87 protein-coding genes, 3 other RNA genes, 1 pseudogene and 1 riboswitch (1 of these 92 running past the window's edge) are annotated in these 115,343 nt (G+C 65.7%); of the genes and pseudogenes, 29 read left to right on the plus strand and 62 right to left on the minus strand.

What is annotated here, in order from left to right; all coding sequences use genetic code 11:
* Positions 1–322 precede the first annotated feature (322 nt).
* The 5 genes from thiL to QRM89_RS01125 all read right to left on the minus strand — a co-directional run bounded on the left by thiL (position 323) and on the right by QRM89_RS01125 (position 4,190).
* Positions 323–1,297: a thiamine-phosphate kinase gene (gene thiL, locus QRM89_RS01105; RefSeq protein WP_103701349.1), complete on the minus strand. Its 975-nt coding sequence runs from the start codon at positions 1,295–1,297 to the stop codon at positions 323–325.
* Positions 1,298–1,407: 110 nt separating this feature from the next.
* Positions 1,408–1,887 carry a transcription antitermination factor NusB gene (nusB, locus tag QRM89_RS01110; RefSeq protein ID WP_014506644.1) on the minus strand — a complete coding sequence of 160 codons (480 nt, stop codon included), beginning with the start codon at positions 1,885–1,887 and terminating at the stop codon, positions 1,408–1,410.
* Positions 1,884–2,348 (minus strand): 6,7-dimethyl-8-ribityllumazine synthase, encoded by a 465-nt coding sequence (gene ribH / locus QRM89_RS01115; RefSeq protein ID WP_011035936.1) that lies wholly within the window; start codon positions 2,346–2,348, stop codon positions 1,884–1,886. Before ribH ends, nusB begins: the two co-directional genes overlap by 4 nt.
* Before the next feature lie 112 nt (positions 2,349–2,460).
* Positions 2,461–3,591 carry a 3,4-dihydroxy-2-butanone-4-phosphate synthase gene (ribB, locus tag QRM89_RS01120; RefSeq protein ID WP_014506643.1) on the minus strand — a complete coding sequence of 377 codons (1,131 nt, stop codon included), beginning with the start codon at positions 3,589–3,591 and terminating at the stop codon, positions 2,461–2,463.
* A complete protein-coding gene (locus tag QRM89_RS01125; RefSeq protein ID WP_011035934.1) occupies positions 3,588–4,190 on the minus strand; it encodes a riboflavin synthase in 603 nt (200 codons plus the stop codon). The genes ribB and QRM89_RS01125 overlap by 4 nt, the downstream gene beginning before the upstream one ends.
* Positions 4,191–4,358: 168 nt before the next feature.
* A riboswitch (FMN riboswitch) is annotated at positions 4,359–4,527 on the minus strand.
* Between the two features lie 218 nt (positions 4,528–4,745).
* On the opposite strand from QRM89_RS01125, the gene QRM89_RS01130 reads away from it, so the two are divergent.
* Positions 4,746–5,369 carry a hypothetical protein gene (locus QRM89_RS01130; RefSeq protein WP_011035933.1) on the plus strand — a complete coding sequence of 208 codons (624 nt, stop codon included), beginning with the start codon at positions 4,746–4,748 and terminating at the stop codon, positions 5,367–5,369.
* A gap of 76 nt (positions 5,370–5,445) precedes the next feature.
* Here QRM89_RS01130 and ribD read toward each other — a convergent pair whose 3' ends face one another.
* The 5 genes from ribD to QRM89_RS01155 all read right to left on the minus strand — a co-directional run bounded on the left by ribD (position 5,446) and on the right by QRM89_RS01155 (position 9,632).
* Positions 5,446–6,540 carry a bifunctional diaminohydroxyphosphoribosylaminopyrimidine deaminase/5-amino-6-(5-phosphoribosylamino)uracil reductase RibD gene (ribD, locus tag QRM89_RS01135; protein ID WP_285447094.1) on the minus strand — a complete coding sequence of 365 codons (1,095 nt, stop codon included), beginning with the start codon at positions 6,538–6,540 and terminating at the stop codon, positions 5,446–5,448.
* Positions 6,537–7,019: a GNAT family N-acetyltransferase gene (locus tag QRM89_RS01140; protein WP_016945106.1), complete on the minus strand. Its 483-nt coding sequence runs from the start codon at positions 7,017–7,019 to the stop codon at positions 6,537–6,539. Before QRM89_RS01140 ends, ribD begins: the two co-directional genes overlap by 4 nt.
* A complete protein-coding gene (nrdR, locus tag QRM89_RS01145; RefSeq protein WP_005997276.1) occupies positions 7,016–7,540 on the minus strand; it encodes a transcriptional regulator NrdR in 525 nt (174 codons plus the stop codon). The genes QRM89_RS01140 and nrdR overlap by 4 nt, the downstream gene beginning before the upstream one ends.
* A 102-nt stretch (positions 7,541–7,642) precedes the next feature.
* Positions 7,643–8,896: a serine hydroxymethyltransferase gene (glyA, locus tag QRM89_RS01150; protein WP_011035930.1), complete on the minus strand. Its 1,254-nt coding sequence runs from the start codon at positions 8,894–8,896 to the stop codon at positions 7,643–7,645.
* Positions 8,897–9,107: 211 nt separating this feature from the next.
* Entirely contained in the window at positions 9,108–9,632 is a 525-nt protein-coding gene (locus QRM89_RS01155) for an RcnB family protein (protein ID WP_057673236.1), read from the minus strand.
* Positions 9,633–9,858: 226 nt separating this feature from the next.
* On the opposite strand from QRM89_RS01155, the gene ettA reads away from it, so the two are divergent.
* Complete coding sequence (ettA, locus tag QRM89_RS01160) at positions 9,859–11,520, plus strand: energy-dependent translational throttle protein EttA (RefSeq protein ID WP_011035928.1); 1,662 nt, start codon at positions 9,859–9,861, stop codon at positions 11,518–11,520.
* A gap of 117 nt (positions 11,521–11,637) precedes the next feature.
* On the opposite strand, the gene def is transcribed toward ettA, so the two are convergent.
* Together def and arsC are read right to left on the minus strand one after the other, a co-directional pair.
* Complete coding sequence (def, locus tag QRM89_RS01165; RefSeq protein WP_011035927.1) at positions 11,638–12,153, minus strand: peptide deformylase; 516 nt, start codon at positions 12,151–12,153, stop codon at positions 11,638–11,640.
* Between the two features lie 262 nt (positions 12,154–12,415).
* Positions 12,416–12,838, minus strand: coding sequence for an arsenate reductase (glutaredoxin) (arsC, locus tag QRM89_RS01170; RefSeq protein WP_285447095.1), 423 nt, complete (start codon positions 12,836–12,838; stop codon positions 12,416–12,418).
* Positions 12,839–13,625: 787 nt separating this feature from the next.
* Here arsC and QRM89_RS01175 point away from each other — a divergent pair.
* Complete coding sequence (locus tag QRM89_RS01175; protein WP_014506632.1) at positions 13,626–14,042, plus strand: hypothetical protein; 417 nt, start codon at positions 13,626–13,628, stop codon at positions 14,040–14,042.
* Positions 14,035–15,693, plus strand: a complete 1,659-nt coding sequence (locus tag QRM89_RS01180; protein ID WP_225042293.1) for a PA domain-containing protein — start codon at positions 14,035–14,037, stop codon at positions 15,691–15,693. Before QRM89_RS01175 ends, QRM89_RS01180 begins: the two co-directional genes overlap by 8 nt.
* A 142-nt stretch (positions 15,694–15,835) precedes the next feature.
* On the opposite strand, the gene QRM89_RS01185 is transcribed toward QRM89_RS01180, so the two are convergent.
* The 13 genes from QRM89_RS01185 to QRM89_RS01245 form a co-directional block, all read right to left on the minus strand.
* Positions 15,836–20,380 carry a cellulose biosynthesis protein BcsC gene (locus QRM89_RS01185; RefSeq protein ID WP_285447096.1) on the minus strand — a complete coding sequence of 1,515 codons (4,545 nt, stop codon included), beginning with the start codon at positions 20,378–20,380 and terminating at the stop codon, positions 15,836–15,838.
* Positions 20,362–21,543 carry a cellulose synthase complex periplasmic endoglucanase BcsZ gene (gene bcsZ / locus QRM89_RS01190; RefSeq protein ID WP_285447097.1) on the minus strand — a complete coding sequence of 394 codons (1,182 nt, stop codon included), beginning with the start codon at positions 21,541–21,543 and terminating at the stop codon, positions 20,362–20,364. Before bcsZ ends, QRM89_RS01185 begins: the two co-directional genes overlap by 19 nt.
* Entirely contained in the window at positions 21,540–23,858 is a 2,319-nt protein-coding gene (bcsB, locus tag QRM89_RS01195; RefSeq protein ID WP_285447098.1) for a cellulose biosynthesis cyclic di-GMP-binding regulatory protein BcsB, read from the minus strand. Before bcsB ends, bcsZ begins: the two co-directional genes overlap by 4 nt.
* A gap of 44 nt (positions 23,859–23,902) precedes the next feature.
* Positions 23,903–26,047: a UDP-forming cellulose synthase catalytic subunit gene (gene bcsA, locus QRM89_RS01200; RefSeq protein WP_014506626.1), complete on the minus strand. Its 2,145-nt coding sequence runs from the start codon at positions 26,045–26,047 to the stop codon at positions 23,903–23,905.
* Between the two features lie 79 nt (positions 26,048–26,126).
* Complete coding sequence (locus tag QRM89_RS01205; protein ID WP_285447099.1) at positions 26,127–26,591, minus strand: hypothetical protein; 465 nt, start codon at positions 26,589–26,591, stop codon at positions 26,127–26,129.
* A 28-nt stretch (positions 26,592–26,619) separates the two neighbouring features.
* Positions 26,620–27,075 carry a hypothetical protein gene (locus tag QRM89_RS01210; RefSeq protein ID WP_285447100.1) on the minus strand — a complete coding sequence of 152 codons (456 nt, stop codon included), beginning with the start codon at positions 27,073–27,075 and terminating at the stop codon, positions 26,620–26,622.
* Between the two features lie 176 nt (positions 27,076–27,251).
* Positions 27,252–28,448, minus strand: coding sequence for a nicotinate phosphoribosyltransferase (gene pncB / locus QRM89_RS01215; RefSeq protein ID WP_285447101.1), 1,197 nt, complete (start codon positions 28,446–28,448; stop codon positions 27,252–27,254).
* Positions 28,449–28,896: 448 nt separating this feature from the next.
* Positions 28,897–28,972: non-coding RNA, sX9 sRNA (locus QRM89_RS01220), on the minus strand.
* A 60-nt stretch (positions 28,973–29,032) separates the two neighbouring features.
* Positions 29,033–29,998, minus strand: coding sequence for a glycosidase-like protein (locus tag QRM89_RS01225; RefSeq protein ID WP_285447102.1), 966 nt, complete (start codon positions 29,996–29,998; stop codon positions 29,033–29,035).
* Positions 29,980–31,227: a hypothetical protein gene (locus QRM89_RS01230; RefSeq protein WP_285447148.1), complete on the minus strand. Its 1,248-nt coding sequence runs from the start codon at positions 31,225–31,227 to the stop codon at positions 29,980–29,982. Before QRM89_RS01230 ends, QRM89_RS01225 begins: the two co-directional genes overlap by 19 nt.
* Before the next feature lie 49 nt (positions 31,228–31,276).
* Positions 31,277–33,184 carry a glycosyltransferase family 2 protein gene (locus tag QRM89_RS01235; protein ID WP_019237949.1) on the minus strand — a complete coding sequence of 636 codons (1,908 nt, stop codon included), beginning with the start codon at positions 33,182–33,184 and terminating at the stop codon, positions 31,277–31,279.
* 13 nt (positions 33,185–33,197) lie between these two features.
* Positions 33,198–34,220, minus strand: coding sequence for a hypothetical protein (locus tag QRM89_RS01240; RefSeq protein WP_283267756.1), 1,023 nt, complete (start codon positions 34,218–34,220; stop codon positions 33,198–33,200).
* 130 nt (positions 34,221–34,350) lie between these two features.
* The gene (locus tag QRM89_RS01245; protein WP_115539626.1) at positions 34,351–35,190 is read right to left on the minus strand and encodes a glycosyltransferase family 2 protein; all 840 of its coding nucleotides are present in this window, start codon (positions 35,188–35,190) and stop codon (positions 34,351–34,353) included.
* Between the two features lie 364 nt (positions 35,191–35,554).
* On the opposite strand from QRM89_RS01245, the gene QRM89_RS01250 reads away from it, so the two are divergent.
* From QRM89_RS01250 to QRM89_RS01265, 4 genes are all read left to right on the plus strand, one after another.
* Positions 35,555–36,712 (plus strand): phosphotransferase, encoded by a 1,158-nt coding sequence (locus tag QRM89_RS01250; RefSeq protein ID WP_285447103.1) that lies wholly within the window; start codon positions 35,555–35,557, stop codon positions 36,710–36,712.
* Between the two features lie 31 nt (positions 36,713–36,743).
* The gene (locus QRM89_RS01255) at positions 36,744–38,912 is read left to right on the plus strand and encodes a TonB-dependent receptor (RefSeq protein WP_285447104.1); all 2,169 of its coding nucleotides are present in this window, start codon (positions 36,744–36,746) and stop codon (positions 38,910–38,912) included.
* A 188-nt stretch (positions 38,913–39,100) separates the two neighbouring features.
* Positions 39,101–39,676 carry a nicotinamide riboside transporter PnuC gene (gene pnuC, locus QRM89_RS01260; RefSeq protein ID WP_285447149.1) on the plus strand — a complete coding sequence of 192 codons (576 nt, stop codon included), beginning with the start codon at positions 39,101–39,103 and terminating at the stop codon, positions 39,674–39,676.
* Positions 39,677–39,779: 103 nt separating this feature from the next.
* Positions 39,780–40,508 carry a UTRA domain-containing protein gene (locus tag QRM89_RS01265; protein WP_115000248.1) on the plus strand — a complete coding sequence of 243 codons (729 nt, stop codon included), beginning with the start codon at positions 39,780–39,782 and terminating at the stop codon, positions 40,506–40,508.
* Positions 40,509–40,786: 278 nt separating this feature from the next.
* Here QRM89_RS01265 and QRM89_RS01270 read toward each other — a convergent pair whose 3' ends face one another.
* The 20 genes from QRM89_RS01270 to xerD form a co-directional block, all read right to left on the minus strand.
* Complete coding sequence (locus tag QRM89_RS01270; protein WP_285447105.1) at positions 40,787–41,626, minus strand: glycosyltransferase; 840 nt, start codon at positions 41,624–41,626, stop codon at positions 40,787–40,789.
* A complete protein-coding gene (gene gspD / locus QRM89_RS01275) occupies positions 41,623–43,959 on the minus strand; it encodes a type II secretion system secretin GspD (protein ID WP_285447106.1) in 2,337 nt (778 codons plus the stop codon). Before gspD ends, QRM89_RS01270 begins: the two co-directional genes overlap by 4 nt.
* On the minus strand, positions 43,956–44,741 hold the full coding sequence (gene xpsN, locus QRM89_RS01280) for a type II secretion system protein XpsN (RefSeq protein WP_011035909.1): 786 nt from the start codon (positions 44,739–44,741) through the stop codon (positions 43,956–43,958). Before xpsN ends, gspD begins: the two co-directional genes overlap by 4 nt.
* Positions 44,731–45,372, minus strand: a complete 642-nt coding sequence (gspM, locus tag QRM89_RS01285) for a type II secretion system protein GspM (RefSeq protein ID WP_011035908.1) — start codon at positions 45,370–45,372, stop codon at positions 44,731–44,733. Before gspM ends, xpsN begins: the two co-directional genes overlap by 11 nt.
* A complete protein-coding gene (locus QRM89_RS01290) occupies positions 45,356–46,477 on the minus strand; it encodes a PilN domain-containing protein (RefSeq protein WP_115000240.1) in 1,122 nt (373 codons plus the stop codon). The genes gspM and QRM89_RS01290 overlap by 17 nt, the downstream gene beginning before the upstream one ends.
* Positions 46,474–47,325: a type II secretion system protein GspK gene (locus tag QRM89_RS01295; protein WP_011035906.1), complete on the minus strand. Its 852-nt coding sequence runs from the start codon at positions 47,323–47,325 to the stop codon at positions 46,474–46,476. The genes QRM89_RS01290 and QRM89_RS01295 overlap by 4 nt, the downstream gene beginning before the upstream one ends.
* Complete coding sequence (locus tag QRM89_RS01300) at positions 47,322–47,960, minus strand: type II secretion system protein J (protein WP_285447107.1); 639 nt, start codon at positions 47,958–47,960, stop codon at positions 47,322–47,324. Before QRM89_RS01300 ends, QRM89_RS01295 begins: the two co-directional genes overlap by 4 nt.
* A complete protein-coding gene (locus tag QRM89_RS01305) occupies positions 47,957–48,373 on the minus strand; it encodes a prepilin-type N-terminal cleavage/methylation domain-containing protein (protein ID WP_070691818.1) in 417 nt (138 codons plus the stop codon). The genes QRM89_RS01300 and QRM89_RS01305 overlap by 4 nt, the downstream gene beginning before the upstream one ends.
* Positions 48,370–48,792 carry a GspH/FimT family pseudopilin gene (locus QRM89_RS01310; RefSeq protein ID WP_161960957.1) on the minus strand — a complete coding sequence of 141 codons (423 nt, stop codon included), beginning with the start codon at positions 48,790–48,792 and terminating at the stop codon, positions 48,370–48,372. The genes QRM89_RS01305 and QRM89_RS01310 overlap by 4 nt, the downstream gene beginning before the upstream one ends.
* A 97-nt stretch (positions 48,793–48,889) precedes the next feature.
* The gene (gspG, locus tag QRM89_RS01315) at positions 48,890–49,321 is read right to left on the minus strand and encodes a type II secretion system major pseudopilin GspG (RefSeq protein ID WP_014506603.1); all 432 of its coding nucleotides are present in this window, start codon (positions 49,319–49,321) and stop codon (positions 48,890–48,892) included.
* 264 nt (positions 49,322–49,585) lie between these two features.
* A complete protein-coding gene (locus QRM89_RS01320; protein ID WP_285447108.1) occupies positions 49,586–50,803 on the minus strand; it encodes a type II secretion system F family protein in 1,218 nt (405 codons plus the stop codon).
* 202 nt (positions 50,804–51,005) lie between these two features.
* On the minus strand, positions 51,006–52,733 hold the full coding sequence (gene gspE, locus QRM89_RS01325; RefSeq protein WP_019237945.1) for a type II secretion system ATPase GspE: 1,728 nt from the start codon (positions 52,731–52,733) through the stop codon (positions 51,006–51,008).
* Between the two features lie 131 nt (positions 52,734–52,864).
* The gene (locus QRM89_RS01330) at positions 52,865–54,748 is read right to left on the minus strand and encodes a S8 family peptidase (protein WP_042595171.1); all 1,884 of its coding nucleotides are present in this window, start codon (positions 54,746–54,748) and stop codon (positions 52,865–52,867) included.
* A gap of 158 nt (positions 54,749–54,906) precedes the next feature.
* Positions 54,907–61,428, minus strand: coding sequence for an ESPR-type extended signal peptide-containing protein (locus tag QRM89_RS01335; RefSeq protein WP_285447109.1), 6,522 nt, complete (start codon positions 61,426–61,428; stop codon positions 54,907–54,909).
* A gap of 532 nt (positions 61,429–61,960) precedes the next feature.
* The gene (locus QRM89_RS01340) at positions 61,961–63,838 is read right to left on the minus strand and encodes a S8 family peptidase (protein WP_285447110.1); all 1,878 of its coding nucleotides are present in this window, start codon (positions 63,836–63,838) and stop codon (positions 61,961–61,963) included.
* A 107-nt stretch (positions 63,839–63,945) separates the two neighbouring features.
* The gene (locus tag QRM89_RS01345; protein WP_285447111.1) at positions 63,946–67,896 is read right to left on the minus strand and encodes a YadA-like family protein; all 3,951 of its coding nucleotides are present in this window, start codon (positions 67,894–67,896) and stop codon (positions 63,946–63,948) included.
* A gap of 579 nt (positions 67,897–68,475) precedes the next feature.
* A non-coding RNA gene (locus tag QRM89_RS01350) (sX9 sRNA) lies at positions 68,476–68,549 on the minus strand.
* Between the two features lie 193 nt (positions 68,550–68,742).
* Entirely contained in the window at positions 68,743–72,795 is a 4,053-nt protein-coding gene (purL, locus tag QRM89_RS01355; RefSeq protein ID WP_285447112.1) for a phosphoribosylformylglycinamidine synthase, read from the minus strand.
* A gap of 331 nt (positions 72,796–73,126) precedes the next feature.
* The gene (locus QRM89_RS01360) at positions 73,127–73,921 is read right to left on the minus strand and encodes a DsbC family protein (RefSeq protein WP_012439251.1); all 795 of its coding nucleotides are present in this window, start codon (positions 73,919–73,921) and stop codon (positions 73,127–73,129) included.
* 252 nt (positions 73,922–74,173) lie between these two features.
* Positions 74,174–75,145, minus strand: coding sequence for a site-specific tyrosine recombinase XerD (gene xerD / locus QRM89_RS01365; protein ID WP_011035895.1), 972 nt, complete (start codon positions 75,143–75,145; stop codon positions 74,174–74,176).
* Positions 75,146–75,232: 87 nt separating this feature from the next.
* On the opposite strand from xerD, the gene QRM89_RS01370 reads away from it, so the two are divergent.
* Positions 75,233–75,700 (plus strand): RDD family protein, encoded by a 468-nt coding sequence (locus tag QRM89_RS01370; protein WP_285447113.1) that lies wholly within the window; start codon positions 75,233–75,235, stop codon positions 75,698–75,700.
* Between the two features lie 111 nt (positions 75,701–75,811).
* Here QRM89_RS01370 and QRM89_RS01375 read toward each other — a convergent pair whose 3' ends face one another.
* The 3 genes from QRM89_RS01375 to lptF are packed head-to-tail and all read right to left on the minus strand — an operon-like array spanning position 75,812 to position 78,299.
* Complete coding sequence (locus tag QRM89_RS01375; protein ID WP_115000123.1) at positions 75,812–76,114, minus strand: hypothetical protein; 303 nt, start codon at positions 76,112–76,114, stop codon at positions 75,812–75,814.
* Positions 76,114–77,220, minus strand: a complete 1,107-nt coding sequence (gene lptG, locus QRM89_RS01380) for an LPS export ABC transporter permease LptG (RefSeq protein ID WP_115003914.1) — start codon at positions 77,218–77,220, stop codon at positions 76,114–76,116. The genes QRM89_RS01375 and lptG overlap by 1 nt, the downstream gene beginning before the upstream one ends.
* Complete coding sequence (gene lptF, locus QRM89_RS01385) at positions 77,217–78,299, minus strand: LPS export ABC transporter permease LptF (RefSeq protein WP_285447114.1); 1,083 nt, start codon at positions 78,297–78,299, stop codon at positions 77,217–77,219. The genes lptG and lptF overlap by 4 nt, the downstream gene beginning before the upstream one ends.
* 107 nt (positions 78,300–78,406) lie before the next feature.
* On the opposite strand from lptF, the gene QRM89_RS01390 reads away from it, so the two are divergent.
* From QRM89_RS01390 to QRM89_RS01405, 4 genes are all read left to right on the plus strand, one after another.
* On the plus strand, positions 78,407–79,879 hold the full coding sequence (locus QRM89_RS01390; RefSeq protein WP_115539614.1) for a leucyl aminopeptidase: 1,473 nt from the start codon (positions 78,407–78,409) through the stop codon (positions 79,877–79,879).
* Positions 79,879–80,241, plus strand: coding sequence for a hypothetical protein (locus QRM89_RS01395; protein WP_285447115.1), 363 nt, complete (start codon positions 79,879–79,881; stop codon positions 80,239–80,241). The genes QRM89_RS01390 and QRM89_RS01395 overlap by 1 nt, the downstream gene beginning before the upstream one ends.
* A gap of 7 nt (positions 80,242–80,248) precedes the next feature.
* Positions 80,249–80,674 carry a DNA polymerase III subunit chi gene (locus tag QRM89_RS01400; protein ID WP_103702043.1) on the plus strand — a complete coding sequence of 142 codons (426 nt, stop codon included), beginning with the start codon at positions 80,249–80,251 and terminating at the stop codon, positions 80,672–80,674.
* A 208-nt stretch (positions 80,675–80,882) separates the two neighbouring features.
* Positions 80,883–83,717, plus strand: a complete 2,835-nt coding sequence (locus QRM89_RS01405; protein ID WP_285447116.1) for a valine--tRNA ligase — start codon at positions 80,883–80,885, stop codon at positions 83,715–83,717.
* Positions 83,718–84,294: 577 nt separating this feature from the next.
* On the opposite strand, the gene QRM89_RS01410 is transcribed toward QRM89_RS01405, so the two are convergent.
* The 5 genes from QRM89_RS01410 to pssA form a co-directional block, all read right to left on the minus strand.
* A complete protein-coding gene (locus tag QRM89_RS01410) occupies positions 84,295–85,437 on the minus strand; it encodes a pectate lyase (RefSeq protein ID WP_103702047.1) in 1,143 nt (380 codons plus the stop codon).
* Positions 85,438–85,673: 236 nt separating this feature from the next.
* A complete protein-coding gene (locus QRM89_RS01415) occupies positions 85,674–86,807 on the minus strand; it encodes a pectate lyase (RefSeq protein WP_011035886.1) in 1,134 nt (377 codons plus the stop codon).
* Positions 86,808–87,515: 708 nt separating this feature from the next.
* Positions 87,516–87,998: a ribosomal protein S18-alanine N-acetyltransferase gene (gene rimI, locus QRM89_RS01420; RefSeq protein ID WP_042596436.1), complete on the minus strand. Its 483-nt coding sequence runs from the start codon at positions 87,996–87,998 to the stop codon at positions 87,516–87,518.
* Complete coding sequence (locus QRM89_RS01425) at positions 87,995–88,462, minus strand: alanine acetyltransferase (protein WP_050912432.1); 468 nt, start codon at positions 88,460–88,462, stop codon at positions 87,995–87,997. The genes rimI and QRM89_RS01425 overlap by 4 nt, the downstream gene beginning before the upstream one ends.
* Positions 88,459–89,232 carry a CDP-diacylglycerol--serine O-phosphatidyltransferase gene (gene pssA / locus QRM89_RS01430; RefSeq protein ID WP_042596438.1) on the minus strand — a complete coding sequence of 258 codons (774 nt, stop codon included), beginning with the start codon at positions 89,230–89,232 and terminating at the stop codon, positions 88,459–88,461. Before pssA ends, QRM89_RS01425 begins: the two co-directional genes overlap by 4 nt.
* Before the next feature lie 135 nt (positions 89,233–89,367).
* Between pssA and QRM89_RS01435 the strand changes: the two genes are divergently transcribed.
* The 3 genes from QRM89_RS01435 to QRM89_RS01445 all read left to right on the plus strand — a co-directional run bounded on the left by QRM89_RS01435 (position 89,368) and on the right by QRM89_RS01445 (position 92,319).
* Positions 89,368–89,766: a DUF4124 domain-containing protein gene (locus QRM89_RS01435; RefSeq protein ID WP_012439261.1), complete on the plus strand. Its 399-nt coding sequence runs from the start codon at positions 89,368–89,370 to the stop codon at positions 89,764–89,766.
* Positions 89,767–89,879: 113 nt separating this feature from the next.
* Positions 89,880–91,574: a proline--tRNA ligase gene (locus QRM89_RS01440; protein ID WP_285447117.1), complete on the plus strand. Its 1,695-nt coding sequence runs from the start codon at positions 89,880–89,882 to the stop codon at positions 91,572–91,574.
* A gap of 277 nt (positions 91,575–91,851) precedes the next feature.
* Complete coding sequence (locus QRM89_RS01445) at positions 91,852–92,319, plus strand: H-NS family nucleoid-associated regulatory protein (protein WP_011035880.1); 468 nt, start codon at positions 91,852–91,854, stop codon at positions 92,317–92,319.
* 62 nt (positions 92,320–92,381) lie between these two features.
* Here QRM89_RS01445 and QRM89_RS01450 read toward each other — a convergent pair whose 3' ends face one another.
* Positions 92,382–93,641, minus strand: coding sequence for a threonine/serine exporter family protein (locus QRM89_RS01450; protein WP_042596442.1), 1,260 nt, complete (start codon positions 93,639–93,641; stop codon positions 92,382–92,384).
* Between the two features lie 165 nt (positions 93,642–93,806).
* On the opposite strand from QRM89_RS01450, the gene QRM89_RS01455 reads away from it, so the two are divergent.
* The 4 genes from QRM89_RS01455 (at position 93,807) to QRM89_RS01470 (ending at position 97,408) form a co-directional block, all read left to right on the plus strand.
* On the plus strand, positions 93,807–94,919 hold the full coding sequence (locus QRM89_RS01455; RefSeq protein ID WP_042596444.1) for an ABC transporter permease: 1,113 nt from the start codon (positions 93,807–93,809) through the stop codon (positions 94,917–94,919).
* An 82-nt stretch (positions 94,920–95,001) separates the two neighbouring features.
* Positions 95,002–95,838, plus strand: a complete 837-nt coding sequence (locus tag QRM89_RS01460) for an ABC transporter ATP-binding protein (protein WP_115572465.1) — start codon at positions 95,002–95,004, stop codon at positions 95,836–95,838.
* A gap of 2 nt (positions 95,839–95,840) precedes the next feature.
* Positions 95,841–96,767: an MlaD family protein gene (locus QRM89_RS01465; RefSeq protein WP_011035876.1), complete on the plus strand. Its 927-nt coding sequence runs from the start codon at positions 95,841–95,843 to the stop codon at positions 96,765–96,767.
* Positions 96,764–97,408, plus strand: a complete 645-nt coding sequence (locus QRM89_RS01470; RefSeq protein WP_076036445.1) for an ABC-type transport auxiliary lipoprotein family protein — start codon at positions 96,764–96,766, stop codon at positions 97,406–97,408. Before QRM89_RS01465 ends, QRM89_RS01470 begins: the two co-directional genes overlap by 4 nt.
* Positions 97,409–97,430: 22 nt before the next feature.
* Here the strand turns inward: QRM89_RS01470 and QRM89_RS01475 are convergent.
* Both QRM89_RS01475 and QRM89_RS01480 read right to left on the minus strand, forming a co-directional pair.
* Positions 97,431–97,508, minus strand: a non-coding RNA gene (locus QRM89_RS01475) — sX9 sRNA.
* Between the two features lie 721 nt (positions 97,509–98,229).
* Entirely contained in the window at positions 98,230–98,823 is a 594-nt protein-coding gene (locus QRM89_RS01480; protein ID WP_285447118.1) for an alpha-ketoglutarate-dependent dioxygenase AlkB, read from the minus strand.
* Between the two features lie 125 nt (positions 98,824–98,948).
* Between QRM89_RS01480 and QRM89_RS01485 the strand changes: the two genes are divergently transcribed.
* Both QRM89_RS01485 and QRM89_RS01490 read left to right on the plus strand, forming a co-directional pair.
* Complete coding sequence (locus QRM89_RS01485) at positions 98,949–100,598, plus strand: electron transfer flavoprotein-ubiquinone oxidoreductase (RefSeq protein ID WP_285447119.1); 1,650 nt, start codon at positions 98,949–98,951, stop codon at positions 100,596–100,598.
* 227 nt (positions 100,599–100,825) lie between these two features.
* Positions 100,826–101,926 (plus strand): glycosyltransferase, encoded by a 1,101-nt coding sequence (locus QRM89_RS01490; protein ID WP_285447120.1) that lies wholly within the window; start codon positions 100,826–100,828, stop codon positions 101,924–101,926.
* Between the two features lie 86 nt (positions 101,927–102,012).
* On the opposite strand, the gene QRM89_RS01495 is transcribed toward QRM89_RS01490, so the two are convergent.
* Positions 102,013–102,660: a CoA transferase subunit B gene (locus QRM89_RS01495; protein WP_115003900.1), complete on the minus strand. Its 648-nt coding sequence runs from the start codon at positions 102,658–102,660 to the stop codon at positions 102,013–102,015.
* On the minus strand, positions 102,660–103,388 hold the full coding sequence (locus QRM89_RS01500; RefSeq protein ID WP_285447121.1) for a CoA transferase subunit A: 729 nt from the start codon (positions 103,386–103,388) through the stop codon (positions 102,660–102,662). The genes QRM89_RS01495 and QRM89_RS01500 overlap by 1 nt, the downstream gene beginning before the upstream one ends.
* A 134-nt stretch (positions 103,389–103,522) precedes the next feature.
* Between QRM89_RS01500 and QRM89_RS01505 the strand changes: the two genes are divergently transcribed.
* Together QRM89_RS01505 and QRM89_RS01510 are read left to right on the plus strand one after the other, a co-directional pair.
* Positions 103,523–104,869 carry a phosphomannomutase gene (locus tag QRM89_RS01505; protein WP_285447122.1) on the plus strand — a complete coding sequence of 449 codons (1,347 nt, stop codon included), beginning with the start codon at positions 103,523–103,525 and terminating at the stop codon, positions 104,867–104,869.
* A gap of 46 nt (positions 104,870–104,915) precedes the next feature.
* Positions 104,916–106,319: a mannose-1-phosphate guanylyltransferase/mannose-6-phosphate isomerase gene (locus tag QRM89_RS01510; protein WP_115576459.1), complete on the plus strand. Its 1,404-nt coding sequence runs from the start codon at positions 104,916–104,918 to the stop codon at positions 106,317–106,319.
* Between the two features lie 116 nt (positions 106,320–106,435).
* Here the strand turns inward: QRM89_RS01510 and rfbD are convergent, their stop codons facing one another.
* The 4 genes from rfbD to rfbB form a co-directional block, all read right to left on the minus strand.
* Complete coding sequence (gene rfbD / locus QRM89_RS01515) at positions 106,436–107,344, minus strand: dTDP-4-dehydrorhamnose reductase (RefSeq protein ID WP_285447123.1); 909 nt, start codon at positions 107,342–107,344, stop codon at positions 106,436–106,438.
* Positions 107,341–107,898: a dTDP-4-dehydrorhamnose 3,5-epimerase gene (gene rfbC / locus QRM89_RS01520; RefSeq protein ID WP_115003897.1), complete on the minus strand. Its 558-nt coding sequence runs from the start codon at positions 107,896–107,898 to the stop codon at positions 107,341–107,343. The genes rfbD and rfbC overlap by 4 nt, the downstream gene beginning before the upstream one ends.
* A complete protein-coding gene (rfbA, locus tag QRM89_RS01525; RefSeq protein ID WP_115003896.1) occupies positions 107,895–108,782 on the minus strand; it encodes a glucose-1-phosphate thymidylyltransferase RfbA in 888 nt (295 codons plus the stop codon). The genes rfbC and rfbA overlap by 4 nt, the downstream gene beginning before the upstream one ends.
* Before the next feature lie 62 nt (positions 108,783–108,844).
* A complete protein-coding gene (rfbB, locus tag QRM89_RS01530; protein WP_285447124.1) occupies positions 108,845–109,900 on the minus strand; it encodes a dTDP-glucose 4,6-dehydratase in 1,056 nt (351 codons plus the stop codon).
* Between the two features lie 224 nt (positions 109,901–110,124).
* Between rfbB and QRM89_RS01535 the strand changes: the two genes are divergently transcribed.
* The 5 genes and pseudogenes from QRM89_RS01535 to QRM89_RS01555 all read left to right on the plus strand — a co-directional run.
* Positions 110,125–110,871, plus strand: a complete 747-nt coding sequence (locus QRM89_RS01535; protein WP_285447125.1) for an electron transfer flavoprotein subunit beta/FixA family protein — start codon at positions 110,125–110,127, stop codon at positions 110,869–110,871.
* Positions 110,871–111,812 carry an electron transfer flavoprotein subunit alpha/FixB family protein gene (locus QRM89_RS01540; protein ID WP_285447126.1) on the plus strand — a complete coding sequence of 314 codons (942 nt, stop codon included), beginning with the start codon at positions 110,871–110,873 and terminating at the stop codon, positions 111,810–111,812. The genes QRM89_RS01535 and QRM89_RS01540 overlap by 1 nt, the downstream gene beginning before the upstream one ends.
* 70 nt (positions 111,813–111,882) lie before the next feature.
* The gene (gene wecB, locus QRM89_RS01545; protein WP_285447127.1) at positions 111,883–113,007 is read left to right on the plus strand and encodes a UDP-N-acetylglucosamine 2-epimerase (non-hydrolyzing); all 1,125 of its coding nucleotides are present in this window, start codon (positions 111,883–111,885) and stop codon (positions 113,005–113,007) included.
* 63 nt (positions 113,008–113,070) lie between these two features.
* Positions 113,071–115,053, plus strand: a complete 1,983-nt coding sequence (locus tag QRM89_RS01550) for a reprolysin-like metallopeptidase (protein ID WP_285447128.1) — start codon at positions 113,071–113,073, stop codon at positions 115,051–115,053.
* Positions 115,054–115,204: 151 nt separating this feature from the next.
* A pseudogene (locus tag QRM89_RS01555) lies at positions 115,205–115,343 on the plus strand (IS3 family transposase); it runs 945 nt beyond the window's last position.

The following is a 115,343-nucleotide window of genomic DNA, read 5'->3' on the forward strand; positions in this document are numbered from 1 at the left end:
TCGGGAGTCGGGAGTCGGGAGTCGGGAGTCGGGAGTCGGGAGTCGGGAGTCGGGACGAGCGACGGGCCGAGCGACGGGCCGAGCAAAGGCAGGGCGATCGGATCGTTATTATCGAATTGGCTGATACCGCTGTACCCGAACATATCTGACCAGTGCGCTTACCGATTCAAAAGCGCCGTTGCACTGACCAAAAAAATCACGCTCGCTGCGCAACGCGCGATGGTGCCAATCGCGTGGTCATTACAGTCGAATGGACCATCAAAGCGAACGCGTAAGACTCACCCTGCGCCTACCCAGCCCGCAGTACACAGCGCCAACCGACTCAGCCGACGAAGTGCTGGTAGCCGCGTTGCGGCGGTTGCCATGGGTTGCCGCTGGCGTCGTGGACCACCACGCCGGGCGCGGCGACGATGCACCCGATGCGCGTGGCGGCCACTTGCGCGAATTCCAGTGCCTGCAGCACCGCATCGCGATGCTGCACGGCAGCGGTGAAGCACAGTTCGTAATCGTCGCCGCCGCCCAGTTGCCACGCGCTGTACTGCGTGGCGGTGACGCCGGCGGTGGATGGCATCTGCGGCAAGGCAGCCAGCGCAAGTTCCGCGCCCACGTCGCTGCGTTCGCACAAATGCCCCAGATCGGCCAACAGGCCATCGGACACATCGATGCAGGCATGGGCAAGCCCGCGTAGTCGCAGTCCGGCCTGTACGCGTGGCTGCGGGCGCAGCAGGCGCTGTCGCCACTGCTCCTGCACGGCGTCAGTGGCGGGCACCGTCACGTCCAGGTCGCCGGCCTGCCACAGCGACAACGCCGCCGCCGCCTCGCCCAGCGCACCGGTCACCCAGATGTCGTCGCCGACGCGTGCGCCATCGCGGCGCAACGCCGCGCCTGGTGGCAGGCTGCCAATCGCGGTGACCGCGCACGACAACGGCCCGCGCGTGGTGTCGCCACCGACCAGGGCAATGCCGTGCAGATCGGCCAGCGCAAAAAACCCATCGGCGAACGCATCCACCCACGCCGCATCGTCGTGCGGCAACGACAGCGACAAGGTGCACCAGCGCGGCTGCGCGCCCATCGCGGCCAGATCGGAAAGATTGACCGCCAGCGTTTTCCAGCCGAGGTCGGCGGCGCGTGTCTCCAGCGGGAAATGCACGCCGGCATTGAGCGTATCGGCGGTGATCGCCAACTGCTCGCCCGCCGGCGGCTGCAGCAGCGCCGCATCGTCGCCGATGCCCAACGGCACATCGGCCCGCGCAGCAATGCGGGCACGCAGGCGGGCGATCAAATCGAATTCGGGCATGGGGACGGGAATCGGGAGAAGGGAATCGGGAATCGCAAAGGCGCGTCAGGAGATGTCAGAAACGTCGCTCTTCCGATTCTCCATTCCCGACTCCCCATTCCAGCGGCGCCTCACGCGCCGCTGGCGCCCGACTCCATCTTGCGCCACTCCACGGCTGCGCGGTCCAGCACGCCATTGACATAGGTGTGGCCGTGTTCGGAACCAAAACGCTTGGCGGTTTCGATCGCTTCGTTGATCACCACGCGGTACGGCACGTCCTGGCGATACAGCAGCTCGTAGGCGGCCAGGCGCAGCACGGCGCGCTCGATCGCATCGACTTCTTCCACGCCACGGTCCAGGTACGGCGTCAGCGCGGTATCCAGCTCATTGCGGTTGCTGAGCACGCCTTCCACCAGGCTTTCGAAGTAGGCCAGATCGGCCACTTCATGCGCCTGCTCGTGGGCAAACTGCGCGATCACCTGCTTGGCGAACCCACCGGCGATCTGCCAGGCGTACACCGCCTGCAAGGCGCGGCGGCGTGCGCGCGAGCGCAGCACCGGGTCGATGCCGTCACGACGTCCGTGGCGGGCGTGTCCACCGGGCTTGCTCATGGCAACAGCTCCATCAAATTGACCAGTTCCAGTGCGGCCAGGGCGCATTCTTCGCCCTTGTTGCCGTGGCTGCCGCCGGCGCGTGCCTCGGCATCTTCCACGCGCTCGACCGCCAGCACGCCGTTGAGCACCGGCACGCCGGTCTGCAACTGCACGCTCATCAGGCCTTCGGCGCACAGGTCGGCGACGTGTTCGTAATGGCGGGTATCGCCACGGATGACGCAGCCCAGCGCGATGATCGCCGCATGCTGGCCGCCCTGGGCGACGCGGTTGGCGGCCATCGGGATTTCCCAGGCGCCGGGCACGCGCACCACGTCGATGGCGTCTTCGCCGATGCCGTTGCCGGCCAGGCTCTGACGCGCACCGGTCACCAGGGCGTCGGTGATACGGGCATTCCAGCGGCTGGCGATGATCACAAAGCGCGCGGTGGTGGGGCGAAGATCGCCTTCGTAGTGGGTCATGCGGGTCGGCAACTCGAGGGGGCGGGAAGTTTAACAGCAGCCGGGCAATGCGCCCGGTCTGCACGCCACGGCCGGGCCCGCCTGCGCAGGCCTGGCCGTGGCGGCCGCCGGCTCAGGGCGCGGCAGCCACGCGCGGGGCGGCGCCCGGATGGCATTCCAGAAACTCCACCACCTCCAGGCCGAAGCCGGCCAGGCCGACCTGCCGCCGCGGCGTACCCAGCACGCGCAGCTTGCCCAGGCCCAGGTCGGCCAGGATCTGCGCGCCGGCACCGTTGCGGCGCCACTGGCTCACATCCTTGGCGTTGGCGGCCACCTCCGGCTGTTGGCGCAGGCGCGCCAGCAGCGATTCGCTGTCGCGCGGGGCCGACAGCACCACCATCACGCCCTGTCCTTCGGCGGCAATCGCGCGCAGCGCATCGGTGGCGGCCACGCCGAAATCATCGCGCTGCCAATGCAGCAGGTCGGCCAGCGGGTTTTCCACCTGCACGCGGACCAGAGTTGGCGTGGTCGGATCCGGGGTGCCACGCACCAGCGCGAAATGCAGGTCGTGCGCAATGCGGTCGCGGTAGGTCACCAGATGGAACGGCCCGAATTCGGTTTCGATCTCACGTTCATCCACGCGCTCGACGGTGTGCTCGTTGGCCAGCCGGTAGGCGATCAGATCGGCGATCGAGCCCATCTTCAGCCCATGCTCGCGCGCGAACACTTCCAGCTGCGGGCGGCGCGCCATGCTGCCGTCGGGGTTGAGCACTTCCACCAGTACACCGGCCGGTTCCAGCCCGGCCAGCATCGGCAGATCGCTGGCCGCCTCGGTGTGCCCGGCGCGCGTCAGCACGCCACCCGGCTGCGCAATCAGCGGGAAAATGTGCCCCGGCTGGCTGAGATCGTGCGGCTTGGCATCCGGCCGCACCGCGGTGCGCACGGTATGCGCGCGATCGTAGGCGGAAATCCCGGTGGTGACCCCTTCGGCCGCCTCGATGCTGACGGTGAAGTTGGTATGGAACTGCGCGGTGTTGTTGCGCACCATCGGTGCCAGACCGAGCTGCGTGCAGCGCTCGCGGGTCAGCGACAGACACACCAGGCCACGTGCGTGGGTGACCATGAAGTTGATGTCCGACGGCTTGACCAACTCGGCCGCCATGATCAGATCGCCTTCGTTTTCGCGGTCTTCGTCATCGACGATCACCACCATGCGGCCGGCGCGCAGTTCTTCGATCAATTCGGGGACAGGCGCGAAATTCATGCCGCACCTCGCGTGCCAAGCAGGCGTTCGACGTAGCGCGCCACCAGGTCGATCTCCAGATTCACCGCCGCGCCCACCGCCGTTTCGGAAAACGCGGTATTGGCCACGGTATGCGGAATCAACGCGACCTCGAACCCGGCATCGTCCACTTCGTTGACGGTGAGGCTGACGCCGTCGACGCAGATCGAGCCCTTCTTGGCGACATACCGCAGCACCTGCGGCGGCGCCGCAAAGCGCCAACGCTGCGCGCGTGCATCGCCATGCACCGATTGCACCTGGCCCAGGCCATCCACATGCCCGCTGACCAGGTGGCCACCCAGCCGATCGGTGGGCCGCATCGCGCGTTCCAGGTTCAACACCGCGCCTTCCTGCAAGCTGCCCAGCGTGGTCAGCGACAGGGTTTCGGTGGACGCATCGGCCTGGAAACTGGCCGCATCGAACGCAATCACGGTCAGGCAGACGCCGTTGACCGCGATGCTTTCACCGAGCTGCACCGCCTCGAACGGCAGGCTGCCAGTGGCGAAGGTAAAACGTACATCGCCGCCCTGCGGCTGGCGCGCGGCCAGGCGGCCAACGCCTTCAATAATGCCGGTGAACATCAGCACGCTCCTGTGGGCAATGGCCGCAAGGCGCACGTAGAGCGCTGGACTGGCGTGCGATGGCACGCTGGATGACGCATGGTGGACATAGCCGTTTCTCGCAAAAAAGTTGAGCGAAAAACGCCGCAAGGCAAACAGGCGCGCGCGCAGCCGCATGGGCTGCGCGTTGGCCGTCTTCTTTCATCCGGACTATACCGTCGGCCCCGGCATCGCACCGGATCTGCTGACCTTCACCGCCGGGCTCTCAGCGAGAGATCGGCAGCGAAGCGCTCGCGGGCTCACACGCTTGCGCATGCATACCGCCGGTGGGGAATCGCACCCCGCCCTGAAGACGTTCGTAAGTACCGGCGAACCGGCGCGTCAATTCTACAGGGCGGCTTCCGGCGATAGCTGACTGCCGAGACATGCCTGGCAGGACGCTGCGTCATGTCGGGAAATTCCCCATAGCCAGAATCGTGAAGGTTTTGTTAAAGTGCGCGCCGCGGCGGGAGACGTCGCTATTTTCGCCCCGCAACGGGACGAAGACACGGACATCAATTCGGAGAGAAACACCCCATGCGTAACACCCTGATTCTGGCCGCCCTGCTGGCAGCCGCACCGTTTGCCGCCTCGGCCGAAGGCCTGAGCTATTCCTACGTGGAAGGTGGCTGGAACCGCACCGAGATCGGCGTCAACGGCGAATCCGACGACATCGACGGCGGCTACGTTCGCGGGTCCTGGCAGATTGCACAGCCGGTGTATGTGTTCGGCGGCTATGAGCGTGCCAACAAGGACTTCAACCTCGGCGGCGGCTTCGTGCTCGAAGGCACCCTGCAGCAGGCCACCCTGGGTATCGGTTACCGCCAGGAAATGACCGAGCGCGTCGACTTCACCGCCGACATCAGCGTGCTGCGCACCAAGGTCGAATCCGACCTGCGCCTGCGTGGCCGCTCGCTCGACGACTCGTCGGACTCGAGCAACCTCGGCTTCGCCAACCTGGGCCTGCGCGGCAAGCCCTCGCCGCGGACCGAAGCCTGGATCAAGGCCGGCTATATCGATGGCAGCGACGTGGACGAAGGCGAGTTCGTCGGCACCCTCGGTGGCCAGGTGAACTTCACCCCCACCTGGGGCCTGGTCGGCGAAGTCCAGTTCATCGACGACGCCAACCAGTACAAGGTCGGCGTGCGCGCAAGCTTCTGATCCAGCGCGCTCAAGATAAAAAAGGCCCCGCATGCGGGGCCTTTTTTTATGCGGCGTCAAACGCACCGCACAGTAACTACACAGTCGCAACCGGCGCATAGCGCAATCGCAGATCCTGGCCAATGAGGCGGACATCGAGCAGCTGCAATGCATGCCGCTGCGCCATGGTGTCGATGCCGAGCCCAGCAAGCAGCGGCCGCGCCGTCTCACCCAGCAGCACCGGCGCCATGTAGACCAACAGCTCATCGACCAGGCCGGCCTGCAGCAGTGACCCACTCAACGTGGCACCGGCTTCCACGTGCACCTCGTTGATACCGCGCTCGGCCAGCGATGCCAGCACCGCGGCCAGATCGAAGCGGCCCGCATGCATGGGCGTCGCGGCAAACTCCGCGCCGTCCAACGCCGGCGCCGTGACATCGGCGCCGTGCAGATACAAGGTGGGCGCATCGCCCTGGCGAATATTGGCGCACGCCAGCGTGCGCAAGCCGGCATCGAGCACCACCCGCAGCGGCGGCACGCACGGCGTGTGCTCGCCCAGCCGCACCGTCATCGATGGGTCATCGGCCAGCACCGTGCCGGCACCGGTCAGGATCGCGCCGGCACGTGCGCGCCAGTGCTGCACATCCGCGCGCGCATCGGCGCCGGTGATCCACTTCGATTCGCCGCTGGCCATCGCGGTGCGCCCATCCAGGCTGGCACCGAGTTTGACCCGCACCCAGGGGCGGCCACGCTCCACGCGCGACAGAAAGCCCTGGTTGAGCGCGCGTGCCTGCGCTTCCATCACCCCGCTGTGCACCTGGATCCCGGCATCGCACAGCAAGGTGAAGCCACCACCGTTGACCTGCGGAAACGGGTCCGCCATTGCCGCGACCACGCGTGTGACGCCGGCCGCGATCAAGGCCAGCGCGCACGGCGGCGTGCGCCCGTAATGCGCGCAGGGCTCCAGGGTCACATACGCCGTTGCACCCCGCGCCTGTTCGCCCGCCGCACGCAGCGCGAACACTTCTGCATGCGGGCCGCCGGCACGCTGATGAAACCCCTCGCCCACGCACGCGCCATCGCGCACGATCACGCAGCCCACCATCGGATTGGGGCGGGTGGTATACGCGCCGCGCTCGGCCAGGCGCAGTGCCTGTGCCATCCAGCGGTGGTCGTCTGCGCTCACGCTCACCGCACTACTGCCGGTTCGATCTGCATCACCACGATCTGCAGTGGCCCCAGCAACAATTCGGCATGCGCCTGCCAGCCCAGGCGCTGGTAGTACGGCACCAGTGCGGGCTGGCAGTACAGATACAACGCCGCCACGCCCAGATGCGCGGCGGCCTGCACGCAATGCGTCACCAGTGCCTCACCGATGCCCTGCCCGCGCGCCTGCGGCTGCACGTACAGCGACGCCAGCCACGGCGACCATTGCCGAATGCGCGCATCGTCGTTCTCCAGCAGGCTCACCGAGCCGAGCCACTGCGTGTCATCCAGTGCCACCCACGTGGTGGGAATCACCCCGTCGCGGTCGTGGCTCTGCAGTTCTTCCAATGCCTGATCAAAATTCCAGTCCGGCAGCAAGGCGCCGAAGGCCTGGAGATGTGCCTGCGCGATGACGGGCAGGAGATCCGGCGTGTCAGCCACGCACGCGATGCGCATCACGCTCAACGCTTGCCGGGCTTGCCGGCGCGTTCCAGGGCTGCTTCCAGCAACGGCAGCTGCTCGCTGCCGACCGGGAGTTCGCGTTCGAGCTTTTCGATCTCTTCGCGGAAGTCGGCCACGTCCTGAAAACTGCGGTACACCGAGGCGAAGCGCACATAGCCGACATGGTCGAGCTTGCGCAGCTCGACCATCACGTATTCGCCTACCCGCAGCGAGCCGACTTCGCGCTCGCCGGACATCCGCAGCTGGTGCACCACCGCACGCACCGCCGCCTCGATCTGTTCTTCGGACACCGGGCGCTTTTGCAGCGCGCGGTCGAAGCTGGTGCGCAGTTTGCGCGCATCGAACGCCTCGCGCCCGCCATCGCTCTTGACCACCGTCGGCAGCTTCAGCTCGATGGTTTCCAGGGTGCTGAAACGCTCGCCGCACGCCTCGCATTCGCGACGCCGACGGATCGTCGTCCCGTCTTCGGACACGCGCGAATCGATCACGCGGGTGTCATTGTGCTGGCAGAAGGGGCAATGCATCAGGGCGCCGGGATTGGGGAGTGGGGATTAGGGATTGGCAACAGCAGGAGCAAGGACGCGCTTGTCGCGCATCCCCAATCCCGAATCACCAATCCCGGTACCTCAGCCATACACCGGATATTTCTTGCACTGCGCGGTCACTGCATCGCGCACCTTGGCCAGCACGGCGTCGTCGGCCGGGGCGTCCAGCACGTCGGCGATCCAGTTGGCCAGGTCCACGCAGTCCTGTTCCTGGTAACCGCGGGTGGTGATGGCCGGGGTGCCCAGGCGCAGGCCCGAGGTGACGAACGGCGAGCGCGGGTCGTTGGGCACCGAGTTCTTGTTGACGGTGATATGTGCCTTGCCGAGCGCGGCTTCTGCGTCCTTGCCCGAGACATCGCGGCCGATCATGTCCACCAGCATCAGGTGGTTCTCGGTGCCGCCGGAGACGATCTTGTAGCCGCGCGCGATCAGCGTGTTCGCCATCGCCTGCGCGTTCTTGACCACCTGCTGCTGGTAGGTCTTGAACTCCGGCTCCAGTGCTTCCTTGAACGCAACCGCCTTGGCCGCGATCACGTGCATCAGCGGGCCACCCTGGATGCCGGGGAACACGATCGACTGCAGCTTCTTGACCAGGTCCTCGCCCGCGCCCTTGGCCAGGATGATGCCGCCGCGCGGGCCGCGCAGGGTCTTGTGCGTGGTCGAGGTGACCACGTGCGCATGGTCCATCGGGCTGGGGTACACGCCGGCGGCCACCAGGCCGGCCACGTGCGCCATGTCCACGAACAGATACGCACCGACGCTGTCGGCAATGGCGCGGAAGCGCGCCCAGTCGATCTTCTGCGAATACGCCGAGAAGCCGGCAATGACCATCTTCGGCTTGTGCTCGGTGGCCAGGCGTTGCACCTCGTCGTAATCGATCAGGCCCTGCTCGTTCACGCCGTACTGCACGGCGTTGAACAGCTTGCCCGAGGCATTGACCTTGGCGCCGTGGGTGAGGTGGCCGCCATGGGCCAGGCTCATGCCCAGGATGGTGTCGCCCGGCTGCAGCAGCGCGAGGTACACCGCCTGGTTGGCCTGCGAGCCACTGTGCGGCTGCACATTGGCATAGTCCGCACCGAATACCTGTTTGATGCGGTCGATGGCCAATTGCTCGGCAATGTCGACGAACTCGCAACCGCCGTAGTAGCGCTTGCCTGGGTAGCCTTCGGCGTACTTGTTGGTCAGCTGGCTGCCCTGGGCTTCCATCACCAGCGGGCTGCAGTAGTTCTCGCTGGCGATCAGCTCGACGTGATCCTCCTGGCGGCCGGCTTCAGCGGCAATGGCCTTGGCCAGTTCGGGGTCGTAGGTTTCCAGTCGGACGTCGCGCGAGAACATGCAGAAGCTCCGGGGGCAGCTGTGGCCAGTAAGACCGCCGATTGTAAGCCTCCGGGGAACGGGTGACCAATCGACCAGGCTGGCCTTGCGACGCAGCACACCGGGCCCGGGGAACGTGACCCACAAACGCCATGGGCGCACCGAAGTGCGCCCATGTGCAATGCCGGTTGGCCTGACCGGGCTGCCCGGTCAGGCGCTGCGAGCTAGGGGCTCAGTTGTTGAGCACCAGATCGGCGATCACACCGGTTGCGATCGCCACCAGCAGGAAGTTGCCGGTGTTGTCGCGCTGCCAGCGATAGCCGTACGGCGGGCGACGCAGGTGGTGACGGTCGTAATCGTTGATCACGTACACCGGGCCGTTGTAGTAGCCGCCACGCACATAGCGCGGGCCGCCGTAATAGGCCGGGCGGACGGGCTGGTAGGTGTAGACGCGGCGATCGTTGTAGCGGTCGCGGTAGCGCGCGTCCTGGTAACCCTCGCGGTAGCCGTTGCTGTAGACGCGGCGGTCCTGGCGCCACTCGCGGCGGTCATCGCGGCGACGGTGGTCGTCCCAGCGCTGCTGGGCCTGCCAGTTGCGGTTGTCGTGACGGTCGTAGTCGCGCCGATGGTCGCGGTCGCGGTCATGCCCACGGCGGTCGTGGTCGCGGTCCCAGTCCCCGGCAAATGCGGCCGGTGCAGCGAAGCCCAGCGCCAAGATGGAGGAAAGCACAACGGTGACGATGCGTTTGCGGTTCATGGGATTGCTCCTGTGTGCGATGTCGCAATTGCATTAAGAGGCCGCCCGGCTTAACGCTTTCTTGCTGGAATCGGTTACGAAAACGCCCATTCAGGTGGAAAGTAAGCTGCCGTTTAGCCGCATCTGTGGTCCGGCGGGGGTGAACACTTGCCGGTATAATCGGCGCAATCCCTTTTCCGCTGCCTCCGGCCTCGGCCGGCGGGCTGCCTGCGTCCACGGAGTCCCCATGTCGCAATACATTTACACCATGAACCGCGTCAGCAAGGTGGTCCCGCCCAAGCGGCAGATCATCAAGGACATCTCGCTGAGCTTTTTTCCCGGCGCCAAGATCGGCCTGCTCGGCCTGAACGGCGCCGGCAAATCCACGGTGCTGAAGATCATGGCCGGCGTGGATACCGACTTCGAGGGCGAAGCCCGCCCGCAGGCCGGCATCAAGGTCGGCTACCTGGCCCAGGAGCCGCAGCTCAACCCGGAGCACACCGTGCGCGAGGCGGTGGAAGAAGGCGTGGGCGACGTGTTGCAGGCCCAGGCCGCGCTGGACGCGGTCTATCTGGCGTATGCCGAAGAAGGCGCCGATTTCGATGCGCTGGCCAAGGAACAGGAGCGCCTGGAGGCCATCCTGGCCGCTGGCGATGCACACACCCTGGAAAACCAATTGGACGTGGCCGCCGATGCGCTGCGCCTACCGCCGTGGGACGCCATCGTCGGCAAGTTGTCCGGTGGTGAAAAGCGCCGCGTGGCGCTGTGCCGCCTGTTGCTGCAGAAGCCGGACATGCTGTTGCTCGACGAACCGACCAACCACTTGGACGCCGAGTCGGTGGAGTGGCTGGAGCAGTTCCTGGCGCGCTACACCGGCACCGTGGTGGCGGTCACGCATGATCGCTACTTCCTCGACAACGCTGCCGAGTGGATCCTGGAACTGGACCGCGGCCGCGGCATTCCGTGGAAGGGCAACTACACCGAGTGGCTGACCCAGAAGGACGAGCGCCTCAAGCAGGAAGACAACCAGGAAAAGTCACGCCAGAAGGCGATCCAGAAGGAACTGGAATGGTCGCGGCAGAACGCCAAGGGTGGCCGCACCAAGGGCAAGGCGCGTCTGGCCCGCCTGGAAGAACTGCAGTCGGTGGATTACCAGCGCCGCAACGAGACCAATGAAATCTTCATCCCGCCGGGCGAGCGCCTGGGCAACTCGGTGATGGAGTTCAAGAACGTCTCCAAGAAGTTCGGCGACCGCCTGCTGATCGACAACTTGTCGATGATCGTGCCGCCGGGCGCCATCGTGGGCATCATCGGCCCCAACGGTGCCGGTAAGTCGACCCTGTTCAAGATGATCACCGGTGCGGAAAAGCCGGATTCGGGCGAGATCGTGATGGGCCCGACCGTGCAGCTCTCGTACGTGGACCAGAGCCGCGACAAGCTCGAGGGCAACCACAACGTGTTTCAGGAAATCGCTGGCGGCCTGGACATCCTCAACATCAATGGCGTGGAAATCCAGTCGCGCGCCTACATCGGCCGCTTCAACTTCAAGGGGCAGGACCAGCAGAAGATGGTCGGCTCGCTGTCCGGTGGTGAGCGTGGCCGCCTGCACATGGCCAAGACCCTGCTGCAGGGTGGCAACGTGCTGCTGCTCGACGAACCGTCCAACGACCTGGACATCGAAACCTTGCGTGCGTTGGAAGACGCGTTGCTGGAGTTCCCGGGCAACACCTTCGTGATCTCGCATGACCGTTGGTTCCTCGACCGTATCGCCACGCACATCCTGTCGTTCGAAGGCGAGTCGCACGTGGAGTTCTTCCAGGGCAACTACCGCGAGTACGAAGAAGACAAGCGTCGCCGCATGGGCGATGACGCCGGTCCCAAGCGTCTGCGTTTCAAGGCGTTGAAGTAAGCCATCCACGGCGCCCGGATGAGGGCGCTGTCATGAGGCTGGATGAAAAAAGGGCGCCTTGAGGGCGCCCTTTTCTTATGCGCGTTGCGCCGCGACGCGTGGGCTGCGGGCGTCGCGCTACAGGTCGTAGGACAACACGTCTTCGAAGCCGAAGGTGTCGAAGTTTTCGATGCGCGAGGGATACAGGCGGCCAACCAGATGGTCGTATTCGTGCTGCACCACGCGTGCATGGAAGCCTTCGGCCTCGCGCTCGATGGGGGTGCCGTCCGGGGCAAAGCCGGAATAGCGGATGACGCGGTGGCGGGGAATGACCGCGCGCAGGCCGGGGATCGACAGGCACCCTTCCCAGCCGTTTTCCATCTCATCGGACAGCGGTTCGATCTGCACGTTGGCCAAGGCGGTGCGTGGCACTGCCGGTGCTTCGGGATAGCGCTCGCTGGCCTCGAAACCGAACACCATCAATTGCAGGTCCACCGCGATCTGCGGTGCGGCCAGCCCGACGCCGCGCGCGGCGTCCATGGTTTCAAACATATCGGCCACCAACGCGTGCAGCTCGTCACTGCCCAGATTGGTGACCGGCGGCGCCACGCGCAGCAGGCGCTTGTCGCCCATGCGGATAATTTCGCGAATCATGCGGGTGCTCCAATCAACGATGCGCCGATGGTAGAGCGTGGCGCGTGGTGTGAGGTGAGCAAACCTAGCCCGACAGACCCACGCCAGCCAGCACCGATGCGCAGTGGCTGCGCTACTGCAGAACCGGAACGGCTCGGGGAGGCGCGAGCCCTGCGTTGGCGGGCGCGTGGCGGCGCCGTTGCGCACGCGGCCACGACCACGACCACGTCACTGTTATCGGCAGGCGGGTGGTGCTGGGTCATAGCGCGTTGCCCGCATGACCTCACTGACTAACGCGGCGCCCGGCCTCGTCGAGCACATGTTCGCCGTCTTCCTTGATGAAGCCGCTGGTCGCCGCCGGCAGCAGCTCCAGCACCTGCTCGGACGGCCGACACAGGCGCACTCCGCGATCGGTGCGCACGAACGGGCGGTTGATCAGGATCGGATGCGCCAGCATCGCGCTCAGCAGGGCGGCATCGTCCAGCGTGGGGTCATCCAGCCCGAGTTCCAGATAGGGCGTGCCCTTCTGGCGAAGCGCATCGCGCACCGACAGGCCGGCCTCGGCAATCAGTGCCTGCAAGGTCGCGCGCGTTGGTGGGTCACGCAGGTACTCGATGATCTGCGGTTCGATGCCGACATGGCGGATCAAGGCCAGCGTGTTGCGCGAGGTGCCGCAGGCAGGGTTGTGATAGATGACGGCGTGCATGGGTAACCTGAGGGCGTCACGCCGATGGCGTGGATGACGGGAGGCCAATGGTAGTGGCGTGCACATTGCAGCACGAGCGGTCTCAGCGCCTGCCATCGAAACGCGAAACGCAAACCCTCTGCCGCGCCTAATCAAGCGATTAGCGCTGTGCTGCAGGCGCGGCGATGTGGCAACTGCGGTGTACGCGACGTAGGCACCTGCCTCCCACCACGTCCGCGTGCGAGCTGCGCATCCGCGCGGCGCGCGGTGACTACAACTCTTTACGAAACCACTCCGTCCCGCAATCTGATGGCGATGGCAGCGCGAGTTCGCGCCGACCAACCTCCATCGCATCCGATGGCGTGTGCGATGTCGCTCCGTCTGTCTGCGCAATGCCACCGCCAACTCCCGGCAACAGCTGCGACGCGGCATCGCCGTCTGCCGTACGCCCTTCAGGTCAGAGCCGTCGAAAACGCGGAAGCCAACACCTGTGTGGACACGACAACGCTAAGCACCCGCACCTCGTGCGCCAGTTAGCCCTCTTCACCTGCCGTACGCAATCCGATCGCATCCCTCGGAGATCGGAACAGGCAGAGCACTCAGGTCGACGTAGCATCCCGCGCACAAGGCAAGCGCAGATATGACTATTTCAGGCAATTGCTTCGCATTCAGGGGCCCATGTGTCAAAAAGTTGACACGCATCACGGATTCATGATTCAGTCATGAAGAGACTGGAAATGAAGGATTCCACCGAGCGCCGGTGTCAGTGCGGCGTATTTCCCCTGTTGGACCCAAGGAAACCCCAACGATGATGAGCTTTCGCAAGCCCGGATGGATGCTGTCCGGTGTGTTGTGTCTTGCCTGCCTGCCGGCACTTGCCGCAGCCCAGGATGCGGGAACCAGCAGCTCCAAGGTCGGTATCGACCCGGTCACCGGCAAGCTGCGTGCGCTGACCGCCGAAGAAAGCGCCGCGCTGGACCGGCAGGCCGCCGCAGCCCCGGCTGCGCGCAGCGCCCAACGCAGTGCAGTCCCGCAGACCGAGGCGGCCGCCCTGGCCACCGAGCGTCGCCTGCCCAACGGCACCATCGCGCGCAAGTTGCCGGCCACCCAGATGAGCTCCCTGGTTGCGACCCGGCAGGCCGATGGCCGCCTGGTGATCGAGCACAGCGAGGACGCCACCACCCAACCTGCCCACGCCGAGCACGGAGCGCTGCCGCATGAATAAGCCCCTGTTGCTGTTGTCCCTGGGCATCGCCGCCGCGCTGTCGCCGCTGCACGCCTCCGCCGCCAATGTCACCCTGATCAATGGCGATGCCGGCACCAATGTCGGCTTGAACGACCCCACCGCTGCCGCGCCGCTGGGTGGCAACCCGGGCCGGTCGGTGGGTGAGCAGCGACGCATCGCCTACCAGTACGCCATGGACATGTGGGGCGCGGTGCTGCAGAGCAGTGTCGAGATCAAGGTGTATGCCTCGTTCGCGCGGCTGACCTGTACCGCCACCGGCGGCACCCTGGGCCAGGCCGGCCCGAACTGGATCGTCAACAACTTCCCCGGTGCCAAGGCCAATACCTTGTACCCATCCGCGCTGGGCGATGCGATCGCCGGGCAGGATCTGGTGCCCGACCCGGCCGATCCGGCCGACGTGTTCTCGCAATTCAACGGCGACCTGGGCAAGGACGACTGCCTGGCCGGGTCGGGCTGGTACCTGGGCCTGGACGGCAAGACGCCGGAAGGCCAGATCAACTTCCTTAACGTGGTGATGCACGAGATCGGCCATGGGCTGGGCGCGGCGGGCTTCCTCAACAAGACCACCGGTGTGCTCGGCTCGGGCTCCGGCCTGACCGACGTCTATACCGCGCAGGCCTTCGACAACGTGCAGAACAAGCGTTTCGACGACCCCACCATGACCAATGCGCTGCGTGCCGAAGCCATGCGCACGCCCGGGCGGACGGTGTGGGCCGGTACGCGCGTCAACCGCGAGGCGGCGTTGATCCTGGATCCGCGCACGCTGCTGCAGGTGAGCGCGCCCGCCGGTGCGGCCGGCAAGTTCGAAGTGGGCTTTGCCAGCTTCGGGCCGCTGGCCAGCGCCGGCAATTTCCCGGCGCGTTCGGTGGTGACGGTGGATGACGGCGTGGCCGCTGCCTCGGCCAGCGACGGTTGCGAAACCCCGTTCGTCAATGCGGCGGCCGTGGCCGGCAAGGTGGCCTTGATCGACCGCGGCACCTGCGCCTTCGCCATCAAGGTCAAGAACGCCCAGCTCAATGGCGCGGTGGGCGTGATCGTGGCCAACAACGCGGCCGGCGTGCAGACGATGGGCAATGCCGCACCGCCGATCACCGACATCACCATCCCGGCGATCATGGTCTCGCAAGCCGATGGCGCGCGCCTGAAGGGCAGCGCTGCGGTGGTGGCAGGGCTGTACGAGGACCCGGAACTGCTGCAGGGCACCGACAGCCAGGGCCGCACGCGCTTGTACGCCCCCAGCGTGGTGGCCGGCGGCTCGACCTTCTCGCACTTCGATACCGACCTGCAGCCGAATGCGCTGATGGAACCGTTCGATACGCCGGAAGTGCAGGCGCAGCTCAACATCGACCTGACCCCGGCGATGTTTGCCGATATCGGCTGGACGGTGAATCGCGGCCTCACCAAGCTGGGCAGCTGCAGCACGCTGGTGCCGACGGTGGAAACCGGCGGGTTGATTCCCGGCGCCAACATCCAGGCCGAGAGCAGCCTGTGCAAGACGCAGAACGCAGGCAACCGCCTGGGTTACCTGACCTGCATGGACGAGCACGTGCGTGGGCTGCAGGACCAGGGCGCGATCAGCCGCCTGCAGCAGGCGTCGGTGTTCGTGTGTGCCACCAAGGTGCGCCCGTAACCCGGACGCACGGCGGTCAGTCACGGTGTGACCGGAACGGCGCCGCAAGGCGCCGTTCTTCATTGCCGTTGCAGACCAGGTGTGCAGCGTGCCCGGCGCGCACACGCGTCACCGCGCACCTTGCGCGCTGCACTGCGTTGGCTCAGTGATCCGCCGCGTACGGCGAGGTCAGCACCTGCGGTGCCCGGCCCAGCGCGGAACCCAGCCGATCCAGCACGAAACGCAGATAGAGATTGCTGCTGAACTGGTTGTAGTCGCGCGCGTTGTTGAAGGTCATGCGCCCGCCCAGGAACAACTGCGGTGCCACCTGCCATTCGGCCGCGCCACTGAGGTTGTAGGACACGCCGGTGCGGCTTTCGCCCGCGTACACCGGGTCGGTATAGCGGTTGACCAGGCCCAGTAACACCGCGACCGAGGCGGCATCGTAGGCGGCCTGCTGCAAGGTGGGATCTGTGGGGAAATACGGCGTGGCTTCGGTGGTGAAATGCTGCACGCCGATGCTGGCGTCCACCTTCCAGTTCACCGTCTGCCCGGCGCTGCGGCCGCTCCAGTGCACCGGGAATCCCAGGTCCACATAGTCCTGCGGGCTGAAGTAGCCACCGTGGCCGTAGGTGAAACCGCTGAGGTTCTTGTCGTACTGCATGGCAGTCAGATTGACGCCGGCGGTGAGCGATTGGTTCTGGGTTTCCAGCGCATGCACGTAGAAGCCCAGGTCGACCTGGCGGTGGTCGTTGTCGGCCACGTTGTTGCCAACCAACCGGTGCGCGGCCAGATTGGCATAACCACCGAGCAGGCCGTTGTCGGCGGTGGCCGAGACCGACACGCCATTGCTGGTCACCCCGCCCCATTCGCGCCCGCTGCGCCCATCCTGCGCACCGGCGAAGGACAACACGCTGTCGGTGACCGCACGCCGCGAGGCTTCGGCCGACCAGTTGACGGTGTCGCCGATCTCGCCGCGGTAGCCAACGCCGCCGATGATGTTCTGCTCCTGAAACCCAATCGGCGTGCTGCCTACATCCGCGCTGAAACCGCCGTTGCGATAACGCACGCCCACGCCCACGCCGGTGTCGTCCTGACTCAGGCGGCGAGCGCCGTTACCGTTCGCGGCCATGCTGTTCAAGGTGTCGGCCAGGGTGGTGGGTGTCTGCTGCGCGGCGGCGCTGCTGCCAGCCAGCGCCTGCAACGCGGCCGCATCGCCAGCGGCAAGCTGTTGGCTGATGGCGGTGTTGGTGAGAATGTCGCGCGCTAGCTGGGCGATCGGCGTGTTGGATGCGTTGATGCTGAGCAGATACGCCGGCAACGGTTCGTTGGCCAGCGCAGCCACCGCGGCAGCGGTGCTGTTGTTGTTTTCGGTGAGCAGTTCGCCGAACAAACCGGTGTTCAAGGCATAGCGTCGCAAACGCTCGCGGGTGGCGACGGTGTCGCCTTCGGTGGCGATTAACTGATACACCGACGAGCCCACCAGCGTATCGATCGCACTGCGGTCGGCGGCCAAGGCATCGTTGACGGCGGCTTGCGGGCCACTGCCGAAGCGGCTGGCGGTGGCGTATTCGGTGCCGAGCGTGCCGGCATCCACTACCGTGGGGGTGAGCGTGACGCCGAGCTTGCCCTCGCCCACCGAGAACTCGGCCTGCACCGGCATTTCGATGTCGTCCAGCCGGCCCAGGCCGTCTTCGCCATCGCGCGAGCGATAGAGCGCGCCGCCGGCCAGGTTGTCGCTGTTTTCCGATTGCACGGCGCGCAATTCGTCGAGCACGCTGTTGCCCGTCGTGCCAGCCGGCAGGGCCTGCCCGCGTGCGCCGCCAACCCGTGGTGCCTGCGTCGGCGCCATTGCATAGGCGTCGTTGCGGGACGGCGCTGCGGGCGCTGCATACGCCTCCCTACGGGTGGGCAGCCGGCTGCGCTGATTGGCCATCGGCAACGGTGCTGGGCCGGCACTGGCGCTGACCGGCGGTGGCAGATCGTCGCCGCTGCCGCCATCGATGCTGGCTGGCACAGTGCTGGCGTAACGCGCAGGTACTTGGGGCATGGCCACTGCCTGCGCGCTGTCGTAACTGGCCGCGGCCGCGTCGAGGCGGTCGGACAGCACTGCCGGCGAGCTGCGCATGCCACCGGTAATGCCGGAGAACGGATTGAGCGGGCGCCCGGCCGAAGCAACGGCGGCGCTGCCGTGTGCCGCGGGCAGGCCGTTATCCAACTGGCCGGCCTGGCGCTGCTGCGCGGCCAGCGAGGCGCGGAAATATTGCTCGGCCTTGCGGTTCTTGCCGGCGCTGCGATAGACGCGGCCAGCGGCAGCCAGCACTTCCGGCGACTCCGGCGCCTGTGCCAGCGCGCGTTGCAGATAGGTCTCGGCGTTGGCCAGATCCGACTGCGCAGCGGCGCTGTTGGCGGCGGCGGTGAGGACGTCCAGATCGTTGGGATGACGCTGCAGCAGCTGTTGATACAGCGCCAGCGCCTGGCGCTGGTCACCGGCGGCGGCATACAGGCGCGCCAGTGCGGCCTGCGCATCGCGGTTGTCCGGCTGCTGCGCCAGCACCGGCGACAACGCGTCGTAGGCGCCTTCCAGATTGCCCAGCTCACGCAAGGCATCGACCTGCCGCAGCGTGTAGGCGCTGCGCAGCGTGCGATACCGGCGCACCTGCTCCGGCGTCATGGTGATGGCCTGCAGCTGGCGCAGCACCGCCGAGAGTTCGGCGTCCTGATGCGCACGCAGCAGCACGCCGGCGTACTGCAGGCGGTCTTCGGTACTCGGGTTGGCACCGGTGACCAGGCGCTGGGCCAGGGTCAATGCTCGCGGGGTGTTGCCGGCATCGGCGTGCGCACCGGCCAGCGCGGCCAGCAGTTGCGGGTCGTCGAGCTGGTTGCCGAGCGCGGTTTCAGTGCGCGCCAGCAATTGTTGCGCTTCGCCCGCCCGCCCTTGCGCGACCAGCAAACGTGCCTGGCGCGCCTGCAGTTCGATCCAGGCGGTGTTGCGCAGCTGAGTCATCTCAGGCGTGCGCGCCGCGCTCGGAATACGCTCCAGGCTGGCGTAGGCGCTCTGCCAGTCGCCTGTTTCCTGGGCGAGCAAGGCATTGGCATGCAGCGCTTCGGGCTGGTCGCCATGCACGGCGAGCAAGCCGTCCATCACGCTGCGCGCCTGGTCCGGGCGCCCGGCCTGTTGGTACAGGCGGGCCAGGTCCAGACGGATCCACGGATCACCGGGGCGCTCGACCATCGCCGCTTCCAGTTCCGCTTGCGCGCTGACGGTGTCGCCGGCTTCCAGCGATTGGCGCGCGCGGGCGCGTTGCACGTTGGAGCGCAGCAATGCTTCGCCACCGGACTTGGCGCGCTCGGCCGCCGGCAGCCGGTTGAACAATGCACTGGCTTCCTGCATGCGGCCCTGGCGGCTGTATAGCCCCACCAGGCCCTGCAAGGCGCCGGTGTTGTCGGCATCGCGCGACAAGGCCTTGCGATAGCTGGCCTCGGCCGCCACCGGGTCGCTGGCCGCCTGCAGGCCACCCAGTGCGACATGCCCGGCCGGCTCGTTGGGCAGCAGCTGGATCGATTGCTCCACCAGTTGCCGCGCCTGGGCCAGATCACCGCGCACACGCGCGGCCTCGGCTTGCTGCATCTGTTGCCAATAGCGCGCGCTGTCGTAGGCGCTCTGCCATTTGCCGTTGCCGGCGGCGGCCGGGCGCAGCAGTTCCTGCGCTTCGGCAAAGCGCTGCTGCCGCAGGCGCACCGAGCCCAGGCCGCCCAACGCGTCGGGGTCACGCGCACGCGCGCGCAGCACCTGGGTGAAGCGTTGTTCGGCCGCACTCAGATTGCCGGCGCTGAGCGCGCGAAAGCCCTCGCCCAGCAGCACGCCGTTGGGATCGGCCGGAGCGGCAGTTGCGGCCGTGCGCTGCTCGCGCAACTGGCCCAGTTTTGTGGTGACTTCCGCATCGTTGGGCGTGCCGGCCAGAAAGGCCTGATACAACGGCGCATCGGCGGCGCTGGCGTTGAGCCACAGCAGCGCCTGGCGCCAGCTGTTGCGTGCAGGCCCGCCGACATCGGCACGCTGCGCCAGCGCGCGCAATTGCGCGATGCCCTCGCGCCGGGTGGGCTCGCGGTAGGTCAGCACCTGCGCCAGTGCCAGCTGCACCGACGCATTGGCCGGCTCGCTGGATTGCAGTGCGCGCAACCCGTTGCGTGCGCGCTCCCAGCCGGTCGGTGTGCCGGCCAGCGACTGGTAATACTCCAACGCAAGCGTTGGCGGCGGCGGCTTGCCGGCGAAGGCGGCTTCGTAACTGCGCGCCGCTTCTACATAACGCCCGGCGGTGGCGGCGCGGCGGGCATTGCGCAGATTCGGATCTTCGCCGGCATTGGCGTTGCCGCGGGCACCGATCGCCACGCGCAGGCGCTGCACCTGCGGCGATTGCGGATGGGCCGCTTCCAGCTGCTGCAGGCGCTTGCGCGCTTCGGACTGGCGGCCCTGCGCCAGGTCGATCTGGGCCAGGCCGAGCAGCGCGTCGGCTTGGTCCGGGTCGATGCCGAGCAGCTTTTTCCAGGTATCGGCGGCCAGATCGTCGCGGCCCTGGTCGTGCCAGTAATTGCCCTGGCTGACCAGTTGCTGGGTGGCGCTGGTTTGCGCATGCACCGGCGCGGCGAGCAGGCACAGGTCGATCACACCGGCGAGGTAAAGCGGTCTCAGGTTCTTGCGGAGCATGCAGGGGTTCTCCAGGCGGGCAGCAGGCGCCCGTCTGCGGCAAAGCGGTAGCGGTTCTCGAGCCAGCCCTGTCCAAACAGGGCCAGCGTGCGTTCGTAATACGGCAGCGCGGCGGCCGCCGGTTGTGCAGCGGCCGGCAGGCGTTGTGCCTGCGCCTTGAGCAGCGCCGGCTGGCGCAGCGCGCTCAGGTACGGCAGCAGCGCGGCGGAAAATCCGACCGGTGCCGCGCCAGTGCCGACACCGCGCGTGGTGTCGATCTTTTCGGCGAAGTTGCCTTGCGCGGCGAGCAGGTCCATCGGCCCGGACAGGTCCTGCAGCAGTTTGGTGCGCAGCGGCTCGCCGGCGTCGAGCATGCCGGCCCACAGATACACGCGGATGGCGTCGTAGCTGCCCACGTTGCCGCGCTGGGGATCGGGGCTGAAGGCCTTGCCGTCCCACACCGTCCAGTCCGGCGCCAGACCCACCGGCGCGCTGTCGCGCAGCACGCGCGTGGCGTTGAGCGCGATTATTGCCCATGGGCCCTTGGGGTCGGCATTGGCGCAGCGGCGCAGCACCTGCAGCGGCAAGTAGCTGGGGTTGAGCGTCCAGCGCCCCGGCGCGGTGAATCCGGTGCGCCCAGGCAGCAGCATCGGCCCCAGCCCCGGCAGGTTGGCCACTTCCTGCGCGCGGATCAGCTGCAGCACCTGTTGACCGGCCTTGGTGTAGCCAGGCCGGTTCCACAGGCGGCCGGCTTCCAGCAACGCGTAGGCGATCCACAACTCGCCATCGCTGGCGGTATTGGGGTCGAGCACGCGCCAATCGCCGCTGCTGTCGCGGCCCCACAGCCAGGCCGGCAGATTCAGATCGGGGCGGCCAGCGCACAGGTTGTGCCGGGTCCAGCCCAGCACCTTGTCGAACAGCACCGCGTCGTTGTTCACCAGCGCGAAGAACAGCGCGTACGACTGGCCTTCGGAGGTGGAGCGCTGGTCGGGATTGAGAAAGTCCACCACCCGGCCGTCGGGCTGGATGTGCTTGGCGACGAACGCATCCCACAGCGGCCACGCCCCGCACTGCAGCGGCGCAGCAAGCACGCCGGCCGGCAACACCGCGGCCAGCCCGCTCAACGCACCGGCACGCAGCAGGCTGCGGCGCGTCATCGGCGTGGGCTGGTCGCGGCTGCTCATGCGCTGCGGCCTTCGTTGAGCCGTTCGGCGGTGTGCCGGCGCAGCAGCACGCGGCCAGCCAGCGCCATCAGCAAGGCCAGCAGGATCACCGTCACTGCCAGCCACACCGGGTGATGCGAGAAATACCAGCGCAACCAGGTCGGCAGCGGCAGATGGCCCACGTAATAGGTCTGGTTGCCGACCAGGCTGGTGACTTTCTTCTGCTGCAACACCACCACGCTGCCCTGGAAATCCTTGAGCAGCGCCGGGTCGAACCAGGCATCGAACAGCCGGCTCATATTCGTCGGGTCTTCGGTCTGGAATGCGACCACGCTGCGGCCGGATTTCAACGGCGATTCGAAGCCCATCAGCAGCACGTCATCGGGCTGCGGCTGCAGTGCGATTTCCGCGGTGGTCGGCAGATCGGTGCGGCGCGCGTCGAACGACAGGAAGCGCGGTAGCGTGTCGAACAACCAGTCGGTCAGGCGGAAGCGGGTGGACTGCCCGTCCTGGCCCACCGGCAGGTTGGCGCGCCACTGCTTGAACAACGGCTGCGAATTGGCGCCGCCGAGCAGCAGCAGATCGCGGTCGGCATGCTGTTGCACCGCGCTGGGCGCGATGATCTGCGCGTGCAGCGCTGGATATCCGGTGGACGCGCCGAAGCGCCCGAGCAGGGTCAGCACATTGCTCAGGTCCTGGTCGCCCGGGTTATTGGGCAGCACGATCGCCGATTCGGACAGATCGGCCAGGCGCGTGAACGGGTAGCCGGCGTTGGCGAACGCCGCCAGGTTTGGCATCGCCATGTAGTGGTGGAACCCGCTCAGATCGATGGTGGAATCCGCATCGATGGCGCCGGACACGTCCGGGAAGCTGTTCTTGCACTCCTCGCCTTGCGGGCGATCGAAAAAGAAGTGGAAACGCAGTTGGCTATTGGCCGAGAACGCGCCCACCGGCAGCGTCAAGCGCTGGTTCACCGGCATCGCGCCGCGCGTGCCCAGGCTGTTCCACCACCGCATCGGGGTGGACTCGGCATACGGCAGGCCGGTCAGTGGCAACGTGGTGACGAACGATTCGTTGATGCTGACGTTGAGCGCGGACTTGTTGTCGACGTCCGGCACCGTGTAGCGGTACTTCAAGTCGATCGGAATCCCGTCGCGCTCCCACACGAACAGGTCCGGCGGCAGCTGCAGGCCGACCCGGATCAGGTCCGGGTGATAGCCGGTGACGTTGAGTGCGCTCGGCTGGGTGACCAGATCGCCAAAACGCACCGGGCGATCGCTGAAAACCCACTTGGGCGCGTCGTAGGGCGCGCGAGGCGCCGGTGCGCTGAGCTCGCCGATACGCGCCACCGCGCCGGTCAGCGGAGCACGCAACGCCAGCGCGGTGGCCGCACGTTGTAAATCCTCCGCGTTACGGCCCAGCACCAGCAGCAATTTGCCGTTGGGATCGGTCGGGTTGACCACCACGGCCACGGTGGGGCCGCGGATGTCGGCCACGCCGCTGTCGGCAGTAGCAAATTGCGGCGGCAAGGTGGCCGGCGTGGCGAATACCACGGCGTTGCCGGTGGCCGGCAGCGCAGCGGTGGAGGCCGCGAAGGTCGCGCCGCGGTAGCCGGCCAACGTGCCGAACCACGACGCCACCGTGCCGGCCGCCTGCAGCGTGGCCATGTCCGGCTGCTGCGGAAAATAGAACGGCAGTTCCAGGCGGCGGGTGTCGCGCACATCGAAGAACGGCACCGGCAGCAGCGCCAGGTTATTGGCCAGCGCCAGCGGCGTGGTGGTCAACGACAAGGTGGTGGCCGCATCCACGTTCGCCCACAGGCTACTGTGGTCCGGGTCCTCGCACTCGCGCGTGTAATGGCCGATCAGCTGCAGGTTGAGCTGGTTGTAATCGGTGACCAGGCGCGGGTCGATCGGCAGGTCCGTCGAGAGCAATTTGCCGGCATTGGCCTTGTCGGTGGGCAAGGTGCCCACGGTGACGCCGTTGATGGTGACCTTCAGATGCGACAGGTCTGGCAGCAACGATGGCGAGTAGCTGTATTTCAGATTGAGGGTGGCGGCGGTGACGATCTCATCGCTGCGCACGCTGAAGGGCACGCCGGCGCTGCCCTGCACGCCGCGCAAGGTGATTTCGTAGTCGATACCCAGCTCACGCAGCGTGGAGGCGCGCGTGCTGCCGGCCACCGGCGCGCTGGGCACCGGCATGGTCGTTGCGTCGGCAGCAGCCTGCTCGGCGGGCATCGCGGCGGGCGCTTCGGCGGGCGCGGGTTGTTGCGCCTGGGCCAGGCCCGCCAGCAAGGTCAGCGCACAGGTCAACATCGCCGGAGAAATTCGCATCAGCCGCTTCTTTGCAAAGGAAAGGGAAACACCACGCGCCACGTTCACGACTCCAGATCCACCGGGCGCGACGGGCGAAAGCCCTGCCGCGCGCTGTCCACGATATGACCGCCCAGGCGCCCGAAGCCGCGCGCGCTGGCGGCCAGCACCTGACCCATCGAGCGCCAGAACGAATCACGGTCGTGCTGGCCCCATTGCGACAGCCAGATGTCGGCACGCGCGAAGGTGGACGCCACCAGCCAGCGTTCCTGCTCCATCGACATCTGCGTGAACTGGATGCTGACCTGGCCGTCGCGGTCCTGCCGCACCACGGCTGGCAGGGTCTGTTCGAGGCCGCGATGGCTCAGGCCCACCTGCACCGCCAGGCCGGGCTCGATCGGCTGCGGCTGCGCCAGCTTGATCGCCATGCCGCCGGTGGAAAAATTCACCGAGCGGCAGGCCAGCGCGCTGCCGTCGGGCAGGTACAGATTCACCGGGATATCCAGCGGCACGCGATGCGCGCTGCGCACCTGCCGCGTCTCGCTGGCGGTGGCGATGGTCGCGCCCAGCAGCACCATGTTGTAGAGCGTCCAGGCCAGGTTGAACCAGATGGTCTGCTGCTCGCCGGTGCCGCCCACATAGATCAGCCGCAGCACGCCGGCCACCACGCCCACTACGTTGAGCAGCAGCAAAAATAGATAGGGCTTTGCGATCTGCGCATCGAAATAACTGCGCGCTACCAGCCCCCCCTTGGGTGTCACGTTGAACTTGCCCAACTTCGGATTGAGCAACGCCACCAGCGTCGGGCGGAAGATGTACCAGGCCAGCGTGGTCTCGTAGACCTCGTTCCACAGCAGGTGGCGGAACCGGCTTTGCACGCGCAGGTTGGTGAGGTTGGCCTGCAGGATGTGCGGCAAGGCGTAGGCCAGGATCATCAACGCCGAGGCCTGGATCACATGCGCGCCGAAGAACAGATACGCCAGCGGCGCGGTGAGATAGATGATGCGCGGCAACCCGTAGAAGAAGTGCAGCATCGCGTTGAGGTAGCACAGCCGTTGCGAGAGCTTGAGCCCGCGGCCAAGCAAGGGATTGTCGATGCGCGCGATCTGCGCCATGCCACGTGCCCAGCGGATGCGCTGCGCCACGTGCCCGGACAGACTTTCGGTCGCCAGCCCGGCGGCCTGCGGCACGGCCAGGTACGCGGTGCGGTAGCCACGGCGCTGCAGCTTGAGTGCGGTGTGCGCATCTTCGGTGACGGTTTCCACCGCTACGCCGCCCACTTCTTCCAGCGCGGTGCGCTTGATCACCGCGCACGAGCCGCAGAAAAACGTGGCATTCCACTGGTCGTTACCGTCCTGCAGCAGGCCGTAGAACAGCTCGCCTTCGTTGGGCACCTTGCCGTGCGTATCGAGGTTGCGTTCGAACGGATCCGGCGAGAAGAAATAGTGCGGCATCTGCACCAGTGCCAGCTTGGTGTCGCGCAGGAACCAGCCCATCGCCACCTGCAGGAACGAGCGGGTGGGAATGTGGTCGCAATCGAAGATGGCCACGTATTCGCCGCTGCACTTCTTCAGCGCCGCATTGATGTTGCCGGCCTTGGCGTGCGCGTTGTTGGTGCGGGTGACGTAGTTGATGCCGACCTCGGCGCAGAACGCGCGGAACTCGTCGCGGCGGCCGTCATCGAGCAGATGGATGGTGATTTTTTCGGCCGGCCAATCGATCACGCTGGCAGCCAGCACGGTGGTGCGCACCACCGACAACGGCTCGTTGTAGGTGGGGATGAACACATCCACGCTCGGCCACAGGCTCTGGTCGGCGGGCAGCGGCACCGGCTTGCGATTGAGCGGCCACAGCACCTGGAAATAGCCCAGCACCAGGATCACGAACGCGTACAACTCGGCCCCGAGCAGGCCCAGGCCGAGGATGAAATCCACCGCGCTGCCCACGCCCATGGTCTGGGTCGTGCGCCACCAGATGTAGCGGCACGACACCGCCAGCGACATGCCCATCATCATCAGGATGACCACGCGCCCGCCGCGGTTGCGCACCGCCAGGGCCACGCCGAACAGCACGCCGGAAAACACCAGCTGCTGGGTGACATCCATCGGCACCGCCACCACGAACACCAGCAGCAGCGCGCCCAGCAGCCACAGCGACCAGGTCGCCAGGGTGGGCAACGGTGAGCCGGAACGGAGGCTGGCAGCGGTCATCGAAACGTCCTTGAGATATTCGGCAAAACGGAAAGACCAGTGCCAGGGCGCTGGTGGCAACACGCACGCACAGGCGCGATCAACGCGAACGCAGGCGCTTGAGCGGGCTGCTGTGTGTCGCGGCGGGCGCATCGGTTTGCAGCAGACGCTCGAACAGCTGCTGCAGCGGTGTTCCCGCCTGCACCGGCACGGCGCGCACGGCCGGCGCGTCGGGCTGGCGCAGCTTGCGCAACGGCGCCACGGCATCGGCATGCGGTGCCTCGGGGGCCATGACGGCCGGCACGGCACTCAGTGCGGCCGGTGCCACGTGCATCACGGGCGTCTGCGCGATTGCCGGTGTCGCGGCCGGGGTGGCCGTTGTGGCGGGTGCAGCGGCCTTTGTTGCATCGACATCGCTGGCGGCGGCAGTGCCGGCGGCGGCGCGTGGTGCCAGCTGGGTGTAGGCGAAGTCGTGATACCCCTCGCTCGCCTGCCCGCCCAGACGCGCAAACAGGCCCGACACATCGTCGTGTCCGGCCGGTGTCTTGGTGGTCTTGTTCTTCATCGCAGTCCCCTTGCCTAGTCGCACATGCTCAAGCGGTCCGCGCCAGCACCAGGCGGCGCAGGTCGACCGTCTCGCCCGCGGTGCGCTGCACCGTCAGGCCTGCCAGCATCCCCAAATGCTGGAACCACGCGTCGTACGCGCCCTGCAGAAATCCATCGCCCCAGTCGGCGCCGTCCAGCGCCACGCTGAGCGGTGCACCGGTGTGCTGGATCAGCACATGGTCGGCCTGTTCTTCAAGCGCGCACTGCCCCCAGTCGTAGCTGTCCCACACCTGGTTGGCGGCCTGCTCCACCGCTTCCAGCGTGGCGCACGGCGCCAGCGGATGCGCGCGCGCAAACCGCTGGCCGATCCGCGCCATCAGCAGGGCCAGATCTGCGTCCGGCAACTCGGCAGCGAATTCCTCGGCCATCGCACGCACAAAGCCCAGCCACTGCCGGGAGCAGCTGCGGGTGCGGTAAAGCGACAGTGGATCGAGTGCAGTCATCGGCGGACGTCGCGGGAAGGAGGCCGTACATCAACACCGCCCGCTTCAGAAGTGAATCGGGCGTGATGCCAATGTTAACGACTCCTCACAGCCGAGTGAGCGCTGCGTCGCACTTTTTCGGCCATTCCCTGACAGCAGTGCCCGAGCTCCCGACACCACCTGCCGCTACACGTCAGTCACTGACGCGCTGGGTCACCCGCTTCCGGCATCGGCGGCAGGCCGAACACATCGCGCAGGTAGCGCAGGTAGCCCAGGTCTTCGCACATGCTCTTGCCCGGCGAATCGCTGAGCTTGGCCACCGGCTGCCCATTGCAGCGGATCATCTTGATGACGATCTGCAAGGGCGTCGGGCCCAGGTCGTTGGTCAGGCTGGTGCCCACGCCGAACGCCAGCCGGCAGCGCGGGCTGAAGTGCTCGTACAGCCGCATCACCTTGTCGATGTTCAGCCCGTCGCTGAAGACCAGCACCTTTGTGCGCGGATCTACGCGATGCGCTTCCAGATGCGCGATCACCCGCTCGCCCCAGTCGAACGGGTCGCCGGAATCGTGGCGCATGCCGTCGAACAGCTTGCAGAAATACAGGTCGAAGTCGCGCAGGAACGCGTCCAGGCCCACCACATCCGACAGCGCAATGCCCAGGTCGCCGCGGTATTCACGCGCCCACGAGTCCAGCGCCGCCACCTGCGAATCCCGCAGCCGCGGGCCCAGCGCCTGGAACGCCTGCAGGTATTCGTGCGCCATGGTGCCCAGTGGGGTCAGCCCGTACTGCTTGGCGAAAAACACATTACTGGTGCCGACGAATTGTTCGCCCAAACCATCGCGCAGCAGCGGCAGCAGTTCGCCATGCCATTGCCGCGAATAGCGGCGGCGCGTGCCGTAATCGGCGATCTTGCAACCGGCCGGCATGCTGCGCAGGCTGCGTACCTTCTCGCGCAGGCGGCTGCGGCCTTCCTCGAAATCCGGCTCGGAGGTGTTGCGGAACCACACCTCGTTGATGATCGCCAGCAGCGGCACTTCGAACAGGATGGTGTGCAACCAGGGCCCGCGGATGGTCAGCTCGATCTCGCCCGGGTGGGCGGCCGAGGCGGCCAGGGTCAGGTATTTGCGGTCCAGGTGGAACAACGCGAGAAAGTCGGCGAAGTCCGGCTTGATGAAGCGCAGGCTGCGCAGGTAGTCCACCTCGTCCTCGCGCAGCCGCAGCCGGCACAGCGCGTCGATCTCACGCGAGATCTCGTCGATGAACTGCGCCAGATCCACGCCGGGTGTGCGGCACTTGAAGCGGTAGTCCACCTGCGCGGCCGGGTGCTGATGCAGCACCGCCTGCATCATGGTGAACTTGTACAGATCGGTGTCGAGCAGCGAATGAATGATCATGCTGCCGGATTATGCCCGCAGCGGCTGTGCGGGTGCGTGTCGTGGCATTGAGACACCGGGGAGCGCCGGCAGTGTTCCCCGCCGCAGCCGAACGCAACAGCGGGCGTACACGGCGCTGCATCCGTCAGGCCGTTCAAGCGGGCTCAGGGCGTACAGGACGCGGATTTGCGATCACGCCGAGGGCTGCGGGCGACGCGTTGCGAGCAGCCGCGAGGTGGCTCGGGACGCACTGTCCATGGGCTCCGAAGTTGCAGCGCCTGCCCGGTGGGCTGTTGTTTGAGGATCGCCTGACGCGGTGACCGACTCAGCTAACGGGATCGCGACGACGGAACTCCGCGCGCATCTCGACTACGTGTGCGCCGACCTTGCAGTGCGGTCATCGACTGACCATGGACGCAGCACACCGCGAGTATCCTGATGCCAGCACATCGACTCGCCTGCTTGGAGCGACTAACAACGCGTAGCGAGCAATCGGCAGGTGGTTGCGGACGGCGCACAGGAACCGGAGTGTTCGGGGGGTACATACCGATTCCGAACACCGGTCGCTCTCGCTGGCCACCGCGCACTCGTTTCGATAGCGGCGCTCAGTCCGCCAGCACCTGTTGCGCCGGCTTGCTTTGCACGGTGAAGTCGCTATCCCCGGGACCGCCGGCCTTGGGGTCGGTGTACCAGCACCATAGCGCGATGCCTTCCACGCCATGCGCCTGCAACACCGCACGCCACTGTTGCAGCACCTGCAGTTGCAGTTTTGTATCGACCGCCGCGGTGCGCTGTTCCGGGCTCTCCCACGGCGCCGCCAGGCTGCCGCGTGCCGAACGCAGCCCCAGCTCGGCCACCCACACCGGCTTACCGACGCGCTTGCCCAGGTCCTGCAGGCGCTGCGCGGCGGCCTCCATCTCCGGCCGCCGCTTGGCCGCCGCTTCAGACAGACGCGGATACAGACTGGTGCCCACCGCATCGAACAGCGACCAGTAACGGAACGTCTCCGCATGCTCCATGCCGTCGGCCACGTACAGCAGCTTGCCACCATAGACCGCACGCACGGCCGCCACCAAGGCCGGCCATTGCGGTGCGTCCTGCAATTGGCGCAGCTCGGTGCCGATCACCAGCGCCTCGGCGTGCTCGTCTTCGGCAAGCTGCGCCAGCGGCAGCAGCGCGCGCTGGTAGGCGGCAAACCATGCTGCCTGATCGGCCGGCGCAGCATCGCCGGCCCAATGCCCCGGAATCCACAGATGCACCTTGAGCGTGGGCTGCAGCCCGGCCGCGTGGCTTTGCCGCAACGCTGCGCGCATCGCGGCCAGGCTGCTGTCGCTGCCCAGCACCGGGTCGTTGGACTGCGGCGCTGCCTGCCACACGAAGGCCACCAACAAGGCCTTGCTCGCACCGGTGTCGGCGAGCGCATTCAACGATTGCGCTGCCGCGTCGCTTTGCCACGGCGCGTTGGCCGACACCTTGACGTTGGCGCCCATCCAGGTCGGCACGGCCTGGCATCCAGTGGCGAACACGCACAACCCCATCAATAACGTTGCGTTTAGAAAGCGCTTGAACATGCTGCAGAAACCTGATTCGACGAAAGCGCCTTCTGCTGAGTGCAGGTTGTAGGGCTTGAGGTTGTAGTGTTCTCGGCAGCCATCGGCGCCAGCGCAGACGCACCTCCAGCCAGCACCGCAGCGCCGGCTTCGGGCTGGGCAGCATGCGCTGCCACAGCAGACTGCCCGTCCGTCATCGGCAGCGCCGCGATCGCGGTCACCACGATCGGCTCGCCCTGCGCCTGTGCCTGTTCAGCCGATGGCGCCTGCATCCAGCGGCCCCAGCCCTGCGGCTGCACCCACGCCGCACCAAGCACGCCCAACAGCAGCAGGCCGGCGGCCTGGCCACGTTGATCGGCACGCAGCGCGCGCAGCAACAATGCGGCCGGCACCCACAGCAGCAGCAAGGCATCGAAGCCGGCCCAGCCGAACGCGAACGACAGCGCCGCCGCGCAGATCACCGTGCCCGCACTGGCGAGCACGCCGCGCGCCAACACGCCGCTGCGGCTGCGCATCACCAACGCCAGCAGTGGGAAACACGCCACGGCCGCCACACCCCAACGCAGCGCCGGCAGCCAACCGTCGGCATGCGCCTGCAGCGGCAACGGCAGCGGGTGCGCACCGGCGGCGATGCTGGACAACGTCGGCCACGGCGCATTGAACATGGTCAGATTGATGTAGGCCCACATGCCGACCAGGAACACGAACGGTAGGTAGCACACCAGATAAAACGATCCCGGCGCCTTGCGCAGCATCTGCGGCGGAATCACCAGCAGCAGCCAGGGCGCGACCATCGTCGACAGCGCCAGGGTCTGCAGATCCAGGCACAACAGGATGCACAGCCAGCCGGCAATACGCAGGTAAGTGAAGGCTTCCACCGGCGCCTGCAGGCGGCGTAGCGTGCGGCACAACCCGTAGAACGCAAGCAGGCCAACCGCCTGGCTGCCACCGGCGGCAATCGGCAGCAGGAATAGCGGGTTGCAGCCCACCAGCAAGGTCAATCCGCTGGCCCAGCCGCGCCCGAACACGCCGGCCAGATCGCGCCACAGCAACGACAGGAACAGCGCATTGGCGGCCACCGCCACGAACGGCCACACCTGGAACGGCAGGTTCCAGCGGTGCGCAGCGACATCGATCAGCCAGGTCAGCAAGCCGGTCGCCGGCAACCCCACCGTGGGCGCCACCGCAGGTGCCGCGCTGCCCAGCGACTGCACCAGCAACGGCTGGCTCAGCAGCGACAACGCCACCACCGCCACCAGGAACGCCGGCAGCCCGCTGTCGCGGCGCGCGGCGCCCGGCTCACTCTTCGAGTGCGGCGCGGCGCTCTTGTTCGGAATGCTTGCTGATGCCATGCGTGGTCTTCTCCCAATAGAACGGATTGCGGATCAACTGCCACAGACCCTTGTAGGCCGCGATCGACTGCAGCAACCAATAGAACGGCACCGTCAGCGCATACGGCGCGAGCTTGAAGTAGTCGCGCTTGAACGCGGCCACCAGCGTGATGTAGATGAAAAACCCATTGGCGAGCAGCAGATTGATCAGCGAGACCGCGGCCAGCCACGGCGGGAAGATGCGGTCGAACGCCGAGGTCCCGGTCAGCAGCCACGCCGCGTACAGCACCCACAGCACCGGCACGCCCAGCGCGGTGAAAAAGCCGCCGCCGATGAAGAACTGAAAGCCCCAGAACCCCTTGAACCCGGTGCTGCGGTACAGATGAACCGGGTCGCGCATGTGCACCAGCCAGGTCTGCATGTAGCCCTTGAGCCAGCGCGAACGCTGCCGGATCCAGTTGGGGATGCTGACGTTGGCTTCTTCGAACGTGGTGGAATTGACCACGTTGACGCGGTAGCCGTTCTGGATCAGCCGCACGCCCAGGTCGGCGTCTTCGGTGACGTTGTACGGATCCCACGCGCGCACCTGGCGCAACACGTCCAGCCGGAAGTGATTGGAGGTGCCACCCAGCGGAATCGGAATGCGCAGGTATTCCAGCGCCGGCAGGTAGAAGTCGAACCAGAGCGTGTACTCCAGCGTGAACATCCGCGTCAGCCAGTTTTCGTCGGCGTTGTAGTAGTTCAAGCGCGCCTGGATGCACACCACGTCTTTTTCCGCCTTGCGGAACGCAGCCACCACGCGCTTGAGCTGATCCGGCTCGGGCTTGTCTTCGGCGTCGTAGATGGTGAGCAGTTCGCCGCGCGCAAAATGCAGAGCGTAGTTGCAGGCCTTGGGCTTGGTCTTGGGCTGCGACGGCGGCACCCGGATGATTTCGAAGAACGCTTCCAGGCCGAGTTTCTTGGCCGCTTCGATGGTGTCGAAATCGTCGGCTTCCAGCACCAGTTTCACGTCGAGCTTGCTGATCGGGTAATCCAGCTTGCGCAGCGCGTTGGCCAGGATCGGCAGGACTTCCGGCTCCTTGTACATCGGCACCAGCACGGTATAGACCGGCAGATCGTCATCGCGCAGCGCAGCCACTTCGTCTTCGGTGACCTTGATGTCGATGCGGTGGCGCGAGCCGAACCACACCAGCAGCAACTTCAGGCCGAAGGTTGCGAGAAAGCCCAGCGCCACCAGCACATTGATGGTGATCAGCGTGATGATGGGGAACGCCGCGATCGCCGCCACCAGCACCGCGGCAATCGCCCACAAGGTGAACTTCTGCCCGCGGGTGACCACCTGGCGTGCGGAATACGTAGGCGCGTGTGCGGCCAGCAGGTTCAGCGCATTGTCGGTGAGCTGCTCGTCGGCGTAGCGCTGCAGGCTCCAGATGATGTCGAACTTGGCAGTGCCGACGAAGCGCACTTGCGCCCCGTAATGCTCGCGCGCCCAGGCGAACAGCGCCGGGTCCGGGTCGGCCACGGCCAGCACCAGCACACCGTCCTCGCGCCGCCACGGCAGGATCAGGCGCTGCGCATACACATCCAGGTCGGTGGCGGTGAGCAGCTCGGGGTCCGGCGGCTGTTGCACCAGGTCGACAAACTGCAGCCCGAAGTGCGCGGCCACGATGGCGTAGAACCGCTGCGCCGGCACGCCGCGCTGGGCCAGGATCACATCGCCCAGGCGCGAATTCCAGCGTTGCTGCAAGGCAAGCGCGGCGCGCAGTTGCTCGTCGGTGATGACGCCGGCAGACACCAGCGAACGCCCCAACAAGCCGCGTTCGCGGCCGATATCCGGCGCCCGTCCCAGCGCGTCCATTTCGCAGGTGACCGTCATTGTCGGCCCTACCCTAGAACCGCCACCAGGCGGCCACGAATGGCCCGCCGGCAGCACCGGTATTGCGGCCCATCACTGGCTGCTGGTAGCCCACCTGCCACTGGCTACCGCCGGGGGCGGTATACAGCGTGGACAGCTGCAGCTTGGTGAGGTCGTAGTTGGTGCCGGTGGCAACGTAGCCGGTGTCGCCCGGCCCGCTGATCACGGTTGCATCGTTACGGCCATTGCCCAGGCCCTGGATCACGTTGAGCTCGCCCAGCAGCAACCAGCTCGGGGTCAGGCTCAGGCCGGTGGAGGCATCCACGCGCACTTCGTCCGAGGCCGCGCTGCCGCGCAGGCGCACTGCGCCGCCCAGATCCACGTAGCCGTTGTGTCCGCCCAGCGTGTAACCACGGCCGCGGCTGTAGCGCAGCTCCAGGCCGTAGTCACCCAGGCCCAGCGCCGGATCGCGCGCCGGATTGTTGGGCTGATAGGTCTTGCTGCGGCCATACGCAGGAATGCTGACCAACGCCTGCACCGAGCTGCGCCAGACATCGTCCTGCGCGCTGGGCAGCGCGTAACGCAGCCCGATTTCCTGGTCGGCGAAGCCGGTGGTGCTGCGCCGAGCGCGGCCGGGCGCGCCGTTGACCAGCTCGTCGTTGTTGAAGCCGACTTCGGTGAAATAGAAATTGCCGATCACGCTGAGCTGATCGGTCAGACCATGCTCGACGTAAACATTGAGCTGGTCCTGGCGGCTGCGACCGCTGTTGTCGAAATCGCCACGGTGATGGGCGTCATCGAACCAGCCGGTGCCATCGCTATGCAGCGCCTTGACTATCACCAGGGTGTCGCCTTGCGGCTGGGTCCAGGCGCCGGCCATGGCGGTGTCGGGCAGCGCGGCGATCAGGCAACCCGCTGCAAGCAACGACATGGCCGCCCGCTGGATGGGACGCCGTTGGGGCTGGCTGCACGCTGGCGCCCGCTCAACCGAGCCGGACAGTGAAGGGGTGGCACATGACTGACGTACCCGCGAGCGCGGGTCGTTCTGTAGGGACATTGCAGATTTCCTGGTGGGGGACCCGGAAGGGACAGGAAGCAATCGACTTTGATCACATTTCTAAGAGAAACGTATCACAGTTCCAGACACTATCGCATCACGGATTTATCACAAATTTAACGCGGCGAACTCAGCGTTGGCGTAGCAGCCGGGGCATCTGTGCCGCCGCATGGGTCCAGATCGCCGCCCAGACCCCAAGCCGCACCAGCAGCCCGCGTTGCGCGGACTCAAACTTGCAAAAATACCGCCACAGACCGCGGTGCTTGTGCCATTCCACAAAAAACGGGCGTGAACGGCTGGAGACCCCACGCACGTGCACCACCTGCAGGTCATTGGCCACCGCCACCAGTGCGCCGGCCTGGCGCGCACGCCGGCACAGGTCCAGGTCCTCGGCATGCAGGCGGTAGCCGCCGTCCCAGCCATCCAGGCGGTCGAACAGGCTGCGCTGCATCAACATCAGGGCACCGGAGATGGCGTCCACCGATTGCAGCGCCAGCGCCGGGTCCACAGGCACGGCCAGCTGGGCGGCGGCGCGCGGCGCACGCAGCATGGCGGCAAAGTCCGGGTCACGCCGGCGTACCGCGGCGTCGGGCTGGCCGTGTTCGTCCACCTGCTCCACCCCCAGCAACACCGCGGCATGGCCGCCAGCGCGCTCGCACAGCCGGCGCAGCGTGTCATGTTCGACCATCAGGTCGGGGTTGATGAAGACCAGCCACGGCGCCTGCGAGTCGCGTGCGCCCTGGTTGCAGGCGGTGGCGAAGCCGGGGTTGTCCGGGTTGGCGATGAACTGCACGCGCGGATCGGCCAGGGCATGCCGCTGCACCACATCCAGGGTGTCGTCGCTGGAGGCGTTGTCGACCACGCGGATCTCGCTGACGCCCTCGGCCGCGCGCAGCCGCGCCAGGCACGCGTCGATCGTGCTGCTGCTCTGGTAGGTGACAACGACGGCGGCGATCGAGAGGGAAGTCATCCGGCGATTATCCCGTGCCGCGCGCCCGCAGCGCCATCGCCGCAGCGGCCGGGTGCATGGCGGTCGGCAAACGCAGGGGGCATACTGCGCGCCCGGAACCGCCATGCGGTCTTCCGTGGACGCCGCCCTGCGGCGCACCTCCCACTTTTCAGCTTCGAGATGACGGCCAGCGACCCCACGGTTTCGCGCTGCCCTTTCACTCCCTGCGTCGCGGCCGCCTGATGGCGCCTGCGCTGCAACGACGGCCTGGCAGCGCCGTCTTGGATCTTGCCGGCATGCACGCCGGGCCCCGACGATCGGCCCCACCCTCCTGGTCTATACCAACCCCGCACGCAAAACCGCGCGCGGTTGCCGGCGGGCAGCCATGAACGGACCGCATCACGTCCATGGCATGGGCCTGGAACTGGCCTTGCCGGATTGGCCGGTGCTGCGCGCCGACGAGATCCACCATGTGCTGCAGCGGTTCGCAGGCAGCGTCGGCACTGAAGCCGTGCGCTGGCATAGCGCGCGCCCGTTCTCTGCGGCGGCGTGCGTGGACACGGCGGCCGGCATGGTCATCGTCAAACGGCATCACCACAGGGTGCGCACGGTGGAGACGCTGCGGCAGGAGCATGCCTTCATGGCGCATCTGCGCTGGGCTGGCGCGCCGGTGGTCGAAGTCCTGCACGACGCACAAGGCCGCACTGCGCTGGCCGAGGCGGAGTGGGTCTACGAAGTGCAACGCGTGGGCCGCGGCCAGGACGTGTATCGCGACGCCTTGTCGTGGACGCCGTTCTGCAACGTTGTGCATGCGTTCGCGGCCGGCGCCGCGCTGGCACGCCTGCATATGTGCGCGCAGGGATTTGACGCGCCACCGCGCCAGACCAGTGTGCTGGTGGCCAATCTGGCGTTGTTCACCCAGGAGGACCCGCTCCACGCCTTGGAACAGGCGCTGGCATCGCGTCCCGCGTTGGCGGCCGATCTACGTCATCGGCCATGGCGCGCCGACATCGCCACCCACCTGCTGCCCTGGCATGCGCAGGCCTGGCCGTTGCTCACGGCGCCGGGTGCGCTGCCCCCGTTGTGGACGCACGGCGACTGGCACGCCTCCAATCTGTTGTGGGACACCGACGCGGGCCACACGGAGGTCAGCGCGGTGTTCGACTTTGGCCTGTGCGATCGCAGTTTCGCGTTGTTCGATCTGGCCACGGCGATCGAACGCAATCTGATTCCATGGCTGAACCTGGACACCGCGCAGCGCGCCGAGCCGCAGCTGGAACAGCTCGACGCCTTGCTGGACGGCTACGCGCAGCACTGCCCGCTGGATGCGGCGCAACTGCGCCTGCTCGCGGCGTTGCTGCCGATCGTGCATGCCGATTTTGCGCTCAGCGAGATCGGCTACTTCGCCGGCATCACCCGTTCGGCCGACAACGCCGACATCGCCTATCACCGTTATCTGCTCGGCCACGCGGACTGGTTTGCCAGCCCCGAGGGTCGGCGCCTGCGCGAGCATCTGCACGCGCGTGCGCGCCGGCTGCGCTGAGCGTCTTTCACCCTTTCTTCGAGTCTTGCGCATGTACGCACCCTGCCCTTCCTTGCTGTCTCGTCGTCCGCTCGCCTTGGCGCTGGCGCTGTGCATCACCACGCCTGCGCTGGCCCAGCAACAACCGGACGGTGCGGCCGTCCAACTGGATGCGGTCAACGTGCGTGGTGAGCGCGCCGATGCCGCCACCACGCTGAGCGGCTTTGGTACTACGTCGCTGCTGGATGCGCCGGCATCGATTGCGGTGATCGAGCGCCAGCAACTGCTCGACCGCCAGGCGCGCGTGCTCAGCGAGGTATTGCGCGCCGATGCCTCGGCCGGAGATGCGTATGCGCCGATCGGTTATTACGAAAACTTCGTGCTGCGCGGCTACTCGCTCAACGCCGCCAACAGCTACCGCATCAACGGGCTGAGCGCGGTGGGTGAGCAATCGATCGCGCTGGAGAACAAGCAACAGGTGCAGATCCTCAAGGGACTGGCCGGGCTGCAATCCGGGGTCAACGAACCGGCGGGGCTGATCGACTACCGCACCAAGCGCCCCGAACATGTGCGTAGCGTGACCCTGGGGACCGACGAACAAGGCTCGCGCTACATCGCGGCCGATCTGGGCGACTGGTTCGATGCCGATCGCACGCTGGGCGTGCGCGTGAATGCCGCGCGCGAAGATTTCCGCAGCTATGTCGACCATGCCGATGGCTACCGCAATTTTCTGTCGCTGGCCGGCGACTGGAAACCCACCGCGCAATCGCTGCTGCAGCTGGATGTGGAATACCAGCATCGGCAGCAGCGCTCGGTACCCGGGTATCAGCTGCTGGGCGGCACGCAGGTGCCGCGCAACATCGACGTGCATCGCCTGCTCGGGTATCAGCCGTGGTCGCGGCCGGTGGAGATGGATTCGCTCAACGCGCAGCTGCGCTATGCCTACCAGTTCAACGAGGTGTGGCGCGCCAGTGTGGAAGCGTCGCGCAGCCGCTCAACCATCAACGATTTCTCCGCGTTTGCCTGGGGCTGCTATGGCGCGGCCAGCTGCGCGGACATCGCCACGCCCAATTTTTTCAGTGCGCAGGGCGAATACGACGTTTACGACTACCGCAGCCCGGACGACACCCGCGTGCACGACCAGCTGCGCGCCAGCCTGGACGGCCGCGTGACCACCGGCGCGCTGGACCATCAGCTGAGCATCGGTGCCGATTGGTTGCGCCGGACCATCGACCGCTACGGGTCGGTCAATGAGTTCGTCGGCAGCGGCAGCATCGATCGCGACCCGGAGGTCTTCGCGCAGACCGATGTCGCGCTGGACCCGAAACAGCGCCGCCTGGACAGCCGCCAGCGCGCCGTAGTGCTGGCCGACCGGATCGGCCTGGGCGCGCAATGGGAATTGGCGCTCGGTGCCCGCTACGTGCGCCTGGACGAGCGCGCCTTCGACCGCGATGGCGTGCTGGAACGCCGCACCCGCAAGGACGCGTTGCTGCCGCAGGCGGCACTGCTGTTCAAACCGCAGCAGCAGGTCACCGTGTATGCGAGCTACGCCAAGAGCCTGGCTGCCGGTGGCACCGCACCGTGGTTCGCCGACAACGCCGATGAAATCCTGCCGCCGACCAATGCCTATCAGCTGGAAACCGGCGCGAAATGGCAGCTGCAGGGCGTGCGCCTGGGCGCCGCCGTCTTCGATATCCGCCAGGCCTATCAGTTCACCCAGCCGCAGGCCGACGGTGGCCTGCTGTACGTGCAGCAGGGGCGGCTGCACAACCGTGGCCTGGAGCTGTCTGCCGATGGCGCGGCGACCGAGCAACTGCATCTGTTTGCCAGCGTGGCGGCGATTCGCGCGCGTGCCGAAGACACCGGCATCGCCGCCTACGAAGGCCACCAGGCCATCAATGTGCCCAAGCTGCGCGCCAGCGTGCAGGCCGACTACCGCGTGCCCGGCATCGACGGCCTGGCACTACTGGCGGGCGTGCAATACAGCGGCCGCAAGTTTGCCGACCGCCTCGGCGGCGCCAGCGTTCCGGCCTATGCGGTGGCCAACCTGGGCACGCGTTACGCCACCACGCTGGGCGGGCTGGCCACCACCTGGCGCTTGAACGTGGATAACGTGTTCGACAAACGCTACTGGCGCGATGCGGGCGAATACCAGGGCGATGCCTATCTCTTCCCCGGCGCACCGCGCACCGCCCGGCTGACCGTGCAGGTGGATTTCTAACCCGCAATCGCTGCGCTGCGCCGTGTGTAGCGGCGCAGCGCATGAACCTGCAGCGCGTCTGCAGGCTCAGCGATCACGTGCAGCGCCATGACGGCACCCGCACCACCGTGCACGTGCAGCTGATCGGCAGCAAACACACAGCGTCCTGCATACCGTCCACCCACATCGCATTTCCCCTCCAGGCCACCATGTCCTTGCTCGAATCCATCGCCGTTGTAATCAACCTGCTCGGCGTCTGGCTCACGGCGCGGCGCATTCGCTGGTGCTGGCCGGTGGGCATCGTGGCCGTGGCGCTCTACGCCTGGCTGTTCTACCAATGGAAGCTGTATTCGGACATGTTGCTGCAGGGCGTGTACGTGCTGACGCAGTTATATGGGTGGTGGCAGTGGCAGCGCGGCACTGTACTGGAGACGCGCATCCGCCCGCTGCCAATGCCGCAACGTGAGCTGTGGCTGTCATTGGGTCTTGGCGCCGGCTTCGCTGCCGCGTTGGGCGCCTACATGCACCACCGCACCGATGCTGCGTTGCCGTGGCTGGACGCGGCGCTCGCCAGCTTCAGCCTGGTGGCCAGCGTGTGGGCCGCGCGCAGGCGCATCGCCAACTGGATGCTGTGGATCGTGCTGGATTGCGTGTATGTGGGCGTGTTCGTCAGCAAGGCGCTGTACCCCACCGCCCTGCTCTACGCCGGCTTCGTGGGCCTTGCCGTGTATGGCTGGCACAGCTGGAACACCCAACGGCAGCGCACCCCGGTTAACGCGCAGTGACCTGATACAGGTTTGCGGCCGCATTCTTCATTACCATCGGTGCACTCGTCTTTTCGGTCATCTCCCCGCACATGCTGTGTGTCACCCGTCGGCGGATTGCCGCATGAACGTCTCCCGCCAGTCCACCATCACCGATGCCATCAGCGCGCAGATCGCTGCGGGCGAATGGGGCCCGGACCAGCGCCTGCCGGTGGAGCGCGCGTTGGCCGAGCGTTTCGGCTGCACGCGCATCACCCTGCGTGAAGCCCTGCAGCAACTCGAAGCCGAAGGCCGCATCTACCGCGAGAATCGGCGTGGCTGGTTCGTCAGCGCACCGCGCGTGCGCTACGACCCCACCAGCATCGCCGGTTTCATGCAGTACGTGGCCGCGCAAGGGCGCAAACCACGCACCGAGCTGCTGAGCGCCACCCTGCAGCCAGCCGGCGCGGTGTATGCCGCCGCGCTGCGCCTGCACCGCCTGCAAGAGCCGGTGTTCGTGCTGCAGCGGCGGCGCTGGATCGATCGCCGTGCGGTGCTGCTGGAAACCAACGTGGTGCTCGCCGCCTGGGCACCCGGGCTGCTCGCCCATGATCTGGCCGGCTCACTGTCGAGCGTGTTCAACCAGAAACTGGGCCTGTTCCTGAGCCGCAGCCAGTTGTCGATGCATCCGGCCGGCCTGGATGCGGCGCAGGCAATCCTGCTGCAGTCCACCACCGGCACGCCGTGCTTTCGGCTGCAGCGGGTGAGCTTCGCCGAAGACGGCAGCGCGGTGGAACTGGATATCGAATCCTGGCGCCACGATGCGCTGGATGTGGTGGTGCGGACCGAGGCGCCGACGCATTCGGCGCTGTAGCGCCGGGAATCGGGAATCGGGAATCGGGGATCGGGGATCGGGGATCGATGATGAGCATTGCGCGCTGTGCTCTTCGTTGCGTTCGCGAGCCTCAACGCGGCGGACAATGCGTCGCGAACGTTTGAGGGTGCAGCACGCTAGAAAAGCGGTTTATCGCGTATTGAATGGCCGCTGCGCTGCGCCTGTCTCGCCACTGCAAAGACGTTCTTGTCAGTGGCTTTTATGCATTCGGTCGCGACTCCCGCCCTGCACACCGGGCAGACTCGGTCGCGATCGAGCTACGCGTCGAACAAGGTGCGCTGCGGGTCCGGCGGCGGCAGGTCGGCCAGCAGGTGCGTCAGCTGCTCGCGGTGCGCACGCAGCGGATCGTGCATCAGGAAGTTGGCCAGGCGCGCATGCCAGGCGGGCCATCGCGTGGCCAGTGCGTCCATGTCGCCATCGGCCGGGCGGCCTTCGTGCGGGGAAGCCACGAACGCGGTGTCGCACAGCACGTTGCGCCAACCCAACCCGGCCATGCGCAGGCTCAGATCGGTCAGCGCGGCGTACCACGAGCCATAACTGCTGGCATCCAGCCCGCCGGCCTTGCGACGTGCGCTGCCGCGCAATAGTACTGCATGGCCGGCGGCCGACGGCAATTCCGGATGCAGCGGCGGCATCGCCGCGCAGGCGGCGGCCAGGCGTTCGGGTGCTTCCGGCAGTGGATTGATCTCGCCCAACCGTGGCCAGGCACAGGCCTCGCCGGCATTGCTCCACGGGGTGGCGGTGGCAATCGCGGCATCGCGCGCAAAACAGGCCTGCAGTTGCCGCAGCCAGCCCGGCAATGGGCGCGCATCGATGCCGAGCACCACCACGTCGGCCTCGCCACAGGCGGCGAGCATTTCATCCAGATGCGCCACCTCGCCCAGCATGCGCTGGCGGCGAGTGTGGTGCGCCTGCAGCTGCGTGCGCGCCAGCCAGTGTTCGATCACTGCGCGCCCGCGTGGGCCGGCCTGCGCGTCGTCGGCCAGCCACACCCGCGTGCCTGCAGGCGTGGCGGCATCCAAAGCACCAAGACACGCATCCAGCGCCTCGTCGTCGGTGCCGACTGGCACCAGTACGACAGGCAACGCCGCACTCATTGCGGCTTCTGGCTGGGTTTCAGCGGCTCCATCACCTTGAACTTCTGACCGTATTCGTCGGTGAGATTGCGCGCTTCCTGCGGGTTGCGCACGATCGATGGAGTGATCAGCACGATGACTTCGCGGCGGGTGTTGCTCTTTCCCTTGGTACCAAAAAGCGCACCAACAACTGGCAATTTACTGAGGAACGGCACGCCATCGCTGGTGTCGGTGGTCGTGTCATCGATCAGACCCGCAAGCATGATGGTGTCGCCGCTCTGCACAGCAGCTTCGGTTTTGACGCGGCGTGTATTGATATCGACGTTACAAGCGGCCGCATTGACCGTTGCAGTTGCCGACGTACATGCCGCCGGCCGATCACCCGGGCTGCTGACTTCCTGGACGATATCCAAGAAGACCATGCCGTCCTTGGTGACGCGTGGGCGCACCTTGAGGATCACACCGGTGTCGATGTACTGCACCGAGGAAAAGCTGCTGTCGCTACCAAGCCCCGTATTGATCGAGGTGGAATTGATGGCGATCCGCGAGCCGACATTCAGTGTCGCCTCGGCGTTGTTGCGAACAAACACCGATGGCGTCTGCAGCAGCCGTACATTCGTAACTCGATCTAATGCCGTGATGATGGCAGCAGCATTTTTACCAAGAAACGTCCAACCCAAACCATTGCTAGTAACGCTTCCAGCGATGTCACCCCAGATATTGCGACCCGCCGCATTAGCGAGACCCGCACCAACGCCAATACCAGTGGCATTTGTTAGAGCAGTCGCTGGATCACGCGATGCATTAACTGCGTTCTCAAAGTACCAATTGACGCCGTAACTAAGATCACCAGTCAAATTCACCTCAGCCACCTGCGCTTCGATATGCACCTGCATCGGCATCACATCGAGCTTTTCGATGACGTCGCGGATCGAGCTCCACGATTGCGGGGTGGCGCGCACCAGCAAGGTGTTGGTTTCGGCCACCGCAGAAACACCGACCTTGTCGCCTTCCACTTCCAGCGTGACCGCACCATTGCCGTTGCTGCGCGGCGACAGTTGCAGGCTGCCGTTCCCCAGGCCACCGCTACTGCCACTGCTGCCACCACCGACCCCGCTGCTACCGCCGAAGCTGCCGCCTCCACCGCTGCTGTCGCCGTTTTCGCCAATGCTGCCACCGGTCATGCCGGAGCTGCCGCCCATGCTGCTGTCGCGATTGCCCAGCGCCCCGCCCAGCACGCTGGTTTCCGAGCCCGGTGCCAGCGAGGCGTTGGAATCGCCACCCTGGCCACGCCCGCCGCCGAACACTTCCGACAGGCGATCGGCCAGGTCCTTGGCCTTGATGTATTTCAGCTCATACGAAAACAGGCGCACGCCGCCACCGGCGCTGTCGATGCGGTCCAGCCACTGCTGGATCTGGTCCAGATAGCGCGGCTGCGGAGTGATCACCAGCACCGCGTTGGCGTTTTCCAGCGGCATGAAACGGAACATGCCGGCACTGGGCGTCTTGCTCTGTTCGCCGAAGACCTTTTCCAGATCGGCGCTGACCTTTTCGGCCTTGCCGGACTGGATCGGGAACACGCCCACCGACATGCCCGACAACCAGTCCACGTCGAAGATCTGCACGGTGCGCAGATAGTTTTCCAACTCGGCGCGGGTGCCGCCCAGGGTGATCACGTTGCGCGAGGCATCGGTACCGACGATGGCGTTCGGGCGCGCGTACGGCTCCAGCACCTTCTTCATTTCGCTGGCGGAGATGTACTTCAGCGGCACCACGCGCACCTCGAAGCCGCGCGCGGCCGATGGCGAGGCCGTGCTGGGCGCGACCGTGCCGGCCAGCGCCTGGTCGGCCGGCACGATGTTGTAGCGGCCACCGCTGAACACCATGCGCGCGTTGTTCCAGCCCAGCACCATCTCCAGCAGGTTCAGCGCCTGCGCGGGCGAGACCGGGTTGGGCGTAGCCAGGGTGACGGTGCCCTGCACGCCCGGGGCGATGACGTAGTTCTGCCCCAGCATGTCGCCCAGGATCGCCTTGACCACGGCCTGTACCGATTCGCCTTCGAAGTTGAAGGTGGCACTGCCGCTGCTGGCCATGCCCAGGGTGGGCGATGGGGCCGCGGCGGCGCTCTGGTTGATCATGGTGCCGCTGCCGCGCCGGATCACCGGGGTCGGCTTGGCGCTGGCGTTGCCGTCGGCGCGTTGTTCGGCGGTGGTCTGGGTGGCGCCGGCGGCGCCGACTTGCGGATCCAGGCGCGCGTCGCGGCGCACGTCCGGTGGCGGAGTGGTGGCGCAACCGGCCAGCAGGCCAATCAGCAGGGACACGGGAAACAGGCGCGGCGTCATGCGTTCACTCATTGGGTCTGACCGGGGGTGGAGCCGCCCTGGCGCTGCTGTTGCAGCTGGCGGCGTCGGGCTTCGATACGTTCACGGATGGCGCGCATCTGCTCATCGGAGGGGCGTGGTGCTTCCTGGGCGCCATCGCTGCGCTGCGGCGGCACCGTCGGCGGCGCCTGGCCACCGGGCTGCTGCTGCGGCACCTCGGCTGGCGGCGGCGCGGGTGTTGCAGGTGCCGGCGGAACATTCGGCGGCAACGGCGGCACGGCACCGGGCGCCTGCGGGCGGCCCCCGATGGCGGTTGGCGGCTGCCCGCCCTGGCCGTTGAACACCTGCAGCTCCAGGGTCTGGGTGCCGCCCGGGCCTTCGATGGTTGCACTGCGCGGCTGCAGGGCCAGCAACCGGTATCCCTTCACCGCATCGCCGCCCAGCTGCACCCGTACCGAATCGGCCGGATCCAGCGTCAGCGTGGCCATCTTGAAGGTGGAGGTCAGCAGTACGCCGGTCAGGCGCACCGTGGAGGCGGCGCCGCTGCCGTCGTTGCCGGACAGGAAGAACGGGTGCGGCAGGCGATCTTCGGCAAACGCCGGATGCGCGGCGATCTCGGCGTATTTTTCGAACGGCCCCAGCCGCTCCGGGGCCGGTGCCGGCAACGCCGGCAGGCGCTGCACCAGGGCCGGGTCATCGGGCAGCAATTCCACCCGCTTGCCCAGGCCGGCCACGGCCAGCACGCAGACCAGCAACGCCCAGCCGACCACGGTGGCCAGCAACCAGGTGCGCAGGCCGATCATTTCAAGGCGCATTGCTGGCCTCCCCGGCGGCAGGCGCGGCGCCGGTGTTCACCGGGCCGGCATTGCTGCCCGGCCGCAGGTAGCCGGCCAGTTCGAAGGCGATATCCAGGCCGTTGCCGCTTTCGTTGGGCGAGAGCTGGTAGCGCTGCGCCATCACGTTGAGGTTGTCCACGAACAGCCGCGGCGTGCCGTTTTCCAGGCTGTACAACACCGAGGCCAGTTCCGGCGTGCCGCAGCGCAGGCGCACCTGCACCGCCACGCGGGTGAAGCGCTTGGTTTCCGGCTGCAGCGGCGAGCGGTTGCTGATCGCGCAGCTGCGGTTGCCCGGGCTGGCGTCGACCACGGCACGTTCCAGCCGCTGCACCAGCCCGGCCGAGGCCAGCTCGGCGGAACTCTCCGGCAAGAAGCCGGGGCGGCTTTGCAGCGTCTGCCTGGCCTGCTGCAGGCGCTGGCTGACCTGCGGGGCCTGTTGCAACTGCACGCGTACACGCAATTCGCGTTCGCGCAGCGATTGCAGGTCGTCCTGCACGGCGAGCATCGGCTGGGTGAACCACGGGTGCACCAACACCAGATACGCCACGCCCATCACCAGCAGCAACAGGCCCAAGGCGATCCAGCGATCGCGTTTAACGCTGCGCGGCATCGGCGGCCTCCTTGGCATCGGGACCTGCCAGTTCGGCGGTGATGGTGAAGCGGTCTACGTTGCGGCCGGCATCGCTCTGCAGCACGCCGGTCAGCGACGGCGTGCGCCACAACGGCGAACCTTCCAGACGGCGCACCAGCGAGGAGGCCTCCTTGCTCAAACCGATCAACTGCAATTGCCCGCCCTCGACCGAAAACTTTTCCAGATAGGTGCCGCTGGGCAGGCGGCGGCTCAATTCGTCCCAGATTTCCACCGAGGTCGGACGCGTGGCACGTTGCTCCTGGAAGAACGCTGCGCCCTCCACCAGTTCCAGCAACTGCTGGCGCTCGGCGGCCACCTGGCGCGCGCGCCCGGCGTTGGCCTGCACCTGGGTACGCAGGTCGTCGGCGGCCTGGCGACGGTTGTCCAGCAGCAGCCAGCCGGCCACCGCGAGCAACACCAGTGCGGCCACGGCAAGCAACAGATTCCAGCGCTGCATCGGGTCGCTGCGGCGCAGGCGGCGTGCCGGTGGCAGCAGGTTCACGCCCAACGGCGCGCCGCGCGCATCGGCCACGTCGATCCCGGACAACGCGTTGCTCCAGGCCTCGGGCACGCCGGCCGGGCCGTCGATCATGCGCCGCGGCACCACCACCAGCTCGGCGTCGAGCTGGCCGTCTTCGCGCACGTCGAGCACGCGTGCATCGAAGTACACCTGGTCGGCAGTGAACGGGGTCTGCCGGTCGATCTCGAAGCGCGCCACGTCCTGCAGGCGTGCGGCAGCGGCGGCGGGCAGCCGCAACGGGCGGCGCAGCGCATGGCTGGCCGGCAGCAGCCAATGCTGCGGCAAGCCTTCCAGCGCGGTGGGCAGTAGCGCGTTCACTTCCTGCGGTTGCACCGGCCACGGCAGGCTGGCGACGGTGTCGCTGGTCTGGTCGCGCTGACGCAGCAACTGCAGCGCCTCGCCATCCAGCTGCAATAGCAGCCGTGATTGCGACAGGCCAAGCTGCCACTGCCAGCGCTGCGGCAACCACGCCAGCAACGATTGCTGCCACCAACGCCAGAAGCCGCCCGCGCCGGGCATGGCGCGAACGCCAATGCGTCCCAAGGTATCCCGCCACGCGGTCATTGCACTGCTGCTCCCTCTTCCCAACGCAAAACGGTGTAGGCGGACCCGGGCAGGGCCGACGCACCGGTGCGCACGACCGCACGCAGCACGGCCTCGCGTCCCTGACTCAGGCGTGCCCGGCTCTCGATACTATAAGTGTCTGTCCCACCAAGCGTCGCGTCGCTGCCTGGCAAACCCAGCGGCGCGTCACGCTGCGCCAGCAGTTGCTGCGCATCCAGGCCCATGGCGGTGAGCACCGGGCCGGTGGCAAAGCGCGCTTCCGGGCGCGAACGGCCGCTGTACAAGGTGACATGCGGCAACAGCTTGCGGTACAGCTCTGCGTCCATGCCCAGCACCAGGCGCAATTCGCCCAGTGTTTCAAACGGACCATCCTTGGCGCCATACGGCAGCCCCGCATCGGCGTAGTCGCGGTCTTCCGCACCACCGCCCGGCTGCGTGAGCGTGTCGCCATCGCGCCAATCCACGATCGCGCCAGCCAGGCGCACATCGCGCCCGGCTTCGCCACCGACCGCGCGCACCAGCCCGGCGAGCAGCGTTGGCTCGGCCATGTTCAGATCCACTTTGCCACTCTCATCGATGATGCGGATCTCCACGTTGGCATCGTCCATCTGCCAACGATAGCGGCGCCCGTCCGGACGCCAGCGCGCTTGCGGCTCGCCACTGCTCAAGCGCGACAGCGCGTATTCCATGCCGGCGCGTGCGTATTCCTGCGCCTGGCCGCCGTTGCGCAGCATGGACCCCTGTAGCGCTTCCACACGCGCGGTCAACGCAAACGCGCCGATCATCGCGGTGAGCAAGGCGATCAACCACAACACCAGCACCAGCGCTGCACCGCGCATCGTCCTCATTGCGCCAGCGCTCCACCGCCACCGGACTGCGGCAGCGCCACCACCACCGGCGGCCAGGCCGCGCCGCCGCTGCGGATGTCGATGCGCACCAGCAAAGGCAGGCGATCGTGCCATTCCCATTGCGGCAGCCACCCGCTCAGCGCACCGCTTTGTGGATCGAGCCCGCGGTAGCGAAAGCTCACCTGCTGCACGTCATCGGCCAGCGTTTCAGCCGGCAAGGCGTTGCCTTCTTCGATCTCCTTGCCCGATTGCAACATGGTCAGCGCAATGATGAGCGTGCGCTGCTCGCCATCGCCCACCACCGACACGTCATGCAGATACGGCCCGCCGCGGCCCAGATAATCCGGCACATCGGCGGCAAACCGCATGCGCTGCGGCTCGCCGACGAACAGCATCGGTTGCTGGCTTTGCGTATCGATGCCCATCGCGATCGGCAACGCCGCAGACAACCGGCGACGCAGGAATTCTTCTACCGCGCGCGTGCGTTCGCTGCGTTGCGCAATGGCTTCGCCGCGCTGGCTGATCGCGCTGGCCGAGCGCAACGTGGCAAAGGCCAGCGCCAGCCCGCCGACCAGCAGCATCGTGGCCAGCAGCACTTCGATCAGGGTGAACCCGGCAGCGCGCGGACGCATCACGCGGGGTTGCCCTGTGCGGTGGCCGTCACCAGCCGCAACGTGCGCCATAACAAGCGCTGGTTGGGTTGCTCGCCCCACCGCACCACCAAGGTGAGCTGCAGCAGCGTGGGGGCGCTCGGGTCTACCGGCGCCTGCGCATTGCGACGCGGTTCGTCGTAGGGGCGCACATCCAGCGACCAGCGAAAATGCCCGTCTTCCAGGCTGCCTTGCTGCTGCCCCGGCACCAGCGGTTTTTCCATGCCCTGCACAGCCAGCAACGATTGCGCATGCAAGGTGGCGCGGGTGCTTTCATCGGCCCCACGCACCTGCCGCGCCGCACCGGACAAGGAGCCCAGCAACAGCGTCAGCGCCAAGGCGAGCAACGCAAAGGCCACGATCACTTCGATCAACGAATAGCCGCGCTGATGCTTCATGGCGCTGGCGTCCGCAGCGGGCCGGAACGCACCTCGCCGGTGATCCAGCCCACGTCCACGCGCCAGCGCGCGTCCTTGATGGTCAGGTCGATGCGCCCGCCGGTGGAGGCGCCATCGGCGAAGAACTGGATGGCGCCCTGGTCCTGGCGCGATTGCACCTGCCGCGCGCCGGTGAAGCGCACCTCCAGGGCAGCGGGCAGGTCGCCGTGATGGCCGCCGGGCGCTTCCCAACGCCGCTGCTGGGGGTCGATCAGAAAGCGCTGCGGCGTGCCGGTGGCGATGGCCTGCGTGCGCGTATAGCGCAGTTGCGCGGCGATGGCCTTGCCCGCGCTGCGCAGACGCATGCCGTCGATGCCGCCGGTGAGCGCGGCGGCGGCCAGCACACCGGCCAGCGCGATCAGGGCGATGACCAGCAGCATCTCCAGCAACGAGCTGCCACGCAGCTGCCTGCGCACAACGGGCGCAGCGCGGTGCGGGGACAGCAACGGCAGACGCGCAACGCGCATGGGCTGCGGCTTACTGGTACTTGATGTCCGAGTCGTAGCTGCTGCCGCCAGGGCGGCCATCCTTGCCGAGGCTGATCAGGTCGAAGGCCTGACCATCGCCGGGCACGCGGTACTCGATGGTGTGGCCCCACGGGTCGTTGAGCTCGACCGGCTTGGCGTACGGGCCCAGCCAACCGCTGCTGCCGCCGGGCTGGGTGACCAGGTCATCGAGCTTGGTCGGCAACTTGCCGGTGTCGAGCTGGAAGTTTTCGATCTTGCCGGCCAGGGTCTGGATCTGCGACTTGGCGAGGTTCGCCTTGCCGCGATCGGCACCACCGAGCACGCGGCTGCCGACCAGGGTGAGCACCGCGCCGATCAGCACGATGACGATGATGATTTCCAGCAAGCTCATGCCGGCCTGGGCTGCGCGCGACGGACTGCGGGTGATGGAACGCTTGATCATGAACGATTTCCTTGCACGTCGATGAAAGATGCTGCCGCCAGAAGATGACACGGCCGGCACTGCAATGGTTCCCGCATGGGTGTCATGCGGTCACCGAAACGTTGTGGTGAATGTGGTGCGTGTACACGGGAGCGCGCGGCAGCATGCGAAGCGATGTCGCCAATTGCACGCAGAGGAGCGGCAGCCAGCGCGGCATCAGCGATGCGCATGCCGGTTGCCAGACGCACATCTACGCCTGCTGCGCGCCGCACGCGGCCACCACGCTCAACCGATGGCATTGGTGAGGTCATACAGCGGTACCAGCACCGAAATGATGACAAGCCCCACCACCGAGGCCAGCACCAGGGTGATCAGGGGCACCAGCGCGGCCAACGCGCGGTCGATGGCCTGCGCAGTTTCCAGCTCGAAGGTGTCGGCGGTCTTGAGCAGCATGGTATCCAGTGCGCCCGACTCCTCGCCCACCTGGATCATCTGCAGCGCAAGCCGCGGGAATCGCTTGCCGCGCGCCAGCGACATCGACAGGCCATGCCCGTTCTTGACGTCGTCGGCCGCGGCGGCCACGTCTTCGACCAACGCGGTATTGGACATCACGTTGCGCGCGATGCCGATCGCGGCGAGCAGCGGCACACCGTTGCGTAACAAGGTGCCCAGCGTGCGCGTGAGCCGCGCGGTTTCCAGCCGTGCGATCAGGCTGCCGATGACTTTCTGGCGCAGCAGCCAGGCATCGAGCGCAGCACGGAACGCGGCATTGCGGCGCTTGCGATCCAGCCATAGACCGAGCACGCCAGGAATCACCACCAGCACCAGCCACCAATCGCGCACCAACAACCCAACGCTCAGCACCGCCTGGGTGAACCACGGCAGGGCCACATCCAGGCTTTCGTACATCTGCGCGAACTGCGGCACCACATAGCCAAGCAGAAACAGCAGCGCGCAGCCGACCACCGCCAGCAGGATCGCCGGGTAGATCAGCGCGTTGATTACCTTGCCCTTGAGTGCACGGCTGCGCTCCAGGTAGTCGGCCAGGCGCTGCAGGGTGTCCTGCATGCTGCCGCCGGCTTCGCCCGCGCGCACCATGTTGATGTAGAGCTTGGAAAACAGCCCGTGCTGGCGTTCCAGCGCCACCGACAGCGGCGCGCCGCCGCGCACGGTGTCGCGGATGTCGGCGATGACGCGGCGGCTTTTGTCGTCTTCGGGCAGATCCATCAGGATCGACAACGCGCGGTCCAGCGGTTGCCCGGCGCCGATCAGCGTGGCCAGCTGCTGGGTGAACTGCACCAGCGCGGCATTGTCGAACGGCTTCTTGCGCAACAGCATGCGCAAGGATGGCGAACCGTTTTCGCCGGTGGCCAGACGCGTTTCCACCGGCAGATGGCCTTGCTCCTGCAGACGCAGCGCCACCTCCACATCGTTGGCCGCTTCCATCTGACCATCGAGCATTTCGCCGTGCGCATCGAGCGCCTTGTAGCGGTACAGGGGCATTAGGCTGGGAGGCCGGGAATGGGGAATCGGGAATCGGGAATGGGGTCAGGCGCTTGGTCGTGGGGATTTGGGAAACGCGCGGCGGTGCGGGCGATGGGTGCGGGGGCCTTTGCGTTGTAGCGCATGCATGGGACTGCCTGAAAGCCAACATAGTCCGCGTTAGATAGCGCGCAGCCTGCGCGCGTTGCTGCACTCGCTGCTCTCACGCATCCTCCGTGACGCGCAGGACTTCTTCGATGGTGGTTTCGCCACGCAGGGCCTTGGACAAGCCATCTTCGTACATGGTGCGCATGCCGGACTTGCGCGCCAACTGCTCGATCTCGCCCATGCCGGCGCGGCGCATTACCGCGCGGCGGAGTTCGTCGTTCATCACCAGGAACTCGACGATGGTGGTACGGCCCAGGTAACCGGTGGGCGCCGCCGCCGTGGCACGCGGGCGATACAGGAAGATCTCGCCGTCTGGCTGCAGCCGGCGCAGGTCGAAGCGTTCGATCTCTTCCGGCGATGCGGCATAGCGTTCGGCGTTGGCCAGATCGAGTTTGCGCACCAGGCGCTGGGCCAGGATGCCGTTGATGGTGGAGGTCAGCAGATAGTCTTCCACGCCCATGTCGAGCAGGCGGGTGATGCCGCCAGCGGCGTTGTTGGTGTGCAGTGTGGAGAGCACCAGGTGGCCGGTGAGCGCGGACTGGATCGCGATGCGCGCGGTTTCCAGATCGCGCATTTCGCCGATCATGATGATGTCCGGATCCTGGCGCACGATGCTGCGCAGCGCGTTGGCGAAATCCAGCCCGATCTGCGGCTTGGCCTGGATCTGGTTGATGCCTTCGATCTGGTATTCCACCGGGTCTTCGACGGTGATGATCTTGACGTCGGAGGTGTTGAGCTGGCTCAGCGCGGTGTACAGCGTGGTGGTCTTGCCCGAACCGGTGGGCCCGGTGACCAGCATGATGCCGTGCGGTTGTTCGAGCACCTTGCGAAATTGCGGCAGGAAGTCTTCGGTGAAACCGAGCTTGTAGAAATCGAAGACCACCGTTTCACGATCGAGCAAGCGCATCACCACGCTCTCGCCATGCGCGGTGGGCACGGTGCTGACACGCAGATCCAGCTCCTTGCCCTGCACGCGCAGCATGATGCGGCCGTCCTGCGGCAGCCGGCGCTCGGCGATGTTGAGCTTGGCCATGATCTTGATGCGGCTGATCACCGCGGCGGTGAGCTTGGCCGGCGGGCTTTCACCTTCCACCAGCACGCCATCCACGCGGTACCGCACCTTGAGCCGGCTTTCGAACGGTTCGATATGGATGTCCGAGGCGCGCAATTCCACCGCATGCTGGATCACCAGATTCACCAGGCGGATCACCGGCGCTTCGGAGGCAAGATCGCGTAGCGCTTCGATGTCGTCGGTGCTGCTGGCATCGCCGTCGGCGGTTTCCACGATCGTACCCATTGCGCTGCGGCCCTGCCCGTACCAGCGCTCGATCAGATCGTCGATTTCCGAGCGCAGGCCTACTTGCAGCAGCAGCGGCAGGCCGGTGGCCAGGCGCACCGCATCGATCGCGTAATCGTCGTAGGGATCGGCAATCCACAGGTCGAGCCGGCCATCGCGCTCGCCGACCGGGCACAGATGAAATTGCTTGAGAAAGCGCAGCGACAGGCCCTGCACTTCAGGCAGCATTTCCGGCGGGGTGTCGCCGAGCTGGCGTGCATCCACCAGCGGCAGGCCGAGCACCTCGGCGCAGGTCTCGGCGTGATCGCGCTCGGACACCAGCCCCAACCGGCCCAGCAGCGCCAACAGGCCCATGCCGGATTCGGCCTGCAGCTGGCGCGCGCGCAGCAGGTCGGTGTCCTTCAGACGACGGCGTTCAAGCAGTGCTTCGACGATGCGCGTTTCTGCACTTCGCTGCTCAATTGGATCGACGGCAACCGCGTTCACACTCGTCTCCACAAGTCCGGCGCCGACTGTAGCAGTTTGCCGCGACGATCAACCGCACCAGTGCGAAAGGCCCTGAAAAACGAATGCCCCCGGTGATTGGCCGGGGGCATTCGGTCACACTATTGCAGCGATTACTGTCGCGCGACGAGCGTCAGCTTCGCGTAGTCCCCTGCACCCACCAGCTTGATGTAGTAGGTACCAGCCTTGGGTGCGGTGAAGCGCACCGTTTCGCTGTTGCCCGGACGGGTGGACTTGGCGTCGTAATCGGTTGCGGTGGGTTCGGCTTCGAAGCTCACGTAGACCGACACGTTACCGGTGCCGCCGTAGGTCATGAAGCTCAGCACCGCACCGGCCTTGGCTTCGAAGCTGTACAACGTGGAGCTGTTGTACTCACCGCTCAGGCCGGTCAGCGGGGCCTTGTTGGTCAGGGCAATGGCGGCCGGCGCGCAGGTCTCGGTGTCCGGGTCGCAGGGCTCCACCAATACCGCTTCCAGCGCGGCCTTGGCGTCGACGATGCCGCTGCCGATCGGGGTGCTGGTCGGCGGGGTCACCGGGAAGCGGCGGCTGGTCTGCTTGAGCAGGGCTTCCATCGCCGCCGGGGTCAGCGGGCCATCGCCCAGGCCGATCGACGCGCTCTGCACCAGGGCCACGACGCCGGCCACGTGCGGGGACGCCATCGAGGTGCCGCCCATACCCATGTAGCTATAGCTACCCGAGGTCGGGGTGGTGGCGCCGTCGTAGCCGGCCTGCCAGATGTAACCACCCGGGTTGCCGTCCACGCTGCCGCCGCCGCCGGGACCGGACAGGTCCACCTTGCTGCCGTAGTTGGAGTAGTAGGTGATGCCGCCGGTGATGCGGGTGGCGCCAACGGTGATGGTGTTGTTGCAGCTGGCCGGCGAATGGTTGGCCGCATCTTCGCCGCTGTTGCCGGCCGCCACCACCACGGTGGTGCCGCGCGACACCGCGCCGTTGATCGCGACCTGGGTGGCCGGATCGCAGGGCTCGCCGCCGCCCAGGCTCATGTTGATCACTTCGGCCGGGTTGGTGTTGGCGGGGACGCCATCGACCGTACCGCCGGAGGCCCACACGATCGCATCGGCGATGTCGGAGGTGTAGCCGCCGCAGCGGCCAAGCACGCGCACCGGCAGGATGGTGGCCTTCGGCGCCACGCCAGCCATGCCCACACCGTTATTGGTTGCCTCCGCCACGGTGCCCGAGACATGGGTGCCGTGCCAGGAGCTCTCCTGTGCCACCGACCCGTCGTAGCAGACGTTATCGGCCTCTTCCCAGTCACCGTAGTCCAGCGCGCCCGGGACGCGGGCGTCGGTGGGGCGACGCGAGACTTCGGCGTCGGTGATGAAGTCATAGCCCTGCAGCAGGTTGCCGGCGAAGTCCGGATGGCCCGGCAGGATGCCGGTATCCAGCACCGCCACCACCACGCCGGCACCCTGCGAGAGGTCCCATGCGGCCGGCGCGTTGATGCCGCCGTTGGGGTTGCTCAGGTGCCACTGGTACTGCGCATACAGCGGGTCGTTGGGGACCAGCTGCGGGGTCACGTCGGTCGCGGCAACGCTCTTCTTGATCTCGACCGGACGCAGCATGCGATCGATCTGCACCTCGGCCACGGACGGGTCATTCTTCAGCTCGACCACCACCTTGTCCACCTGTGCGGCGGTCAGCGTGCCGGACAGCTTGATCAGGTCCGAGCCAATGCCCAGCTTGCGCAGATAGGTCGCCTTGGCGGCGGTGGCGCCAGCACGCGCACCGGTCACCGGTGCGGCTCGGCCCACGGCCGATTGCACCACGCCCAGCTTGCTGCTGCGATCGCTCGCGGCGGCCGTGCCGTCCTTGTAACGCACGATCAACCGGCTGCTGAAATCGCTGGCGGCCGGCGCGGCTTGGGTCGGTTCCTTGACCTGCAACGCGGGGGCAGCAACGAGGGTGCCCGAAGCACCCAGGGCCATCATCAAGATGGCGCCAGTCAGCGGGTTGAGACGGAAATTCTTGTCGATCACGGTGAAGTCCTCTTCAGTTTTTCGTGGATCAGGCGTCAGTACGGCCATCACTCCCTGCGAATCCGTTGGCCGGCCAAGCCACGGTCCTCGCCCGCCCCCTCAGGCCTTGCTCTGTCGCGACGGCGCACAGCGGCGCCGTCGCTGTTTTCAACCGTACGTTACCAACCGAAACCGGCACCTACGCCGATCGAGCTGTCGTCGCCGCTCAATGCGCCACCGATGGTCACCGTGGCGCGCGGGCTGATTGCCCGCTGATAACCCACCGACAACGCCGACTCGCCGTTCTGGAAACCGACACCGGCACCGATGCGGTTCTGCGAGGCAATACCGGCCACGCTGGCGGACATGTTCAACATCGCCGAGCCCATTGCGCCCTGACGGTCGAGGCGACGGTTCTGCCGGCGCAGGCGGTCTTCGATATCGCCCTGGTAGGTTTCGAAGCTGTCGGCCATCGCGCTGTAGCGGCTGTCGGTATAGCTGTTGGCTGCGGCGACGCCGCTATCCAACTGGCCCTTGTTGACCGCATCGGTGGCGCGCGTACCGGCGGCCACATTGGCCACCTGACGCTCACCGCCCACGCTGCCCACCGAGACCGTGTTGGCGCGGTCGGCAACCGAGCCCTGGCCGAGTGCCACCGCACCCTGCGCACTGGCGCGGGCACCCTGCCCGATCGCCGTGCCCGAGGCCGCACTCACCTGCGCGCCTTCGCCCATCGCCACTGCATTGGTCGCCACCGCCGCAATCTGCGTGTTGGCACCCACTGCGGTGCTGCCATCGGCATTGACGCGTGCATTGCTGCCAATCGCGGTGTCGTTGGGGCCGTGCGCATACGCGCTACCACCGATCGCGGTGCCGGTGATGTGGTTGGCCACAGCGGCGTTGCCAACCGCCGTCGAGGTGGCCGCCGGCGTGGCCGTGCCAACGACCGCAGCGGTCGGCGTGCCCTGCACGCTTGCGCTGCTATCAGTGACATCGCTGCTCGCGACCGTCGCGGATGCAGCCACCGCCGGAACCGCTGCAGTGCGCAGCGAAACCGTGCGTGCAGCGGTAGCCGTTGCGGTGCCGCCACGTGCATCCAGCTCGGTGACCTTGCTGTCCAACGCGGTCAATGCGGCACCGACGTTGTTGTAGCTGGCACCCTGGATGACGTAGGTCGGCGCAACGAACACACCTTGCGCGCCGATCGCCGCACCACCGCCGAGGAAGCTGGCGGTATTGCTGAGCGACTGGAAGAACTGGCCGCCGTTGATCGCATCGGTGCTGGCATCGGCAATCGCGCCGGCACCCACATTGACGATGCGACGCGTCGCCGGGCCACCGCGGCCGTTGCCGCTGCCCACCGACACCACGTCGGCTTCATAGGTGCGCGAACCGGAACCCAACGCCACCGAATCGGCGCCGCTGGCACCCGCATTGGCACCGAGGGCGACGGCGTTGGTGCCGCTCTGGCGCACAAAGGAGTTGTAACCCAGCGCAACGCCGTTCTCGCCGATGGAGTTGGTCTGCCGCCCCATCGCCGTGCTGTTCACGCCGCTGGCGCTGCTGTCCACACCCATCGCGCTGGCGCCGGTGGCCGAGGCAGTGCTGCCTGCGGCTACCGCCACGCTGCGTGCACCGCTGGCGGTGGCGCCGGCACCGGCGGCGGTGGCGCGATCGCCCGTTGCACGGGCCACGCCCTCGCCGGTGGTCTGCACCATGCCGCTGGTGGTCTGCACATCGGCCGCCAATGCATCCAGCTGGCCCTTGTTGACCGCATCGGTGGCGACTTCGCCGTCGCTGACGTTGACGATCCGACGCGTTGCCGGGCCACCGCGGCCATTGCCGCTACCGACCGACACCGTGTTGGCTTCGTAGGTGCGCGAGCCGGAGCCCAATGCCACCGAATCGGCGCCAGTGGCACCGGCATTGGCACCGAGTGCAACACCGTTGACCGCGCTTTCGCGCACGAACGAGTTGTAGCCCACCGAGACCGCGTTTTCGCCGATTACGTTGACCTGGCGGCCGACACCGGTGCTGTTGATGCCGGTGGCCGAGGCATCCACGCCGACCACGCTTGCACCAATCGCATCGGCGCGGCTGTTGCCGCCGATCGCCAGCGTGTTATCCGCAAGTGCGGCGGCGCTCTGGCCCAACGCACTGGCGTTGACGCCGTCGGCATAGGAGTTCCAGCCGATCGCGGTGGTGTAATCGGCCGTGGCCCATGCACCGGCACCGAAGGCCGCTGCACCGGTGCCCGACGCACGTGCCGGGATGAAGCCGAAGAACGTGCTGCCGCCCACCGCTACGCTTTCATCGCCGGTGGCTTCGCTGAATTCACCCACGGCCACCGCGCTGGCGCCGGAGGCCAGCGACGCGGCACCCACTGCGGTGCTGTAGTCGCTGGATGCCACTGCGCCGTAGCCCAGTGCCGACGACAAGCGGCCGCTGGATTCGCTGTAGCCACCGAAGGCGGCACTGCCCACGTTGGACGCAGCGCTGCGGAAGCCGACCGCCGTGGCCTGGTTGTCCGAGGCTACCGCTTCGCTGCCCAGTGCAGTGGTGTAGGTCGAAATGGCCTGCGCGCCGGCACCGTTGGCGGTGGCACCGATATCGCTGGCCAGCGCGTTGCTGCCCACCGCGCTGCTGTTTTCGCCCAGCGCCTGGGCGTTGTTACCCACCGCTGCGGCGCCGATGCCGCTGGCCAGCGCATCCATGCCGAGTGCGGTTGCGTTCTCGGCAACCGCCTGCGCCCCTGCACCCACGGCGGTGCTGTTGTCGCCGGTGGCATTGGCACCTTCACCGGCGGCCAGCGCGTTGTCGCCTTCGATGTAGGCACCGGCATCGCTGTCGTCGCTGCCACTGGCCTTGAAGTACTTGCTGGTGCCCTGCGCGGTTTCAGCCACCGCGGTGAGCTGGTCCAGATTCACCGCATCGGTGCCTTGCGTACCGGCCGCGACATTGGTGATCTGGCGCTCGTTGCCGGCACTGCCCACCGACACCGCAAAGTCGCGATCGGCGACCGAATCGGCGCCCAGCGCCACGCTGCTTTCGCCGGTGGATTCGGCGAAGTTACCAAGCGCGGTGCTGTTCAAACCCGGAGCCCACGCCGCGCCGCCCAGCGCGGTGGAGAAGTCGCCGGAGGCCTCGGTCGGCAACAGGCCGAGCAAGGCGCCACCCACCGCCACGCTGTTGTAGCCGCTGGCAACGCTGGCCTGGCCGGCCGCGATGCTGTACGCACCAGAGGCAGTGGCATCGCCACCGACAGCCACGCTGCTGGAGCCGCTGGCGGTGCTGAAGTTACCCAGCGCGGTGCTGTTGAAACCGCTGGCGGTGGAATAGCCACCCAACGCGGTGGAGTAGTTGGAGGTGGCTTCGGCGCCAAAGCCGAATGCGGCCGCGCTGGTGCCATCGGCCACGCTTTCTGCACCGACCGCCGTGGCGGACTCGCCCGTGGCACTGGCGAAATAGCCCAGTGCAGTGCTTTCGGTGCCTTCGGCCACGCTCAGCGCACCACCGGCAAATGCACCATCACCGGACGCCCCTGCCGCTGCGCCCACTGCCGTGCTCTGCGCACCGGAAGCTTCGCTTTCGCCGCCCAGGGCCACACCGTAATCACCGCTGGCCTGGCTGAAAGCGCCGGTCGACACACTGCCGTAGCCGCTAGCAGCGGCGTTATAGCCGGACGCATTGGCGTACTGCGCCGTGGCGCTGGCACCGCTGCCGATGGCGACCGCACCGATCGCAGTGGCCTGGCTGCTGGCGCCGAATGCGCTGCTGTAGTCGGCATCGGCGGTGGCATTGGAGCCGGCAGCCGTGGCGTCTTCGCCCTGTGCGAACGCGGTGCCGTCACCGGTGCCCGCATACAAACGCGCGGTGGTTTCGGCAGTGCCGGCCACGGCGTTGAGTTGGTCCAGGTTCACCGCATCGGTGCCTTCGGTACCGGCGGCCACGTTGGTGATCTGCCGCTCACTCCCCGCGCTACCTACCGATACCGTGTTGTCGCGATCGGCAAACGCATTGGCGCCGAGTGCGACGCTGTTGTCGGCGTACGCCACGCTGTCGGTGCCCAGTGCCGTGCTGCCTTCGCCCCACGCCACGCTGGCCTGGCCCACTGCCGTGGAAGCAGCACCGTTGGCAATGCTTTCGAAGCCGAGTGCGGTGGCGCCGCGCCCGCTGGCGGCACTGCTGGCACCCAATGCCGTGCTGTTGTCGGCAAGCGCCGATGCATTGGAACCTGCGGCAACGCTGTCGGCACCATCGGCAATCGCGGTGCCGTCACCGCTGGCGACAAAGGTCCGCGCGGTGTTGGCGGCGCCGTCGGACACGGCCGTGAGCTGATCCAGATTTACTGCGTCGGTGCCTTCGGTACCGGCCGCGACGTTGGTGATCTGCCGCTCGCCGCCAACCGTGCCTACCGACACCGTGTTGGCACGATCGGCCACTGCGCCAACGCCAAGCGCGACGCTGTTGTTCACGGCAACTTGCGCACTGTCGCCGATCGCGATGCTGTCAGTGCCTTCAACGAAGGCCTCGGCGCCGAGCGCGATGCTGCGATCGCCGTATCCGACTGCCTGCGAACCGATGGCGATTGAGCGTCCACCGCCGCCCCAGGCGTTGTTACCGATAGCGACAGAACCGACGCCAGATGCGACCGACGTGATGCCGATCGCCACGCTCCCTCCGCCATACGCGGTGCTTTCAGCACCGATCGCAGTGCTGGTATCGCCGAACGCCACGCTGGCAAAACCCAGCGCGGTGGATTCAAGCCCGTTGCCGATGCTTTCAAAACCGATCGCGGTGGCGCCACGGCCATTGGCCACGCTGGTACTGCCCACAGCAGTGCCATAAAAACCCGACGCGGTGCTGTCCGCACCCAGCGCGGTTGCATAGCGATCGCTGGCGATGCTGTTGAAGCCCACGGCGGTGGCGTTGTTGAAATTCGCCACTGCACCGCTGCCCACCGCAGTGGTGTTGATATCCGACGCAAGGCTGCTGGAGCCCAGCGCGGTGCTGTAGTCGCTCAATGCAGAGGCATTGGCGCCTGCCGCAACGCTGTCCACGCCCTCGGCCAGGGCGCTGCCGTCACCGGTCGCCACGAACGTGCGTGCCGTTGCCGAGGCCACATCCGAAACTGCGGTGAGCTGGTCCAGATTCACCGCATCGGTGCCTTCGGTGCCGGCGGCGACGCTGGTGATCTGGCGCTCCGCACCGACTGCGCCCACCGACACCGTGTCGGCGCGCGTGGCCACCGAGTTGGCGCCCAAGGCCACCGAGTTCGCGCCGCGTGCGGTGCTGTAATACCCAAGCGCGGTGCTGAGTTCACCGCTGGCCCACGACTCCGGGCCTACCGCGGTGGCACCTTCGCCCGGTGCATAGGCGAAGTAACCCACTGCAGTGGCTTCGGTGCCCGAGGCTTCGCTGAGCGTGCCGACCGCCGTGGTGTAGGTGCCCGAGGCAATTGCGCCGGCGCCAAGCGCGGTGGCGGCTTCGCCACTGGCCTGGGTCTGCACGAAGAACCCTAGCCCCGGAATCAGATCCACCGGGCCGCCGACGGCGGTGCTGCTGGTGCCGCTGGCGCTGGTCTGCGTGCCCACGGCCGTGGAGTAGTCGCCGGTGGCGTTGGACACCGCGCCGAATGCCGACGACTGCGCGCCGGCCGCGTAAGCGCCCACGCCATACGACGAGGCGGCGAAACCATCCGCGCTGGCGCTGGCGCCCACCGCGGTGCCGCCCACGCCGGCGCTGGTGGCACCGGTGTCAACGGGCACACCGCCATTGGTGATCAGCGGGTTGCCGTCTTCGTCCACGGCGGCTCCGCCCACCGCCACGCTGCCCGGCCCGTTGGCCTGCGCGTTGTAGCCGAATGCGGCGCTGTTCTGCCCTACCGCAAGTGCGTTGGCACCCACGGCGGTGGCATTGTCGGCCAGTGCATTGGCGCCGCTGCCCACGGCGAGCGCGCCGGTGCCGAAGGCGTTGGCGGCATCGCCGGCAGCCACCGCACCAGCACCATCGGCATACGCGCCGATGCTGTCGTCGCCCGGCTGTGCCTTGAAGAACGTGGCGGTGTCTTCGGCCACCTCGGACACGGCCTGCAGCTGCGCCACGTTGACCGCGTCGTTGGCGTTGACACCGGCAGACACGTTGGTGATGCGGCGCGTGGCCGGGCCGCCGCGGCCATTGCCGCTACCGACCGACACCACGTCGTCTTCGTGGGTGCGCGAACCGGCGCCCAGTGCCACCGAATTGGCGCCGGTCACGCCGGCATTGGCGCCGAGTGCCACCCCATTTTCGCCGGCCTGGCGCACGAAACTGTTGTAGCCGATGGCCACTGCGTTCTCGCCGATGGCGTTGGTCTGGCGGCCGATTGCGCTGCTGTTGACGCCACTGGCGCTGCTATCGGCGCCGGTGGCCACCGCGCCGGTGGCGCTGGCGTTGCTGCCTGCACCGATCGCGGTGGCATGGGCGGCGGGTGCCGACGCGCCACGGCCAACTTCAACCGACTGCGCACTGGCGGAAAGGGGAATGGCGATCCCGGCGCTACCCAGCGCCAGGGCGATCGCGGCGGCCAGGGACAGTCCCTGACGGCGGTCAATCAGCGCGGCCGATGCCACGCTTCCCGGGCTGTCGCCGCTGGCCAATTCCGATGCCACGGCCCACACACCCAACGATTTGTTCCAGACCTTGCGATAAATCCGATTCATCGACGTCCTGCTCCTGAAGTGGACTGGTTTTTAGCGATTCCCCACCACCGCAAAAGCCTTCCAGCCAATGCGATCCCCCTGTGGTTACTGGCGCCATGGGCCGGGTGGCGGTGCGCGGAATTCCCCGCACCTTGGGATAGTCAAAAAATGAACGCTACCCAACCATAGAACTGGGCGAAGTGTTAACAGCGCTCAAATCGGGCGTCAAGTTTTTGACACGCCACGCGCATAAGCGTGATAGCCGTCACGCTTCAGGCTGGTTTTATTAGTTTTTCGATAAATCTTTGGAAAACAGCCACCTAGGTCACGCCATGCCGCACGCCGCCACGCTGAATAGGCGTGTCCGGGCAAGACAAAAAAACCCGCTGGCAGGACGCCAGCAGGCTTGGTTGCGCAAAAGATGGGCAGGAAACCGGTCAGGCCGGCGGCCAACGCTCCCCACGTTGGCCGCTGCCGGAATCAGCCCGGCCCGGATGCATCGCGGGCGCCAACAAATCGTCGCCGTGTGCGTTGCGCAGCACGGCGTGTCGGATCACTGGCGCGCGAGCAGGCTGACCCCATCGAAGCTGGCGCCATCGAGTTTGACGATGTAGGTGCCGGCGCGCGGCGCGGTGAAGCGCACGGTCTGGCTGGTGCCGCTGCGGGTGGACATGCCGTCGTTGTCGGTGGCAGTTGGCTGACGGTCCAGGGCCACATACAGCGCCGCCTGTCCGCTGCCACCGAAGCTGATGAAGCTGAGCACCGCACCAGCGGCCGCGTCGAAGGTAAACACCCCTGGATCGCCGGCCAGGTTGGAGATCCCGCGCTCCACCACACCATTGCGCAGCGGTTGCGCGTCCACGTTGCAGGTCACATCGCCTGCGCCACATTCCTGCAGGGCGCGGGCAACAGCGGCACCGGCATCCACAATGCCGCTGCCCGCAGGCGTTGCATCGGGAATGGCGACCGGGAATGCGCGCGCAGTGCGCTTGAGCAGGGTTTCCAGGGCCGCTGGCGACAACGGCGGTTTGCCGTCGGCGATCAACGCGCTCTGCACCAGGGCTGCGGTGCCTGCCACGTGTGGCGCGGCCATCGACGTACCGGCGAACGTGTTGCCGCCATAGGTGAACTGCCCGGAGGTCGGCGTGGTCCGGCCGGTGTAGAAGGTCTGCCAGATGAAGCTGCGGATCGGGCCATCGTCGGTGGCAAAGAACATCGAACTGCCACCCGGCCCAGCCAGGTCGACCAGACGGCCAAAATTGCTGTAGTCGGTCAGCCCGCCCGTCGCGCGGGTTGCGGCCACGGCGATGACATTGGCGCAATTGGCAGGGCTTGAGGTCGACACGTCCGAGCCTTCATTGCCTGCCGCCACCACCACGGTGGTGCCGCGCGAGACCGCACCGTTGATCGCTGCCTGCGTGACCGCATCGCAGGCACCGCCTCCACCCAGGCTCATGTTGATCACTTCGGCCGGGTCACGGTTGTCCGGCACGCCGTCGACATGCCCACCCGATGCCCAAACGATGGCGTCGGCGATATCGGAACCAAAACCACCGCAATGCCCGAGCACACGCACCGGCAGCACCTTCGCCCGGTAGGCCACGCCCGCGCCACCGATGCCGTTGTTGGTGGCCTCTGCCACCGTGCCGGCCACATGTGTGCCGTGCCAGGTGCTGTCGTCGGCCACCGAGAACAGGCCACATTCGCCGTCCTCTGCGATCCAGTCGCCCAGATCGAGCGCGCCGGCCACCCGCTCGGCAGTGGGGCGCCGCGAAAAGAACGGATCGGTAATGAAGTCATAGCCGGCGAGCAGATTGCCAGCCAGATCGGGATGGCCCGGCAGGATGCCGGTATCCAGTACCGCCACCACCACGCCTTCGCCCTGCGTCGTGGCCCAGGCCTGCGCCGCATTGATGCCGCCGACCGGGTCGATGAGATGCCATTGATTGCTCTGCAACAGCGGATCATTCGGCAGCGCACCGCCGCTGCTCTGCAGTGGATACATCCGCGGATCGATCTGCACCGATGCCACCGCGGGATCGGCCGCCAGTTCCTTTACCAAGCGGTCGGCGTCGGCGCGGCTGAGCCGTGCGGGTAACTTCACCAGTTCGCCGCCCACTGCCAGCGTGCGCAGATACACCGGTGCAGCCGCGTTACCGGCACGCGTTGCCGGCGCCAAACGCACCGATGCGCGGGCAGCGGCGGTGGTGATGGCAGCCGCTGCGGTTCGCCCGGCGTCGCGTGTGGTCACCCGGCCGCTGCGGTAGGTCACGATGAGTCGCTCGACCGGCGCATTGGCCGCGGCTTGTTGCTGCCTGGCGCTTGTCGCCGCCGGGCCGGGGCTGGCTGCGGTTGCGGTGCCAACGCCAAATGGCGACGCGGCAACGCAGCACGCCAGCAGGAGGGTTCGATTAAAAGAAGTCTGGATCACGATGAGTTCCTTCAAGGTAAGTGCGAAACGCCATGACGGAGAAACGTGCGCCGCTCGGTGGCAGGCCGCGCGGCCTGCCTGCGAGAGCGTGTGTGATTGCGGGGCAGTCACCAGCCGAAGCCGGCACCCACACCGATCGAACGGTCATCCCCACTGAGCGCACCGCCCACGGTCACCGTGGCGCGTGGGCTGATCGCCCGCTGATAACCCACCGACAATGCCGACTCGCCGTTCTGGAAACCGACACCGGCACCGATGCGGTTCTGCGAGGCAATACCGGCCACGCTGGCGGACATGTTCAACATCGCCGAGCCCATCGCACCTTGACGATCGAGGCGACGGTTCTGCCGGCGCAGGCGGTCTTCGATATCGCCCTGATAGGTTTCGAAGCTGTCGGCCATCGCGCTGTAACGGCTGTCGGTGTAGCTGTTGGCTGCAGCCACACCACTATCCAACTGGCCCTTGTTGACCGCATCGGTGGCGCGTACACCGGCGGCCACATTGGCCACCTGACGCTCGCCACCCACGCTGCCCACCGACACGGTGTTGGCTTGATCGGCAACCGAACCCTGGCCCAATGCCACCGCACCTTGTGCGCTGACCCGCGCGCCCTGGCCAAGTGCGGTACCGGACGCGGAGGTGACCTGCGCACCTTCGCCCATCGCCACTGCATTGGTCGCCACAGCAGCAATTTGCGTATTCGCGCCCACTGCGGTGCTGCCATCGGCATTGACGCGTGCATTGCTACCAATCGCGGTGTCGTTGGGGCCATGCGCATACGCGCTGCCGCCGATCGCGGTGCCGGTGACGTGGTTGGCCACTGCCGCGTTGCCCACCGCCGTCGCTGTTGCGGCTGCGGTACTGCTGCCGATTGCAGCGGTTGTCGGCGTGCCTTGCACTGTCTGGCTTGCTGCAAGGCTGCCCACAGGTACGGGCGCTGACGTCGCCACGCTGTCGGCGGTTGCATCGGCCGTCGTCAATGTCTGCAGACTCGCGTCTGACAGCCCATCTGCCGTGCTGGCGATACCCGAAGCAGCAGCGGTTGCCGTTGCCGTGGCGACACGCGCCGCGGAAGCACGCGCCCCGGCGACCGTCGTCGTTTGACCACGCCCATCCAGCTCGCTGACCTTGCTGTCCAGCGCCGTCAACGCCGCACCCACATTGCTGTAGCTGCTGCCCTGGATCACGTAGGTGGGCGCGATGAACACGCCCTGTGCCCCCATCGCCGCACCGCCGCCAAGGAAGCTGGCCGCATTGCTCAGCGCGCCGAACAATTGCCCGCCGTTGATCGCATCGCTGCTGACCGCGCTGAGTGTGCCCACACCCACATTGACGATGCGCCGCGTCGCCGGGCCACCGCGGCCGTTGCCGTTGCCCACCGACACCACATTGGCGTCGTAAGTGCGCGAACCAGAGCCCAGCGCCACCGAATCGGCACCGCTGGCACCGGCATTGGCACCAAGCGCCACCGCATTACCGCCGCTTTCGCGGGTGAACGCGTTGTATCCCATCGCCACGCTATTGTTGCCCAGCGCTGTCGATTGCACGCCCACCGCCATTGCCGCGCTGCCGACCTCGCCGACGAACACACCCACGCTGGCATTGCGCCCGATCGCGATCGCATCGGGCGCATCGGCCCTGGCATTGGTTCCCAGTGCGATGTTGTCGCCGTAGACGATCGAGGTATCGGCGCCACTGCCGATCGCGATGCTTCTGCGTGAGACCGCACGCGCGTCGTACCCGATGGCGATGGCTTCCTCGCCCTCCCCCGATGCCAGTGTTCCCACCGCTACCGTGCGCGGCGCAAACGATGCGGCGCTATGGCCGATCGCCACCGCGTCGGCGTTGTTGCCGTTGGGAAACACATTGGCGTTGTAGCCAAGCGCGATGGCGTAATCGCCGCTACTGCGTGCACCCGCGCCAACAGCAACGCTACCAACCCCGAAGGCACCTGCAGGCCGCAGCGTCGAGCTGACCAGCGCGATGCCGCCAACAGTCACGCTGCGCTCGCCCGCAGCCACCGCAAGACTGCCTACCGCTACACTGCTTTCGCCAAGGCTGGAGGCATTGAAGCCCACCGCCGTGGTGAACGTCGCATCGGCCAGTGCCCCGAAGCCGAATGCCGACGATGCCGAACCACGCGCGGTGGAGAACGCGCCCACCGTGGTGGCCGCGTCATCCTGCGCCCGTGCACTGAATCCAGCGGCCAGCGACTGCTCGCCGCTGGCCGCGGCACCGGTGCCAACTGCAGTGGCGAATATACGCGCGGCCACCGCGCCGCTGCCCAGTGCCACCGCACCGCGCGCCTGTGCCTGCGTCGCCTGCTCCTGCGAACCGATCAGAGAACCGGTGGCATCGAACACCGGCACCGTGGCAACACCACCAACCGCGACGGCCGACGCATCCGCGGCACTGGCGTTGCGACCCAGCGCAACGGTATCGCGCCCGAGTGCCAGACTGCCCGCGCCCAGCGCATTGGCGCCATCGCCCAGCGCGTTGCTGGCGCTGCCCAGCGCAATGGCGTCCTGCCCCTGCGCGAACGCGGTAACGCCATCCGCCTCACCGGGGGCGACCGCCAGATAGCCATCGATACGCGTCGTGGCGGCACGTACTGTGTCGAGTTGAGCGACATTGACCGCGTCGGTCGCCTCGGTGCCGGCGGCCACGCTGGTCAGTTGCCGTGTCAGCCCCGCGCCCACATCACCGATGGACACCGTGTTGTCGCGGAATGCATAGGAATTGGCACCCAACGCCACCGCATTGGCAGCCGACCGGTTCCATGCATCGTCCACCCAATCGCCCACGCGCGCACCAGCGCCGATGGCCACCGCATTGACGCCATTGCTCTGCGCATCTGCGCCGATGGCGGTGCTGTTGCCGTTGAACCACGAGGTCTCGGCGCGCGCGCCCAGGGCAATGCTGTTTTCAAGATAGGCCGTGCTGTTGTGCCCGACCGCAATTGCGCCGTCTCCGCTGGCCAATGAAAAACCACCCAATGACACCGTGCGTGGCGCGAACGACCCGGCACTGTGGCCGATCGCAACCGCGTCGGTGTTGCCCGGCGCATTCGGAAACACATTGGAATCGTAGCCAATCGCGATGGCGTAATCAGACTGGCTCTGCGCGCCCGCACCCAAGGCGATACCACCCTGCCCGGTGGCCGCCGTAATCGCACCAAAATCACTGATACCACCTACCACAACACTCTGCACGCCACTGGCCAATGCAGTGTCGCCTACTGCAATGCTGCTGCTGGCTTGGGCGCGCGCGCGGAAGCCAAACGCGGTGGAACTATCGCCGCTGGCGTTCGATAAGTAACCGCCCGCAGTGGAAAGAAATGCGCCCGCAGTCGACAACCCACCGATCGCAGTGGCACCGTCGTTGAAGGTCTGCGCGCGATACCCCAGCGCAGTGCTCTGCACGCCGGTGGAACTCGCACCGCTGCCGAGTGCACTCGAGAACGGGCTAGCCGCAGAAGCCCCACCACCAACGGCAATCGCTCCCACCCCGGAAGCCTGCGTCGCTTGCTCACGTTCGCCAATGATGAAACCTGATGCGTCGTAGTCGTAAACGGTGGCCACACCGCCGATTGCGACGGCAGATTCGCCTGCCGCTGACGCGTTGTGCCCGATCGCGGTCGCATCGCGCTCCAACGCCAGGCTGCCGCCACCGAGCGCGCTGGTGCCATCGCCCAAGGCATTGCTCGCGTTGCCCAGCGCCAAGGCATCCACGCCGTCTGCAAAGGCCGGCACGTCGGCATCAGCGGCAGGCGTGGCTGCTGCCTGGATGCCTGCATCCGTAGAGACCAATGCGGCTGTTGCCGGGTCATCGCACTGCTGGCGTCCCTCGACCACACGGCAAGATTGCAACGCCGCCGCGGGTGCGGCTGCCGCCGCAATCCCGCTCAGGCCGAACAACGCCAAGACCACCGCAACGGCCAGGCCGTTCCCGGGCAATCGTGCGTGATCGCTCCGTGCATTTCCCAACGTGCAGGCATGCCGCTCCGTTCGGTCATGAGCACGCCGCTCACGACCGTTATTCAATTGAATCTGCTTCATTGACGCCTTACTCCCCATTGGTCTGGTATGAAGAAACCGACCACCACGCACGTGAGATCGCGTGGTCCCCCTGAGGTATTTAGTGAACGCACTCGCCCGTCTTCTGCAACGGGAAAACCGTGCAAAAGCGTCAACAGAAAAAGATGGATTGCCCCGAAAAGACCGCAGTAATTTAGTAATTCACAACGCTTGATGAATCTAGTGAAACACAAAACATCTAGATGAGATTGACGTCACATATGCGAAATTTTTGTAATGCTCGAGTAAATAACTAGTAGTTCTTGTAGTTACCAGAAGCAAACCAAGTATCGGATTTTTTAAATTTAAAAAGTATGCAATGCATACGCGCTGCCATTGACCAGACACATCGCGCCAGCAAGCCGAATGCAGATTTAACTGCTTGCATCTATCCGCCTGAAGTGCAGCAACCGAACCGCACTTTTTGCTCGCCTCCGCCACGCAGCGCTTCCTACCTGCGAGCCTGGCTCGGTCCACTAAAAGTGAGATGCTGTGTTAAGCCGGTCGCCAAAGTTGCGGCTGCGGCGTGACAGCGCAGCGGTATCAACGCCGACTAAGAGCGCCTGACAAAACGTAGCGGGCAGCCATCAGGAGGGTGCGGACGGCGCGGAGGATCCGGAGTGTAGTAGGCACATGCTGATTCCGAGCACCGGCCGCGCCCGCCTGGCGGCTGCGCAATCGTTTTGATCGCCGCTCTAAAGCGATGGGCGTCAAGTGCAGCGTTCGTGCAATCCCATTGGCACACACAACAACGGCCGTGTGCAGTGCTGCACACGGCCGTTCGTTGACGCCCTCAACGCGGCATCACCCGATGCCGTGTCACATCACTCAACCACACCACACCCGCGCATTGCGGAACATGCGCAGCCACGGCGAGTCCTCGCCCCAGCCCGCCGGATGCCAGCTCAGATTGACCGAGCGCGGCGTGCGCTCCGGATGCGGCATCAAGATGGTGGCGCGCCCATCGGTGCTGGTCAGGCCGGTAATGCCGTCGGGCGACCCGTTCGGATTGAGCGGGTACTGGCTAGCCACCGCGCCGTCACCGTCGATGAAGCGCAGTGCCACGCGCGCCGCGGCCTGATCCACCGCCGTGTCGAATTCGGCGCGGCCTTCGCCATGCGCCACTGCCACCGGAATACGCGAACCGGCCATGCCCCGCAGCAGGATCGACGGCGACTCCACCACTTCCAGCAGCGCCGTGCGTGCTTCGAACTGCTCGCTGCGGTTGCGCAGGAAGCGCGGCCAGTGCTCGGCACCGGGAATGATGTCCTTGAGCTGGCTCAGCATCTGGCAACCGTTGCACACGCCCAGCGCAAAGGTATCGCTGCGCGCAAAGAACGCGGCGAACGCATCGCGCAGTGCCGCACGCTCCAGGATCGAGGTGGCCCACCCGCGGCCGGCACCCAGCACGTCGCCGTAGCTGAAGCCGCCGCAGGCTGCAAACCCTGCGAACTGCGCCAGATCCACGCGGCCTTCGATCAGGTCGCTCATGTGCACGTCGAACGCACGGAACCCGGCACGCTCGAAGTTGTAGGCCATCTCGATCTGGCCGTTGACGCCCTGCTCGCGCAGGATCGCCACCTTCGGCCGTGCACCGGTCGCCACGAATGGCGCGGCCACATCCTCGGACGGGTCGAATACCAGCTTCGGGCGCAGCCCCGGTGCCTGGAAGTTGCGCGCCACCGCGCGTTCTTCGTCGGCACTATCCGGGTTGTCGCGCAACTTCTGCATGGCGTGCGTCACCGACCACCACGCATCGAACAACGCTTCCCAGCGCCATTCGGCCAACACCCGGCCCTGGCCGCTGACACGCACGCGCGGCGTGCCGGTGGGGCGTGCGATGCGTTGCGCGCATTCGGTCAGTGCATGCCGCTCGACCAGATCGGCAAACGCGGCGCGGTCTTCATTGGCGATCTGCACCACCGCGCCCAATTCTTCGTTGAACAGGCTGCGGAAGGCATCATCGCCCCAGGCATCGAGCGTGATATCCAGGCCCTGGCGCGAGGCAAACGCCATTTCGCACAGCGCGGCAAACGCACCGCCATCGCTACGATCGTGATACGCCAGCAACAACCCACCCTCGCGTGCATCGCGGATCAGTTCAAAGAACTGGCGCAGCCGCTGCGGGTCATCCAGATCCGGTGTTTCACCACCGAAGGCCGGCAACGCACTGTCATCGGCATACACCTGTGCCAGCACCGACCCACCCAGACGCTGCTTGCCGCCACCCAGGCCGATCAACCACAGCTCGCTCTCATCCTCGCGCTGCAGCAACGGAGTGAGCTGCGTACGCACATCGCTGACCGGCGCGAATGCACTGATGATCAACGATACCGGTGAAACGCTTTTCAGCGTTTCACCGGGAATCGGGAGTCGGGAATCGGGAATGGCAGAAGCGGACGGTGCTGGCGTTTCACCATTCCCGATTCCCGATTCTCCATTCCCGACCTGCCACTGCGCCTGCATCGACAGCGAGTCCTTGCCCACCGGGATGCTGAGCTCCAGCGCCGGGCACAGTTCCATGCCAACCGCACGCACCGCGTCGTACAGCAAGGCGTCTTCGCCGGCGTGTCCGGCGGCAGCCATCCAGTTGGCGGAGAGCTTGATGCTGTCCAGCGTCTGCACCGGCGCCGCACACAGGTTGGTGATCGCTTCGCCTACCGCCATGCGCGCCGATGCCGCGGCGTTTAGCAGCGCCAGCGGCGTGCGCTCGCCGATCGACATCGCTTCGCCATCGAAGGTCTCGAACCCGGCCAGCGTGATCGCGCAATCGGCCAACGGCAGCTGCCACGGGCCGATCATCTGCTCACGCGCGGTCAGGCCACCCACGCTGCGATCGCCGATGGTGACCAGAAAGCTCTTGGACGCCACGGTCGGATGCGCCAACACGCGCAACCCGGCCTCCTGCAGATCCAGCGCCCCGGTCTGCAGCACCGGCCACTGCGGCGGCGCCGGACGCACGGCATCGCGGTGCATCTTCGGCGCCTTGCCGAACAGCACGTCCATGGGCAGGTTGATGGGGAGCTGGGATTCGGGAGTCGGGATAGGGGATTGGTTGGAAGCAGGAGCCGCGCCAGCACCCGAGAGCACGCCGTTGCGAATCTCGAATCCCGAATCGCCATTCCCGTTGCCAAAAACGCCATACCCCACCACCAGCCGTTCCTCGGCCGTGGCCACGCCGACGGCGGCGAACGGGCAGCGTTCGCGTGCGCAGATCGCGGCGAATTCGTACAGGCGCGCCTGCGGCACGCCGAGCACGTAGCGTTCCTGCGATTCGTTGCACCACAACTCCAGCGGCGACAGCGACGGGTCGTCGCTCGGCACCCTGGCCAGGTCGATCACCCCGCCCACGCCGGAGTCGTGCAGCAACTCGGGGATCGCGTTGGACAGGCCACCGGCACCTACGTCGTGGAACCAGCGGATCGGGTTATCGGTGCCCAATGCCACGCAGTGGTCGATGACCTCTTGACAGCGGCGCTCCATCTCCGGGTTCTCGCGCTGCACGCTGGCAAAGTCCAGCGCCTCGGCGCTGTCGCCGGCGGCCACCGAACTGGCAGCGCCGCCGCCCAGACCGATCAGCATCGCCGGGCCACCCAGCACGATCACCGCATCGCCCGGTTGCAGGCGCAGCTTTTCGACCTGGTTGCGGTCGATCGCGCCCAGGCCGCCGGCCAGCATGATCGGCTTGTCGTAGGCGCGGGTCAGGCCCTGGCCTTCGGCCAGCTCAAAACTGCGGAAGTAGCCGAGCAGGTTCGGCCGGCCGAACTCGTTGTTGAATGCCGCGCCGCCGAGCGGACCGTCGAGCATGATGTCCAGCGCCGGCGCCATGCGCGGATTCAGCGCGCGCGGCGCTTCCCACGGCTGCGGCAAGGTCGGGATGCGCAGATGCGACACCGAAAACCCGGTCAGGCCGGCCTTGGGCTTGCCACCGCGGCCAGTGGCACCTTCGTCGCGGATCTCGCCGCCGGCACCGGTGGCCGCGCCCGGGAACGGCGCAATCGCGGTGGGATGGTTATGGGTTTCCACCTTGATGGCGAAGGCCGAGGGCACCACCGCTTCGCTGCGGTATTCGCCGGTGGCCGGATCGGGGCGGAACCGCGCCGCCGGCACGCCTTCCACCACCGCCGCGTTGTCGCTATAGGCCGACAAGGTGTGCTGCGGGGTCTGCTGGTGGGTGTGCTTGATCATCCGGAACAGCGAGCGCTCCTGCGGCTTGCCGTCGATGGTCCAGCTGGCGTTGAAGATCTTGTGCCGGCAATGCTCGGAGTTGGCCTGCGCGAACATCATCAGTTCGACGTCGGCCGGGTCGCGGCCGAGCGCGGCAAAGCGCTCGCGCAGGTAGTCGATCTCGTCCTGCGCCAGTGCCAGGCCCAGATCGCCATTGGCCTGTTCCAGCGCATCCAGCGGGATGCGTTCCAGCTGGCCGGGATCGGGCACGTTGAACAGCGCTTCGGCCGCTGCGGCCGAGCCGAGCAACGATTGCGTCATCGGGTCGTGCAACAGATTGGCCACTGCGGCCTGATCGGCCTGACCTTCCGGCCACCCGGCCAGATCGATCCGGGTGCCGCGCTCCACGCGCTGGATCGGCTGCCCGGCTCCGCGCATCAGCTCGGTGGCCTTGCTCGACCACGGCGACAGCGTGCCGAGCCGTGGCACCACATAGCGCGAAGAGGCGGCCTCATCGCGCGGCGCAGGCGCCGGCTCGGCCTGCAGGATGCGCTGCAAGGTGGCCTGGTCGGGCGTGCGCCCGGCATCGGCGCGGATGAAGTACACGTGCCAGGCGCCAGTGAGGCGCAGCGCGGGGACGAGGGTTTGCAGGCGGGTTTCGAGCCGAGCGCGGCGGAACGGCGAAAGGGCGGAAGCGCCCTCGAGGACCATCATGTCCGGGGAACCGTGTCAGAAACGGGGCCGATTATTGTAACGGAGGTTGGCCGACCGGCGCCGATCGGACGCCGTTGCCGCGTTCCGGCCGATTAGGCGGGCTGCGGTGTTTCTGTGGACGGCGTCGCCGCGGCCTGTTTGTGGCCGGCCAGGCGAGCTTGGTCAACCTGGCCTCAGCCCACGCCCTACACAACACGCAGTGGGCAAGTGGACATGCGTGCAGCCCAGACAGCACAAAGGCCGGGACACTCACGCATCCCGGCCTTCGTTGATGTCCCACGGCCAGAGACCGCGGTCGTGCGCTACCGGGCCTGGCCCGGCATGACCGCCCTTAGCGGCTGCCGCCCGCCGTGGTGACTGCGCGCTTTTCCAGCGCTTCGCGCAGCTGTGCCGGCGGCAGGTAGCCACCCAGCTGGGTGCCGTCGGGCGCGAAGATCGCCGGGGTGCCGTTGACGCCCAGGCGCTGGCCCAGGGTGTATTCCATCGACACCGGGTTCTTGCAGTCCTTGGCGTTGACCGGCTGGCCGGACTTGGCCGCGGTGAGCGCCTGCTTGCGGTCGGCTGCGCACCACACCGCGATCATTTCCTTGTGGTCCTGGCTGCCCAGGCCCATGCGCGGGAAGGCCAGATATTCCACCGCGATGCCCTGCTTGTTGAGCTCACCGATCTCGCTGTGCAGCTTGCGGCAGTAGCCGCATTCCACATCGGTGAACACCGTCACGGTGTACTTCGGGTTGGCCGGCGCGAACACGATGCGGTCAGCCTTGGGAACGGTCTGCAGCTGCTTGCGGCGGTAGGCTAGCAGGCCCTCGCTGGCGGCGAACTGCTTGTTCTGGATGTCGAACGGCTGCGCTTGGATCAGGTACCGGCCGTCATCGCTGACGTACAGCACCTGCCCGCCGACGACCACTTCGCGGAAGCCCGGAAACGGGGCCGCGCCGATGTAGTCCGGCTTGAAGTCCGGGTCCAGCGCCTTGAGCGCGGCGCCCACGCGCTGGTCCACATTGCCCGAGGCCGGTGCGGCGGCAGGCTTGGCGGCGGTGTTGCTCGCGGCCGGCTGAGAAGACTGCGCGCAGGCGGTAAGGCTGATCGCGCCGAGCAATGCGGCGATGGCAAGACGATACATTCACGCATCCAGTGCAGTGGGATGGCGCGATTCTCGCACAGCGCGGATGAAGCTTGGCCGCGTTCGCTGGACCGCTTCGTTGCAGGCGCCGTGCATGCGCCTGATGCAATGGCGGGCGGACCGGCGCGCTCAGAGGCGAACTGCAACGCCGCCGGAGCGAGGTGTTAGTGGCCGCAACGGTCGGGAGCATCGGGAAGGCTTAGCTGGCTGCGGCAACGGCTCGCAGCCACCGCACCGCTCGCAATCGCGGCATCACCCGCGCGGATGATGCCGGGCGTGCAAGGTCTGCAGATGCTGGCGCGCCACCAGCGTGTAGATCTGGGTGGTGGAGAGCGAACTGTGCCCCAGCAGCATCTGCAGCGCGCGCAGGTCGGCGCCGTGATTGAGCAGATGGGTGGCAAAACTGTGCCGCAAACCATGCGGGCTGACCGTGTCCGGGTCGATGCCGGCAACCGCTGCATAGCGTTTGACCAGGCCCCAGAACTGCTGGCGGCTCAGCGGCCGGCGCGCGGCATCGATGAACAGCGGAACCTGCCCGTCCACCGCTGGCACCGCCTTGCGCTCGGACAGCGTGGGCCGCGCGGTCTCCAAATAACGTTCCAGCCAGTGCTGGGATTCCTCGCCCAGCGGCACCAGCCGTTCCTTGCTGCCCTTGCCGGTGACCCGCAGCACGCCCTGGCGCAGGTTGATCGCCACGGCCGGCAGCGTGACCAGCTCGCTGACGCGCAGGCCGGCCGCATACATGAGTTCGAGCATGGCGCGATCGCGCAGGCCCAGCGGCGTGCCGATCTCCGGGGCCGCCAGCAGCGCATCGATCTGGCTTTCGGTCAGGGCCTTGGGCAGCGAGCGCGGCAAGCGCGGCGGATCCAGCAGCGCGGTGGGGTCGTCGCTGCGCACGCCATCGCGCAGGCACAGCGCGTAAAAGCCGCGCAGGGTCGAGAGCAGGCGCGCATTGCTGCGCGGCGCGTAGCGCGCCTCGGTGCGCCAGCGCAGATAGTCGAACAGCGCGCTGCGGTCGGCGCCCTGCAGGCCACCGCCGGCGCCATCGCGCCATCGCGCCAGCCCCTCCAGATCGCGCCGATAGCTGTCCAGGGTCTGGCGCGCCACGCCCTGTTCGGCCCACAACCGATCCAGGAAGCGCTGGATGGCCTGATCGTCCTCCGCCCGCAGGGGCGGCAGTTGCTGGGCACGTTGGCGGCGTTCGGCGGGACTGCTGGCAGACATTGCCCAAGCTTAGGGCCTGCCGCGGCGCTGACGGTAGCCCCGCATCGCCCGCTTGCCCGATCGCCCGCGCCGGCTATGCTCGCGGGCATGACCTCGATCCCTGCCCCGCTGACCGCACGCGCACCTGTCCTGCTGGGCTGGCGACTGCTGGCGCTGTGCTACGACGCCTGGCCGGTGCTGGCGCTATGGATGCTGCTTTCGGCTGGCTTCACGCTGGGATTCACCCTGGCCGGGCATCCGGCGCGCGAAAACATCGCCCCTTTCAGCGGCTGGCAGTGGCTGTTGTGGCTGTGCTGCTGGATTGCGGCGGGTGTGTACGCCACGGTGAGTTGGCGCCGTGGGGGTCAGACACTGGGCATGCGCCCGTGGCGACTGTCATTGACCGGTCCGCAAGCCTCCTGGCGCGCGCTGTGGATCCGCTATGCCGTCGGCACGCTGTCGCTGGCTCTGGGCGGCGCGGGATTCTGGTGGGCATGGCTGGATCGCGACCGGCTGACCTGGCATGACCGCGCGAGTGGCACAAGGCTGCAGCGGCTGGCCAAGCCGTCGCGCTGAGGGTGACGCACCGGCACATTGACCACTAACGCCGCACCGCTGCGCAACAGTGCAGCGACGCAGCATCCAGCTGGCCTCTCCCCTGCGCAGTGATGGCAGCTCGGGCAGTCTTTAGAAATCTGGCGACGGCCGTTCAATCAACGCCTGCAGCCCATGCCCTAGCAAATACAGCAGCCCAAATGTCAGGGGAACAAACAGCAGATAGGCCGATACCCAGGACAATGAGCCTAGCCAGGCATCGGCGCCGAGCGCATGCAGTGCCGACTGCTGCATCCCGATCGGCAACTGCAGCATGACAAAGCGCCCTTTATAGTCATTTCCGGCTTCGTTCGCTCCCCACAGGCATAGCCCGATAAAAAACGCGTACGGCACACACAGCGCCAAGCCGAAAACACTCAGCCGGCGCCGGCGCATCAGCTACTGCGCCGCCGGAACAACCACGCCGAGACTCCCAGCATCACCATGGGCGGCAAGGCATAGGCAATGCGGTAGTCGAGCTTGAGCGCGCCGGCCATGCGTCCGAAAAACAGCTGCAGCAGCCAAAAGCCCAGCGCGAACAGGATGCCCAGGAACAGGCGCTTGCCCAGGCCGCCGCTGCGCAACGAACCGAACGAGAACGGGATCGCAGCCAGACATAGCGCCAGCACGTTGAGCGGGTAGAACCAGCGGCTCCAGTACTGATCTTCGTAATCGCTGGCATCCAGGCCGTTGCGACGGCGGTACTCGATGCTCTGCCCCAGATCATGCACCGACAGGTTGCGCGGCTTGGCCAGGCCGGCCGCCAGCGCCTTGGGATTGAGCTGCGACTGCCACGGCAATTCGGGGAAGGTTTCGCGCTGCACGGAACGTTCCTGGAAGGTATCGCGGCGCACCTGACGCAGCGTCCAGCGGCCATCACGGTGCTCGGCGACCGCGGCGTAGGTCAGTTGCTGCAGCCGGCCGGAGGTATCCAGGTGGTAGAGCCGTACATCGTGCAGCGCCAACGCGGTGCCGCCGCCATCCAGCAATTGTTCTTCGCCGCTTTGCGCATTGAGGAAGGTGTCGCCCTCGCGTGCCCACAGCCCCGAATAACGCGCCGAGGCCATATTGCTTTCGTACTTGGCGCTGGTCTTGAGCGTATCGGCCTGGCCCTGTGCCCACGGGCCCAAGGTCTCGCCACTGATCACCATGGTCGCGGTGAGCAAGGCCATCGCCACCACCACCGAGGCCGACATGCGCTTGCGCGACACGCCCAGCGCCCGCAACGCGGTCAGCTCGGAGGTCGCCGCCAGCTGGCCCAAGCCCATCAGCGCGCCGATCACCGCTGCGGTTGGGAACAAGGTGTAGGCCCGGCGCGGCACCGTGTAGGCGACGAAGGCGATGGCATGGCCAAAGCTGTAACTACCCTGGCCAATGCTCTTTGCCTCGCTGGCAAAGGCGTTCACTACGTCCAGGCCCAGCAGCACGGCCCAGGTCAGCAGCACCGTGAACAGCACGGCGCGCCCCACATACCAGTCATGGACCCGCGGCATCAGCTTCATGCGCGCGCCCTCGGCCGCGACAACCGGCCATCGCGGGCGTAGGCCCAGATCGATACCGCCAGCAGCGGCAGCGTAAGCCACCACAGCCCAACCGCGCCCGGCACCTTGCCGTTGGCGATCCACTGGGTGCCGACGATCATCAGGTTGGTGCCGACCAGGTAGGCCAGGAACGCCAACATGATGCGGCCGTAGCGCTGCTGCCGCGGCGCACTGCGCGACAGCGGCAGGGTCAGCAGCGCGAAGGCCAGCGCCAGCAGCGGCGGGGCAAGGCGCCGGTGCAATTCGGCACGCGCGATCGGCCGCGTATCCCCGATGAGCTTGAACGTGGACATCACTTCCGGGTCGTTGGCGTCGTGCGCCTTGGTGCGGTCCGGCAGAGCCACATCGTTGCTGGCGAAGGTCATCAAGCGGTAGTCCAGGCCTTGCGCACCGGCCGGCCCTTCGATGCGATGGCCATCTTCCAGGCGCAGGTAGCGGTCGGTCTTGCCCTCGAAGAACATGGCGCCGCGCTCGGCGGTGACCACGTCGATGCGGTCATCCTTCTGGCGCTGCATGAACACCTTGCCCAGGCCCTTGCCGTCGGGGGAGATGGTGGTCAGGTAGACCACGCCGCCGCCGGACAACGGAGTGAACTTGCCCGATTCCAGGCCGGCCATCACCACGCTGCGGTTGGCATCTTCCAGCATCAGCTCGGCGGTGCGGCTGGCCCAGGGGCCCAGCCACAACGAGCAGGCGCCGATCACCACCACCACCGGCACCACCAGCCACAGGATCGGGCGCAGCATGCGCCGCGGGCCGATGCCAATCGCCGTGATGACCGCCATTTCTGAATCGCGGTACAGCCGCGCCAGCGCCAGCAGCAGGCCCAGCATCAGCGCCAGCGGCAGGATGATCGGCAGGTAGGCAACGAATTGCAGACCCACCTGGGACAGCAGCAACCGCGCGGGGATACGGCCATCGGCAATATTGCCGAGGATATCCACTAGCACCCCGCCCACGCTCACGACCAGCAGCACGATGAGGGTTGCCAGGAAGCTCTGGGTGAAATCGCTAAGCAGATATCGATCGAGCTTCGGCATAGGGTGGGCTTGTTTTAAACTCTCGGATTCGTTCGCGGCGCCGCCAGCCTAGTCAGGTTGGCGTAAACAGCCCGCGATTGTACGGATTTGCCTACGGAATCTGATCAATGGCCCTGCAATTCACCCTGAACCAAGACGCGCCGGCAAGCGCCCACGTCGACTGCATCGTGGTTGGCGCGTTCGCCGACAAGACCCTCTCGCCCGCTGCCCAGGCGCTGGACAGCGCCAGCCAGGGCCGCCTGACGGCGCTGGTGGCACGGGGCGATGTGGCCACCAAGACCGGCACCACCACCCTGGTGCATGACCTGCCCGGCGTGCAGGCCCCGCGCGTGCTGGTGGTGGGCCTGGGCGATACCGCCAAGTTCGGCGTGGCGCCCTACCTCAAGGCGATCGGCGATGCGGCCCGCGCACTGAAGACCGGCCCGATCGGCAGCGCCCTGCTCACCCTGACCGAACTGCCCGTCAAGGCACGCGACGCAGCCTGGAACATCCGCCAGGCCGTGGTTGTCAGCGACCATGCCGCCTACCGCTACACCGCCACGCTGGGCAAGAAGAAGGTCGACGACACCGGCCTGACTACCCTGGCGATCGCCGGCGACGACGCCCGCGCCCTGGCCGTGGGCATTGCCACCGCCGAAGGCGTGGAGTTCGCCCGCGAGCTGGGCAACCTGCCGCCGAACTACTGCACCCCGGCCTACCTGGCCGACACGGCGGCCGCCTTCGCCGGCAAGTTCCCGGGCGCCGAGGCCGAGATCCTGGACGAGCAGCAGATGGAAGCGCTGGGCATGGGCTCGCTGCTGTCGGTGGCGCGTGGCTCGGCCAACCGCCCGCGCCTGATCGTGCTGAAGTGGAACGGCGGCGGCGAGGCGCGCCCGTACGTGCTGGTCGGCAAGGGCATCACCTTCGATACCGGTGGCGTCAACCTGAAGACCCAGGGCGGCATCGAGGAAATGAAGTACGACATGTGCGGTGGCGCCAACGTCATCGGCACCTTCGTGGCCACGGTCAAGGCCGAGCTGCCGATCAACCTGGTGGTGGTGGTGCCGGCGGTGGAAAACGCCATCGACGGCAATGCCTATCGTCCCTCGGACGTAATCACCAGCATGTCCGGCAAGACCATCGAGGTCGGCAACACCGACGCCGAAGGCCGCCTGATCCTGTGCGATGCACTGACCTACGCCGAGCGCTTCAACCCGGAAGCGCTGGTGGACGTGGCCACGCTGACCGGCGCCTGCATGGTGGCCCTGGGCCACCAGACCGCCGGCTTGATGAGCAAGCACGACGATCTGGCCAATGAACTGCTGGCCGCCGGCGAGCACGTGTTCGACCGCGCTTGGCGCCTGCCGCTGTGGGACGAATACCAGGGCCTGCTGGATTCCACCTTCGCCGACGTCTACAACATCGGCGGCCGCTGGGGTGGCGCGATCACCGCCGGCTGCTTCCTGTCGCGCTTCACCGAAAACCAGCGCTGGGCGCATCTGGACATCGCCGGCGTGGCCAGCGACGAAGGCAAGCGCGGCATGGCCACCGGCCGCCCGGTCGGCCTGCTGACCCAGTGGTTGCTGGACCGCACGGCCTGATGTCGCCGGGCGCTGCACTGGCCCTGCTCGCCGGGTTCGCCCTGGCGGACGGAGCCACCAGCGCGCTCCCCGGCTGGACCGGCCCCGGCAGCGACCTGGTGCGGTTCGCGCTGCTGCTGGCGTTGATCTTCGTGTGGCTGGCGGCCGACAGCCGCCGGCAGGGCTTCCGCCGCCCGATGTGGCTCAACATCGGGATGGTGCTGGCCTGGCTGATCTGTATCCCCATCTACCTGTATCGCTCGCGGCCTGCGGGCCGACGCCTGCGCGCCACCGGCGGGTTCCTGCTGGCGATACTGGCGTCCGGCCTGCTGTTCACACTCGGCAGCATCATTGCCGAATCCGTTTCCCCTTCCGTTTCGTGACCTGACCATGCCCCGTGCCGACTTTTATCTGATCGCCAAGCCGCGCTTCCTCAACGAACCGCTGCGGCTGGTCTGCGAGCTGGCGCGCAAGGCCTACGACGCCAACCTGTCGACGCTGATCCTGGCACGCGACGCTGACCAGGCCGAGGCGCTGGACGACCTGTTGTGGTCCTTCGACGACGAGGCCTACATCCCGCACCAGATCGGCGGCACCGACGAAGAAGACGAGCTGGCACCGGTCCTGATCGCCGCACCGGACTTCGACGCCCCCTCCCGCCCGCTGGTGATCAACCTGCGCGACGACCCGTACCTGGGCGCCTGCGACCGCGTGCTGGAAGTGGTCCCCGCCGACCCCGCCGCCCGCGAACCACTGCGCGACCGCTGGAAGCAGTACAAGGCGCTGGGGCTGGAGCTCACGAAATACGACATGTGAGAGGGGCGGAGATTGGGGAGTTGGGATTGGGGATTTGCAGGAGCGGTTTTGCGCGCATCCACAAGTCCTTACCAACGACGCATCCCAACAGCCAATCTCCGTTCCACAGCGCCACCGCTGAGGTTGATGCAATGGCTTGCCAGCGATCTCTACCGGCCCCATGACTCAACAAATCCCGAATCCCGAATCAACGAATCCCAGCCCCCCTATGACCACCCTCGCCTCCAGCTACGACCCCTCCTCGTTCGAATCGCGCCTGTACGCACAGTGGGAGTCGGCCGGGCATTTCAAGCCGTCCGGCAGCGGCGAGCCTTACACCGTGTTGCTGCCGCCGCCGAACGTGACCGGCACGCTGCACATGGGGCATGCGTTCCAGCAGACCTTGATGGATGCGCTGGTGCGTTACCACCGCATGCGCGGCTACGACACCTTGTGGCAAGTGGGCACCGACCATGCCGGCATCGCCACGGAAATGGTGGTCTCGCGCAACCTCGCGCTGGAAGGCAAGGGCGAAACGCGCGACACGCTGGGGCGTGATGGCTTCATCGCCAAGGTGTGGGAATGGAAGGCGCAATCAGGCGACACCATCGAGCGCCAGATGCGCCGGCTGGGCACCTCCAGCGATTGGTCGCGCAGCACCTTCACCATGGATCCGCAGCCCTCGGCCGCAGTCACCGAGGCGTTTGTGCGCTGGTACGAACAGGGCCTGATCTACCGTGGCCAGCGCCTGGTCAACTGGGACCCGGTACTGAAGACCGCCATCTCCGATCTGGAAGTGGAAAACGTCGAAGAAGACGGCTTTTTGTGGTCGATCCGCTACCCGCTCGCCGACGGTGTGACTTACGAGCATGTCGAGCATGATGCCGATGGCGTCGAGACCCTGCGCGAAACCCGCGATTACCTGGTGGTGGCCACCACGCGCCCGGAAACCATGCTCGGCGATACCGCGGTGATGGTGCATCCGGACGATGCGCGCTACGCCACGCTGCATGCCGCACAGATCGTGCTGCCGCTGACCGGCCGTCTGGTGCCAGTGATCACCGACGACTATGTCGACCGCGCGTTCGGCACCGGCGTGGTCAAGGTCACGCCGGCGCATGACTTCAACGATTACCAGGTGGGCGTGCGGCATGACTTGCCGCTGATCAACCTGTTCACCGTCACCGCCGCCATCAACGACAACGCACCGGAGCGCTACCGCGGTCTGGATCGTTACGACGCGCGCAAGCTGGTGCTGTCCGAGCTGGAAGACCTCGGGCTGTTGGTGGAAACCAAACCTCACAAGCTACAGGTGCCGCGCGGCGACCGTACTGGCCAGGTGATCGAGCCGTATCTCACCGACCAGTGGTTCGTGAAGATGGACGCGCTGGCCAAGCGCGGCCTGGAGCTGGTCGAAAGTGGCCAGGTCAAGTTCGTGCCGCCGAACTGGATCAACACCTATCGCCACTGGATGGAAAACATCCAGGATTGGTGCATCAGCCGTCAGCTGTGGTGGGGCCACCGCATTCCGGCGTGGTTCGACGAGGCGGGCAAGTGCTATGTCGGCCACGACGAAGCGCAGGTGCGCGCCACGCATGGTCTGGGTGCAGAGGTTGCCTTGCATCAGGACAGCGACGTGCTGGAAACCTGGTTCTCCTCGCAGCTGTGGCCGTTCTCCACATTGGGCTGGCCGGATGCGCAGGCGATGGATGAGCGCGGTTTCGCGCGCTACTTGCCGTCGTCGGTGCTGGTCACCGGGTTCGACATCATCTTCTTCTGGGTGGCGCGCATGATCATGGCCACCGACAGCTTCACCGGCCAGGTGCCGTTCCGTGACGTCTACATCACCGGCCTGATTCGCGATGCGCAGGGCCAGAAGATGTCCAAGTCCAAGGGCAACGTGCTCGATCCGCTCGACATCATCGACGGCATCAGCATCGAAGACCTGGTAGCCAAGCGCACCACCGGGCTGATGAAGCCCAAGGATGCGCCCAAGATCGAAAAAGCCACACGCAAGGAATTCCCGGACGGCATCATCGCCCACGGCGCGGACGCGCTGCGCTTCACCATCGCCGCACTCGCCACGCATGGCCGCGACATCAAGTTCGATCTGGGCCGTGCCGAGGGTTACAAGAATTTCTGCAACAAGCTGTGGAATGCCACACGCTTCGTACTGATGAACACCGAGGGCGCGCAGTTCAGCGGCGTGCCGCAGCCGCAGACCGAAACCGAACGGTGGATCCTGGCGCGTCTGGACGCGGTGGCCGCCGAAGCACAGGCGCATTACGCCAATTACCGGTTCGACCTGCTCGCGCAAACGCTGTACGAATTCGCTTGGAATGCGTTCTGCGATTGGTTTGTCGAACTCGCCAAGCCTGCGCTCAACGGCGCGGTGCAGGACGCCGCCGACAGCACCCGCCACACGCTGCTCTACGTGCTGGAAGCACTGTTGCGGCTGCTGCATCCGCTCACCCCGTTCGTGACCGAAGAACTGTGGCAGCAGGTGGCGCCGCGCCTGGGCATCACCGGTGACACGATCTCGCTGCAAGCCTTTCCGCAGCGCGGCGATGTCGACACCAGCGGTTACGCCGGTGCAGAAGCCGATATCGAATGGCTCAAGGCGATGGTCTCGGCACTGCGCCGCGTGCGCAGCGAATTGAACGTGCCGCCATCCAAACAGGTGCGCCTGTGGCTGCAGGCCGGCAGCAGCGACGACCGTGCGCGCGTGGCACGTTTCGCCTCGCAGCTGGCGTTCCTGCTGAAGCTGGAAGCGATCGACTGGCTGGCCGCCGGCCAGGAGGCTCCGCCGGCCGCCGCTGCCATTGTTGGCGAGCTCACCTTGCTGGTGCCGCTGGAAGGCCTGGTCGACATGGATGCCGAACGCACCCGCCTGGACAAGGAGATCAAGCGCGTGGAGAGCGAGATCGGCAAGTGCAACGGCAAGCTCGGCAACGCCACCTTCGTGCAGAACGCACCAGCGGCGGTGGTCGAGCAGGAACGCGCACGCTTGAACGACTGGACCACCCAGCTGACCGGTCTGCGTGAGCAGCGCGCCAAGCTCTAAAGCACGACGCCTGCGCCACATGGCGCAGGCGTTTGATGCATGCACTGTCCGCAGCCATTCGGCTGCGGCACTTACCGGTTAAGAGCAGCAATCAAAAGGACTACGCAACCGCCGGGCGGGCGCGACGTTTTGTTAGCCGCTCTAAGGTCCTCCGGCGTCCCTATACGCCAGCACCGCCGCAGCCACGGCCGCGCTCGGCAACCGGCTATACGCATCACGCGGCTTCCAACCGATCGCGGTAGTGAGCATGCACACCATCGGCGCGCCGTTGATCTGCTACACGCCATCGAGATGGGTGCGGCCACCGATGCCCTGCACTCCATCCTTGCAATCACGGGTCCCGCCGATCCGGAACACGTGGCGCTCCGACAACAGCGCCAACTGAATCGCCTGGCGTGCGCGTCTTCAAAACGAGAATCCGGATCGGCCTTGTCACCCACGCTGCGCGGCCTGCCACGCAGGCCATCAGCACAGCACATAGGCCATTGCACACAACGCACAACGCCTGCATCGCTGCAGGCGCTGTGTGCTGCGTCCGCACCGCTGCATGACACAGCGGTGCAGGATGTGCTCGGCGTTACAGCTTGCCGGCGCCAGCCTTAGCCTTGACGTCCGCTGCCACCTTGTTGGCCGGCAGGATGTTGTAGGTATACGGCGGCTTCCAGCCGATGTTGCTGTTCCAGCTGCAGGTCAGTGCCTTGCCGTTGATCAACGAGCCCTGGTCGCGGTACACGCTGCCCTTGTAGTCGCCAGCAATCTTGGTGCAGCTGCTCACGCCGCTGATGTCGAAGGCATTGTTCTCGGAGAAGATCTTCGATTCCTTGCCCACGCCATGCGCATGCGAGAACGGGTACACCTTATTGCTGGTGCTGCCGACGTGGTAGTTGTTGTACAGATGCACCTGGCCGAAGCGTACGCGCGGCGCACGTGCGGCGATGTCCTGGAACAAGGTGTTGTGGATAGTGACCTTGAGCTTGCCGGAGTCGGTGCTCGATGCGCTGTCGCTGGAGCCGATCAGGCTGTTCTTCTCGTGCGACTTGAACACCGAATACGAAATGGTCACGTAGTTGGCGCCCTTCTTGACGTCCATCGCACCATCGTGATGCTGCTTGGGGCGGCCGTTGGCGGTGCCGTTCTGGTCATCGGTGCGGCGGCCGTCAGTGAAGGTCACATGGTCCACCCACACGTTGCTGGCGCCTTCCACGGTCAACCCGTCGTATTCGGAATTCCAGTTGCCTGCATCGCCGTCGTCGGCATCCCACACCGGCTCCGGATCCCACGGATTCTCGATGGTGAGATTGCGCACGATGACGTCGTTGGCCTTGACGTAGAAAAAGCCTTCGCGGATTTCGGCATTGGTGCCGACGCCGATCAGGCTGGTCTTGGTCGGCACATCCAGGCGACCACGGCTCTTCATGTCCGAGGTCTTGGTGTAGGCCTTGCCTTCACTGATGTCGATGACACCCTTGATCTTGATGATGCGGCCGTTGCTGCCGGCCTTGGCCTTCAAGGCCGCCTTGAGCTGGGCCGCGTTGGTGACGGTGTAAATGTCTGCCGCCGCCGCTTTGGAGCCGCCTTTGGTGCCGCCGTTCTGGGTGGCCCAGCCGGTGGTGGCCACTTCCAGTGCAGGGTCTGCCGCATACGCGGTGCCCGACAACAACGCAGCGCCCAGAACGACGCCCACAACCGTACGACCCACAACTGTCGATGCATTCGACATGGTGTTGAATTCTCTTGAATGAGTGATGCAATGACACGTCGCATGCGCGACGCGCTCCCCGTGACAGCACTGCATCCGCCCAGGCCGAATCGGCCAGTCCCCTAGCGGACCCGACCGATGCTATCTTTTATGTAAATTATTTAAAAGTATATTTTCGATATGCTGCACGTGCACCCTCGGCATAGCTGCAACACATCACAGCAGTGCCCGTTGCCGGGCACTGCACGTGGTAACGCTTACAGCTTTCCGGCACCTGCTTTTGCCTTGACGTCGGCGGCGACCTTGTCGGCCGACAGCAGGTTGTAGGTGTACGGCGGCGTCCAACCGATGTTGGTATTCCACGAGCAAGAAAGCGCCTTGCCGTTGAGCAACGAGCCCTGATCGCGGTACACGCTGCCGCCGTAGTCGGCAGCGATCTTGTCGCAGCTGCTCACGCCGCTGATTTCGAATGCGTTGCGCTCGGAAAAGATCTTCGATTCCTTGCCGACACCATGCGCATGCGAGAACGGATACACCTTATTACTGGTGCTGCCGACGTGGTAGTTGTTGTACAGGTGCACCTGACCGAAGCGCACACGCGGCGCACGCGCAGCGATGTCCTGGAACATGGTGTTGTGGATGGTGACCTTGAGCTTGCCGCTGTCGGTGCTGGAGGCGCTATCGCTGGAGCCGATCAAATCGTTCTTCTCGTGCAGCTTGAACACCGAGTACGAAATGGTCACGTAGTTGGCGCCTTTCTTGACGTCCATTGCGCCGTCGTGATGTTGCTTCGGGCGGCCGTTGGCGGTGCCGTTCTGGTCATCGGTACGGCGGCCATCGGTGAAGGTCACATGGTCCACCCACACGTTGCTGGCGCCTTCCACGGTCAACCCGTCGTACTCGGAGTTCCAGTTGCCCGCGCTGCCATCGTCCGGATCCCAGACCGGCTGCGGATCCCACGGATTTTCGATGGTGATGTTGCGGATGATGACGTCGTTCGCCTTGACGTACATGTAGCCTTCGCGGATTTCCGCGTTGCTGGTGATGCCGATCAAGGTGGTCTTGGTGGGGATGTCCAGACGCGCGCGGCTCTTCATGTCGGCCGTGGTGCTGTAGGCCTTGCCTTCGCTGACGTCGATCACGCCGCTGATCTTGATGATGCGTCCGTTGCTGCCAACACTGGCTTTCAACGCAGCTTTCAGCTCGGCAGCATTCTTGACCGTATAGATATTGGCGGCCGCGGCTTTGGAGCCGCCCTTGGTGCCACCGTTCTGCGTGGCCCAGCCTGTCGTGGCAACTTCCAGTGCAGGATCGGCGCTGGCAACGCCAATCACCAGCAACGACCCGACAAACAGCGACGCGGCGGCCGCCGTTGAAAATTTCGGCTTCATCTTGATGTCTCCCTCGGATAAGTTCGACGCACCGCGCAGCGGCACATCGCTCGACTAGAGCGCGCGGAACATACTTTTCATCTGTGTACTTTTCAGTTTCCGCGACACGGATACTAGGAGCATCGCAATCGGTTGTATCTAGGCGATGTGTCGATGTGCACGCGCAGTCACGCAAACGCTTGCGGGACATTCAAGAGAAGACAAAACGCGATGACGCAGACACGCAGAGACAGCAGAGACAGCAGAGAGGACACTGCAATGCAACATGACGTGCAGCGCGTGGTGGCGTGCAGCAGCGCAAGCACGATGTGTGATCGCGCATGTGAGAGGGCACATCAAGCAGCGCGATCAGGACACATCACTGAGCGCTGGAGACCGCACAAACCCAGCAACACGCGTTGCCGGTGGCGTGCACTTCTGTGCGATGTGCAGCGCAGTGATCGATCATGCGCACACACGTCCAATACTGCGGCGTATCAATCAGCGCATGCGTCGCATGATGAGCCGACATGCCGCACGCACGTTGCGTTCGCTTCGTCAGCTGTGACGCATGCACACACGCATGCCGTGCAAGCGCGTACACCTGCATGCACGTTCGATGACGGTGCCGAGCGTCAACGCACACGCGCACGCCACGCAACCGCGCGGCCAGCTTTCAATCAGTCAGTCACGCCAGGGCATCGCAAAGCCTGCGCGCCACACGATCGGTCAGGAGATGCCTTCGAAGAACAACTCGATCGCCATCACCAGGGCATCTTCGCGCCCGGTGTGCGCGGGGTAGTAGCGCGGACGCCGCCCGATCTCGTTGAACCCTTCGGAGTGGTACAAGGCAATCGCCGACGGATTGGACGGGCGCACTTCCAGAAACGCGCGCCGCGCGCCGCGGTCGCAGGCCGCCTTGATCAGCGCGCGCAGCAACACACGGCCGTGTCCTTGCGACTGTGCTTCCGGTGCAATGCAGACGTTGAGCACATGCGCCTCGTCGGCAGCAATGCTGATCACGCCGTAGCCAATGATCTGCCCGGCCTGCTCCATCACCCAGCCCGGATACCCGGCCTGCAGGCAATCGCGAAAAATGCTGCGCGTCCACGGAAACGGATACGCGCGGCGCTCGATGTCCATGACCGCGTCCAGGTCGCTCTCACGCATGGCGCGCAGGGCTGTGGGCATCGGCGCGTTCATCGCGCTCACGCCGGGCCCTGGCGCCGGCGCAGGGCGCGCAGCTGCGGCCACAGCGCGCGCTTGGCGGCCGGGTTGCCGCGCAATTCGGCCAGCGGCCAGGAGGCCATCAAGGCTTGGGTCTGCGGATCACCGGGATTGCAGCCGGATGCACGCAACAAGGCAATCTGCAATCTGTCGGGCATGCCCACACGGCCACGCCGCGGTGCGGCAGGCGCGGACGGACGAACGCTGACATCGGCAGGTGGCTCGGACGGCGCAGCCGGTGCGCTGCGGCGTGCGGCAGGTGCTGCGCTGGGCGCAGGCGCGGCGTGTTGCGGGCGCGCAGGTTCTCGCACCGGTGCCGGCGCCTCAGCCACAGCAGGCGCCGGTTCGGCCTCCACCGTGTCACGGTCCAGATACACGGTGTGCCCCATCGCCTGCAGGCAGCTCACCTGCAGGTCCGACCACACCGGCGCGACGGCCATCTCGCTCATGGCAGCTCGGGCGTCCTGCGTCCGCGCCGCCACAGCCACATCACCGGGCCGGACAAGGCGTACAGCACGCCGATCACCAGCAGCGAACGTGCCGGGTCGATGACCAGCAGCGCGATGACCACCGCCGCGATCGCCAGCGCCAGGAATGGCACCCGATCCGCACGCGGGCCGCGTTCGCCGCCCTTGAAGCTCCAGAACCGGATCCGGCTGACCATCAGCAACGCCGACACCACCGTGACGCCCAGCGCCACATAGCGCAGCTGCTCGCCATCCAGGCCCAGGCTGTCGTCGGCGAAGGCCCACACGAAGGACATCATCAAGCCGGCCGCGGCCGGACTGGCCAGGCCGATGAACCAGCGCTTGTCGACCACGCCGACCTGGGTGTTGAAGCGCGCCAGCCGCAGGGCGGCGCAGGCCGCATACAGAAACGCCGCCGACCAGCCGACCCGGCCCATCACGCTGCTATCGAACTTCAGCGCCGACAGCGACCAGTGATACATCACCAGCGCCGGCGCCATGCCAAAGCTGACCAGGTCGGCCAGCGAGTCGTACTGCACGCCGAATTCGCTGCTGGTGTTGGTTAGGCGCGCCACGCGGCCGTCCAGCCCGTCCATCACCGCGGCCACGAACACCGCCATGCTGGCCTGCACGAACTGGCCATTGGCAGCAGCAATGATGGCGTAGAAGCCGGAGAACAACCCGGCGGTGGTGAACAGGTTCGGCAGCAGGTAGATCGTGCGCGAACGCGGGGGCGGTCTCATTTCATCCATCCGGCAAGTGTAGGGCCTGAGGTCCGTCCGGCGGTAGCGCGGCCCGGCCTGATGCGCCCTGCCGGCCCATCGATCACTTGCCACGGCGGTCGCTGAATGCTGCAATCGCCGCGGGAATCATCTAGGGGAAGCCTCATGCACCTGTCGTCCGGGCTCTGCGCCCTGTTGATGCTGGTCAGCGCCGCCGCTGGCGCCACCGATCTATACAAGTGGAAAGACGCCAAGGGCGTGACCCACTACACCGAGACCCCGCCCCCGACCGGCCAGCGCTACGAGTCGCGCCGGATCGATGCGCGCAGCGGCACCGCCGCCATCGCCGCCCCGGAAACGGCTGCGCCCGAATCGGCCGACTGCCTCACGGCACGCCGCAACCTGGAGCTGCTCAGCGGCAAGGGCGAAGTGACCATGGGCGCCGGCGACGGCAAGCCTGGCACCCCGCTGGACCCGGAGGCGCGCGCCGCGCAGCGCAATCTGGCCGAGGCCGCCGCCAAGGCCTATTGCAAGCCGGCACCGGCCGGCGGCCCAACCACCTGAGCCCTGCGCACCGGCCGCGCGCCGGTGCACGCAACGCGCCGCCGGGTCATCGCCGATGACCTGCGGGGCACGACACTGGCAAACTATCGGCTTTCCGCCTCAAGCGAAGCCCGATGCGTCTTTCCCAGTTCCACCTGCACACCACCAAGGAAACCCCGGCCGACGCCGAGCTGGTCAGCCACCGTCTGATGCTGCGCGCGGGCATGATCCGCAAGCTGGCCTCCGGGCTGTACACCTGGTCGCCGCTGGGCTTGCGCGTGCTGCGCAAGGTCGAGGCCATCGTGCGCGAGGAAATGAACCGCGCCGGGGCGGTGGAAGTGCTGTTCCCCACCATCCAGCCGCGCGAGCTGTGGGACGCGACCGGCCGCTGGGAAAAGTTCGGCGGGCAATTGCTGAAGATCAAGGACCGCAAGGAACAGGAGTTCTGCTACACCCCGACCGCCGAAGAAGCCGCGGCCGAGTTCGCGCGTCAGGAAATCAACAGCTACAAGCAGCTGCCGCTGAATTTCTACCAGATCCAGACCAAGTTCCGCGATGAAATCCGCCCGCGTTTCGGCGTGATGCGTGCACGCGAGTTCCTGATGAAGGACGCCTATTCGTTCCATCTCACCGATGCGGACATGGCGCGCGAGTACGACAACATGCGGGCCGCCTATATCCGCATCTTCACCCGGCTGGGGCTGGAGTTCCGTGCGGTGCAGGCCGACTCCGGCGCAATCGGCGGTGATGCCTCGCAGGAATTCCATGTCATCGCCGAATCGGGCGAGGACTCGCTGGCGTTCTCCACCGGCTCGGACTACGCGGCCAATGTGGAAACCGCCAGCGCCGCCCTGCCCGCACCGCGCCCGGCTGCCGGCGAGCCCCTGCAGCGCGTGGACACGCCCACCCAGAAGACCTGCGAAGACGTGGCCCAGTTGCTGGGCCTGCCGCTGCAGCGCACGGTGAAGTCGATCGCGGTGATGACCACCGCCGGCTTCGTGCTGGTGCTGGTGCGCGGCGATCACGCCGTCAACGAGATCAAGCTGGCCAAGGTCGCCGGCATGGTCGACTACCGGCTGGCCAATGAAAGCGAGATCCGTCAGCACCTGGGCAGCGAACCCGGCTTCCTGGGCCCGGTGCAGCCGGCCCAGCCGATTCGCATCATTGCCGATCGCGACGTCGCCGCCATGGCCGATTTCGTGGTCGGTGCCAACGCGGTAGGCGTGCACCTGACCGGGGTCAACTGGGGCCGCGACCTGCCCGAACCGGAGACTGTGGCCGACGTGCGCAATGTCGTCGACGGCGACCGTGCCAGCGACGGCGGCGAGCTGCGCCTGACCCGCGGCATCGAGGTGGGCCATGTGTTCCAGCTCGGCAGCAAATACGCCGAAGCGCTGCAGGCCACCGTGCTGGACGAAAACGGCAAGGCTGCGGTGATGAAGATGGGCTGCTACGGCATTGGCATCTCGCGCATCGTGGCGGCAGCAATCGAACAGAACCACGACGACGCCGGCATTGTCTGGCCCGCGCCGATGGCGCCGTGGAAGGTGGTGGTGTGCGTGATCAACCCCAAGCAGGATGCGCAGGTGGCCGCCGCGGCCGCGGCCCTGCTGGAGGAATTGATCGCTGCCGGCATCGAGGCGGCGTTGGACGATCGCGGCCTGCGCCCGGGCGCCATGTTTGCCGACATGGAACTGCTGGGCATTCCGCACCGCGTGGTGGTGTCCGAGCGCGGATTGGCGGCCGGGACTTTTGAATATCGCGCCCGCACCGCCGAGGCGGCAGAAAACCTGGATAAGGCCGGGTTATTCTCCCGGCTTGGGCACTGATCAAACCCGGGCAATATCCTCCCGCTGGATGAACGCACTGCGCCGAAGTAATTCGGCGCATTTGTCATATGGGTTTTCTGTCATTATGATGGCCGGCGCTGCCACGGAATGGCATTCCGAGAGCAACTAACAAAGCGTGACGTGCGGTTTGGGATGGTGCGCAGGATTTCGTATGGACGCGCTCCAGAGAAAACCGATGGCAGGCCGCGCCTGCCATTCGAATATGTCACCGTTTTGTTAGTTGCTCTTAATTTCCCTCTCATTTTCCGGAGTAGTGATGTCGATCGATCTCACCGGCCTGTCGGCCAAGCAGTTGGGCGCACTGATCAAGAATGCAAAGAAGCAGCAGACGGTGGTCGCCAAGCGCGCGCCGATTGCCAAGGTGCGGACCCAATTGACCCGCGCCGCGAAAGCCCAGGGTTATTCCATTGAAGAATTGTTCGGCGCTGCCGCCAGTGCCGGCCCGGGCCGTCCGGCCGCCGCCGGCAAGCCGGGTCCGCGTGCCGGACGCAAGCTGGGCAAGGTTGCACCGAAATACCGCAACCCCGCCAATGCCCAGGAAACCTGGACCGGCCGTGGCAAGCAGCCGCGCTGGCTGGCTGAATTGACCGCTGCTGGCAAGAAGGTCGAAGACTTCCTGATCAAGAAGGACGGCGGCGCAAAGCCGGCAAAGAAGGCCACCGCCAAGAAGGCCACGCGCAAAACTGCCACCAAGCGCGCGACCAAGAAAGCCAAGGCTGCGTGATTCAACGCCAATAAAGAAACGCCGGCACTGCCGGCGTTTTTTATTGGCGCCGTTCGGGCCTGTCATAAATTCTTGCGGGCCGGGATCAACAGATTGCCAAACAGCAATCCGGCCACCAAAGCCATCACGATATTGGTGACCGCCAATAGCGCGGCTTGGCCGACGGTGACATCCTGCTGCTGCACCAGGGTCAAAAACCCGCGCAAACTGGTGCTACCGGGCACCAGCATGATGATGCCCGGCAACCGGATCAGCGCACCGGGTTTTTGCACCACGCGTCCAAACAGATTGCCAGCGGCGGTCAATGCCATCGCCGAGGCGAACACGCCGGCCGGCCCACCCCAGGCATGCCCGGCATAACGCGCAATGACATACCCGGACATGGCCGCCGCCATGATCCACAGATAATCGCGGCGATTGGCCTTGAACAGCACCGCGAACGCATACGCGGCCACCAGCAGCGAGGCCCATTCCACCCAGCCGGCCTGTGGGCGCACTGCCGCCACCTGCGGGTTCAAGCCCACCAACTGGGTCAACGTCACCGCAATCACCGCGCCCACGGTGAGCTTGAGCACCGTGGTGACCGCACCGGCCAGGCGCGCCGTGCCCGACACCCAATGCTGGCTGGCCAACTCGTTGAACGCATTGGTCAGCGACATACCGGGCAGCAGCACCACCAGCGAGGCAATGATCACTGTATTGAGATTGAGCGGGCCGACCAGCGACGCCACCAGCGCAGCGACCACGCCGGCCAGCAGCCCGGCCAGTGCTTCGCCGGCCTCCTTGGTGGCCGGGCGCTTGTCGGTGTACTGGGTGAGCAGCCCGATCGACATACCGATCACCCCGGCGGTGGCGATGTCCAGCCACGGCAGCTTCCACAGCCCGGCCACCCCGGCCGCGGCCAGGCCGAACGCCAGCACCTGCAGGGCCTTGCCGCGCCGGTCCGTTTCGCGGTCGAGACGGCGCAGGGCCGTGTGCCCCTGGGCAATACTCATGCGCCCGTTGGCGACGCTGTCGGCCACGTAGTCGGCGACGCTGAGTTTGTAGAGGTCGTTCTCGCCCGGCGCCAGGCGGATCACGCGGGTGATGTCGCTGGAGCCGATCGACTTGGTCGGGTCGCTGAAGCTCAGGATGATGCCGGTGGGATTGGACCAGGGCTCGCAATCCAGCCCCAGTTTCTGCGACAGGCCGATCACCGCCGCCTCCAGCCGCTGCGCGGTGGTGCCATAGGAATGCAGGCGCCCGGCGATTTCCGACACGAAGGCGACACGTTGCGCGTAGGTTGCGCCGGCGGACGATGGAACAACGGTGGCAGCAGACATGCGTGGCGGGTCGGATCGAAGCGGCGCCTGGGCGAGGACGCCAGTGTATGCGCAGCACGCGTGGCCCGTGGTCGCCATCGCCGGTGGCTGTCGCCATGCGCGCAGTCACTCCCCATCATTCGCTCACGCCAGCCACTGTATGCTGACGCCACGGACAGGCCGCCAATGATCAAACCGCAACCGCCACGCATCGAACAAGACTCGCAGGACCATGCCGAGGTACGCCTCGCCGGCAGTTGGGTCCTGGCCACCGCCCTGCCCCAGGCCGAGCTGCTGCAAGCCGTTCCCGACGGGGTGCGCCGCATCGACGCGCGTGGCATCCAGCAACTGGATTCGGCCGGCGTGCTGCAGCTGCTGCGCTTTGCCAGCCGCATGGGCCTGAAAGAAGACGCCATCGATTTCCGCGACGAGCACCAGGCACTGGTGTGCACCATCGAGGAACTCAACGACGAGCGCCCCAAGCCCAAGCGCGATTACGGCTTTGTCGCCGCACTGGATCGCCTGGGCCGCACCACCCACGGCGTGGGCCAAGGCATCCTGGAGCTCAACAGCTTCCTGGGCGAGAACCTGGTCAAGATCGCGCGACTGATCCACGAGCCGCGCCGCTTCCGGCTCACCTCCACCGTGCACCACATGGAACAGGTGGGGCTGGATGCGGTGCCGCTGGTGGTGCTGCTGTCGTATCTGGTGGGCGCGGTGATCGCGTTTTTGGGCTCGACGATCCTGCGCGACTTCGGCGCGGAGATCTATGTGGTGGAACTGGTGTCGATCGCGTTCCTGCGCGAATTTGCCGTACTACTCACCGCCATTGTCTTGGCCGGCCGCACCGCCAGCGCGTTCACCGCGCAGATCGGCGCGATGAAATCGCGCGAGGAAGTGGATGCCATCCGCACCCTGGGCCTGGACCCGATCGATCTGCTGGTGATCCCGCGCCTGCTCGCGCTGATCTTCACCTTGCCGCTGCTGACCTTCATCGCGATGATCGCCGGCCTGGCCGGTGGCGTGACCGTGGGCGCGTTCGATCTGGACATTCCGCCGCAGATGTATCTGGCACGCATGCACGACACCATCCAGCTGCGGCACTTCCTGGTCGGCCTGTCGAAGGCGCCGCTGTTTGCGCTGGTGATCGGCCTGATCGGCTGCCTGGAGGGTTTGAAGGTGAGCGGCACCGCGCAGTCGGTGGGCGAACGCACCACTTCTTCGGTGGTGCAGACGATTTCCTTGGTCATCATCCTCGACGCGATTGCGGCGTTGTGGTTCATGAAGATGGGGTGGTGATGAGGCCGAGATTCGACATTGGGGATTCGGGATTCGTGCAAAGCACACGCGCGGGCGTCTCCGCGCTCGCGAGAGGCCTGCTGTGACCCATCCCGAATCCCAAATCACCACTCCCGAACCCGAAACCGACGACGACCAGCTGGCGATCTCGGTGCGCGGTCTGACCAACCGATTCGGTAGTCAGGTCGTCCACGAAGAGCTCGACCTGGACGTGCGCCGCGGCGAGATCCTGGGCGTGGTCGGCGGCTCGGGCACCGGCAAGTCGGTGTTGATGCGCAGCATCCTGGGCCTGCGCGAACCCGATGCCGGAAGCATCCAGGTGCTGGGCGCGGATGCGCGCTCGGGCCGTTTCGTCGATCGCCAGCACATCACCCGCAACACCGGCGTGCTGTTCCAGGACGGCGCGCTGTTTTCGTCGATGACCGTCGGTGAGAACGTGCAGGTGCCGCTGAAGGAGCATCACGGCGAATTTCCCGAGCGCTGGTATTTCGAACTGGCGCTGTTGAAGATCAAGCTGGCCGGCCTGCCCGCCGACGCGCTGGACAAGCTGCCCTCGCAATTGTCCGGCGGCATGCGCAAGCGCGCCGGGTTGGCGCGGGCGCTGGCACTGGACCCGCCGCTACTATTCCTGGACGAGCCCACCGCTGGGCTGGATCCAATCGGCGCGGCCGCCTTCGACCGGCTGATCCGCACATTGCAGCAGGCCCTGGGCCTGACCGTGTTCCTGATCACCCACGACCTGGATACGCTGTACGCCATCTGCGACCGCATCGCGGTGCTGGCCGATCGCAAGGTGATCGCCAACGCCCCGCTGGCCGAGATCGAACAAGTCGATCACCCCTGGATCCAGGAATATTTTCACGGCCCCCGTGCGCGTGCCGCGCGCCAGGCCAAGACCGCCTCCACCGAGACCGCCTGAGCATGGAAACCAAAGCCAATTACGTCCTGATCGGCGCCTTCACCATCGTGGCCGGCCTGGCCTTGCTGCTGTTCGGGCTGTGGGCCGCCAAATACTCCTCCGACCGTACCTGGCAGCAGTACCGGGTGGTGTTCCGCGAGGCGGTGACTGGCCTGTCAGTCGGCAGCCCGGTGCAGTACAACGGCATCGCGGTGGGCTCGATCACCGAGCTGACGCTGGCGCCGAACGACCCGCGCCAAGTCGTGGCGCATGTGCGGGTGAACTCCACCACGCCGATCAAGAGCGACACCCGCGCCAAGCTGGCCATCACCAGCCTGACCGGCCCGTCGATCATCCAGCTCTCCGGCGGCACGCCCGAAGCGCCGTCGCTGACCACCATCGACAAGAGCGACGCGCCGATCATCCAGACCACACCGTCGGCGCTGCAGAACATTACCGACACCGCCAACCGCATCGTCGAGCGCATGGACCAGATGCTCTCGGACAAGAACGTGGCCAGCATCACCGCCACGCTGCAGAACCTGGAAAAGATCAGCGGCGGCATCGCCGATCGCGACGAAGGCATGCAGGCGCTGATCGTCAGCGCGCGCGATGCCGCGCGCAATCTGGACACCACCCTGACCACCACTAACGGCACGATCAAGCGGCTGGACCAGAACCTGGTGCAGCAGCTGCCCGGCATCCTGGAAAAACTCGACGCGACCCTGGTCAAGCTGGACTCGGCCGCCGGCAACGCTGACAACATCCTTGGCGAGAACCGCGCGGCCATCAATAGTTTTGCCAATGACGGCCTCGGCCAGCTGGGCCCCACGCTCACCGAGTTGCGCGGCCTGATCCGCGATCTGCGCCGGGTCAGCGACAAACTGGACAACAACCCTGCGCGCTACCTGCTCGGCCGCGACGCACCCAAGGAGTTCGAACCGAAATGACTGCCATGCGCCTGTTGCGTCCCCTGCTGTGCGTCTCGTTGCTGGCGCTGGGCGGCTGCTCGGTCCTGACCGGTGGCGACCAGAAACCGGCCACGATCTATGCCCCCACCGTGCGCGTCACACCCAATCCGGCGTGGCCGCAGGTCAGCTGGCAGCTCTCGGTGGCCAAGCCCAGCGCCGCGCGCATCATCGACAGCCCGCGCATCAATGTGCGGCCGACTCCCGGCGAATTGCAGGTCTATCACGGCGCTGGCTGGGCCCAGCCGGCCACCGACATGCTGGAAGACAGCGTGGTCCGCGCCTTCGAAGACTCCGGCAAGATCGCCGCGGTTGCGCGCATCGGCGCCGGGATCCGCTCGGACTACAAGCTGGCGATCGATGTGCGCCGCTTCGAGTCCGACTATGCCGGCCAGTCGCTGCCGGCTGCCACCATCGAACTCAACGCCAAGCTGCTGCATTCCTCCGATCAGCGCGTGGTGGCATCGCGTACGTTCACCGTGGCCCGCCCCTCAAGCAGCACCGACACCGCTGCGGTCGCGGCCGCGTTCGAGCAGGCCCTGACCCAGGTCACCACCGAGCTGGTCGGCTGGACCTTGATCACCGGGCAGCAGGACAGCCAGACCTTGCCGCGTGCGTTGTAAGCGCAAGCGACAGACTTGGGACGGCTAGCACTACCTAGCGAGCAGTCGTTAGGTGGGTGCGGACTGTGCGTGGGAACCAGAGTGCACACGAGTGGCACATGCCGTCCGCGCCGGCCCAAGGGCTGCCGCAGAGCGGCTGAGCTGCGGTCTGGCTGCAGGGCCCTTACCCGCCCACCATCGCGGGACACGCCGCAAGTACGTCCCTGTATAGGCTCTTACGCGGCATCCATGCCGCGTAAGGTCCCGCGACGGTGGGCGGGCAAGGACCCGTCGAGATGGTCGTGTGCATGGCGTTCAGTAAAACAGCCAGCAAACTGTCTGGTGCGGTGTCCTCGCCGATTGCGGGACCGTGTGGCGGCATGGATGCCGCCACCGAGCCCCCAGGGACGGGTTGACGGCGTGTCCCGCAAGCGGTGAGGGCACCGCGCCCTCGACGCTGTGAGTTTGCTGCAGGGCCCCTTGCCCGCTCACCATCGCGGACACGCTGCAAGTACGTCCTTGTACCCGCGTAAGGTCCCGCGACGGTGAGCGGGCAAGGACCTGTCGAGATGGTCGGCACGCATGGTTTTCAGTAAAGCAGCCAGCAAACTCTCTGGTGCAGTGTCCTCGCCGCTTGCGGGACCGTGTGGCGGCATGGATGCCGCCACCGAGCCCACATGGACGTACTTGCGGCGTGTCCCGCGAGCGTTGAGGGCACCGTGGCCTCGACCGACCCAGCGTTTGACCCGGCTTCTGACTGCATCCAACAAGATGCAGCCAACGAAACCACTGCGCTCACCGCCAGGCGACCGCTCGCCATGTTTCGTGAGCCGCTCCTATCGCTAGGACACGCGCATCGCAATCTGGCGAAAGGTCAAATTGATGCGCTCGCCGACCGGTTTTACGGTGCGCGGCAAGGCATGTTTGTAATGGCGCTGGGTATCGCCACCCATCAGCAACAAATCGCCATGGCCGAGTTCCAGGGTCTGCTTCAGCGTTGGATCGTGCCGATGCTTGAAGGCAAACCGCCGCGCCGCACCCAGGCTTAGCGATGCGATCACCGGTTGCGCGCCCAGCTCCGGCTCGTCATCGCTATGCCAGCCCATCGCGTCGGCTCCGCTGCGGTAGCGGTTGACCAGCACGCTGTTGAACGCGCGACCGGTTTCATCCTGCAGACGCGTACGCACTGGCTGCAGCGCCTCCAGCCACGGCTGCGGCGCAAACTGCGTGCCCGAGTAGCGATAGCTGGCATCCGCATCGCCGATCCAGCTGCTCAGACGCGGCGAATCCACCACCCGCCCGAACATACGGATGCGATGGACCTCCCACTGCACCTGGTCCAGCAGCGCCTGCATCAGCGCATCGGCGTGCGCGGCCTGCAACCAGCCGCGACACCAGTGGACCTGAGCTCCTGGCAGTGCAACGCGTATGTTCATGCGCAAACGCTAGCATGCGCGTGTCCGGGCGCACCGGCAGCGGCGGATGAATCAACGCGATTTGCCGCCATCACATGCAATCCCGGAAAATGCACCCCAGCCATCGAGCCAACGGGAGCGGAGCAATGTCGGAAGCGGGAATCGGCGCGCAAGCGTCAGAGACGGTCGAGCGCGACGTGATGGAGTACGACGTCGTCACCGTCGGTGCCGGTCCGGCCGGGCTGTCGTTCGCGATCCGGCTCAAACAGCTCAACCCCGAGTTGAGCGTGTGCGTGATCGAAAAATCCAGCACCATCGGTGCGCACATCCTCTCCGGCGCGGTGATCGAACCCGGCCCGCTGGATGCCTTGCTGCCGGGCTGGCGCGATCACCCGCCGCCGATCTGCGTGGCCGCCACCGAGGACGAATTCTGGTTTCTCGGCAAGGACAGCGCGCGCAAATTCCCGGTGGTGCCGCCAGGCATGCGCAACCACGGCAACTTCATCGTCAGCCTGGGCGCCATGTGCGCCTGGCTCGCCCCGCAGGCCGAAGCCCTGGGCGTGGAGATCTACCCCGGCTTTGCCGCCGCCGAAACCCTGCACGACGACAGCGGCCAGGTGGTGGGCGTGCGCATCGGCGACATGGGCGTGGCCAAGGATGGGTCGCACAAGCCCGGCTACACCGCCGGTATCGACATCCGCGCCAAGGTCACCGTGCTGGCCGAAGGCGCACGTGGCCATCTCACCAAGCGCCTGCTCAAGCGCTTCGACCTGACTGCCGATGTCGACCCGCAGGGCTATTCGATCGGCATCAAGGAACTGTGGCAGGTGCCCGAGGGCCGCGTCAGCCCCGGCAAGATCGTGCACACGCTCGGCTGGCCGGCCGACAACCGCACCTATGGCGGCAGCTTCCTGTATCACCTGGACAACAACCAGATCGCGCTGGGCTACGTCAGCGGGCTGGACTACAGCGACCCTAACTACCAGCCGTGGGAGGCTTTCCAGCAATGGAAGAACCACGCGCTGATCAAGCCCCTGCTGGAAGGCGGCAGCATCCTGTCGGCCGGCGCGCGCGCCATCGTCACCGGCGGCTGGCAATCGCTGCCCAAGGTGGAAATGCCCGGTGCACTGCTGATCGGCGACACCGCCGGCCTGCTCAACGTGCCCAAGATCAAGGGCACCCATCAGGCGATCCGCAGCGGCATGCTGGCCGCCGAGCACCTGGTGCAATCGCAACTGGTCCCACAGGGCTTCGATGCCAAACTGCGCGCCTCCGATGCCATGGCCGAACTCAAACAGGTGCGCAACATCAAGCCCGGCTTCAAGAAGGGACTGTGGCTGGGCATGCTCAATGCCGCCTGGGAAACCGCGCTCAAGGGCGCCTCGCCGTGGACACTGAGAAACAAGCCGGATTGGTCGGCCATGCACAAACTCGGCGAGTACGAACAGCCCAAACGCGACTACGTCCAGCGCGAGCTCGCCCCACGCGATCGGCTGCAGGCGGTCTACTTCGCCGCCACCGAACACGATGAAGACCAACCGGTGCATCTGCAGGTGCTCGACACCAGCATCTGCGCCACCCGCTGCGTGGAGGAATACAACAACCCCTGCACCCGCTTCTGCCCGGCCAACGTCTACGAAATGGTCGCAGACACCACCAGCCCCTCCGGCAAGCGCCTGCAGATCAACGCCGCCAACTGCGTGCACTGCAAGACCTGCGACATCAAGGATCCCTACGAAATCATCAACTGGGTCACCCCGGAGGGTGGTTCTGGGCCGAACTACCAGAACCTGTGAGCTTCTTCCTACCGGCACTCTTTGGTTGGAAAGCCAGGCGGCTTTTGCGTACGTTGAGTGGTGCTTTCAAAAGTCTTTCCACTAGAGGCTTAGGTGACACTTTGCGCGTTGTGCGGGAGCGCATCCGTTCCACGATCTCTTCAAGAACAGGGCACGATCTACCGACTTGCTCTACGCCTGGTCACTCAATCGCCGCTCATGCCACCATCCTTGTCCTGGACGCGATGATGCCCGACCCTGCGCGCGACTCCGGTTCTGTACGTATGCTCGGCATGCTCTCGCTCATGCGATCTTTGGGACACGAAGTTGCTTTCTTTCCCAACAGTGGCAACTCCACCAACGCTGAAATTGGCCTGTTACGTGAAATGAATGTGGATGTCATTGGTACAGGCGGGATGCCTTCCCTTCCAGCATGGCTGAAGCGGCATTCGTCCCAGCTCCGCGCCGTGATTTTTTCTCGGCACGAGGTAGCGGAGGCAAATTGGCAGCTGATCTCTGAGTCCGCACCGAATGCGGCGCGCATCTTTGACACGGTGGATCTGCACTTCTTGCGACTGGAACGAGAAGCACGGATTCAAAAGAGTAGAAAACTTATGCGGTTAGCACGTCTTTCGCGCCGGCAGGAACTCAAATTCACACAAGCGGCTGACCGCGTTTTGGTTGTCAGCGGTTCTGAAAAAGAGCTACTGAGCGATATCGTTCCAACGGCAGAAATCCACATTTTGTCCAATATCCACGAAGTACAAGGCTGCAAAACGCCTTATGAGCAGAGGCAAGGCTTATTGTTTGTAGGCGGATTTGGTCACTCCCCGAATCGGGACGCGGTATTCTGGCTATTGAAAGAAATACTGCCTGAAATCCATAGATTCCTTCCCGAAACGATACTGCACTTGGTGGGAGACATACCCCGCGACGTGATATCTCACTTAGAACTCAAGAATGTCCATCTACATGGTCGAGTACCCTCCTTGCGCGCATTGATGGAATCATCTTTAGTTGCGTTGGCCCCACTGCGTGCAGGAGCAGGAGTGAAAGGCAAGATCAACAGCGCAATGAGCCACGGACTGCCGGTTGTAGCAACATCAATTGCAGCAGAAGGCATGCATCTTACTGACAGACATGATGTTTTGGTGGCGGATACGCCCCATCAATTTGCCCAGGCCCTTATTGATTTACACACTGATGACCAGTTATGGCGGAAACTATCCGCTAATGGCATGTGCAATATCCAAAATTACTTCAGCACGGAGGCTGCATTGACCGTTCTTCATAAAGCACTTCCTCCTGTGCCACCAAATCAAGTGCGGAGTGAAAACAATTGGTCTTGATTATTCGGCGCTAACTAACGAAAACCAGCGAGCGCATGCGGGCTCGCATTCACTCGCACTCGCTGGTTACAGCACTGCAGTCAGAACTAGTCCCGCTCTTCGGTGACAGTCGTAAAAGTCACGCCCGTCTTTGCGCGTAACGCCTCCAGCTCCACACCCTCGGCACGCTCCACCAGCATCAACCCATCAGCGGTGACGTCGAACACCGCCAGGTCGGTGATGATGCGATCGACCACGCCCACGCCGGTCAGCGGCAGGTCGCATTGCGGCAGGATCTTGTGCGTGCCGTCCTTGGCCACGTGTTCCATCAGCACGACCACGCGCTTGACGCCGGCCACCAGGTCCATCGCGCCGCCCATGCCCTTGACCATCTTGCCCGGCACCATCCAGTTGGCAAGGTCGCCGCGGTCGGTGACCTGCATCGCGCCGAGGATTGCCAGGTCGATGTGTCCACCGCGGATCATCGCGAACGAATCGTGGCTACCGAAATAGCTGGCACCCGCGCGTGCGGTCACGGTCTGTTTGCCGGCATTGATGAGGTCCGCGTCCACTTCGTCTTCGCCGGGAAACGGGCCGATGCCGAGCAAGCCGTTTTCCGATTGCAGCCACACGTCCACGCCGTCGGGAATGTGGTTGGCCACCAGCGTGGGCAGGCCGATGCCCAGGTTGACGTAGGCGCCGTCGGTGAGTTCGCGCGCGGCGCGTGCCGCCATCTGATCGCGGGTCCAGGCCATTACTTGTCTCCCTGGCGCACGGTGCGCTGTTCGATGCGTTTTTCCGGAGTGGCGTTGAGTACCAGGCGGTCGATATAAATGCCGGGCAGGTGCACCTGATCCGGATCGATCGCACCGAGCTCGACAATCTCTTCCACCTCGGCGATGCAGACGCGCCCGGCCATGGCACAGGCCGGATTGAAATTGCGCGCGGTCTTGCGGAACACCAGGTTGCCGGCGGTGTCGGAGCGCCACGCCTTGATCAGCGCAACGTCGGCCTGCAACGCGGTTTCCAGCACGTAATGCTTGCCATCGAACTCGCGCGTTTCCTTGCCTTCGGCCACGATGGTGCCGTAGCCGGTGGCGGTGTAGAACGCGGGAATGCCCGCACCGCCCGCACGCAGGCGCTCGGCCAGCGTGCCCTGCGGGTTGAATTCAAGCTCGAGTTCGCCGGCCAGATATTGGCGTTCGAATTCCTTGTTCTCGCCCACATAGGACGAAATCATCTTGCGGATCTGGCGGGTCGCCAGCAATTGGCCCAGGCCGAAGCCATCCACGCCCGCATTGTTCGAAATCACCGTCAGGCCGCTCACCGCGCTGTCGCGCAGCGCAGCGATCAAGGCTTCCGGAATGCCGCACAGCCCGAAGCCGCCAACCGCCAACGTTTGTCCATCGGCCACCACGCCGGCCAGCGCCGCCTTGGCATCGGCATAGCGCTTGGCGCCCGCCCCCCTTGCAACTTGGTTCATCACCGCCCTCACCTCGCTGATGCGAAGCGGGCATTCTAGCCGCTGACTGTTCCCTGTCCTCGGTCGCAATTCAGCCACACCCAAGACACGGCGCAGCCGCTAAACTCGGCTGTCCCCCACCCGAGGAATTGCCCATGACGCTACCCGCCTTCAAGGCCTACGATATTCGCGGCCGCGTGCCGGATGAACTCAACGAGGACTTGGCCCGCCGCATCGGCGTGGCACTGGCGGCGCAGCTGGATCAAGGGCCCGTGGTCCTGGGCCACGACGTGCGCCTGGCGAGCCCGGCACTGCAGGAGGCGCTGTCTGCCGGCCTGCGTGCCAGCGGCCGCGAGGTGATCGACATTGGCCTGTGCGGCACCGAGGAGGTCTATTTCCAGACCGATCACCTCAAGGCCGCCGGCGGCGTGATGGTCACCGCCAGCCACAACCCGATGGACTACAACGGCATGAAACTGGTGCGTGAGCAGGCGCGGCCGATCAGCTCCGATACCGGCCTGTTCGCCATCCGCGACACGGTCGCGGCCGATACTGCCGCCGCAGGCGAGCCCACCGCTGCCGAGCACAGCCGCACCGACAAGACCGCGTATCTGGAGCACCTGCTCAGCTACGTGGACCGCAGCACGCTCAAGCCGCTCAAGCTGGTGGTGAACGCCGGCAACGGCGGCGCCGGTCTGATCGTCGACCTGCTGGCACCGCATCTGCCGTTCGAATTCGTGCGCGTCTTCCACGAGCCCGATGGCAACTTCCCCAACGGCATCCCCAACCCGCTGCTGCCGGAAAACCGCGACGCCACCGCCAAGGCGGTCAAGGAACACGGCGCCGATTTCGGGATTGCCTGGGACGGCGACTTCGATCGCTGCTTCTTCTTCGATCAAACCGGCCGCTTCATCGAGGGCTACTACCTGGTCGGCCTGCTGGCGCAAGCCATCCTGGCCAAGCAGCCCGGCGGCAAGGTCGTGCACGACCCGCGCCTGACCTGGAACACGGTGGAGATGGTGGAAGACGCCGGCGGCATTCCGGTGCTGTGCAAGAGCGGCCACGCCTTCATCAAGGAAAAAATGCGCAGCGAGAACGCCGTCTATGGTGGCGAAATGAGCGCGCACCATTACTTTCGCGAATTCGCCTACGCCGACTCCGGCATGATTCCGTGGCTGCTGATCGCCGAGCTGGTCTCGCAATCGGGCCGTTCGCTGGCGGACCTGGTCGAAGCGCGCATGCAGAAGTTCCCCTGCAGCGGCGAGATCAACTTCAAGGTCGACGACGCCAAGGCTGCGGTCGCACGCGTCATGGCGCATTACGGTGATCAGTCACCGGAGCTGGATTACACCGACGGCATCAGCGCCGACTTCGGGCAATGGCGCTTTAACCTGCGCAGCTCCAACACCGAGCCGCTGCTGCGTCTGAACGTGGAAACGCGCGGCGATGCCGCACTGCTGGAAACGCGTACGCAGGAAATCTCTGCTCTGCTGCGCGGTTGAAACATCCTCCCCTCCCCTTAGACGCACTTTGGAGTTTCCCCCGCCCATGAGCGACGTCCTTCCAATCATCCTTTCCGGCGGCTCCGGCACACGCCTGTGGCCGTTGTCGCGCGAAGCCTATCCCAAGCAGTTCCTGCCGCTGGTCGGCGAACACAGCATGTTGCAGGCCACATGGCTGCGTTCGGCCCCGGTCGCTGCGCATGCACCGATCATCGTTGCCAACGAAGAGCACCGTTTCATGGCGGCCGAGCAGCTGCAGCAGCTGGGCGTGAAGCCGTCGGCCATCCTGCTCGAGCCCAAGGGCCGCAATACCGCCCCGGCCATCGCCGTAGCTGCACTGGAGGCCACCCGCAATGGTGGCGATCCGCTGCTGTTGGTGCTGCCCTCGGACCACGTGATCCGCGATGAAGCCGCCTTCCAGGTGGCGGTGACGGCCGCTGCGGCCGCCGCTGAACAGGGCAAGTTGGTGACGTTCGGCATCAAGCCGACCGCGCCGGAAACCGGCTATGGCTACATCAAGGCCGGCGCCGGCACTGGCGTGAGCGCAGTTGAGCGTTTTGTCGAAAAGCCCGACCTTGCGACCGCTCAGGGCTACCTGGCCAGCGGCGAGTACTACTGGAACAGCGGTATGTTCCTGTTCCGCGCCTCGCGTTATCTGGAGGAGCTGCGCAAGTTCCAGCCGGCCATTGCCGATGCCTGCCAAAAGGCCTGGGAAAGCGCCAAGCGCGATGCCGACTTCACCCGTCTGGACAAGGACGCATTCGCGGCCAGCCCGTCGGATTCGATCGACTACGCGGTAATGGAGAAGACCTCCGATGCCGTGGTGGTGCCGCTGGATGCCGGCTGGAACGACGTGGGCTCGTGGTCGGCACTGCTTGAAGTGTCCGAGCAGGATGCACAGGGCAATGCGCATCACGGCGACGTGATCCAGCTGGACTGCCAGAACACCTACGCGTACGGCTCGCGCCTGATCGCCATGGTCGGCCTGGAGAACGTCGTGGTCGTGGAAACCGATGACGCCGTGCTGGTCGGTCATCGCGATCGCATCCAGGAGGTCAAGGAAGTCGTCAGCCAGATCAAGGCGGCGGGCCGCTCGGAAGCAACCTGGCACCGCAAGGTCTACCGTCCGTGGGGCGCCTACGACTCCATCGACATGGGCCAGCGTTTTCAGGTCAAGCGCATCACCGTCAAACCGGGCGCCACGCTCAGCCTGCAGATGCACCACCACCGCGCCGAACATTGGATCGTGGTGAGCGGGACAGCCGAAGTCACCCGCGGCGACGAAGTGCTGCTGTTGACCGAGAACCAGAGTACCTACATCCCGCTGGGCGTGACCCATCGCCTGAAAAACCCCGGTCGCCTGCCGCTGGAATTGATTGAAGTGCAGTCTGGCAGCTATCTGGGCGAAGACGATATCGTGCGCTTCGAGGACACCTACGGGCGCACCTGATCGCGCGTTACAGGTGTCTGGATAGCATACGCAAAGAGCCGGGATTTCCCGGCTCTTTGCTGTTTCAACTTCGCGTGCAAGCATTTGCCAGCGTTAACAACGAATGGATCGCCTCGTTAGTGCCTGGCGGCAACCAGCTCGGCGATCACCCGCTGCAAGCCAACCCGCCACTCGGGCAACACGATGTCGAAGTCCTGCTGCAGTTTGTCAATCGACAGGCGCGAGTACGCCGGGCGTTGCGCGGGCGTCGGGTACTCGGCCGTGGTGATCGGCACCACGCGCGGCGCGCGCGCCAGCAATCCTGCAGCCACTGCCTCTTCGAAGATCGCTTCGGCAAAGCCATGCCAGGTGGTCTGCCCGGCGGCGGTCAGGTGCCAGGTGCCCGAGGTGGCTGCCGTGCGCTGCTGCAACAGCTGTGCGGTGACATCGGCGATCAAGGCCGCCGGGGTCGGCGTGCCGACCTGATCGGCCACCACACGCAGCTCGTCGCGGTCAGCACCGACACGCAGCATCGTGCGCAGAAAGTTCGCGCCATGCGAGGCGTACACCCATGCGGTGCGCAGGATCAGATGCTGTGCGCCCGATGCACGGATGGCCTGTTCGCCGGCCAGCTTGGTCTCACCGTAGACACCCAACGGCGCGGTGGGCGCATCTTCGAGATACGGCGCCGTGCCCTGGCCATCGAACACGTAGTCGGTGGAGTAATGCACCAGCGGCACAGTATTGGCGGCACACCATGCCGCAATCACCGCGGGCGACTGCGCATTGGCGCGCTGCGCGTTCTCACGCTCCTGCTCGGCACGATCGACCGCGGTGTACGCAGCAGCATTGACCACGCAGGACGGCTGCAAACGATCAAGCAGCGCGCTCAGTGTGTCGGGCGCATTGAAATCTGCCACTTCGCAGGCAGTGCCATCAGGCAGCTGACCGCTGCGCGTGGTCGCGATTACCTTGCCGTTGGCCGCGAGTGCACGCAGCAGCTCAGCTCCTACCTGCCCGTTGCCCCCAAAGACCAGTGCCGTCACGGCGTAAAGACCGGCAGACGATCGGCAGCCACATCGGCGAGGAACGGCGCAGCCGCGTCCTTGGACGAGAGCAACGGATCGCTGATCGGCCAGTCGATCCCAATCGCCGCATCGTCCCAACGCACGCCTGCGTCGGCTTCTTTGACGTAGACGTCGGTACAGAGATAGCTGAACACTGCGCGCTCGGACAGCACCGCAAAGCCATGCGCAAAGCCTTCCGGAATCCAGAACTGCTTCTTGTTTTCTGCGCTCAGCACTGCAGCTACCCATTGCCCAAAATTCGGGGAGCCCTGTCTGACATCGACAGCTACGTCATAGACCTCACCCTCCAGAACGCTGACCAGCTTGCCCTGCGGACGTGGCCACTGATAGTGAAGCCCACGAAGCACCCCCCTAGATGAGCTCGATACATTACTTTGCACGAAATGGACAGGGAGCCCGCGTTCTGTGAAACGCTCGGCATTCCATGTCTCAAAGAAATATCCACGCCCGTCGCCGAAAACCGCGGGTTCAATGACCAGGCAGCCTGGCAGACGCGTCTGAATCACTTTCAAGAAACAACTCCGCGCTTGGCGAGTGAGTGAAGGTATTGGCCGTAGCCATTTTTCAGTAGTGGGGCAGCGAGGCGCTCCAATTGATCGGCATCAATCCACCCCTGACCAAAAGCAATCTCTTCAGGACAGCAGACCTGCAATCCTTGTCGCGCCTGGATGGTTTCGATGAAGTTGGCTGCTTCGTGTAACGACTGATGCGTTCCGGTGTCCAACCAAGCATAGCCACGACCAAGGGGCTCCAGATTGAGACCACCTGCTTCCAGATAACGCCTATTTAGATCAGTAATTTCAAGTTCACCGCGCGGGGACGGCTTCAACTCGGCAGCATAGTCACTAGCCTTACCGTCATAAAAATACAGCCCGGTCACCGCATAGTTGGAGCGCGGATTTTCAGGCTTTTCCTCAATATTGACTACTTTGCCCCGCTTGTCGAACTCCGCGACGCCGTAGCGCTCCGGGTCGTTGACCCAGTAACCAAAAACGGTTGCGCCTTGAGCACGCGCATCCGCCCGGCGCAATGTGTCGGTGAGACCATGTCCGTGAAAAATATTGTCGCCCAAGACCAGACAGCTTGGCTTGCCGGCTACGAAATTCCGGCCGATCAGATAGGCTTGCGCCAAGCCATCGGGGCTTTGCTGAACAGCGTATTGAATAGTCATTCCCCACTGCGAGCCATCGCCCAGCAACGACTGAAACAGTGCCTGCTCATGCGGCGTATTAATGATCAATACGTCCCGAATGCCCGCGAGCATCAGCACGCTCAGCGGGTAATAGATCATCGGCTTGTCGTACACCGGGAGCAGCTGTTTGCTGACGCCCTTGGTGATGGGGTACAGCCGGGTGCCGGAGCCACCCGCCAGGATGATGCCTTTACGTTGTGTCATCACAGATATTCCTTTAGGGTAGCCTGCACAAAAACGCGCGGGCTCGTGCCGGGGGACGCTCGTTAAACCGCTGCGCCGATGCGTTCCAGTCGATAGCTGCCATCCAGCACGCCTTGGACCCAGGTTTGGTTGGTCAGATACCAGTCCACCGTCAACGTAATGCCCTGATCGAAAGTGTAGGCAGGCTCCCAGCCCAGCTCATCCTTCAGCTTGGACGCATCGATCGCATAACGGCGATCATGTCCGGGCCGGTCTGTTACATAGGTGATCTGGCTGGCGCGCGGCTTGCCGTCTTCGCGCGGCCGGCGCTCATCCAGCAGCGCGCAGATCGCCTGCACGACCTCGATGTTCTCGCGCTCGGAATTGCCACCGACATTGTAAGTCTCACCCACCTTGCCCTTGGCCAACACGGTCCGGATCGCTTCACAATGGTCGCTGACGAATAGCCAGTCGCGCACCTGCTTGCCATCGCCGTAGACGGGCAGCGGTTCGCCCGCCAGCGCCTTGGCGATGACCAGCGGAATGAGCTTTTCCGGGAAGTGGTACGGGCCATAGTTGTTCGAGCAATTGGTGGTCAGCACCGGCAGCCCGTAGGTATGGTGGAACGCGCGCACCAGATGATCCGAGGCCGCTTTGGAGGCGGAATAAGGCGAGTTGGGCGCATACGGCGTGGTTTCCGTGAACTTGCCGGTCTCGCCGAGCGTGCCGTACACCTCGTCGGTGGAGACGTGCAGAAAACGGAACGCATCGCGGCGCCCGTCCGGCAATGCCTTCCAATAGTCGCGAACGGCCTCGAGCAACGCCAGGGTGCCGACCACGTTGGTCTGGATGAAGGCGCCCGGGCCTTCAATCGAGCGGTCCACATGGCTTTCGGCGGCGAAATTCAGCACAGCGTCTGGCTGATAATCGGCCAGCAGACGGGCCACCAGCGCGCTGTCGCCGATATCGCCCTTGACGAACACATGGTCCGGATTGCGCTCGATCGACGCCAGGGTGTTCAGATTGCCTGCGTAGGTGAGCGCGTCCAGATTGACCACGCGTACGCCGCGCGCCACCGCCTCCAGCACAAAATTGCCGCCGATGAAGCCGGCGCCGCCGGTTACTAGCCAAGTTGCCACTTCTGCACGCTCTCCTGGAACGGGCCGCTAGGCGTACCCGATTTTAAAGTCGCTCACTATACGACTCGGATCGTCTGGTATCTCCGCAACAGAGTCGGCCACCTATGCCAGCGCAGCATCCATACGCCATCGCATGGTGCGGCATCCCCGGTTAGAATAGGCCCACTCCCGAGCCTGCCGCCGCGGCCGGGCCTTCCCGCAATAGCTGAAGGATCTCGTACACGATGAAAATCCTCGTCGCCTACAAGCGCGTGGTGGACTACAACGTCCGCATTCAGGTCAAGCCGGATGGCTCCGGCGTGGTGACCGATGGCGTCAAGCTCTCGCCCAACCCGTTCGACGAAATCGCCCTGGAAGAGGCACTGCGCCTGCGCGATGCCGGTATCGCCACCGAGGTGGTGGTCGCCACGCTCGCTCCCGCCGATGCCGCCTCGCACCTGCGCAACGGCCTGGCGATGGGTGCCAACCGTGCCATCCATGTGGTCACCGACGCGGCCATCCAGCCGCTGACCGCCGCACGCGCCCTGTTGAAACTGGTCGAGAAAGAACAGCCCGATCTGGTCATCCTGGGCAAGCAGGCCATCGACGACGATGCCAACCAGACTGGCCAGATGCTGGCCACCTTGTGGGGCCGCCCGCAGGCGACCTTCGCCGGCAAGCTGGTCGTTGCCGATGGCAAGGCCACGGTGACCCGCGAGGTCGACGCCGGCCTGGAAACGCTGGAGGTGGACCTGCCGGCGGTGATCACTACCGATCTGCGCCTGAACGAGCCGCGCTTCATCAAGCTGCCCGACATCATGAAGGCCAAGAGCAAGCCCTTGGAAACGCTAGCCTTTGCCGCTCTGGGCGTCGACGCGCATGACAGCCTGACCACCACCCACTACGCCGCGCCATCCAAGCGCAGCCGAGGCGTGATGGTCAAGGACGCCGCCGAACTGGTGGCTGCACTCAAGCAGAAGGGGTTGCTGTAATGGCCAAGATTCTTGTCGTCGCCGAACACCTCAACGGCCAGCTCAATGCGGCCACCGCCAAAACCCTGAGCGCCGCCCTGGCCGTCTCGACCGAGTCGATCGACGTGGTCGTGCTGGCGGCCGATCCTACAGCCGTGGCGGCCCAAGCCGCACAGCTGGAGGGCGTTGCACGCGTGCTGACGGTGGCCAACGCCGCCAACGAACACGCGCTTGCTCAGGTGCTTGGACCCCAGATCGCGCAGCTGGCCGGTCAGGGTTACACCCACGTCTTCGGCCCCTCCACCACCTTCGGTAAAGACCTGATGCCGGTCGTGGCTGCGCTGCTGGGCGTGAACCAGATCTCCGACCTGATGACGGTCGAAGATGCCTACACCTTCAAGCGGCCGATCTACGCCGGCAATGCCATCATCACCGTGAAGGCTCCGACCGACCAGATCGTGGTTGCGACCGTGCGGAGCGCCTCGTGGCCTGAAGCAGCTACCGGTGCCAGCGCGGCTGTGGAGGCAGTTAGGATCGATGTTATCCTGCCGACCCATACCCGCTTCATCGAACTGGCCGCCGGGACATCCGATCGACCCGACCTTCAAAGTGCCAAGCGGGTTGTGTCCGGTGGACGCGGTGTCGGCTCTGAAGAAAACTTCAAGATTGTGTATCAGCTTGCCGATAAGCTTGGAGCGGCAGTCGGAGCATCGCGCGCGGCAGTGGACGCGGGTTACGTTCCCAATGAATTGCAGGTGGGTCAAACCGGCAAGATCATTGCCCCTGAACTGTATGTTGCAGTGGGCATCAGCGGTGCGATCCAGCACCTGACCGGTATCAAGGATGCGGGAACCATAGTGGCGATCAACAAGGATCCGGAATCCCCCATCTTCGAGATTGCAGATATCGGCCTGGTTGGAGATCTGTTCACCTTGTTGCCACAGATCGCGGAAAGCCTATAACCGCGCTGGCGAGATCGGATTTCCTCGCCGCTGCTGCAGCCATAGCGATACGTATAAAGGAGCGATTTGAATGAGTTTCAAGAAGGTCATGGTCGTCTTCGGGACACGTCCCGAAGCGATCAAGATGGCACCGGTTGTCGACGCGCTGAGAAGCACCGCGGGAATCCAGACCGTTGTTGCAGTGACGGCCCAACACCGGCAGATGCTGGATCAGGTCCTTGAGCTGTTTCGCATCACTCCGGACGAAGACCTCAATGTTATGCAGCCGGGGCAGGGTCTGCCTGAACTCAGTGCGCGCATCCTCGTTGGCATGAGTGACATCATCGCAAGGGTCAAGCCTGATCTGATCTTGGTCCACGGCGACACAAGCACGACGTTTGCGACGGCGCTTGCCGCCTACTACAACCGCGTGGCAATCGGCCATGTCGAAGCGGGCCTGCGCACCGGGGACATGTATTCCCCCTGGCCGGAAGAAGCCAACCGCAGATTGACGGCACCATTGGCCGCGATCCACTTCGCACCCACGTCTCTTTCGCAGTCAAACCTTCTCGCGGAGGGCATTTCTCCTGCATCGGTCCACGTCACCGGCAATACCGTCATTGATGCGCTGATCAGCGTGGTTGCAAAGATCGATGCCGACTTGCAATTGAAGAGCAGCCTGGCTGCGAACTTCCCGTTCCTTGACCCATCAAAGCGGCTGATCCTCGTCACCGGACACCGTCGAGAAAACTTCGGCCAGGGCTTCGAGCAGATTTGTCATGCACTCAAAGCATTGGCTGATCGTGGCGACGTGCAGATCGTGTATCCCGTGCACCTGAATCCAAACGTGCAAGAGCCCGTCAATCGTATCCTGGCGGGAACTGAGAACGTGTATCTCATTGAACCGCTTGATTATCTGCCGTTCGTCTACTTGATGTCGCGCTCCTACATCATCCTGACGGATTCGGGCGGGATCCAAGAAGAAGCGCCCTCTCTTGGCAAGCCAGTGCTGGTCATGCGGGACACGACAGAGCGTCCAGAAGCAGTCGACGCGGGCACCGTCAAACTGGTGGGGACCAGCCGCGATGCCATCGTGTCCGAAGCCTTCAAACTTCTGGATGACGCCGCAACCTACGAAGCGATGTCGATGGCTCACAATCCTTACGGCGATGGGCTGGCCTCCAGCAGAATCGCCAAAGTCATTTCTGAAAGTTAAGAGTCAAGGGGGCAGCGTGGATCGCTGCCCTCATTCGCGTCAGCAATCAGGGGGAACACCACAATGCAATGGAAAATCACTAGCGCCGCTTTGGCGCTCTGCGCCGTGTTTGCTGGCTGTAGCAGCCAGGCCGACGATGCCAAGCCTGCCGCTACCCATACAAATGCGGCGGTAACACACTCAGCACTTAAGGCGGCGGCATCGTCGACCGCATCTTTGCCGATGAAGACCGCCGCAGCGCAATCAACCGCCAGCGCTGCGCCTACAAGCCTGATCCGTTACGACGACACCGTGGCACCCATCCATAAGATCGACGGCGTCTGGCACAAGATAACACTGGACGAGAATGCCGCGCTGACGTCTCGCACGTCCGGCACCTTGAGCATTCCCCTCCCGGACGGTACAACGATGACGCTTGTCCACCGGAAAAGCAGTGACTATCCGGACGGCAACTGGACGTGGGTTGGTAATACGGGAAATCAGCAGGCAGTTATCACCTTTGGACCGCAGGCAACATTCGGTCGCATCATGGGTGATGGCAGCAGGCCAACGCTACGCATCCATTCCGATGGTAAGGACACCTGGGTCATTGAAGAAGATCCCACCACGGACTTCACTGCCGATGAAACTCACCGTGACGACGCCATTCTCCCCCCGCAGGGACAGCTGCTGCAGATAGCATCTGCCAAGGTGGCTGCAGCCAAGAGCGCCAGCGCCAACCCTGCTGCCAAGGGCAATGCTGTGGCGATGGACCTAGCCGCCAACACCGCGATCATCGATTTACTGGTCGGCTATAACGACGGCTTTGTGACCACTTACGGCAGTGAATCTGCGGCGCAGACGCGTGTCCGCCAGCTGATCGCCCTAGCGAATGCTGCGTTCGACAATAGCCAGATCAATGCACAAATTCGACTGACCCGCGCAGTTAAGGTCTTCTATCCGCTCCAGAACACCAATAGCGATGCATTGTATGCATTGGCAACAGGGGGTGTGCTGCTGTCCGAGTTCAAGGCCATGCGCGATACCTACGGCGCGGATCTGGTCACCCTGCTACGACCGTTTTCAGTGTCTCAGGGAGGCTGCGGAGTTGCGTACGTTATCGGCTCCAACCTGGGCCCGGTGACACAGTCTTCAGATAGCCTTGGATTTTCTGTCGTAAGTGACGGCGTGGATGCAGGCGGAAGCAGCTATTGCCTGGATCGCACCTTGGCACATGAAATCGGGCATAACCTAGGTTCTGCGCATGACATCGGAAACTCCAGCTTTCCGGGTGCATTCGCCTATTCTTACGGCTACAAGACCGATAACGCCAACGGAAACTTCTACACCATCATGGCGTACGGCGATCCCGGTCAGCGAGAAGCTCCGGGCTTTTCCGATCCAACCGCTGTTTGCGATGGCTTCGCCTGTGGCTCCTCGACCGCAGACAATGCCCGGAGCATGCGCCAAACGGTCAACACCATCGCTGGATTCAGATCTCCCAAGAGCATCTTCAACGATGTGGCCACGAACTACTGGGCCCTTGACTCGATTACCCGGCTCTATCAAGCCGGGATCACGGGCGGCTGCAGTAGCAGTCCGCTGCAGTTTTGCCCTACCTCAGAAATTACCCGTGATCAGACGGCAATATTTCTGCTTAGATCGGCCTACGGAAGAGACTTCACGCCATCGGGCGCCACGGGTATCTTCGCGGACGTTCCCGCCAATTTTTGGGCCGCGAACTGGATCGAGCGCTTAGCCGCAGACGGCATTGCCAGCGGATGTAGCGTAGCGCCACTGCAGTTTTGCCCACTTCGCAAACTCACCAGAGCTGAAATGGCCGTTCTTGTTTTGCGGGCAAAGTATGGACGCAACTATCAACCATCACCGGCCACGGGAATTTTCGCCGACGTCGCGACCACTTACTGGTCAGCGGCCTGGATCGAGGCATTCAGCCGTGAGGGGATTACTGGAGGATGCGAGACAAACCCACGCCAGTATTGCCCAGAGCGAACAGTGACGCGCGAGGAAATGGCAGTCTTCTTGACCAGAGCCTTCAATCTTTAGGATCTTCGCGAATTCATGCGGATGCCTTGAGCCCCCTGGAGCTAACGGGAGTCCTGGAAATAGGCCCTTTGCTGTCGACTCGGTAATCCCCCCACAGGTTAGCTGACGCCAGAAGTGGAATTTTCTCGTACCCTTTTTCTGAGGAGGTTCCATGAAGACATCCCGTTTCACCGACAGCCAGATCATCGCCGTCCTCAAGCAGGCCGAGGCCGGCAGCCCGTGCCGGAGTTGTGACGGGAACACGGCATCAGCTCGGCAACGTTCTATAAGTGGCGCAGCGAGTTCGGCGG

This window comes from Xanthomonas sp. LMC-A-07 (assembly GCF_030208825.1).
GTDB lineage: Bacteria > Pseudomonadota > Gammaproteobacteria > Xanthomonadales > Xanthomonadaceae > Xanthomonas > Xanthomonas campestris.

Excerpts from the sequence above, each read along its gene's own strand:
- QRM89_RS01490 (WP_285447120.1), top strand. The coding sequence starts at position 100,826 with ATGCCCGACCCTGCGCGCGACTCCGGTTCTGTACGTATGCTCGGCATG.
- QRM89_RS01440 (WP_285447117.1), top strand. The coding sequence starts at position 89,880 with ATGCGTCTTTCCCAGTTCCACCTGCACACCACCAAGGAAACCCCGGCC.
- QRM89_RS01390 (WP_115539614.1), top strand. The coding sequence starts at position 78,407 with ATGGCCCTGCAATTCACCCTGAACCAAGACGCGCCGGCAAGCGCCCAC.
- ribB (WP_014506643.1), bottom strand. The coding sequence starts at position 3,591 with ATGAATTTCGCGCCTGTCCCCGAATTGATCGAAGAACTGCGCGCCGGC.
- QRM89_RS01455 (WP_042596444.1), top strand. The coding sequence starts at position 93,807 with ATGATCAAACCGCAACCGCCACGCATCGAACAAGACTCGCAGGACCAT.
- QRM89_RS01305 (WP_070691818.1), bottom strand. The coding sequence starts at position 48,373 with ATGAAGCATCAGCGCGGCTATTCGTTGATCGAAGTGATCGTGGCCTTT.
- QRM89_RS01410 (WP_103702047.1), bottom strand. The coding sequence starts at position 85,437 with ATGTCGAATGCATCGACAGTTGTGGGTCGTACGGTTGTGGGCGTCGTT.
- QRM89_RS01235 (WP_019237949.1), bottom strand. The coding sequence starts at position 33,184 with ATGACGGTCACCTGCGAAATGGACGCGCTGGGACGGGCGCCGGATATC.
- QRM89_RS01225 (WP_285447102.1), bottom strand. The coding sequence starts at position 29,998 with ATGTTCAAGCGCTTTCTAAACGCAACGTTATTGATGGGGTTGTGCGTG.
- QRM89_RS01495 (WP_115003900.1), bottom strand. The coding sequence starts at position 102,660 with ATGGCCTGGACCCGCGATCAGATGGCGGCACGCGCCGCGCGCGAACTC.
- thiL (WP_103701349.1), bottom strand. The coding sequence starts at position 1,297 with ATGCCCGAATTCGATTTGATCGCCCGCCTGCGTGCCCGCATTGCTGCG.
- QRM89_RS01450 (WP_042596442.1), bottom strand. The coding sequence starts at position 93,641 with ATGTCTGCTGCCACCGTTGTTCCATCGTCCGCCGGCGCAACCTACGCG.
- ettA (WP_011035928.1), top strand. The coding sequence starts at position 9,859 with ATGTCGCAATACATTTACACCATGAACCGCGTCAGCAAGGTGGTCCCG.
- ribH (WP_011035936.1), bottom strand. The coding sequence starts at position 2,348 with ATGACCCACTACGAAGGCGATCTTCGCCCCACCACCGCGCGCTTTGTG.
- QRM89_RS01180 (WP_225042293.1), top strand. The coding sequence starts at position 14,035 with ATGAATAAGCCCCTGTTGCTGTTGTCCCTGGGCATCGCCGCCGCGCTG.
- QRM89_RS01345 (WP_285447111.1), bottom strand. The coding sequence starts at position 67,896 with ATGAAGCAGATTCAATTGAATAACGGTCGTGAGCGGCGTGCTCATGAC.
- QRM89_RS01405 (WP_285447116.1), top strand. The coding sequence starts at position 80,883 with ATGACCACCCTCGCCTCCAGCTACGACCCCTCCTCGTTCGAATCGCGC.
- pnuC (WP_285447149.1), top strand. The coding sequence starts at position 39,101 with ATGTCCTTGCTCGAATCCATCGCCGTTGTAATCAACCTGCTCGGCGTC.
- xerD (WP_011035895.1), bottom strand. The coding sequence starts at position 75,145 with ATGTCTGCCAGCAGTCCCGCCGAACGCCGCCAACGTGCCCAGCAACTG.
- QRM89_RS01210 (WP_285447100.1), bottom strand. The coding sequence starts at position 27,075 with ATGACTGCACTCGATCCACTGTCGCTTTACCGCACCCGCAGCTGCTCC.
- bcsB (WP_285447098.1), bottom strand. The coding sequence starts at position 23,858 with ATGCGAATTTCTCCGGCGATGTTGACCTGTGCGCTGACCTTGCTGGCG.
- QRM89_RS01310 (WP_161960957.1), bottom strand. The coding sequence starts at position 48,792 with ATGCTGCTGGTCATCGCCCTGATCGCGCTGGCCGGTGTGCTGGCCGCC.
- QRM89_RS01255 (WP_285447104.1), top strand. The coding sequence starts at position 36,744 with ATGTACGCACCCTGCCCTTCCTTGCTGTCTCGTCGTCCGCTCGCCTTG.
- QRM89_RS01415 (WP_011035886.1), bottom strand. The coding sequence starts at position 86,807 with ATGAAGCCGAAATTTTCAACGGCGGCCGCCGCGTCGCTGTTTGTCGGG.
- QRM89_RS01185 (WP_285447096.1), bottom strand. The coding sequence starts at position 20,380 with ATGCTCCGCAAGAACCTGAGACCGCTTTACCTCGCCGGTGTGATCGAC.
- wecB (WP_285447127.1), top strand. The coding sequence starts at position 111,883 with ATGAGTTTCAAGAAGGTCATGGTCGTCTTCGGGACACGTCCCGAAGCG.
- pssA (WP_042596438.1), bottom strand. The coding sequence starts at position 89,232 with ATGGATGAAATGAGACCGCCCCCGCGTTCGCGCACGATCTACCTGCTG.
- QRM89_RS01155 (WP_057673236.1), bottom strand. The coding sequence starts at position 9,632 with ATGAACCGCAAACGCATCGTCACCGTTGTGCTTTCCTCCATCTTGGCG.
- QRM89_RS01540 (WP_285447126.1), top strand. The coding sequence starts at position 110,871 with ATGGCCAAGATTCTTGTCGTCGCCGAACACCTCAACGGCCAGCTCAAT.
- QRM89_RS01535 (WP_285447125.1), top strand. The coding sequence starts at position 110,125 with ATGAAAATCCTCGTCGCCTACAAGCGCGTGGTGGACTACAACGTCCGC.
- QRM89_RS01400 (WP_103702043.1), top strand. The coding sequence starts at position 80,249 with ATGCCCCGTGCCGACTTTTATCTGATCGCCAAGCCGCGCTTCCTCAAC.
- rfbA (WP_115003896.1), bottom strand. The coding sequence starts at position 108,782 with ATGACACAACGTAAAGGCATCATCCTGGCGGGTGGCTCCGGCACCCGG.
- QRM89_RS01250 (WP_285447103.1), top strand. The coding sequence starts at position 35,555 with ATGAACGGACCGCATCACGTCCATGGCATGGGCCTGGAACTGGCCTTG.
- QRM89_RS01265 (WP_115000248.1), top strand. The coding sequence starts at position 39,780 with ATGAACGTCTCCCGCCAGTCCACCATCACCGATGCCATCAGCGCGCAG.
- QRM89_RS01205 (WP_285447099.1), bottom strand. The coding sequence starts at position 26,591 with ATGAAGAACAAGACCACCAAGACACCGGCCGGACACGACGATGTGTCG.
- glyA (WP_011035930.1), bottom strand. The coding sequence starts at position 8,896 with ATGTTCTCGCGCGACGTCCGACTGGAAACCTACGACCCCGAACTGGCC.
- QRM89_RS01295 (WP_011035906.1), bottom strand. The coding sequence starts at position 47,325 with ATGAGGACGATGCGCGGTGCAGCGCTGGTGCTGGTGTTGTGGTTGATC.
- arsC (WP_285447095.1), bottom strand. The coding sequence starts at position 12,838 with ATGCACGCCGTCATCTATCACAACCCTGCCTGCGGCACCTCGCGCAAC.
- QRM89_RS01425 (WP_050912432.1), bottom strand. The coding sequence starts at position 88,462 with ATGAGCGAGATGGCCGTCGCGCCGGTGTGGTCGGACCTGCAGGTGAGC.
- QRM89_RS01550 (WP_285447128.1), top strand. The coding sequence starts at position 113,071 with ATGCAATGGAAAATCACTAGCGCCGCTTTGGCGCTCTGCGCCGTGTTT.
- QRM89_RS01465 (WP_011035876.1), top strand. The coding sequence starts at position 95,841 with ATGGAAACCAAAGCCAATTACGTCCTGATCGGCGCCTTCACCATCGTG.
- nusB (WP_014506644.1), bottom strand. The coding sequence starts at position 1,887 with ATGAGCAAGCCCGGTGGACACGCCCGCCACGGACGTCGTGACGGCATC.
- QRM89_RS01370 (WP_285447113.1), top strand. The coding sequence starts at position 75,233 with ATGACCTCGATCCCTGCCCCGCTGACCGCACGCGCACCTGTCCTGCTG.
- QRM89_RS01360 (WP_012439251.1), bottom strand. The coding sequence starts at position 73,921 with ATGTATCGTCTTGCCATCGCCGCATTGCTCGGCGCGATCAGCCTTACC.
- QRM89_RS01435 (WP_012439261.1), top strand. The coding sequence starts at position 89,368 with ATGCACCTGTCGTCCGGGCTCTGCGCCCTGTTGATGCTGGTCAGCGCC.
- QRM89_RS01445 (WP_011035880.1), top strand. The coding sequence starts at position 91,852 with ATGTCGATCGATCTCACCGGCCTGTCGGCCAAGCAGTTGGGCGCACTG.
- QRM89_RS01470 (WP_076036445.1), top strand. The coding sequence starts at position 96,764 with ATGACTGCCATGCGCCTGTTGCGTCCCCTGCTGTGCGTCTCGTTGCTG.
- QRM89_RS01505 (WP_285447122.1), top strand. The coding sequence starts at position 103,523 with ATGACGCTACCCGCCTTCAAGGCCTACGATATTCGCGGCCGCGTGCCG.
- QRM89_RS01510 (WP_115576459.1), top strand. The coding sequence starts at position 104,916 with ATGAGCGACGTCCTTCCAATCATCCTTTCCGGCGGCTCCGGCACACGC.
- gspG (WP_014506603.1), bottom strand. The coding sequence starts at position 49,321 with ATGATCAAGCGTTCCATCACCCGCAGTCCGTCGCGCGCAGCCCAGGCC.
- QRM89_RS01500 (WP_285447121.1), bottom strand. The coding sequence starts at position 103,388 with ATGAACCAAGTTGCAAGGGGGGCGGGCGCCAAGCGCTATGCCGATGCC.
- def (WP_011035927.1), bottom strand. The coding sequence starts at position 12,153 with ATGATTCGCGAAATTATCCGCATGGGCGACAAGCGCCTGCTGCGCGTG.
- gspM (WP_011035908.1), bottom strand. The coding sequence starts at position 45,372 with ATGCCGCGCAGCGTTAAACGCGATCGCTGGATCGCCTTGGGCCTGTTG.
- QRM89_RS01375 (WP_115000123.1), bottom strand. The coding sequence starts at position 76,114 with ATGCGCCGGCGCCGGCTGAGTGTTTTCGGCTTGGCGCTGTGTGTGCCG.
- pncB (WP_285447101.1), bottom strand. The coding sequence starts at position 28,448 with ATGATCATTCATTCGCTGCTCGACACCGATCTGTACAAGTTCACCATG.
- purL (WP_285447112.1), bottom strand. The coding sequence starts at position 72,795 with ATGATGGTCCTCGAGGGCGCTTCCGCCCTTTCGCCGTTCCGCCGCGCT.
- bcsA (WP_014506626.1), bottom strand. The coding sequence starts at position 26,047 with ATGACCGCTGCCAGCCTCCGTTCCGGCTCACCGTTGCCCACCCTGGCG.
- lptF (WP_285447114.1), bottom strand. The coding sequence starts at position 78,299 with ATGCCGAAGCTCGATCGATATCTGCTTAGCGATTTCACCCAGAGCTTC.
- nrdR (WP_005997276.1), bottom strand. The coding sequence starts at position 7,540 with ATGCATTGCCCCTTCTGCCAGCACAATGACACCCGCGTGATCGATTCG.
- QRM89_RS01270 (WP_285447105.1), bottom strand. The coding sequence starts at position 41,626 with ATGAGTGCGGCGTTGCCTGTCGTACTGGTGCCAGTCGGCACCGACGAC.
- xpsN (WP_011035909.1), bottom strand. The coding sequence starts at position 44,741 with ATGCGCCTTGAAATGATCGGCCTGCGCACCTGGTTGCTGGCCACCGTG.
- QRM89_RS01320 (WP_285447108.1), bottom strand. The coding sequence starts at position 50,803 with ATGCCCCTGTACCGCTACAAGGCGCTCGATGCGCACGGCGAAATGCTC.
- QRM89_RS01130 (WP_011035933.1), top strand. The coding sequence starts at position 4,746 with ATGCGTAACACCCTGATTCTGGCCGCCCTGCTGGCAGCCGCACCGTTT.
- QRM89_RS01480 (WP_285447118.1), bottom strand. The coding sequence starts at position 98,823 with ATGAACATACGCGTTGCACTGCCAGGAGCTCAGGTCCACTGGTGTCGC.
- QRM89_RS01485 (WP_285447119.1), top strand. The coding sequence starts at position 98,949 with ATGTCGGAAGCGGGAATCGGCGCGCAAGCGTCAGAGACGGTCGAGCGC.
- QRM89_RS01335 (WP_285447109.1), bottom strand. The coding sequence starts at position 61,428 with ATGAATCGGATTTATCGCAAGGTCTGGAACAAATCGTTGGGTGTGTGG.
- QRM89_RS01290 (WP_115000240.1), bottom strand. The coding sequence starts at position 46,477 with ATGACCGCGTGGCGGGATACCTTGGGACGCATTGGCGTTCGCGCCATG.
- lptG (WP_115003914.1), bottom strand. The coding sequence starts at position 77,220 with ATGAAGCTGATGCCGCGGGTCCATGACTGGTATGTGGGGCGCGCCGTG.
- QRM89_RS01125 (WP_011035934.1), bottom strand. The coding sequence starts at position 4,190 with ATGTTCACCGGCATTATTGAAGGCGTTGGCCGCCTGGCCGCGCGCCAG.
- bcsZ (WP_285447097.1), bottom strand. The coding sequence starts at position 21,543 with ATGAGCAGCCGCGACCAGCCCACGCCGATGACGCGCCGCAGCCTGCTG.
- QRM89_RS01395 (WP_285447115.1), top strand. The coding sequence starts at position 79,879 with ATGTCGCCGGGCGCTGCACTGGCCCTGCTCGCCGGGTTCGCCCTGGCG.
- QRM89_RS01175 (WP_014506632.1), top strand. The coding sequence starts at position 13,626 with ATGATGAGCTTTCGCAAGCCCGGATGGATGCTGTCCGGTGTGTTGTGT.
- QRM89_RS01245 (WP_115539626.1), bottom strand. The coding sequence starts at position 35,190 with ATGACTTCCCTCTCGATCGCCGCCGTCGTTGTCACCTACCAGAGCAGC.
- gspD (WP_285447106.1), bottom strand. The coding sequence starts at position 43,959 with ATGAGTGAACGCATGACGCCGCGCCTGTTTCCCGTGTCCCTGCTGATT.
- QRM89_RS01240 (WP_283267756.1), bottom strand. The coding sequence starts at position 34,220 with ATGTCCCTACAGAACGACCCGCGCTCGCGGGTACGTCAGTCATGTGCC.